The sequence below is a fragment of the Helicobacter pullorum NCTC 12824 genome (genome assembly GCF_017979475.1).
Classification (GTDB): domain Bacteria; phylum Campylobacterota; class Campylobacteria; order Campylobacterales; family Helicobacteraceae; genus Helicobacter_D; species Helicobacter_D pullorum.
In genome coordinates this window covers 115,344-230,686 of sequence record NZ_JAERIT010000001.1, presented here as the reverse complement: position 1 = coordinate 230,686, position 115,343 = coordinate 115,344, and the positions used below count along the sequence as shown (strand labels likewise).

Sequence of the window (115,343 nt, the reverse complement as noted above, 5' to 3'; positions counted from 1 at the left end):
TTCTTTATTGTTCTTAATATCCCTAACAATCTGCTCTAATCTAGCCAAAACTTCTTTGCCATAATTTGCATTATAAAAGAAAATCTTACTCGCTCTTGCTTTATAAAATTCGCTACTAACAAGCTGGCACCCATAGCCATCCAAATCAATGTGTGAGAGATGATAAAGATTCATTTATTTCCTTAACCTAAATAGGGAATTCAATACTTCCCAAAATTTCAAACTTGCTTTGATAATCAATTTCAGCCGTGCTTAAAACCACTATATTGCGACCAAATCCGTATTGTTCCAAGAAAATTGCAAGCGGCTTTCTAAGCACCATAGGCACTCCACCAATAATTGTCGGCACCGCACCCATAGAGACTCCTTTTTGATAAGCAACATTAATCGCATCTAAGAGGCTTTGGGATTCTGTTGGGCTTAGACGCAATCTCTGCCCTATTTTTTGTTGGTCTGGAAGTTTCTCTAACAAAAACTGCTCCAAACTAGGCGAAAGCACAAAATATTTCAACACCCCATCATCACTTTGAAAATTATGTGTAATTAGTCGTTTCAAACATGCCCTTACATACTCGCTCAAAGTTGGTAAATCTGCCTTATAAGCAGGGTATCCATCAGCAATTGCTTCAGCAATACTCAACATGTCTTTAATCGGAATTTGCTCATGCAAAAGCTCTTTTAAAATATGCTGGATTGTTCCAATACCAACACCCTTTATCTCTTCGGCTAAAATCGGATAATCTTGTCCCAATTTTGCCACCAAATTTGCCACTTCTTGACGCGTCAATAATTCCTCTGCATATTGTTTGATAAGCTCTTGAATGTGAGTTGAAATAACAGTAGCCCCATCAATAATTGTATAACCCTCAATGATAGCATCTTCTTTTTTATCCTCATCAATCCAATACGCATCCAATCCAAAAACCGGCTCTTTTGTTGGAATCCCATCAGGCAACTCCCCTACAAAACCACTAGAAGCGATTGCCAAATATTTATCCACCATAATCTTGCCCTTGCCAATCTCAATTTCTTTTAGCAAAATTTGATATTCATCAGGAGCGAGATTCAAATCATCTCTTAAATGCACCATAGGCACCAAGATTCCATATTCTGTTGCCATTGTTTTACGAATCGCACGAATCTTATTCACAAGCTCTCCACCTTGTGCAGGATCTGCGAATTTGATGAGTTGATACCCAAGCCCCACCCGCAAAATCTTAACTTTAAGCGCCTTATCAATTTCGGCTTCCTCTCTTTTTCTACGCTCCTCTTCACTCTCTTGTGGTTGCGGTTTAGGTGCGGCTTGTTGTGCGTTTTGAGGAGTTTGTCCCCCACTTGCTCTTTGGGTTTGTCTTTGTGGCAATGGAGCTTGCCCCTCTTCTGCTTTGCCCTTACGCACTTTTTTAAACAAAGATTCTACATATTTCCACGCTTCCCCATCTTTTTGCTTATTTAACAGCAATGCTAAAGTCAAAAACAATAGCCCTACAAATCCCAAAGAAATAGTAGGAAGTCCGGGGACAAGTGCAAACAACAAAAGAATGCACCCTACAATCATCAAAGTTTTGGATTCATTAATTAATTGATCAACAATCCCAGAAGCGAAATTCTCTCCCTCTTTGCTAAAACGCGTAACAATAATACCCGTAGCAGTAGAAACAATTAAAGCAGGGAGTTGAGACACCAAACCATCGCCAATAGTAAGAATCGTAAAAGTAGAAGCCGCATCAGCAACACTCATATCCTTTTGGAATACCCCAATTAAAAATCCACCGATAATATTAATAAGCGTGATGATGATTCCTGCAATGGCATCACCTTTGACAAATTTATTAGCACCATCCATAGAACCATAAAAATCTGCCTCCGCAGCCAATTCATCTCTTCTTGCCTTTGCTTCCTCTTGCCCAATTAATCCGGTATTCAAATCCGCATCAATCGCCATTTGCTTACCCGGCATTGCATCAAGTGTGAATCTTGCTTTAACTTCAGAAACCCTAGTAGAACCATTTGTAACAACCATAAAATTAATAATTACCAAAATAATAAACAAAATGATTCCAATCACATAATTCCCACCAACTACAAACTGCCCAAAAGCAGTGATAATATCGCTTACAGCCTCTGGACCCAAATGTCCATTGCTTAGAATCATTCTTGTTGTAGCAATATTTAATGAAAGCCTAAAGAGAGTAACAATCAAAAGCAAAGTTGGAAAAGCCGAAAAATCCGTAGGTTTTTTCACATAAAGTGCAATCAAAATAATCAATGCAGACAATGCAATGGAAATTGCTAGAAAAAAATCCAACAATGCACTAGGAAGAGGGACAATGATAATAGCTAAAATCGCAATGATAAAAAAGACAACTGTTAAATCTTTAGAACCCGTCAATTGCGATAAAAAAGGTGAGATTCTACCCCAAAAAGAAGTCTTTTGCCCTGCTTTTGCCAAAAATGCTCCATTTCAAAAATTAAATAAAGTTTGTAATTTTAATCGTTTTTACCCTATAAAATCAAGAAATTTTAAAAAATTTACACTTTTTAAAATATTTTATGCTAGAATTGCACCTTTAAAAATTTTAAAATTACCAATCAGGAGGTCATTATGGCTCAAGATTCGGCGAAAAAAAGAGAAATTACTTCTGCTTTTGCTAGAAATCCAAAAGATACAGGCTCTGTTGAAGTGCAAGTGGCACTTTTGAGTGATAGAATCAAGACTTTAACAGAACATTTAAAAATCAACAAAAAAGACCATTCAAGTCGTTTAGGTTTGCGTAAAATCGTTTCTCATAGAAAAAGATTGTTAAGCTACCTAAAAAACAAAGATTTCAAACGCTATGCAGCTTTGATTGAAAAATTAGGACTAAAAGATAGAGGTTAATCTCCCAAAGGGGACAAACCTCCAAAATTCCAAATCTTCCAAACTTCACTTATCCACTTTCTAATTTCAGCTTATTTTTGATTCTTTAATGCTTCTTTAGCATTTGCAATAATCTTTTCATCTAAAGCCAAATTAATCCATTCAAACTGCTTTCCACTCTGTTGCTCTCCACTTAGCAAATCCCCGCTATTTCGATATTCTAAGTCTAGTTGTGCAATTTCAAAACCATTTTGTATTTGACAAAATCTCATTAAACGCTGACTTTTCTCTTGTTTGGAATACAAAAAACAATACCCCTTTAAACCATTTCTACTAACTCTTCCTCGCAATTGATGCAATGTTGCCAATCCCAACCTCTCTGCCCCAACAATCACAATAGTAGAAAGATTTGGCAATGAGATTCCAACCTCCACCACGGTTGTAGCTAGCAAAATATTGCCTTTGTCCCTAAATTCCTCCAAAACTTCCTCTTTGTATTTGTCCTTGCCATGCGTTACATAAATCCCCTCAAAATGCTTTCTCCAAAACTCCTCGCCCTTTTTTAGCGGTGTATAATCTGCACTTTTTCTTTCCTCAACCAAAGGATAAACAATTAACACTTGATGTTTTTTGGCTATCTCCCTTTGGATATGTGCCAAAAGCTCTCTAAAATCTTGCTTTGAAATTACCCAAGAGGTAATATCTTTGGGAAATGGCAAATCCCGAATAAAACTAAAATCCAAAAAATTAGATTCAATCATTGCCAAAGTTCTTGGAATCGGAGTTGCAGAAAATTGCAAAATATGTGGGCGTCTTTGCTCCAGCTCCATCATACGCTCTAATGTATTTCTTTGTGCTGTCCCAAATCGGTGTTGCTCATCAATCATCACCAAAGCAAAACCTTTCAATTCCCGATAAAGCAAAGCATGTGTCCCAATCACAAAATCACTGCTCTCCAAATCGCCTACTTTAGAACTTTGTGTCCATAAAGCCACACTAATATGCTTTGGTAAAAACTTCTGGCTTTCTTGATAAATCTGTTTTGCCAAAATTGAAGTAGGCACCATTAAAATGCTTTTTTTGGGGTATGCCATTAGCACACTTGCAAAAATTACCATTGTTTTACCACACCCCACATCACCCACAATTACGCGTCTTGCTGCCTTGTTAGAATCCAAGTCCTTTTGTATCTCTAAAATCGCCATTTGCTGACCCTTAGTGAGTGCAAAAGGGAGATTCCTCTGCCATTTCTTAAAATCTCCATTTAAAGGACAAATGCTCAAAAATTCTACCTTTTTAGCTTTTAATTTACGCATATATTCATAAATTTCTATAAATTTCAATGCCTCCAAACTTGCACCAAAAAATCCATGATTTTTTTTAAAATTTTCAAAAAAACTCGTATCAGGTTGATAAATCAATAATAAATATTTTAAAATTTCTTTGGGGACATACGGATGGGCTTGCATGATTTCCGACAATTTTAGACTTTTTACAAACTCTCTTAGAAGTGTGATTCTGCTCCCTTGTGCTTTAAAGATTGGTAAAATATCCCCAGTTTGCTTTAAAACTTTGGGTTGAATCAAGCTTACAAAACCATTTTGAATTTGCACTTTTCCACTCACCACGAGATTCTCTCCGATTTTAAAAATACTTTTGTGGTAAGGCTTGGCATTAAAAATGACTAATTCTATTTCCTTATCAAACAAGGGAGCATAACATAAAACTTTGGCTATTTTGAAGCTAGAATACCTCAAAACCTCCACTGCCAAAACCGCTTGAGTATTTGTTTTTAATTCACTAGAAAAAATCGTGTTTGTATAATCTTTTGGGATAAATTTCAAAAAAAATTCAAAAAGGGTTTTTACACCCAATTTTTGAATATTTATAGGGAGATTCAATCTGCACTTACCACACTAAAAGTTAGTTTGGTAATTTCCTTATGAGATTGAATATAATGATTGACTTGTTCTAAGGTAAGGTTTTGAATATCTTTCAAAATTTGAGCATTAAAATCCAAAGGAAGCCCTTTGTAATAATTACTAAAGGCATTTCCTAATCGTTGGGATAAGGTTTCATTGCGTAATGGCTCACTCCCCAACAAATATTGCTTTGCTTCTTGCAATTCTTGCTCTGTAATACCATTTTTGACAAACTCATCTACCACCTGCTGCACGAGTTTTTGGGCATCTTTCTCGTTTTTGAGGCTTGTTTGCAAATATCCCTTAGCATAAGAAAGGGTTTTTCCAGCCTCCAAACGCATTACTGCAGAATAAGCCAATCCACGCTTCACACGCACCTCTTCCATCATACGACTCCCAAATCCACTTCCACCAAGCACAAAAGAAGCAACCTTGATCATTGCACTTTCTTTTTGCAAATCCCTCACTTCAAGAGGCGCTCCAAAATAAATATATGCTTGTTTAGTTTCTTTGATTTGACGCTTTGTTTGTGGAATCTCATTTGCCTTGATTTCTTTAATATCCACCGCTTTACCCACAGGCAAAATTTCTAAAAGTTCGGCAAGCTCTTTAGTAATTTCTGCATATTCCACATCGCCACCTACAATCAAGATTGCAGATTCCAAATTAACATAACTTTGATAAAATTTTTGAATTTCCCCTAAAGACATTTTGGCAATAGAATCTTTTGTCCCGCTCAAAGGATACTCAAGAGGGCTCCCTTGAAACAACATCGCACTCAAAGCTCGATTTGCTTGATAGTCAAAATCATTTTCTTTCTCTAAAATTCCAATGAGTGAATTTTCTTTTACTTTTTCTAATGCCTTGTCTGTGAAATTTGGATTTTCTATTAATTCCTTAAGATATTTAAAACCAACCTTTTGTTCTTTGCTCATACCACTAAGAGTAAAGCTCATTGTCTCCAACCCACTGCCAACACTTAGATTCAAGGCTTTCTCTTCTAATTTTTGTGCAAATTTTATCGCTCCAAGCTTTTGCGTCCCTTCATTGAGAAGTGAGCTTGTAATATCCGATAATCCATAACTTTTTTGATTATTAATCCCACCAGCTCCCTTAAAAACAATTTGCACAAAAAACAAAGGAAGTTGTGAATTTTTCTCATACAAAATAGGTATCTCCACACCCTTAACTTGCAAACTCTTCAATTCCACTGCCATCAAAAATCCTTTTATCAAAAATAAGCTCAAAAAACACCACAATATTTTTTTCATCTAAAAAGTCTCCAAAATATCATAAGCCGTATTGCGTTTTGCTGGAATCTCATTTACATCTTTAATCAAAGAAATCATTTCTGCTTGATTCATAGAATTCCTAGCCCCTGCTGCTGCGACGACATTTTCCTCCATCATTGTGCTACCTAAATCATTAGCCCCAAAAAGCAAAGCCAATTGCCCAATATAAGAACCTTGCGTAACCCAGCTACTTTGGATATTTTGAAAATTATCTAAAAAGATTCGGCTACAAGCCAACAATCTCAAATAACGATTTGATGAAGCCTTATGAATCTCTGGAAATTCCTTTTGCAGTGGAGTAAAGGCTGGTTGAAAACTCCACAAAATAAACGCCCTAAAGCCATTTGTCTCATCTTGCAAATTGCGGATTCTCTCCCAATGCTCTATAATATCCAAATCACTCTCCACACTTCCAAACATCATTGTAGCAGTACTTCTCATACCGATTTTATGGGCTTGCCTATGGACTTCTATCCATTCATCAGAATCCAATTTTTTGGGCGCAATAATATCCCGCACTTTATCACTTAGTATCTCCGCTCCCGCTCCGGGAATTGAAGCAAGTCCGCATTTTTGCAATCTTTTTAAAACTTCACTAATAGAAATTTTAGAAATTTTAGCGATATAATTAATCTCAATAGCAGAAAATCCATGCACAGTAATTTGAGGATATTTTTGTGAAATATGAGAAACCAAATCCTCATACCATTCAATTTTCAAGCTTGGATGAACACCGCCTTGAAATAAAATCTGCGTCCCACCTATGCTAAGCAATTCTTCAATTTTTTGATCAATTTCATCAAAGCTCAAAATATAAGTTTCATTTTCGTGAATTTTTCGCTTAAAAGCACAAAATTTACAATCCACCCAGCAAATATTAGTATAATTAATATTTCTATCCACCACGAAAGTTGTGATATTATCAGGATGCAATTGCTTTTTGATATTAAACGCCATTTCCCCTAATTCTTTCAAAGAGGCATTTTGCATCAAATCAAGAATCTCATCTTTGCTCACTCGAGGTATTTTGACATTCACAATTGCTCTATCCATCTTTTCTTTTATTGTCATCTTAAAATCTCTGTCCCATTGTAAATTCAAAGGATGAAGTATCATCACCCCTTTTTGCATCTAATGCTTTAGGAATAATAAAAGTAATCGCACCTATGGGAGAAATCCATTCCAAAGCTACCCCCACAGAACTGCGTTGAATCTGTGTAATTTTATCTTCACCCAACATACCATAATCATAAAACGCACTTACCCTCATTTGCACCGTTTCAAACAATCCATAACTCAACTCAACTGAACCATACAAAGTCTGATTCCCACCAATCCTCACGCCATATCTATCGCGTGGAGTGACGGAATTACTTTGAAAACCTCTTAATGAATTTACACCCCCAAGATAAAATCTCTCATTAATCGGCACATACCCATTATCTTCGATATATCCAAGCTTAGAGCGGAATCTAAACACCAAATCCAAATCCGTCCATTCTTCTAAAGATTTGAAATAATATAATGTTCCAAAATATTTAAAGAAGTCTGCATCTCCACCAATCCCAGCATACTCCAATGAACCACTTAGTTTCCAACCATTTTTAGGGAAGAAATAAGAATCTGTATTATCAAAATACAATCCGGGAATCACAGAAGATTTAATGTATTCTCCCATATAATAACGCTGATAGTAAGGATTATCAAATTCGGATAATTTAGATTTTTGGTAAGTATAGCCCAAACTTGCCTCTAAAGTATCAGTGATTCTACGCCCACCAACAAGACTAAATCCTTGTGTAATCTCTCGGTAATCATAATCCACATAATCTGTTTGATAAATATCGGTTGATAGACTATAATTGCTATCCAAAACTGCTGGATTATAGAGATTCAAGCGATAAGAAGTTGAAACCTCACTTTTATCAAAATAAAGTCCAGCTGTTAATCCTGTCCCAAAAATATTTCTATCTTTAATGGATGCACTTCCCATAATCCCATCATAGCTTCCATAACCTACACCAAAAGTAAATTCCCCGGTTTTGCCCTCTTTAACATTGACCAGCAAATCTACATTTTCTTCATCTACACGCTTCTCTTCAATATCAACACTATCAAAACCGCCCGTTCGCATAATTGCATTCTTAGAGCGTTGAATCTTACTCATCTCGTATTGATCACCCGGCGCTAATAAAACATTTCTACGAATCACCCTATCCAGCGTTTTTGAATTTCCAGAAATCAAAACATCTCGCACCTTTACCTTGCTACCAGGCTGAATATAATAAATCACCCTTACTTCGCCATTTTCTTGATCTTTATCCAAATCTGGCGTTACACGCGTAAAGGCATAACCTAAATCCCCGATTTTATATTTCAACGCTTCTACATCTTTACGCATTGTGCTAATATTAAATTCTTTCCCCTCTTTTAAACGCACAATATCATAAAGTTCTTCTGTTGCAACCACATCTTCTTCTAAGACAATATCCACCCCAGAAACCTTATAAAGCTGCCCTTCTTTGATATAAAAATCCAATTCTGCATTATAAGTAGTAAAGTCCGTGCGCAAAAAAGGTGAGCTTACCTCGGCATCTAAAAAGCCCTTTTGCATATAAATATCTCGGATTCTAAGGGCATCATTTTCAATCTCATTAACCTGCAATTTACCGCTATTAAATCCCCACATCCAACCCAAAAAATCGCGTTCTTTATTTGCAGTAGAAGATTCGATTCGAGAGACTTTTAGCTCTTCCCTACCATAATAATTTGCCTTGCGGATAATAATCTCTTCACCCTTGTTTATTTCCAAAGTTACTTTGAGTGCATTTTGAGAAATTTCTTCTGTTTTTACTTCTACAACCGTATTATAAAATCCTTGCGATTCCAAAAGCGAAATAATTCTTTTGCGAGTGTTGGCGATTTTTATCTCATCATAAACATCGCCCTTTTTTAAGCCAATTTCCTGATCCAATACTGCTTGTTCTTTCCCTGCACCATATCCACTGACAACCAAACTTGCTATAACTGGCTTTTCTACAAAATGATAAGTTAAGATTCCATTTTCTTCTGTAATCCAAATATCTTTAAAATATCCCTGCTCATAAAAACGCAAAATACTCTTATCAATGCTATCTATATCCATCGCTTCATTGATTTTAATACCTGCAATTTCATTTGCTATTAATGGAGAAATATAATTTAACCCTTCATATCGAATCTCTTTGATTGTGGGCAATTCTGCCGCATTGAGATTCGATGACAAGGCAAAAGCAGCCACTACAAAAGATAATGTCTTTGAAAAAAATCTCATTATAATCTACACCTTAAAAACATAAAAAATTTTTGGGATTATATCCTTTTTGAGTTTAAAGCTAACAAAACCACAACAAATAATATATAATTTCATAAAAAAATTAATGGAAAAGATTATGCAAGCTGGAATTATAGGTTTAGGATTGATTGGTGGCTCTTTGGGATTAGCCCTCAAAGAAATCGGAATGTTTAAAAGAATCGTGGGATTAGATAGCAATGAAATCCATTTACAACAAGCACTTTCTTTGGGGCTTGTTGATGAAGGGGTTGATTTAGATGAAATTAAACTTTGTGATGTGATTTTTCTTGCAACGCCAGTGGAAGCGATTTTGGAGATTCTACCTCAATTAGTTGGAGTGGCACCGCACACGACTATAATCGACTTAGGTAGCACCAAGCACCTCATCTCCCAAAGCATTCCCAAAGAAATTCGCAAAAACTTCGTTTGTGCTCACCCAATGAGCGGAACAGAAAACTTTGGACCAAAGGCTGCCTTTAAAGAATTATTACCCCATCACATTATCGTCTTAACAGATTTAGAACAAAGCGGTGAATTTCAAGCAGCAATGGCAAAAGAAATTTTCATCGCTCTTAAAATGAACATCATCAAAATGGATTCCAAATCGCACGATAACCATGCTGCCTTTATTAGCCATTTACCCCATATCATTAGTTATGCACTTGCAAATACTGTGCTTTCTCAACAAAACCCAAAAGATATTCTTGCACTTGCAGGTGGAGGCTTTAAAAGTATGGTAAGAATCGCAAAAAGCTCCCCAAAAATGTGGAGTGATGTCTCCAAACAAAACAAACAAGAATTATTAAAATCCTTTGAAGCCTTTCAAAAAGAACTTGATTTTGCAATCAACCTTATACAAAATGACAAATGGAAAGAACTAGAAGAATGGATGGCAAAAGCAAATTCTCTTTATGCAATTTTCTAAGCTTATAATCTTGCACCTAAGAAGCAGGGGATTTCTTATTTGGAAGTTGATAGATTAGCTTGATACAAACCATAAACACAATCCCTTCCAAAAGTGCTGCAAGAATAAAAGCATAATATTCTTCGGTGCTAATAGCATTAAACTGCTTACCAAGTTGTGCGGTGGCTACCAAAAATGTCAAAGGCATTGAATGACTAAAGGCAAAAAGCAAGGTATTTTTCTTACTTTTAAAATATTTTCCATAAGCAATAAACGCCGCCAAAATACGCAAAAAGAGCATACAAACAACGATTAAAACTACTTTTTTTAGAATCTCAAGATCGCTCAAAATCAAAGAAATATCCAATGTGCTCCCAGTATAAACAAAAAAACAATGGGATAAAAAAGCCAAACCCAAAGTCATTTAGCTTATCTACCAAGCCTTTTTGGTAATGAAAATAAGTCGCCAAAATTGCTCCTGCCAAAAATGCCCCAAGCACAGCCTCTAGCTTCAAAAGGCTAACAATTCCAATCATAATCAACAATAACATAGCCGAAAAACGAATATCTTGATTTTTGGTAGAATCTTTTGGAATTGCTAAGAATTTTAATGTAGGAAACCACCAAAATATAATATTTGCGATTTTCAAGATTCCAACAATAGCCCCCAAAAACAACAATAAAGCCAACAAAGTCTCATATAGCTTAAAGGACAATCCATAAGAATACGCACCATTTAAAATAACCAAAACACCAATACTTACAAGCTCTCCCAAAATCCCGACACTCAAAGCAAGATTCAGCCAAATTTTGTCCTTGCCATAATCTCGTATCAAAGTCATAATCATACCCAAGCTCATCACAGGAAAAGCCGCCAAATAAATATAAGAAAGCTCAAAAATAAGCACAAAAACAAAAGTTATGCTATACAAAATCAAAAAATACAAGCCAACTTTTTTGAGAAAATCTTGACCCATTTTTGTAAAACTTTTGAGATTCACCTCCAAACCACACAAAAACATCAAAAACAAAAAACCAATATGGGCAATTAGCTTCAAAGATTCAGAATGTTCAAAAAAGCCAAAATAATAAGCCAATGCTCCAAGCAAAATCTCTACCACCACTAAGGGCAATCTCGTAAGTGTGCTAAAAAATGGAGCAATTACAATTAATAATGAAATAACTCCAAAGGCAATGATAGTTTCCATAACAACTACAAAATCTCCTAAAAATTTCAAAAGTATAACAAAAGCTTCTTGAATTTAAATAATCAATTACAAAACCAATTTCAATACGCCTTTATCGAATTTCTAAAAACGACAAAGACAAAAGTAAAAATATTCATAAATCATACTTTTTGAATCTTTGGCAAATCAACTTTCTATTTAAATCGCATAATTATATAAGATTAGCAAGAATCCAACTTCCACAATTTTCATAAATTAAACATTTACTAAATTTTACAAATCCTACAAAACCCAAAATCAAATAAATCTCATTACTTTCTTATTATTTAACAACACAACCTATTTCAAAAGGTTCTAATTTTCCAAAGATATTAGTATCCATCATTTAAAATTTATGATAATATAGCGTTATATTTAAGCCATACTTTTAAGGAATTCATTTGATAAAAGAACGCACTTTTGCCCCTTTATTGCCAGATTCATTTCAAATTCTAAGCCACAAAGAAAAAAAGGCTTTTTTAAAAAAAGAAACCATACTCAAGAAAAAAATCCACTATTTTGACTGGACAGCAAGCGGATTAGCCGCAAAATGCATTGAAAAACGAATAAGAAAAATACTACCATTCTACGCAAATCCACACTCAGAAAGTTCCTCACATTCCAAAATCATAGGGGAAATTTACGAAAATGCACGCAAGAATCTCAAAACATTCTTTGGGCTTGATTCTAGTTTTGCCCTTATTTCTTGTGGTTTTGGCTCAAGTGCAGCAATCAAAAAATTCCAAGAAATTATGGGAATCTACCTTCCACCCCAAACCAAAAGCAATCTCAACCTAGAAAATCTCGATAAATCTCTTTTGCCATTAGTCATTATCGGTCCTTATGAGCACCATAGCAATGAATTAAGCTTTAGGGAAGGATTATGTGAGGTAGTCCGAATCCCGCTTGATACTCAAGGTTTGATTGATTTAGAAATGCTCCAACACATTTTATCAAACAACACTCATCGCAAAATCATCGCTTCTTTTAGCCTTGCTTCCAATGTCAGTGGCATTATTGCCCCTTTTGCAGAAATTTCACATTTAGTCCGCAAGTATGGCGGGATTGTGTGCTTTGATATGGCAAGCTCTTCAGCATATTTTGATATTCCTTCACACTTCTATGATGTCGCCTTCCTCTCTCCACACAAGCTTCTAGGCGGAATTGCAAGCAGTGGAATCTTAATCATCAAACGCGCCTTAATCAACAAAACCCTACCCCCAACATTCTGCGGCGGTGGCGTAGTGGGCTATGTCTCCCGCACAAGCCAACTCTATTTTGCTAATGAAGAAATAAGAGAAGAAGCAGGCACACCCGGAATTTTAGAGTTTATAAGAGCTTCTTTAGCCTATCAATTACGCGAGGAAATTGGGCAAGAATGGATTGCAAACTCCAAAAAGGAACTAATAAAAATCTTAAAAGAGTTTTTAGAAAATGAATCCAAAATCACAATCTATGGAAACCCAAACTACAATTCAAATGGCACTTTTTCTTTCAATATCCAAAACAAATCCCCCTATGAAATTGCCAATAAACTCTCCAAAGATTTTGGAATCTTAGTGCGTGCTGGTTGCTCTTGTGCAGGACCTTATGGGCATGATTTGCTAGGATTAAAAGACAATACCATTTTTGAACAAAAACCCGGTTGGATTCGGGTGAGTTTGCACTATACACACCAAAAAAAAGAAATCCATTATCTTTGCAATTCTCTAAAAATATTATGCAAATAACCATTTCGTAAGCTTTGATGAAGTTTATTGTATTAAAATAAAATAAAAAATTAAAGTTAGGATTTTGTATGCAACTAAATGGTTCTGAAATGATTATCCACGCACTCAAAAACGAAGGCGTAAAAGTTGTTTTTGGTTATCCCGGCGGTGCTGCTTTGAATATTTATGATGAAATCTATAAGCAAAACTTTTTTGAACATATCCTAACCCGCCACGAACAAGCTGCAATCCACGCAGCAGATGGCTATGCAAGAGCAAGCGGAGAAGTGGGGGTAGCAATTGTTACAAGCGGACCGGGCTTCACAAATGCTGTTACTGGTATTGCCACTGCTTATATGGATTCTATTCCACTTGTAATTATTAGCGGGCAAGTCCCAACAACTCTTATTGGAACCGATGCTTTTCAAGAAATTGACGCAGTGGGTATTTCTCGTCCCTGTACCAAACATAACTTCCTTGTAAAAAGCATTGAAGAATTACCAAGAATCCTAAAAGAAGCCTTTTATATCGCTAGAAGTGGTCGCCCCGGTCCTGTGCATATTGATTTGCCCAAAGACATTAGTGCCACTATTGGCGAATTTAATTATCCAAATGAAATTAAACTACAAACCTATAAGCCAACTTACAAAGGCAACCCAAGACAAATCAAAAAAGTATCACAAGCCATTTTAGAATCCAAAAAGCCTCTTTTATACATTGGCGGAGGCTGTGTTGCTTCCAAAAGTTCAAATTTAATAAGGGAGTTTTGCGAAATTACCCATATTCCTGTTGTCGAAACGCTAATGGCAAGAGGGATTATGCCATATAATCACCCTGATTTACTTGGAATGGTTGGAATGCATGGAAGCTATGTTGCTAATATGGCAATGAGTGAGACAGACCTCATCATCGCACTTGGTGCAAGATTTGATGATAGAGTAACTGGCAAGCTAAGTGAATTTGCAAAATATGCACAAATTGTTCATATTGATATTGATCCTAGCAGCATTAGCAAGATTGTTGATGTTACCTATCCTATTGTGGGCGATGTAAGCAGTGTTTTAGAAGAGCTTTTGGGGCTTATCAAAAATGATTTTGAAGTCAAAAATATCTTGCCTTGGAGGGAAACATTAGGGCGTTACAACAAACTACACCCCTTGAGTTATGAAGATTCACAAGAGGTTTTAAAACCGCAATGGATTATAAAAAAAGTTGGTGAAATTTTGGGCAATGAAGCCCTTATCTCCACAGATGTAGGACAACACCAAATGTGGGCAGCACAATTTTACCCCTTCAACTTCCCGCGTCAATTCATCACAAGTGGCGGGCTAGGGACAATGGGCTTTGGGCTACCTGCTGCAATGGGGGCAAAAAAAGCTTTCCCTAAAAAAGTTTCTATCAATATCACAGGAGATGGTTCAATTTTGATGAATATTCAAGAATTAATGACTTGTAGCGTCTATAATATTCCTGTTATTAATATTATTTTAAACAACAATTACCTAGGAATGGTGCGTCAATGGCAAACATTCTTTTATGAAAATCGTTATTCCAACACTAATTTAGAGATTCAACCAGATTTTATCAAACTTGCTGAATCCTTTGGCGGCGTTGGCTTTGTGGTAAATACAAAAGACGAATTTGTAGAATCCCTCAATAAAGCCATCAATTCTAATAAATCTGCCTTGCTTGATGTGCGAATTGACCGCTATGAAAATGTATTGCCAATGGTGCCAACAGGCGGTGCATTGTTTAATATGATGCTAGAGTATAAGGAGTAAGCAATGGAGATTAAACGCATAATTACCGTAACAGTTTTAAACGAACATGGGGTTTTGTCTAGGATTAGTGGTCTATTTGCAGGACGCGGATACAATATCGAATCGCTGACCGTTGCACCCATTTTTGATACAAATCTTTCAAGAATCACAATTACCACACAAGGTGATAAAAAGGTTTTAGAACAGATTCTCAAACAACTCCACAAACTCATTCCTGTCCTAAAAGTCTTAGAAGATGAAAGAATTATCGAGCAAGAATCGGTGCTTGTAAAGTTTTCCAACAAAGAATCTTTAAGCGAACTAACCGCTATTTTTGCAAGCTATAATGGAAAAATGCTTGAAGTCAATGAAAAATTTGCGATTTTTATGGCTTGTGATTGCCATACGCGTATCAATGGATTACTTCAAGCAATCCAAACTTATAAACCAAAAGATATTACAAGAAGTGGAATTGCAGCGATTGAAGCAAATTAAGGAGAAAAAATGCTATTAGGAGAAATTGTCGCTTTTTTAAAAGAAAAAGAAGTATTAGAACAAGTCTTAGAATGGAGAGGAAGCTGGGAGAAACATTCTAATCTTTTTGATACTCAAGAGATTTTGCATATCAAGCCACCATTAGAAGCCGATGATTCTTGTATTACTTTCTTAGAAAAGGACAAATATCTATCTGAAATCACACAAAGTAAAGCCAAAATTATCCTCACACGCTCTGTTTATTTGCAGCATATTCCCAAAACTGCTCTTGCATTTATTTGCGAGAATCCCTATCTTGCAATGGCATACCTTACAAAATTTTTTGCAAAACCTCTTTTTAGCTCCAAAACACCTCCAAAAATCGCTACAAACGCCACTATCGCTACAAACGCCACTATCGGCAATGGAAGCGAGATTGAAGAAAATACCATCATTATGGCTGGGGTTGTGATTGGTGAAAATGTCAAAATTGGAAAAAATTGCATTCTTTACCCCAATGTATGTATTTATAATGATTGTGAGATTGGAGAAAATGTAATTATCCACGCAAATAGCGTTATTGGAAGTGATGGATTTGGCTATGCACACACCAAAAATGGGGAACATATCAAAATACACCACAATGGTAAAGTAGTGCTTGAAGATGAAGTAGAAATTGGTTCAAACACTTCCATAGATAGGGCGGTTTTTGGGGAAACAAGAATCAAAAAAGGCACCAAAATTGATAATCTTGTCCAAATTGGGCATAATTGTAACATCGGAGAATATAGCATTATAGTCTCTCAAGCTGGCATCTCTGGCTCTACCACAACAGGACGCAATGTTGTTTTAGGAGGGCAAAGCGGAAGTGCTGGGCATTTACACATTGGAGAATTTACACAAATTGGTGCAAGAGGGGCAATTGCAAAAAGCGTCCCAGCGTATGGAAAATTCTCCGGACATCCTTTATTGCCCATACAAGATTGGTTGAGATTGCAGGCTATTTTTAAGAAAATGCTCAAAAATAAGTAATTTCAGTTACATTTAAGTTCTACTTCAATATACTCCTTTAAGCAAGGCTAAAAACAGCAACCTTAAAAGGAGAAAGCAATGAAAGAGGAAAGAATCTTTAAAACTATCCCTCTAAATGACACAAAAAATGGAACCATTAGTTTTGCAATCATTAAAAATCCCTATGAGGAAGATGGCAATGTTGTTGTCAGTATCGGCATTATGATAGATGATACAAAACCAGAGTGGAAAGTCCATATACCCTTCTCCCAAATCAAAGAAGTAAGGAAGATTCTCAAAAAAGCTCACAAAAAATATAAACCAAGCAAAAAAGGCAAACAATGAAACAAAAAATCAAAAAATTAGCTTATACAATCCCTCTTGATAGTGACTATATCCACGATGCCAATATCGTCGTTGCCAAAATCAATATCCCAAGCAAAAAAGACAAAAAACAAACAGCAATTTCCATCTCACTCAATCTCAATGATGATACAAAAGATATTACTCACCCCGAATGGAAAGTCATCATTCCCAAACGAAAAGTCAAAGAATTGCGTAAAGCCCTAAAAAGAATCTGCAAAGATTGATTTTGCAGATATTAGCTCTTAAAGCTTTCTAGGGCATTTTGGATTCTCTTTATTATTTCCTCTTTCTCCAAGCTAGCAAGCAAAGGGGCGATTCCTACGCCGCCACTCTTTCCAAGCAAAACATAACGCAAAGGCATAAACAAAACCTTTGGTTTAACCCCATGAAAATCCGCAAAAGTTTCTATTTCGCTTTCTGCTTCTTGCGGATTATCTATGGGCTTTTTAAGCGATTGAATATAAATACTAAAATCTTTTAAGAGTTTTATATTTTCTTCACTTGCGACTTTTTGTTTCATCTTTTCATCAAAATTTTGTGGAGCCTCCAAGCACTCTTTTGTAATCATCACAAAATCCACCAAAGTTTTAGAACGTTCTTTGATTTCTGGATAGAGGATTCCTTGCACTCTCTCTTGTGGAATATTCAACCCAAAGTTTTTTTGCAACAAAGCATTTAACGATTCATTGTTCAATTCTTTGAGATAATGGCTATTAAGCCACAAAAGCTTTTCTTGATTGTATGCTGAGGGCGAAGAGTTTAAATTATTTGGATTAAAATACTCTAACATCTCTTGTTTGCTAAAAATCTCTTGATCACCATGACTCCAACCAAGCCTTACAAGGAAATTCAAAAGCGCTTCTGGCAAATAACCCATATCTTTATATTCCATCACACTCATTGCACCATCTCGCTTGCTAAGCTTATGCCCTTGTGGATTAAGAATCATCGGCACATGAAAAAACTTTGGCACTTTAAATCCCAAAGCCTCATAAATAATAATTTGCTTAGGCGTATTGCTCAAATGATCATCTCCCCTAATCACATTTGTAACCCCCATTAACGCATCATCAACCGCTACACAGAAATTGTAAGTTGGCGTTCCATCACTTCTAGCGATGATAAAATCATCAATTTCTTTTGCTGCGATTCTCATCTCGCCCTTAACCCCATCGCTAAAGCAAATCTCGCCACTCAAAGGGGCTTTGATTCGCACAACAGGCTTTACTCCATCAGGCGGCGTCCCCTTAAAGTCCCTATAACGATTATCATAACGCGGAGTTTCCCCTCTTTTGCGTTGTTCTTCACGCAAAGAATCCAACTCTTCTTTGCTCATATAACAATAATACGCCTTTCCCTCATCTAATAATTGCTGAATATATTGCGTATAAAGCGGGAATCTTTGGCTTTGATAAACCACTTCCCCATCATAATCCAAACCAACCCACTCAAAGGCTTGAATAATCGCCTCTTTGGCATCTGTAGAATTTCTTGCCAAATCTGTATCTTCAATCCTCAAAAGAAATTTTCCCCCATTAGCCCTTGCATAAAGATAGTTAAAAAGTGCTGTTCTAAGTCCTCCAATATGCAAATAACCAGTCGGAGAAGGTGCGAATCTCGTGATTATTTCTTCCATTATCCAAAATCTCCAAAACTCAAAAAATTTTGAAAATATTACCAAATTCTTACTTGTAAAATTTATAAGTTTTAAAAAAATCAAGATTCTTTGTTATTTTTGCGAGACTCTTGCATGATTTTTGCAAGACTTAGGGGCATTTTGGGGTTGCCAAATCAAGCCTCAAATCTTTAAATCAAGCTTAGAATCCACATTCAATCAACCCCTTAATCCACTTTGATTCTCTAGTTTTGCAGCTCTTGCCTATATTGCTCCACATCGATAGTTTTGATAACTTTTGCAGGATTTCCTCCCACAATGGTATTACTCGGCACATCTTTGGTAACCACAGCATTGGCCCCTATGATAGAATTTTCTCCTATCCTTACTCCGGGCAAAATAGTCGCTGCCACGCCTATCCACACGCGTTTTTCTATATGTATGGGCTTGCAAATAGTCGTATTGCGGTTAAAAGGATTGATATCGTGATTAATCGTAATGAGATTGACTTTAGGACCGATAAATACCTCATCATCGATATAGATTCCACCTCTATCCATAAAGGTGCAAGCAGAATTGACAAAGACATTTTTGCCAAAATGGATATTACGACCAAAATCCGCATAAAAAGGTGGTAAAAGCCACAAACTAGAATCCACCTCTCTTCCCATAATTTGACTTAAAATCTCACGCACTTGCTCCTCGCTTTTTTCTCCATTATTAAGCTTGGCGATGAGTTTTTGCGTGTGCTTAATCACTTCGATGATAGGTGCGACTTCAGGATCTCTAGAATCCAGTGGCACACCAGCCAAATCTTTCTCAAAAACATTCATAATCCTATCCTTGTTTTAACCAAACACTTTTTGCAAATGCGTTTTATACTCTTGTATGTATTGTTCTACTTGTGGGTTTTTGACCACATCATTGCAAATAAATGTCGGCAAAGCCTGCATACCCAAAAACTCGTGTGCCTTATGCAAATGCAAATACACGACATCTACACCCACACCACCAAAAAACTCATCTTTGTCTGTAAATGCCTCAATGGGTGCATTCCAAGTAAGACTAAACATATATTTCTTATCGTGCAATAAGCCACCTTTGCCATAATTTTTGCTTGGGTTATCGCGATGTCGCCCATCACCAGCACAAAATTTTCCAGCTCCTGCCATAAATACTTTATCTATATATTCTTTTACTATCCAAGGCTCACCCATCCACCAACCAGGCATTTGATAAATCCATACATCAGAATCTAATAACTTTTGCACTTCAGATTCTATATCATAGCCCTTATCTATATGTGTTTCTACGATATTGCACCCAAAAGATTGCAATGTTTCTTTAGCCACTTCTTGCAAAGTCGCAGAAAGCCTACCTCCACTGCTACCAAACTTTTTGCTTCCATTAATCAGCAATATATTTTTCATTTATTTTCCTTTTTATAATCTTTTTTACAACCTTTGTATTGTTTGCTTTGTGGATTAAATCCATCGATATTATTATGCAGCATTTCATCATAAACACCAAGCTTATAATCTAGCGTTTCAAGCACAGATTGTAGCTCCTCAATAGCATCTGTAACAATCTCTTTTTGCCTAGCAATCATTTCTCGTCGCTCTTTTGCTGTACAATCACCCTTGTTTGCAAGCTCTATGTAATATTTAATGGTTGGAATATCCATTTGGGCTTTACGAAACCAATTAATCCATCGCACCCACTCCACATCACGCTCACTAAAATACTTGACTTGATTGTCGTCCTTCTCCACAAATGGAAACAAACCCTTTTTTGCCCAAAATCTAAGTGTATGTGAGGATACACCCGTCTTTTTCTCTACTTCTATAATTGTATATGCCACAAATACCTCCTTATTATCTACTAAGAATCTAAAGCCATAAAGCATACGAAATTATAAAACATTAGAGTTACTCTAAGTCAAGGGTGTGTAAAGAATTAACCCCAAAGAAGCAGAGAATGCAATCTAGTTAGTTAATAATTTAGAAAATAGAAAAATAAAAAGCCCACAAAGTAATTTAAAGTTTTAAAGGTGAAAATAATGGACCACCTAACGCAAAGTCCGAAAGATAGTCAATCAATAAAGTCATTATTGTCAAATTTCTCTATATATTTTTTTGAGACATCTTCTAATTGTGGATTTCTATACCCATAAAAATCAATTTGGTTTAATCTAGCTGCTTCATAATCGTTAATACTATCGCCAATTAAAATGGTTTCACTATTTTTATAATTTTCTTTCAATAAAAGATTTTTTACTAGCTCTATCTTTGGGGTCGGAGAACCATTTACAGAATGAAAATATTGATTGATTTGAAGTTTTTGACACAAAAAATTTAATTCATTATGTTCGCTACCTGAAACAATATGAAAATTATATTTCCTGTAATTTTCTTTAATAAAATTTACACTATCTAAAATAAGATATTTGCTTTTTACAAGCTCTTCTCTCATAATCAGACTAAACTTATCAGCATAAATTTTGATTTCTTCATCACTAATTTCTTGCCCTAAAATTTCATTAAAAAAATAGCTTATCTTGTGAAATCTCGATAAACCACCATTGATAGAATGATATTCTATAAGCTTCTCAACCGCTGCTTTGTCAAAATCTTTAAAAATTTCTCTAAATCCATAATCTCGCACTGCTAGACTATCGAGTATAACACCATCAAAATCCCATAAAATATTTTTAATCATAAAACACCTTAAATATCATATTTACTTCTAGTAATGAATTTAATATTAGCAAATTGCCTAAGCTTCTTCAGGTTATTAGCTATAACACGATTCATATTTAACCTATCTGCAATATCTGTAATATGTTCAGATAAAGTATCAGCATAATTTACACTATTTATATCATACCCATCACATCCTGCTATGAATATATCCTTGCATTTTATATTAATTAATACATTAAGCAACACAACAAGGGTATTATCTCCACAATCATGCGAATCACCTAAATATTTATTATAGTCCAATACTAAATTTGTTATGTTATTAGCAATAATATTAGAGGTTATCATGATTTTTAAATTGGTTTTATCGAGGGTATTAAATCGTTTCTGATTATTAACAAATACAAGATCACTCTTGTAGTTATCTGTATGGAAATTCAACATAATGATAAATGGATTCTCTTCCTTTATGAAGGTTACAATATGCTCCTTATTTTTATCTATACTTACGCCAGGTCCAATAATCAAAACTCTTCTGTTCTGTATCAATGTCTGTAAATATTCAAGAGTATATGTATCATCAAAACTAATGTTTTGACTTGATAGATACAATTGCTGAATTAGTTTTTCATTGTAATTATTTTTTTGATTGTCTGGAATTTTCATTAATATATTATTGATCTGTTCAGCTGTTAATTTTTGTTTGTTTGATAAATATATAGCATAATTAGGATGACAATTGTGTATAGATGCTATATAATAAGGTAGTGTATAACCCCAATCATATATATGTGATAAAGGCTCTATATATTTATCTATGATTTGTAGAATAGGTATCAAATTATATGTTGCATGATAATTTGAATTCAAGTAAAAAAGTATTAATTCCGTACACAGATTGCCTGCTCCACGACCCATGCCCTTGCAAGATGAATCTACTATAATATTACGCTCCGTGCTATAATCAATCAACTCACAGGCATTTGAAAAGGAAAGCTGAAGATTATTATGAGAATGGAAACAAATCTTTATGTTGTTTTTTAATTTCTTGTTAAGTAGCTCAAAAATTTGAAGTAATTGCTTACTAGTCAAAACCCCTAAAGTATCAACAATTGCAAACATATCAAAATTGGTTTTGTTAATAAGATTAACTAACTCAAGCAACTCTTCATTGCTGTAATCATTAATCCCAGTTGGATTAGCAGATACCATATACCCCTTATCTTTAACAAGCTTAATGAATTGGATAGCTTGTGTAATCTCATTTTTTTTGAAAGTTACTCGAATACAATCAATAATCGTTTCTTCTTTTTTGGGTATCTTATCAACATCAAATTTGCCATAAACAATCATAGCAACATAATAGGAATGTTGCTTCTTGCATTGATGTAAAAAATTAAATTCGTCAAAGCAAGAAAAAATTGTTGTTTGATTGGCTTCTTTAGTATTTTTCAAAAAACCAATTTCTATAAATTCCACCTTACTTTGCTCAAGTAATGTGACAATGTCAGCGACACAGTCCTTTGAAAATGAAAAATTATTTACATATCCACCATCTCTCAAAGTACAATCAAGAACTTGAATAGGCATTTTAATATCCTTTATTTATTTTGATAAACAATTTGACTTGAAATAAATTGACCACAAATAATCATTCCTATACTCATAATATAATTTTAAACTCATCTAGTTCTCCTTTTTTAAATTTTTGCTTAATTCTAGTAATTATTGTTTCTAAATCTTTTGGGGTATCAACTGACAGAGAATCGCAAGGCGGTACTTCAATCGATTTAAATTGCTTTGCATAATCATTAAATCTAAGCGAATCTATACCCTCTATTTTTTCCGTTACACCAGGCTTAGTGTCATGATATAGTTTTAACATCTTTTTGTTATAACCTATTACGCCTATATGCTTGTAATAGTTGTATTCTAAACTTTTAAATGGATACGGTATGGGAGACCTTGACATGTATAATGTATTATAATTGTTATCAAACACAACCTTTATATTTGATGGGTCTATTACTTCTATGGGATTTGATATTTTAGTAACCAAACCTACACCAAATTCAATATCAGATGGGATATCTCTAAGTACAACAGCATCTATCCAATTTGGATCCATCAGTGGTTCATCACCATTAATTTGTATATAGTAGTCAAATTCTTGACTAGTACTTACCTCATAAAGTCTATTTGCTGCTGTTTGATGAGTAGTTTGTGTCATTATCCAAGGAATTTTGTATTGATCACAGACATCAGTAATTCTCTTATCATCTGTGGCTACAACAAGATCTGTGAGTTTTTTAGCCTTTTTAGCTTGTCGATATACCCACCATATCATGGGCTTACCTAAAATATCAGCCAAAGGCTTTCCTGGAAACCTTGTAGAACCATATCTAGCAGGAATTACACCCAAAATTTTCACGATGCAACCCCATAGTTTACATATCCTATGGAGTGGTGAGCTATATAGCGAGAGGCTAAACATCTATTTCGCCCCCCCCCCCCCATTCATAAGAATATCTTCATCTAGCCATGCCAAAGCAGCCAAATAGTCATATTTTGTATCTATATCTATGGAAGCTTTCTGATTTACTTCAAATCTATAAGCTTTTGGTCCATAATTATAATGCCATTTTTTAGCTAATTCTATTGGTGCAAACATAATTCCATTGGTAAAAAAATCTAAAGCTGGAAGATCTTGAGAGTTTTGATGCCCTAAACCTAATTTATAATTTATTGGACCATTTTCATCCAGCATATAGTGTTTAAATTTATAAATCGCAATTAAAGAATCATGTCCATTACCTAATGCTCTTAAATACTCTTGCTTTGCTTTTACCATCAAATATTCATCTAAAAAGGGCGAAGTTGCACAAGTCCAAATCAAATGCCCATCTGGAATCAATTTTGTAATATAATCCACAAAATCACTAAATGGTCGACTTTCATCCGCCAAATCTTTTGGTCTCAATATGGCTTCCACATCCATATTTCTAGCCATTTGCAACATTTCTTCACTATCAGAACTCACAATAATTCTGTCTGCTATTTTTGAAGTTTTAACTTGTCTGATTTTCCTTGTAAGCAGATTCTCATTACCAAAAGGCTTTATATTTTTTCCTGGGAGTCTTGAGCTACCAGCTTTCACTGGAATAACTGCTGTAAATTTCATATTTTATCCTTTCTTTAAATTTTTTTACTTGCCATTTAATTTATAAAAATGAAGCATCATTTTAACATAACTTACCTTAATAATATTATTTCATTATATCTCATCCTAAGAATATACAAAAAATATACAAATGAGATTTCTCTAAGCTTATATTATGATTAGACATATTATACTTACAAATTCAAAGCCTAGTTGTAGCTAGGACTTAATTTTAGGAGTAGATTATGAAAAATGTGATTGTGTTTGGCGCAGGAAGCACAGGAAGAACTCTAGTAGCCGAAATGGTTGTCGGGGGGGGGGGGGATATTAATATAGATTCTCTCTTTTTTGTGGATAATGATGAAAGAAAGTGGGGCAAGGATCTGCAAATCACGATCGGTAATGAAACTTTGCATTTTCCTATAAAATCACCAAAAGAAATTTTAAAAACAGAGTTTGATGAAATTATTCTAGCCACAATGGTCGGTTATGAGGATAATTTAAAACAACTCGAAGATTATAAGATTCCAAAGCACAAAATAGAACATATTCATCTTTGGAAGAAGCTGATTCCGCGTATTCAGTTTCTGGAAAGTTTTGCAAAAGAATGTAAGATAAAAAATCTAGATGGCAATGTTGCGGAACTCGGCGTTTTTCAAGGAGAATTTGCCAAAAAAATTAATGAGTTTTTTCCCAATAGAACTCTTTATTTATTTGATACTTTTGAAGGCTTTGATGAAAGAGATCTCAAGAGTGAAACAAATGATGTAAAAGAGAATGGCATTGGACATTTAAATGATACTTCAATAGAGATAGTTATGAATAAAATGCTTTATCCTAAAAATGTAGTCATTAAAAAGGGGTGGTTCCCAGAAAGTGCAGCGGGATTAGATAATGAAAAATTTTGTTTTGTAAATCTAGATCCAGATTTATATGAACCTATTCTAGCAGGTTTGCAGTTTTTTTATCCCAAGATGGTAAAAGGGGGAGTGATTTTGATTCACGACTATTTTAATAAGGGTTATCCTGGAGTTAGACAAGCAGTAAGCGAGTTTTGTGAGAAATATAATCTCAATTCTTTTCCTATTGGAGATGATATTAGTATAGCAATACAGAAAGCATAGAATAAACATTTAAAATCAAATGGCATTTATTAAACATGTTTTAAAAATACTAGAATACAATGAATGCACATTGAGAGTTTATTGGTGTTTAGTGGGGGGTCTGATTTTGAGCTTATGCCTTTCCTTGGAATCCAAATTGTCTCTGGTCAAAATTACGCTTTTATCTGTAGAAGAAAATCTGTCACTTTACACCCAATAAGCACTTATTCTCTTGTTATATGCTATAAAGACTTAGGGGGAAATTGTGAAATCACCAAAATTAAAGATGTTGTAAAAGATTCAAAATGTCCTCTTGGTGGCATCGTTTGCACAAAAGATTCTGAAGCTTTCATTACGCAATTAGACAGCATTGAAGCAAATCATATTTTACAAGCATTCAATAAAGCCCTTTGTAATGTTATAGGAGTAAAGTATAGCCCTATACTTTATATAGCTTACTCCATTTCTAGAGGAATAAACTATCACATTATAGCACGCTCAACCATAAGCGACAAAGATCAAACAATTGGCTGCAAGCATATTGTAATCAATTATTTCATGGAAACAGCTTCTATTGTTAGTATAGAGGAATTATAAAAGCCAAAATTCTAATTTAGATTCTAACTTAATTAAGATGGCGGGAATTACGATCTGCCACCTTAATTTTACACTAGCTGATTCTTAAAACCCCTCACTTCCTCTCCCCCTTCAACTTCCTAACTTCAAACCATAGTTTAACATATCCACCCTTATACCAAGTTTTATCAGCTTTTATAAAAGCTTCACCTAGTTTATAAGCAAGACATTCTTTTTCTTTTAAAGATTCTTTATAATCAGGATAAGATTCTAAATTAGGGAGTTTTAGATTAGGATTCTTTTTAATAGTTTCTTGGTATTGTTGTTGTTCTTGTTTGTGTTTATCTTTGATATAAGATAAAACATAAGGCATTCTAATATATCCTAGTAAAGATTTAGAATTCTCTATCATAGCTTGTCCTAGTTTATAGGAGAGATGATTGTGGATTCTATCTTTAGCAGTAGTAAGAGTATTAAGATAAGCAAGTTTTCCTTTAAAGTTAGAAGTATTTTGAATTAAATGAGAAGTATTTGGATTAGATTCTAGAATCTTATTTGCAGATTCTAATTGTTTTTTAGTAAAATCCAATTGATTCTTAGTTTGAATTAATTCTTGTTTCTTTATTTCTAATTCTTGTAAAACATTAGATTCGTATCCTAATTCTTTTTCAAGTTGTTTGGTGTGTAATTGTTTATTGATTAAATCTTGTTCTAGATTCTTTATCTCTAAAGTTTGTTTTTTAATGGGGAGAGAGGAGAGTTCTTTAACTTTAGAATCAAGTTGTTGTTTAGTGGAATCTAGTTGATTCTTAGTTTGGGTTAGCTCTTGATTCTTTGAAGCTAATTCTTGATTCTTAGTTTGGATGATTTGATCTTTTTGTTGGAGTTGGGTTGCTAGTTTATCGACAAATTCTACATTCTCCAAAGGTATTTTAACCTCAAATTGTTTTTCTAGCTCATATTGTTTAGCTATCAATTCTACAGGAGGAACTTCTAAACGATGCATTTTGAGATTTTTAACCTTAAGCTTATTATCTCTGCTAAGCTCTTCTAAAACTTCTGCGGCAAGATTGTAAATATGCTGATAGGGAATGTGATAGTCCCAAACAAGAAATGATTTTCTATTAGCCTGAACTACCAACTTTTCATCAACTGCTCTTTGATATGCATTGTTAGCAAGACTTTTAGAAAAATTAATATAAAAACTAGCCAATTCCCCATAAAAAACTACACCTGGCTTTTTATGAAACTGGAATGGCACAAGGGCAGTGGTTCCACTATCGCTAATAGCAATATCACAATCGTTGCAATAGCAAATTTTGGTTCTATAATCATATCCCGATAGAGATTTGAAAACTACAAATTTTTCTTCATTTGCGAGACTACTTGCTGAATCTTGTGAGTCTTCAAAGGCAAAAATTATATTTTTATCACATTCTTCTAAAAATAACTTTCTTGTAGCATCAACGACCTTATTAAAAAGAACCTTATTCTCTGGGAAGTCTTGTCTCTCTCCATCATAAGCTGTCATGCCATCTACATAAACTTTTATTTTTTTAAAATATTTATTAAAGTGCTTTAGCATATTTGCAGCTCCATCAATCTGTTCTAGCCAAGCCCTTCTCTCTCCTGGAAGCCCTAACCATATGGTTAAATCACAACCAGTACCAAAATTACACTCACAACTTTGCATTTCGATGGAATCTTTTGCCACAAATTCATTTAGCACAGCATCTCCCAATGATCCTGGCGCAATCGTTGGTTGGATATAAACTCTATTTTCATTTTTGGCGGTACAGCTTTGGCGCAAAAAGCTAGGAATAAAAAAACAAAATCTTTCTACCAAAATATGCTTGCCACAAAGCTCCATTCTAATTAGATGTTTTAGTAGCATGTAAAAAAAGTGCGCAGGCCTAGCATTTTGCAAACTAACTCCAAATTCCACATCTCTATAGCTTAAATGATTACATTCAATTTTAGAAAAATGCCTTGATGCTGTTCCCAATATAGAAAGGTTGTATCCTTCAACATCTTCAAAAACACAATATGCACCATTTTTGCAAATTAACAGATTTATACTCCTAAAACATTGAACAAATATCCAAGGATGTTTATTGTCTTCATCAATCATAAAAACGCAATTTACAACATTACCATCATAACAATTATATACAGCCTTCGTTATGATATCATTATAAAATGGATGCTTTAGCGCTAAACTGTAACTCTTAAATTTTTCATTCCAAAAATTTACTAACTCATTTATATTATTTTCCTTTTGCCACTTAGCTATATTAGCAACTTCACAATCATATTTTGTATAATCATACTCTTGCACAGGAAAATTATTTTTCCAATCTTTTAGCTTTTCTATAAATTCTTGAATTTCTTTGCTCATCTTCTTCCTTTCTCTCTCCTCCACTCTTTATAAATCTTATTCACTCTAAATACAAAAGTAAGCGGATGTTTTATAAGTAAATTACCCAATCTATAAGAAAGATAGTTTTTTATTTTTATAGCTTCACGATAATCGCTATAGCAAGATAAAGGTAAAGATTTTAAGGTTGGATTTGGATTTGAATCTAATATAAGCTGATATATCCAATTTGATATTTTATGCTTTATGGTAATAAATATCAAAGCAAAAGGCAATATTAATGCTTTAAGTTTATTTGCTTTTACGCTTAATATTTCTTGTCCTAGTTTAAAAGATAGGTGGGATTTTACTTTTTCTACTGCTCCTTGTGGAGTAAAGTTAATATGGTCTTGAATGGCATTTAAAGAGCCTTGAGTTGCATTTATAGCATTTTGTGCGATATTTAAAGTTCCTTGAAATGCATTTATGGTGCTTTGGGCTATGTTCTTAAATAGCATTTCTTCATAAAATGGGGTTTCCCTAGCATACTGCCACCAAAGGTGTGCTTTGGGTAAGTGAGGAGAATTCCAGGGTTTAAAGTAGTCATTATAATGGATAATATAAGGATCATTTATCATTTTTAAGATATCTTTTATAAACTCTTTTGGAGATAGATTTAAAAAATCAGGATATCTTATAGGTAGATTCCATGTAAAATTCCACCTAGAATCAAGAAAGCTTATGTCTCCCTCAAAAGCACTATTAATCACATCTTGATCAACAATAGGGGGATTTTCCAAGTATTTTAATGTATCTAAACATTTTTGTGTAAAATTATTTGTAAGACATTTTTTAATATTATAAATCAACACTCCAGATTGAATATAATTGCGAATATCTTTAAAAGGCTTTTTTGTATTAATAAAACTAATATAATATGGATCCATATTATTCAAAACAACTAAAATACCAACAAATTCTTTACAAGCTGCAATAGAGGCAGTAAAATCAAAGAAATACAAGTCTTTTAAATCTCTTAATACCAACATATCACAATCCAAGTAGATAATTTTTTCATACTTTTTAAAGATACCAGGAATAAAAAATCTATAATAATTAGATTCTTTAAAATGCGAAACGGTATGAAAATGAACTTGCTTTTTTGCTCGGTAAATATAGGGGCTGATATTAACAAATCTCACAGATATATTCACATCTTGAATAAATCTTTTTATCTTATCCATACTAGCTTGATTTAAAGAATCATACAATACGCAAATATCATAATTATAATCTTTGCTTGAATGTTTTTTAATAGAGTATAAAATCACTATAAGATAAGACAAATAATTATCATCACAAGAAAAAATAATGGGTATGTTATTTTCTGCAAAAGTGGGCATTATTTCCGGAAGCAACTCACAATTTTTTATATATATTACATCCAATTCTTTTAGCAAACATTTTTTGCTTTTAAGGTAAGTGAAAAATATACCACTCAGCCATTCCCCAAGATATCCAAACACCCTTTGTTCTATCGAATTATATTTGCTTATATCAATTAATTTTTGACTTTCAAAAAGAACGCCAAATACAAATGAGCAATATTCAAAAAAATCTTCCCTTGACATCACAAACATATTGCAAAAATATGACACTTTCCCATTATTATATTCCTTAGAGGCACCAGAATATTTATAAAATTTTTCATCAACTATTTTTAAGCAAGTATCATAATCCGCAATCTTTAAAAAATCTCCCACATGTTTATAGTGCAAATAAGGGTTTACATTTTGTGCTCTAAAAATCACTCCATCATATCTCAAAAGAATATTGATGATATTTGTATTATTTAAATACATATTCTTATCATGGTCATCAATATAGTTTAACTCTGGAATATTAAATTCTCTGCTTATTGGCAATTTTACCGAATCACCACAAAAATCAAAAATTCTCCTATAGTGCATAAAGCCTACATAGTCTGGATTTCCTAATTTATCGTAATTCTTCCAAGCCCAATATATTCCTGTCAATTCGCAAAAATATCTATTAAGATGAGAAATATTATCCCCTGTATCATCGCCTATCATATTTTCGCACATCCATTCAAAATCTTCTTTAGACATTTCTCCATCCTTAGAAGCCTCTGTGGCTAGAGCTCTTCCTAAATGAATGGGGGTTAAAATATCATCTTTTAGCAAGACTGCGGGCTTATGATACCCCACTAGAATTTTAATTTTTGGATTTTCTTCTTTTTTTATTTCTTTCATTTTCTCTCCTTCCATTCCCTATAAACTCTACTCACCCTAAATATAAAAGTAAGCGGATGTTTTATAAGTAAATTACCCAATCTATAAGAAAGATAGTTTTTTATTTTTATAGCTTCACGATAATCGCTATAGCAAGATAAAGGTAAAGATTTTAAGGTTGGATTTGGATTTGAATCTAATATAAGCTGATATATCCAATTTGATATTTTATGCTTTATGGTAATAAATATCAAAGCAAAAGGCAATATTAATGCTTTAAGTTTATTTGCTTTTACGCTTAATATTTCTTGTCCTAGTTTAAAAGATAGGTGGGATTTTACTTTTTCTACTGCTCCTTGTGGAGTAAAGTTAATATGGTCTTGAATGGCATTTAAAGAGCCTTGAGTTGCATTTATAGCATTTTGTGCGATATTTAAAGTTCCTTGAAATGCATTTATGGTGCTTTGGGCTATGTTCTTAAATAGCATTTCTTCATAAAATGGGGTTTCCCTAGCATACTGCCACCAAAGGTGGGCGTTATAGCTCAACAGATCCTGCCAGGGCTTGATAGAACCTGAGTAATGTAAAAATTTAGCATTATCCAAAGACTCTAAATATTGTTCTAAGATATCTTTGGGGAAATTATCTAGATTTGCCGTATTAAATACCATAATATGATTTTCAACATTCCAAGACAAATCAATATAACAAATCTTTTCTTCTACTACCTTATTTAAAATATCTTGATCTGGATATATTGGCGTTTTTATCTCTTCTAGTTTTGTTATACATTTTTCTAATAAATTAAATTCTGAACACTTTTGTATATTAAAAATAAGAAAGCCTGATTGAAAATATTTTTTCGTATCTTTAAGTTGCAAATCTTTTTTTAAATAATCAATAAACTTTTGAGACCATTCATCATTTTGCAAAAAATGTGTTCTTTGAATTTCTACATCCAAAACAGCACCTAGCAAATTGTCTCCCAAATCTATCTTATAACATACAGCTACATCTTCTAAAAAAATAGCATCGCAATCTGCATATATAACCCTGTCATATTGTTTAAATAAATGCTGAATAAAAAATCTATAATATGTAGCAACTGTAAAATGCTGCGTCACATAGAATAAAGAGCCATCCATTTGTTTCATAATATCAGAAACATCAACAAAGCGGACGCTAAAATTATTGTTGTTGGAATAATGCGAAATAATGGTATCTTTTTTATAATCTTCTAAATCGCTACAGAGTATCACTATATCATAATTATTTATTAAAGATGAATTTTTCTTTAATGATTCTAATGTCACACACAAATAGTTTATATAATTTTCATCTACACTAAAAACGACAGCAATTTTATCATCAAACAGCGGCTCTACACATTTACGATAACTATCTATTGTAATTTTATTATTCACTTCACACACCTCCTAATCCAAATTTCAAAGCCCTATCCACTGTCTTATCCATATCATAATATTTATAATCTCCCAATCTTCCTAGAAAATACACATTTTCTAGTTTGCTAGCTTCTTGCAGATACTTCTCATATAATTGCTGATTTTTATCATTGGGTATAGGATAGTATCTTTCATTTTTGCCTTCTTTAAAATCACAGGGATACTCATAAGATAGTATCGTTTTATCTGATTTTTCATCAAGATAGTATTTATACTCGACACTTCTTGTAAAATCAAAATTATTTGGATAGTTCATTTGTGCACAAGACTGCATATATTCTTTATCATAAGTTTCAAACACTATATCCAAGCTTCTATAAGGTAACTTGCCAAATTTATAGTCAAAAAACTCATCTATAGCACCTGTGTAAAAAAGCTTCTCATAAAAAATATTTTCTTTTATATCTTCAAAATCTGTTTTTAATCTTACCTCTATCAAAGGATGATCCAAAATACTTTCTATCATTTTTGTATAACCATCTCTTGGCAAAGCCTGATAAGCATCTTGAAAATACCTGTCATCCCTGCTTATATAGATAGGCACTCTAGCGCTAACGCTTACATCTATTTCTTCTGGTTTTACTCCCCATTGCTTGATTGTGTAACCCAAAAATACTTTCTTATATATATAATCAGCTAAAAATTGCAAATCTTTATCATTTGATTCTCTTAACTCCAAAATGGTAGTTTTAGTGTCAAATCCATACTTTTCTATAAGCTTCCTTTCTAAAGTTAGTGCCATTTCTTTTGAGAAAACCTTGTATAAGCTATCTAAATTAAAGGGTATATTAACTTCTTTCCCATCTATATAAGCTTTTACCTTATAAAAAAATATATGCCATTTAGTAAATCGACTTAAAAAATCCCATACTTCTTTTATGCTTGTGTGAAAAACATGGGGTCCATACTTATGGATGGTTATATTTGCCTCTTTATAATCATAAATATTCCCACCTATATGATCTCTTCTATCTACAATCAAGACTTTTTCATTTTTTTCTTCAGCTATTCGTCTAGCTAAGACTGCACCACTTAATCCGCATCCGACTATTAAACTCTGAATCTTGTCCATTAAAATTTCCTATTTATCTCCCATTCCCAAGCTGATTTTATAATATCTTTTGTATTTTTGTATTTGATCTCCCATCCTAAAACTTCTTTTGCTTTTTTGTTATCAGCAAATAGCTTTGCAGGATCGCCTTCTCTTCTAGATGTATATTCTATGGGGCATTTTTTACCACTTAGTTCTTCAGCTGCCTTGATAATCTCTTTTACACTAGTGCCCATACCTGTTCCTAGATTAATGCAACCGCTAAATTGATGTAGATTTTCTAAAGCCAAACGATGAGCACTTGCCAAATCTTCTACATGGATATAATCTCTGATGCAAGTTCCATCTTTAGTATCATAATCATCTCCAAAAACCTTTATAACAGGAATTTCCCCTCTTATAGCTTTTAAAACCAATGGTATCAAATGTGTTTCAGGATCATGACTCTCACCTATATCCTCCATCGCTCCAGCGGCATTAAAATATCTTAGGGATATATGCCTTAAGCCATAAGCAATTTCATAATCCTTAAAAATCTGCTCCACCATAAGCTTAGTTCTACCATAAGCATTGATAGGATTTTGGGGATGTTTTTCATCTATAGGTGTATATTGTGGCTCCCCATAAGTTGCGCAAGTGCTTGAAAAAACAATAGCTCTTACATCATATTCCAACATAGTATTGAGTAAATTTAAAGTTCCTATAACATTATTTTGATAATACTTTTGAGGTTTAATAACACTCTCACCCACATAAGCAAAAGCGGCAAAATGAATAACTGCGTCTATTTTTTCACTAGAAAACACTTCTTTTAATGAATACAAATCTAGTAAATCAGCATGTATAAATTTAGCTCTTTTGTCGATAGCTTCTTTATGTCCATAGATGAGATTATCCATAACCATACAATCATACCCATGATCCAAAAGATGCTTAGTTGCACAAGAACCTATATAACCAGCTCCACCAACTACCAAAATATTTTTCATCTTCCTATGCCTTCATATCTATAACCAAAACTTAAAACTTTTTGCTTGTCTAATAAATTTCTACAATCAAAAATTTTCTTCTCTTTCATAATAGCTGCTAATTTTTCTAGATCAATATCTTTGAATTCGCTCCATTCGGTTAATATCACAAGCAAATTTGCATCCCTACAAGCTTCATATATATTATGACAATATGTAATTTTATCTTGTAAAATACTTTTTGCAAGCTCCATAGCTTTAGGATCATAGGCTTGTATGCGAGTATGCTGTTCTAATAGCTTAAATATTATATCAATAGCAGGGGATTCTCTACAATCATCTGTGCCATCTTTAAAAGCTAAACCTAAAATCGCTATTTTAGAATTTTTTACATCTTCAATTAAATTTAGAATTCTATGAGCTATTTCTTCTTTTCTTTTTTCATTACCATGTATAGCCGCATTAATCAAACTTAAATCCACATCGTTTTGTTTTCCCATGAAAGCCATAGCCTGAGTATCTTTTGGGAAACATGATCCACCATAACCTGGTCCAGGATTCAAAAATCTGCTGCCTATTCTCTCATCAAATCCCATTCCTTTAGCTACTTCCAAAATATCTGCCCCAGCTTTTTCACAAAAATTTGCCATTTCATTAATATAGTGAATTTTAATAGCCAAAAAAGCATTAGAAGCGTATTTAATTATCTCTGAAGATCTTCTACTAACAAAAAGCAATTTGCTTTTGTGTTTAAAAGGCTCATAAAGTTTTTCAATAATCTCTCTTGCTTGCTCTGAATTTGTCCCCACCACAATACGATCAGGATTAAAAAAGTCATACACAGCAAAACCCTCTCTTAAAAACTCCGGCAAAGATACAACATCAAATTTTGCCTTAGGATTTTTTTTGCTAATTAAACTCTCTATATCATCTCCTGTGCCTACTGGAACAGTTGATTTAGTAGCCACTACTGTATAATCCTGTAAATAATCGGCTAATTCTGTTGCAGCCGCATGGATATATTTCATATCAGCTTCTTTTGTTACAGGATGAGGGGGAGTTCCAACAGCTATGATAACTATATCAGCACTTTCAATGCCTTCTTGCATAGAAGTGCTAAACCGCAAATTTCCATTCTTGGTATTTTTTAAAAATAATTCTTCTAAGCCATCTTCATATATAGTTAATTTGCCATTTTTCAATGCTTCTATTTTAGATGCTTCTCTATCAATGCAAATCACTTTATTTCCTAATTCTGCTAACCCAACCCCTGTTGGCAAACCTACATATCCAGTTCCTATAATAGCTATATTCATAACATACTATCCTTTAAATCGATCGATATTTTTTTTAAAATATTCTATAGTCTTATCTAAACCTTCATCTAAATTTATCTTTGGCTCCCAATTAAATTTGTCTTTTGCTAAAGTTATATCAGGACGCCTTTGAGTGGGATCATCTAATGGAAGATCTTTGTGAATGATTTTTGATTTAGAATTTGTTTTTTCTATAATTTTCTGCGCCAATTCTCTTATCGTAAATTCACCAGGATTCCCAGTATTTATTGGACCTTGAAAATCTCTTGAAGAATTCATGACCTTTATAATAATATCAATCAAATCATCCACATAGCAAAAAGATCTTGTCTGCGAGCCATCTCCATAGATAGTAATATCTTTTCCACTTAAGGCTTGGCATATAAAATTGCTCACAACCCTACCATCATTTGGATCCATATTAGGACCATAGGTATTAAAAATTCTTATCACTTTTATATCAACATTTTCATGCCTATGATAATCAAAAAATAGACTCTCAGCACATCTCTTACCCTCATCATAGCAAGCTCTAATGCCTATAGGATTAACATTACCTCTATAGTCTTCATTTTGTGGGTGAACAAGTGGATCTCCATAAATCTCAGAAGTGGAAGCTTGCAAAATAGTTGCTTTATGCTCTTTTGCAAGCTCGAGCATATTGATTGCACCATATACACTTGTTTTTGTTGTCTTTATGGCATGATTTCCTTGATATGCAGGAGGTGAAGCCGGGCAAGCAAGATTATATATTTGATCAAGTTTTTGTGTAAGCTTCAATGGCTCACAAATATCATGCTTTATAAAAGTAAAATTTGGATGGGATAATAAATGATTGATATTTTCCATTCTGCCTGTATAGTTATTATCTACGCAAATAATTTTGTTACCTTCATCGAGTAATCTTGCACATAAATTCGAACCTAAAAAACCACTTCCACCGGTAATTAATATTGTTTTCATTAAAACCTCTAAAATAAAAAAGATGGTTTGACATTATCGCGTTATTTTGCTTTACAAACAATAAAATCTATAAAGGACTATTTTATACTGGCAATTTAAACCTTACAATTATCCTTTAAAACTATATTTTTTACTTGAAGTCTCACATATACCAATAAATTTCCTTCTCCATCTTGCAAAATTTTTCTCAATCTTCCACAAAACAGATTTTTGTCTTTTTAAAAAACTTTTAGGATTATTGATGATTTCTTCTATTTCTTTTAATTCATTTTTATTAAAAATATTGCTATCTAATTTTTTATTTTTAAATTCTTTTCCAAAATGTTCCAAAAACTCTAATTTAAATTTTTTATCAATTCTTTTTAGATTCCACAAATATAATTTAAATTTTCTATACAAAAATATTTGTTCCATGTCATCTTTTTGATTAATTTTTATATAATTTTCTACAAATTTACTCTCATCACATACACAATAAACTTTATTTTTATTATTAACAGAAGAATTTTGATTATCTTGCCTATAAAAATATAAAGCCTCCTTATGAAAATACACACTATTTGCATTAGCCATCATCAAAAACCACAAACCAAAATCCTGATAAGAAGCCCCATCTGTTTCATTTGCATAAATACTAAATTTACGCACAAAATCCAACTTATAAATCCCACTTTGATTCATAGTCCAGGTGTATTTAATAATCTCTTTTTCCTCTTTTGGTATACTCACTTTACCATACACTTTAGAGCCAAAACCCACTCTTGCCATAGACAAATATTTAAAATTCCTGCCAAAAATTCCTTTTTCAAACCCAAAAATATCCGCTTTAATCATATCGCAATCACAAATTTCTGCCAATCTCCATAGCTTCTCACACATTGTTAAATCCACATAATCATCGCTTTCAACTATGGTAAAATATTTCCCTTTAGCATTTTGTATCCCTAAATTTAACTGATACCCAAAGCTTTTTCTATCTGATAAAATAATTTGTATTCGCTTATCTTTTAAGGCATACTCTTGCAAAATTTTTAAAGTTCCATCATTAGAATTCGCATCAATGCACAATATTTCTATATTTTCTAGACTTTGATTAACTACACTCTTAATACACTCTTCTATGAAATCTGCAGAATTATAGCTAGGAATTAGAACTGAAATTTTAGGCACTTTCTACCTTATACTTGAATTTTATATATCTAGTCCTACTAATTTTACCCAACTTTCAATATGTTTTAGATAAAATCAGCTAGTTTTTAGCTATTTTTGTAAGGCTCATCTTGATTACATTTATCACACCCATTTTTTATAAAAACAAACATTCTTATATCTACAAGCGTTCAAAATCACTTATAGAGAGTTTTGCAGATTATAAAGATATAGAACTAATTATCGCCGATTCTAGTAAAAAACCTATTTTAAACGGATCCTTTAAAAATATTAAAATTATTCATTCTTTCTGTAATGACAAACTTTTCTCACCTGCTAAAGCTAGAAATCAAGCAGTTTTAAAAGCAACTTATGAGCTTATATTTTTTTATGATGTGGATTTATTTTTTGATCCACGCCTTATCAAGCAGCTTCTAAACTTAGCTCAAAAACTTACCCAAAATAAAAAAGATTTCATCGCACTCCCTTTCTTATATCTCACAAAAAAGGGATCAACATTTCTCACTGCAAAAAAAGATATTCAAGCAATAAAATCAAGCTTTCTCAAAGGTGAAAATCATCTCGTAGAGAGCTTTGCTGCAAATGGAACAACCATACTTCTAAAAAAAAGCGATTTTTTAAAACTTGGTGGCTTCAGAGAGGATTTTTTAGGACACGGAGGGGAAGATTTTGACTTTTTACATCGTCTATTCTCCCTTTATCCCAATTCTACAAAACATAACGACTATTATGTAAATCAAACCTCACAATTTGTAGCAAATCTAAAAGGTTTTAGAAAATATATGGCTTATTATTCTCTTCCTAACTTTTTTGATGATCTTTTTTTATTGCATTTATGGCACCCACGCCCCTTTGGCAACCCTTTTTATTTCCGCAAAGAAATTAACAAGACTCTTCTTCTAGATTCCATGCAAAATTTTGATAAAGTCAACAAAAGCACTTATATCTCCACAAAACAACTTCCAGATCTAGAAAATTTTATCCTAGATTTAGCTCATAAACATGGACTTTCCAAAGATCAATGCATAGGGTTCTTTTCTTATGGCAAAGGTATTAGATCTCCAAAAAAACCCTTAAGTAGTAAATTAAGAAAACTCCTGCTTAATCCAAAATCTTTTTTACAAGATAGCAAAATCCTTAAATCCTTAACAAAGATGAAAAACCCATGAAACCAAACTACTACCTCTACAATTTAAGGCAAATCTTCACCCACAAACAATTCAAAGGCTGGGGGCGTAAAAAAACGGGTAAATTTGCAAGATTTCTTGCAAAAATTTTCAAAAAAGATTTTCTCTTGCTTGAAGATGGATTTATCCGCTCCTTTGGCTTAGGGTGCGAGGGCTCTCCTAGCTTCTCACTTGTGCAAGATAGAATCGGCATTTATTATGATTCCACCACTCCAAGCGAATTAGAAAATCTCCTCAATACCTACAATTTTCACGCTAACCCTGCCCTGTTAGAAACCGCCAAAGAAGCAATCAATCTCATTACCACACACCATATCTCCAAATACAACCACGCTCCTGAAGTCCCACTAGATTACTTTACTGCCACAGATTCCGCAAAATCTAGAGATTTTATAGATTCCTCAAAAAATTCTGCAACCTTATCTGATTTGACAAATTCACCTTATTTTGAAATTTCTCCTAATTCTACTGCCAAAAAACTGCCAAAAAACTGCCAAAAAATCGCTCCCCACTTACAAAAATCATCCCCTTTGATTGATTCCATAGTCCAAAGCCCAACCAACCAAAATTCCATAAACAACCCCTCCCCTAGTAATTCCACACCCCAAAAAGCCACCCAACAAAATCCCAAAAGAATCCTCATCATCTCCCAAACCAAAGGCGATTGTAGCCTTACTTATGGTTCTACTGGCAAATTTACTACAACCCAAATTATCCAAGATGCCCTAGCAGAAAATCCAGATTCTGAAATCTATCTCAAAATCCACCCTGATGTGCTAAGTGGTCGCAAAAAATCCGACTTCAATCCAAGCGAGCTTCCCCCACAAATCAAGCTTATTACCGAAGATTTCAATCCCATTTCTTTGCTCAAGCACTTCCACAAAGTCTATACCAAAACCTCCCAAATGGGCTTTGAAGCTCTGCTTGTAGGCTGTGAATGCGTATGCTATGGAATTCCCTTTTATGCTGGTTGGGGGCTCACAATAGATAAGCAAACTTGCCCTAGACGCACAAGAAAGCTAAGCCTAATAGAAGTCTTTGCTGCAAGCTACATTCTCTACTCTTGCTACTACAATCCCATTTATGACAGAAAAAGCGATATTTTAGATACACTAAAAACCATTATCCGCTACAAACATTTCTACACAAAAACACAAAAAAAAGCCTTTATGTTTGGGTTTTCTTTATGGAAGCACTCCTTTATCTCACCCTTTATGCCAAACTTCAAGCCACAAAACATTATTTTTATCAATCCTTTTTTTACTTCCCATTTCAAATCCGCACTCAAAAAAGGCTTACTCCAAGAAGCCCTTAAACAAAACTGCGAAATTTTCATTTGGGGGCGTAAAAACTTTGGCAGAATCGAATCCTTTGCCAAAGAAAACGCAATCCCCATTACACGCGTAGAAGATGGCTTTATCCGCTCTATCTCTCTTGGCTCTGACCTCACGCGACCCTTTTCACAAGTTTTTGATTCAAGCGGAATCTACTTTGATGCCACCACCCCAAGTGAGCTAGAAGAGATTTTAAATCACACTGATTTTAGCCCAGCACTACTTAATGAAGCTAAAATCCTAAAAGATAAAATCCTTGCAAACAAAATCTCAAAATACAATACCAACCCTCACAAATCCCTAAATCTCCCACAAGACAAGCTAAAAATCCTCATCCCCGGACAAGTCCAAGATGACGCCTCTATCCTCTATGGGGCAAATGGACGCACAAATCTCTCTTTACTTCAACAAGTGCGAGAAGAAAACCCAAATGCCTATATCCTCTACAAGCCCCACCCTGATGTGCTAAGTGGCAATCGAATCGGACATATCCCTGATTCTACCGCCCTGCAATACTGCGATGAGATTCTCACTGGCGTTAGCCTCTCATCTTGCCTAGAAGCTGTTAATGAAGTGCATACTCTAACTTCTCTAAGCGGTTTTGAAGCCTTGCTTTATGGCAAAAAAGTCGTAACTTATGGAATGCCCTTTTATGCTGGTTGGGGACTCACAATAGATAAACAAACTTGCCCTAGACGCACAAGAAAGCTAACCTTAGAACAACTCATCGCTGGAGCATATATCCTCTATCCCCGCTATATCCATCCCAAAACACTTTCTCTCTGCCACCCAAATGTCCTTATTGATGCCCTAGAATCCGAAAGACAAAAACTCCAAAACAACAAATTCTACGCTTTTAAAAAACATCTTTATGCCAACCTCTCCCGCAAAACCCAAAAGATTCTAAGAATTTTAGCGATTAAATAAAATCCCCATTCCTATGCGATTGATGGAATTATTATAATCCCCCAAACTCTCGCCATAACCATTAAAAAACTGCAAATAAAAATACAGATTCTTATAAATCGGGTAAGAATAATCTAGCAAAATCGAACCTCGGTTATCACTCCTAAGATTATTTCTCCAAGTTGCTGTTATTAGGTGTTTTCTCCACAAATACCCCACACTAAGCTCCCCATATCCCAAATAAGAGGCAATATCGGGATTATCATCTTTATTTGGATCTTCTGGGATTCTATACCACGCCTTAAGCGACATTGCAAAGTTTTTATACCCATAAATTCCCTCTACAAAGATTCTATCCCAACTCCTTGAACTTCCCAAATCTCCACCATTGCTTTGATGCAAATACCCAAAATTCACTCTATCAAAAAACACATCATATTTTTCAAGTGGGTAGCTTAGATACAGACTTGGAGCATAATTGCTTTCCCTAAAGGGCTTGGAATTTTCTGAATCATAAAGCTGCCAAAAACTCTGCTGCGTATAAGCAAAATACAAATCCAAGTCCTTCAAAAACAAATCATCAAAAAGCCGCTTTTTAATGCTAATTTGAAATTTCACTTCAGTTTGTTTTCTCTGATTTGGCTCTTTTGAAGAACTAATATTAAGAGGCAAAATATAATTAAACTTATCGGGTTCAAAGCCCAACAACCCGCCCATAAATCGATTGCGTTCAAACCTTCCCTCATAGAGGCTTTTCTCTTCAAATTCTGGTGTGGATTCTGCTGAAGATTCTGTCAATATAGGCTTTTTGGTTGTTTTGAGAGATTGTGCAAGCTTTTCACTCTTTGTTTCTGTATTTTGCGTTTTTGGAATATCAGAATCTTTTTGGATAATTGTGATATAAAACTTCTCATTTTTATCTAATTTTAATGTAATATTATCTGTCGCTTTGCTATCAATATCGACTACTTCCCTAATCTGCATATCCTCATCTAAGATAAGAATCTTGAGATTCTTCTTTGGTGCAAACTCCAAATCCTTAATATCCTCAAAACTCTCCGCAAAAGCAAAAAGCCCCAAAAAACACACAAACAAAATTTTTCTTAACAAATCCAAACCTCTAATCACATAATTTTATGGATTTATTATTATACAAGCAAATAAAAGATAAAATACTTAATTTTAGACTTAAAAAGTTTTGAGAGTATAAGCAGTATTATGAGATATGTTGTTGAAGCATTATTCTTGCGAGAATTAAAGACGCGTTTTGGTAAGAATCGGAGATTAGGATATTTTTGGGTTGTTGGTGAGCCAATGACTCATATTCTCTTTTTTTTGGTGATTTTTACCCTTATTCGTGCAAGGACAATTCCACAAGTCCCGATAGAAATGTTTTTGGTGACAGGATTTGTGCCATTTTTTATGTTTAGAAATATCGTAACACAAATTATGGCGGGCGTCCAAGCTAATAGAGCATTAATTGCCTATAAACCTGTCAAACCTATTCATATTTTTATTGCAAGAACTCTCCTAGAAATGTGTATTTATTTTGCTGTTTTTGTGCTTTTTATGGCAGGTTTTGGCTGGTTTTTGGATTTGCCTATTTTGCCAGTGCATTTTTTGGAAGTCTTTATTGCATTTTTGGGTTTAGCATTTTTGGGATTTGCCTTAGGGGTTTGCTTGGCATTTTTAAATAGCGAAGTAGAATATGCACAGATTTTTATCAACTATGGCATCAATATTTTATACTTTGGTTCAGCAGTTTTGTATCCTTTGTGGATTATGCCTGATTATATTATTGAAATCTTGCTTTACAATCCTGTTTTGCAATTTCTTGAAATTTTAAGAGAGAATTATTTTGATGGTTATCCTCAAATTGATGGAATTAGCTTCACCTATCCACTCTCTTTTGGTGTTATTTTGCTTTTTATAGGGCTTTGGTATTATTATTTCCGCTATAAATATTTAGGACAAATCCGATGATACAACTCAAAAATATTACCAAATCATACCCCCTAAGCAATGGGCAAAGGCATTATGTTTTTAAAGATTTGAACTTTACCTTTCCTGATGAGTGCAGCATTGGTTTAATGGGTAGAAATGGTGCAGGCAAATCAACTTTAATGCGAATCTTAGGCGGAATGGATATGCCTGATAAAGGCAAAGTTATCACAGACAAAAAGATTTCTTTCCCTATTGGACTTGGTGCATTTTTTCAAGGCACACTCACAGCAAGAGACAATATCAAATTCCTTACAAGAGTTTATGGTTACAGAGGTGAGAAGCTAAAAGAAAAAATCGCCTTTGTAGAGGAATTTGCTGAAATTGGAAAATTTTTTGATGAACCTATCAATGTGCTTTCCTCGGGAATGAGAGCAAGGGTTTCTTTTGGTATGAGTATGGCATTTGACTTTGATTATTATCTAATTGATGAGGCAGGTGCTGTTGGCGATCCTGCTTTTAAGCAAAAAAGTGCTAAAATTTATCAAGAAAAACTTAGCAAATCCAAAGTCATTCTTGTCTCCCATAGTGTCGCAGAAATACGCAAATGGTGTGACAAAATTATCCATCTTGAAAATGGGATTGTGAAGGTATATGATGATGTGGAAGAAGGCATTAGAGCCTATCAAGGAAAATAAATGGAGAAATTAAGACTTTTATTTCAAAAGCAAAAAGCAAAAAAAATATCTACAATTTTAATGAGCTTTAATATTGTATATATTCTAATGATTCCGGTAATTTTATATTATCTATTTATTGCAGCCGATCGGTATGTGAGCTCCATTACATTGAGTGTTCGTTCTATGAATAGCGATATTGCACCTGTAAGCGGATTAGCGTCATTAGTTGGAATCAATACAGGTGCTAGGGAAGATGTTTTGTTTTTACAAGAATACATTCATTCACTTGATATGCTAAAGATTCTTGACAAAGATATTCACCTAAAACTTCTCTATCAAGCCCAGCAAAAAGATCCTTTCTTCGCCCTATCAGAAGAATCTGACCAAGAAAGATTCCTCAAATTCTACCAAGATCGAGTTAAGGTTATTTTTGATGATACTTCAGGATTGCTAAAAGTCGATGTAGAGGGCTTCACTCCTCAAGATGCACAGATTATTGCCAATGCTATTTTAAAAGAATCCGAAAAATTTGTTAATGAAGTTTCACATAAAGCTGCAAGGGAGCAAATGGCATTTGCAGAAAAGGAATTACTAAAAGCCAAAGAAAGATTGCAAAATGCAAAAAACAATCTTTTAGCCTTTCAAGCTCGGTATGGAGTTTTTGACCCACTCAAGCAAGCTGAAGCCAAAGCAAGTCTCACTAATACCATCGAAAGTCAAATTGCCACCAAAGAAACTGAACTTGCAACAATGCAGAGTTATCTTAATGAAAATGCACCACAAATTATTATGCTAAAAGCAGAAATTGAAGCACTCAAAGAACAGCTAAACAAAGAAACTTCCAAAATCGTCTCATCAAAAAACACAAAAAGACTCAATGATTTAGCTGCTAAATTTCAAGATTTGACGATTGAGGCACAATTTGCACAAGATGCCTACACTGTTGCTTTAACCTCCATTGAAACAACACGCATCGAATCTAGTCGCAAGATTAAGCAACTAGTCGTGATTCAAGGTGCCAATGAACCACAATCACCCACCTATCCAAGAAAATTATATAATATTATTACTATTTTTGTGATTCTTTCTGTTTTATACGGAATCATAAAACTTATCACAATGATTATAGAGGAGCATAGATACTAATGAAAAAGCTATTACAATTCTTATTTACCTTTACATTTTTATCCCATTTTGTTTATGGAGTTGATGTCTCTTCTATTACGAGCATTCCTAGCTCTTCTGCTGCACAAAATATCCCAGCAGATTTACAAACCACAACACCAAGTGCAACCAACACACTCACAAATGCCCCACAAACACAACCAATGCAAAATCCACAACCTCTCCTGCCACCCGTCTTTGGTGCTCATTTATTTAGCGGAAATTTCACACAAGCTTCCCAATCTCTTTACAACCCTGATTACAAAATCGCAGTGGGAGATAAAATTAACTTTAGAATGTGGGGAGCTGTTGAATTTCAACAAGAACTAATGGTTGATTCTCAAGGCAATGTATTTATCCCCAATGTAGGCGCTATTAATTTATTAGGAGTGCGTAATGGGGATTTGGTAAAAGTCCTCAAAAAAGGCATTTCAAGAATCTACAAACAAAATGTTTTTGTTTATGCAGATATGAATGTTTATCAAAATGTTTCTGTTTTTGTGACAGGAAATGTCAATAAACCCGGTCTTTATCAAGGATTAAGCTCTGATTCTATTGTGCAGTATTTAGACAAAGCTTCAGGGATTAATTTGGATTATGGAAGCTTTAGAAATATTGAAGTTTTAAGGGATAATAAAGTCGTTTTAGAAGTGGATTTGTATGACTTTCTCTTTAGCGGCAAAATACAGCTTTTCCCCTTTAGAACCGGAGATGTTATTTTGGTCAAAAACCTTGAAAACTATGCTTTTGCAGAAGGCGATGTTCAAAAACCTTTTAGATTTGAATTAAAAGAAGACATTAAAACCCTCTCTGATTTAGCAAGAGTTTCTGGAGCCAAACCTATCGTAACAAACGCAATTGTCCGCTCTTATCTTTCAAATAATAAAATAGATATCAATTCCTATAAACAAAAAGAATTCTCTGAAGTCGCATTAAAAGTAGGCGATGAAGTGGAATTTCGCCCCGATTATAGTGCTGAAAATATTACAATCAAGATTGAAGGGGAACACAATGGAATGCACTCTATGGTCGTCAAAAAAGGCACAACTTTAGCCGAAGTTGTCCTTCGCGTGAAACCCAATCCACAATCCAATATGGACGCTATCCAAGTTTTCCGCCAAAGTGTCGCACAAACCCAAAAAAGACTCATTGATGCACAACTCAAAGAGCTAGAAACCCTAGCCCTTACCTCATCTTCTGTAACAGCTCAAGAAGCCTCTATGAGAGCTAGCCATTCCAAAATGGTGCTAGAGTTTATCGAAAGAGCCAAGAATCTTACCCCCAAAGGACAGATTGTTCTTGAAAATAAATCCGCTTATGCGACAACCATACTTGAAGAAGGCGATATTATCAATATTCCAACAGCCAACAACCTTGTTTTAGTCCAAGGGGAAGTGGCATTACCCGGCGCTTTCATCTATGAAGAAGACAAGAATCTTGATTATTACATTAAATTAGCTGGTGATTTTACCGAAAGAGCCAATAAAAAACGCATTCTTGTTATCCGTGCAAATGGCAAGGCAGAAAGATACGATGCAAGTTGGTATGCCTTTGCTAGCGCTCCTAGCTTAAAGCCCGGAGATTCTCTACTTGTATTGCCTGCTATTGAAACAGGAAGAGGATTACAAATTACAAGCGTGTTAGCCCAAATTCTTTATCAAATTGCAATTGCTACAAGCGTAGTGTTAGATATTAACAACAACTAATCAATGCAGCTAAAAAAGGTAATCCAACAATTCAAAAACCGCAAGGTCTTGCTCCTGCAAGGACCTGTTGGACCCTTTTTTTATCATTTTGCAAAGAGCTTAAAAAACAATCAAGCGCAAGTTTATAAAATCAACTTCAATGGAGGGGATTTTATTTTCTACCCCTTTGGTGCAAAATCTTATAGAGGTTCTTTGCAAAATTTCGAATCTTTTTTGCAAGATTTTTGCAAAATCCACAATATTGATTGTATTATTATGTTCAATGATTGCCGCCCTATCCACAAAATAGCCATACAAGTAGCGGATTGTTTGGGGCTTCAAACTTACATTTTTGAAGAAGGCTATATCCGCCCAAACTTCATTACTTTTGAAAATAAAGGCGTCAATGCAAATTCTACCCTCCCAAAAGATCCTAATTTTTATTTAACCTACAAAGAAAAATCAACCTATGAAGAAAAAAATGTCAAGCACAGCTTTCGAAATATGGCTTGGTTTGCATTTTTGTATTGGTTTAACTCATTTTTATTTGCTTGGTATTTTAACAACAAACTTCACCACAGAAGTTTGAGCTTTACAGAAATGTTTCCTTGGTTTTTATCTTTTCTTAGGAAGCAGTGGTATAAAATTAGCGAAAAAGAAGATAGAGAATTCATTTTGGATTCTAAGGAAAACTATTTTGTGCTTATTTTGCAAGTTTATAATGATACACAAATCAAAAATCACTTTGAAGGCAGAAGGATTGAAAATTTCATCAAAAACTCTATCCGCTCTTTTGCCAAATATTCCAAAAAACAACATTTTTTAGTTATCAAACACCACCCAATGGATAGAGGATACAAAAACTACAAGAAATTTATCAAGCGTCAAACCCGCAAATACAATGTTACTCAAAGAGTTATTTATATCCACGAAATCCATCTACCAACACTTCTTAAAAATGCCCTTGGTTGCGTAGTTATCAATAGCACTACCGGGCTTTCTAGCCTTTTGCATAAATGCCCAACAAAAGTATGCGGAAATGCTTTTTACAATATTTGTGGTTTGACCTATCAAGAATCTCTCAATAAATTTTGGAAAGCCGCTAAAAAATTCAAAATCAACCAAAATCTTTTTGAACGCTTTAGAAGCTATCTGATTGATAATGTGCAGATTAATGGGAGTTTTTATGGGAAATTAGCAGCTAAATGCCCACCTACTCACAAAATCTCAAGCCAAACTTTAGCAAAAACGAAAAAAGATTTTAGCCCAAAACCCTAAGCCAAGCTCCCTATTCATACTTTTCTCTCCCACTCATAGGCACTTTTACAAATCAACTCCAAATCATTATATTTTGGCTTCCAATTAGTGTATGTTAAAATTTTATGATTATTGCTTACAAGCATAGCAGGATCTCCCGCCCTTCTAGGCTGAATCTCAACCTTAAAATCCACTCCGCTCACTTTTTTGACACATTCAATCACTTCTTTAACGCTAAATCCAACTCCATAGCCAACATTATAAATTTGCGAATGCTCTTCTTTCTCTAATGTTTTAAGCGTTTCAAAATGTGCATTTGCCAAATCATCGATATGGATATAATCCCTAATGCAAGTCCCATCCCTTGTAGGATAATCTTCTCCAAAGATTCCCATTTTCTCACGCTTTCTGCAAGCACATTCACACGCTACTTTGATTAAATGAGTGGCGTTTTTACTTCTCTGTCCAAGCCCACCTTCACTCAAAGCGCCAGCAACATTAAAATACCGCAAAATTACACTTCTAAAATTTGGATTTGCCACTTCAAAATCCCGCAAAATCTTCTCTACCATTAGTTTAGATTCCCCATAAGGATTAATGGGCAAAGTTTGAGATTCTTCAGAGATTGGCTCACTAAAATTAGGCTGCCCATAAACTGCAGCAGTAGAGCTAAACAAAAGCCGATTCACTCCATATTTAGCCACTACTTCTAAAAGCCTCAAAGTATTAGCAACATTATTATTATAATACAACAAAGGATTGACAACAGATTCTGAAACAACCAAACTTCCCGCAAAATGCACAATCCCATCAATCTTATGCTTCAAAAAAATTGTCTCCAAACAACTGCTATCCCCAAAATTACCTTGAACAAATTCTATTCTATTTGGAAACTTTTTTTGCAAAAATTGTATATTTTCCAAAAAACCCGTGCATAGATTATCCAAAACAATGATTTTGCAATCACTATTTTTCAAAAAACAATACGCCGTGTGCGACCCGATAAATCCTGCTGCTCCAGTAAAAAAATAAGTTTGCATCAAAAACCCTTTTTATAATTGCTTGCCTATTGTTTGTTCATTCAAACGCTTTCTCAACATCAAATCGATGATAGGTTGCTCTCTTGAATTTGCCCTTTTGCAATGATCTTTTTGGAAAAAATCTGTAATCTTTATCACAACTTTAGCCCATTTTTTATCCCGCTCTCTCCAAGCATGCGATGAAACCGATTCCCAAGCATAACCATTAAAAAGCGTAGCATTCACAAAATGGTCCAAAGCTCTAACCCCTTGACGCACGCGACTAACCTTGCCAAAAGTCCCCACAAAAACAATTAACAAATAGCCAATGATCATCAAAGGCACCAAAGCACACAATAGCAATGTCCCAGCCAACTTCTCTTTCATAAAGTTCAATTTTCTCTTTTAGTAAATTTAATATTCATACCATTTGCAGAGCGAATCGTCAGCCGACCCACAATATCTGGCACGAAATTTTCTTGTAATTCTAGCTTATACTCCCTTAAAATACTTGCTAAAATCAGAATGGATTCTTGCATAGCAAACCCTTGCCCTATACAAATCCTCTCACCCATTCCAAATGGCAAATAAGTATCTTTAACAATCTCTTTATCAAAGCGTGTTGGATCAAATTCGTGAGGATTCTCCCAATAATCACTATGCCTTTGAATAAGCCATGGTGCCACCACTACACCAGAACCACTTTTAATCAGTTTGTTACGCATTTTTGTATCTTTTTTAGCCGTCCTTGCAAAAAACCCAACAGGTGGATAAAGCCTAAGAGATTCTTTAAAAACATTTGTCAAATACTTCATTTTTCTTAGATGCTGGATACTAAAAGATTCTTTGCCTGCCACCTCCATAATCTCTTGATAGGCAAGTTCCTGCTCTTTTGGGGAGATACTCAAAATATAAAGCGTCCAAGTCAATGAACTAGCTGTTGTTTCATGCCCTGCTAGAAACAACATTGCCACTTGATCCAAAATCTCTTCAAAACTAAATGGTTTTCCACTCTCCACCTCAACCACTGCTAGCAATGAAGATAAAATATCCTGATATTCTCCACCCCCGCCTTGATGAAACAAATCATAACGCGGCTTAATAATATTGCTCAAAACTTCCCTAATGCTCTCTCCAGCTTTTATTCTCTTTCTTTCTCCCATTAGATTTGTAATCCATTGTGGAATCTTAAACATCTTCTTAATAGCCGTATGCACCGTTTCTTCTTGAAAAATCACAAAAGATTCTAGAATTTCCTTCCCTTTTATTTCATCAAGCTTTTGAGACATAATTGTGCGAAAAATCACATCAGCCGTCACAAAAGTCATCAATTCATCAACCTCAATGATAGCATTATTAGGATATGCTCTAAACTTTATCATCAAATCCTCTACTGCCTCATTCATCAATCCAAAAACCTTTGTGATTCTAGCCTGTTCAAAAGAAGGACGCAAAAGCTCTCTTTGTTTTTTCCACACTTCGCCATTGGTGGTAAAAATGCTCTCCCCAAGCAAGGGGCTTAACAAAAAATGCAATAAATCACTTTTTGGAAATTCCCTCACCTCATCAACCATAACGCGTCTTACATCTTTTGGATTATTTGCAATATACAAATCAAAACCCGGCATTTTTACCCTGCCTGATTTCATCTTGTAGCTTTTTTCATACAAACCATCTAGCCAAGAACGCCTTTTTAAGAAAAAAGTTGTCCATAAAGTCGCTTTTGTTTTATGCGGTTTTGGAAAAAACGGACATTGCCCCATTACCTGCCTCCTTTTATTTTTTGTTCCAAAATTTTTGGACCACCAACAAAATTGAAATAGTCATATTCTCCGCTAATTTCTGTGGCACACAAATAAAGAAAATGTGCCAAATACCAATTATACCGAATCTTCGCATAAGTCTTAGGCAAAAAGAGTTTATGGAATCTTGGCGATAAATAGCAAGGCGGATTCTTACAAGCAACGCCAGAATCTCTAAAAAAATCCAATAATGGGAAGCAAGCACCATCAATTTTGGAAGTATAATCAAACCACACTACTTTAGAATCTCCAAGTATCGCTAATTCTTCTTTGAATTTTTTACACTGCTTTTGAAAGCTTACAAGCGGGATACATTGCCCAAGAGTAAGAATCTTTAGTTTCTCCCAACTTAAACGCTCCTTTTTGCACTGCTCAATAACCCTTGCTGCGACACTCACTGCAAAAATTGTTCCAACGCTATGAGCACAAAGAATTACCTCCTCTTTATTTGATTTAAGAGACTGCATAATCTGCCCCAAAAATCCCTCCAAAAGCCTCTCCACACCTTCAACTTCACCAAGTGCATACTTCGCACAAAAAACATAAATATTAGATAGCCAAAATACCGCTAACCTCTTACCGCCCCACAAAATCACTCTAGTAGCAACCCACAAATAAAACAATACCACCAAAGTAGCCAAATATACATTCCATTTTTCTAAAAAATCCCAAAGTATATACGCACTAAAAAATACCATCGCATAACTGCTTATAAAATACACAATAGGGTATAATCCAGCAAGAAGTTGCGTTTTGGATTTTTGAATAAATACCTTAACAATCCCAGAAAAAATATAAGCTCTCAAAAAATAAATAAAATCGCAAATGAAATCCCACAAACTCTTAGACCAGCACTTCTGCACCAAATCACTCCAATCCAAAAAGTAATAATTACTCACAGAATGCTTAGAAACAATCTTGCAAAAAGCATTTTTTTTTCCTTGCAAAGTTTCTTCAAAACACAAAGCAGAAAGCTTTAAATCCAAATGATTAATTTTATTTTGTTGATTGAGATTTTTTTTTAATAGTTTATAATAATAGCGACAACTACGAGGATCATACCCTGCGATATAAAACACATCTCTTTGTAACATAGCATTCTTTTGGTTAGTGAATTAAAATTTTATTATAAAGCAGAATATTTTAAAAAGAGTTAATTTAGATAGGCTAGTTAAGCGTTTTTAGAGAAAATTAAAGTGGGGTGGGCGATGGGAATCGAACCCACGACCCTCAGGACCACAATCTGATGCTCTAACCGACTGAGCTACGCCCACCACAAATATAAAAATGGTCGGGGCGAAAGGATTCGAACCTTCGACCCCTTGGTCCCAAACCAAGTGCGCTAACCAGACTGCGCTACGCCCCGACAAAATAAAAAAATGGAGTAGAATTATAATCTTAAAAGTATAAAAAGTCAAGAAAACATCAAAGATTCCCCAAAGGAATCTTTAAAAACTAAAGTGTTTTTTCCAAAAGTGTATTTAATCTTTTTACAAAACTATTCACATCTTTAAGCTTTCCGCCTTCTAGCAGTTTTGCTTCCTCTAAAAGCAAATGTGCAATTTCAGCTGTCTTTGCCTCATCATTGCTAAGTAGCAATTTTGTTAAAATTGTATGGTTAGGGTTAAGTTCTAAAATCGGCTTAGGCTCTGGAATATCTCCTCCCATGCCCATAGCTCCCATTTGCTTCATCATTTTCATCATTGCTGCATTTGGATCTTCAGGATCTGCAACCACACAAGCAGGGGCATCTACAAGCCTATTGCTCAAACGCACTTCTTTGATTTCATCTCCTAATGCCTTTTTAAAGCCCTCTAAAATCGCTTTATACTTTTGTTGTGTTTCTTCGCTAATGGTTTCTCCACCCAAATCCTCTAGCGCTTCTTTGGAAGTGATAGAACGCAATGGGGTTTTATCAAATTCATTAACCATTGGCATTACAAAGCCATCAATTTCATCGCCAAAGAATAGCACTTCTATCTCTTGTTTTTGGTAGCTTTCCAAAAGTGGAGAGTTTTTAAGCAATTCTAAATCCTCGCCTTGCAAATAATAAATCGCTTTTTGACCTTCTTTCATACGCTCTTTATAAGTTTTGAATGAAATTTCTTTGCCCTCACTTTTGCTAGATTGGAATCTCAAAAGCTCTAGCAATTTTTCTTTGTTTTCAAAATCACTATAAACACCTTCTTTGATACATCTACCAAATTCTTTGTAGAATTTTGCATATTTTTCTTCATCTTTTTGCAATGCTTCAATTTCGCTAATAATTTTCTTTGTAGAAGCGGATTTGATTGTCGCTAAGATTCTATTTTGCTGCAAAATCTCACGGCTAACATTAAGTGGCAAATCCTCACTATCAATAATCCCTCGCACAAAACGCAAATAAGAAGGCAAGAGTTCTTTGTCATCATCAGTAATAAATACGCGCTTGACATAAAGCTTCACGCCACTTTTATAATCTACGCGATAAAGGTCAAAAGGTGCGGTTTGTGGGATATAAAAAAGCGTTGTGTATTCCAAACTTCCCTCAACTTTAGTATGAATCCACGCCAAAGGATCATTAGAATCATAACTTAGATTCTTGTAAAACTCTTTGTATTCCTCATCTTTTAAATCTTTTTTTGCCACTCTCCAAAGTGCGGAAGCCTTGTTGATTTGCTCACATTTCTCTTCTTTGATTTCTTTTTTAGAATCCCCTTCACCCTCACTTTTTGTCTCTGTATAATGCAAGAAAATCGGGAAAGGAATGTGGTCAGAGTATTTTTTGATAATTTCCTCAATTCTCCAGCGGCTTGTAAATTCTTTTTCGTCATCTTTCAAATATAGCTTAATTTCGCTTCCCTGCCCCTCTTTTTCACATTTTTCAATCTCAAATTCTCCACTCCCATCACTAATCCACGCATAGCCTTGTGCTTCTCCTGCTTTTTTGGTAGTTACAATGATTTTACTTGCCACCATAAAAGCAGAATAAAACCCTACCCCAAATTGCCCAATTAGTGCAGAATCTTTTTTCTTATCGCCACTAAGCTTAGAGAGGAAATTTTTCGTCCCACTCTTTGCAATAGTTCCTAGATTCTCAATCAAATCTTGTTCGTTCATACCAATCCCATTATCACTAATTGTAAGGGTATTTTTTTCAGAATCAAAACTAATTTCAATTTTAGGCTCAAAGCTTAGAGATTTAAGATTCTCATCAGTCAAAGTCAAATATTGCAGCTTGTCTAGTGCATCAGAAGCATTGCTCACAAGCTCACGCAAAAAGATTTCTTTATTAGAATAAAGCGAATGAATCATCAAATCCAATAATTGATTCACTTCAGTTTGGAAAGTATGTTTTGCCATTTTCAATCCTTTTAATAATAAAAATTTTGCACAATTATAACAAAGAGTTTGAAAAAAATCAATAAACTTTATAACAATACGCTAAACTTTATTGATATTAATAAAATAAAATATCAAGAGCTTAAAAGCATTAACCTAAACCAACCAAACCTAACCCAACCCCCTAAAAATCCTATGCTTTTATTTTGCCAATTCACACAAATTATATATTGCAAAATCACATAAAAGGCTCCAAAAAGGACACTTCAAACAAAATATTTTAAATAGTTACCCCAAAAAAAGGCAAAATCGTTTTATGAGATTTTTGCTATAATTACAGGTTATTTTATCTTTGTTAAGGAAAACCTTTGAATCAAAAAATATCCCCTTTAGACCATATTATTATTACCAACGCAAAAGAAAACAATCTAAAAAACATTCATCTAAATATTCCAAAAAATAAACTTGTAATTCTAACTGGGCTTAGCGGAAGTGGCAAAAGCACGCTCGCTTTTGATACACTTTATGCAGAAGGGCAAAGGCGATATATCGAATCACTCTCAAGCTATGCTAGGCAGTTTTTAGACAAAATCGGCAAACCCGATGTCGATAAAATCGAAGGGCTAACCCCCGCCATTGCCATTGACCAAAAAACCACAAGCAAAAACCCTCGCTCCACGGTTGGAACCATTACAGAAATCTATGATTATTTGCGCCTGCTCTATGCTAGAGTTGGGATTCAACACTGCCATTTGTGTGGCAAGCCAATTTCGCAAATGAGTGCAAGCGATATCATTGCTCAAGCCCTAAAAATCCCAGAAGAATCCAAAGTGCTAATTCTAGCCCCCCTAATCCGCGAAAAAAAGGGCACCTTTAGTGACAAACTAGAATCTCTCCGCCAAAAAGGCTATGTAAGAGTGCAAATTGATGGAGTTTTAGCAAGACTTGATGAAAATATCGAGCTCTCCAAAACCAAAAAACACACCATAAAAGTTGTAATAGATAGAGTGGTTATCAAACCAGAAAACAAAGATAGAATCGCACAAAGCATAGAAAAAGCCCTCAAAGAATCTTATGGCGAAGTAGAAATTGAAATTTTAGGCGAGGGCAAAAGCGAGTTAATCCACTTTAGCGAACATCTTGCTTGTTTTGATTGCAAGGTTTCTTTCACACCCCTAGAGCCACTTAGCTTTTCTTTCAACTCCCCCAAAGGTGCTTGTGTGAAATGCGATGGATTAGGTATCAGATATAGCATTGACACCAAAAAAATTATCGACAAAAGTTTGCCTCTAGAATCTGGTGGAATAAAAATCATTTATGGCTTTAACAAAAGTTATTATAATGAGCTTTTTAAAGCAATGTGCAAAGCCAATCAAATTGATTCTAAAAAAACTTTTGAAGAATTAGCAGAACACCAAAAGAAACTTATCTTGTATGGAAATAATCAAGAAATACAATTCACATGGAAAAGCACCAAACTTAAACGCCCTTGGAGCGGGATTATTGCCATTGCCTATGATATGTTTAAGGACAACAAAGACTTAAATGACTATATGAGCGAGAAAGTTTGCGAGGATTGCAAAGGGCATAGACTACTTCCACAAAGCCTAGCTGTTAAAGTCGCCAACAAAACTATCGGGGATATTTTGGATATGCCAATTCAAGAGTGCTATGGATTTTTTGCTAATGAGCAGAATTTTGCATATTTTGATAGCCAACAAGCAATGATTGCCGCACCGATTCTAAAAGAAATTTGCGAAAGACTTTATTTCCTTTATGATGTGGGATTAGGCTATCTTAGCTTAGGACGCGATGCGCGCAGTATCAGCGGGGGCGAATCACAGAGAATCAGAATTGCAAGTCAAATTGGAAGCGGATTAACGGGGGTAATGTATGTGCTTGATGAACCAAGCATCGGACTACATGAGAGAGATACCCTAAAACTCATTAAAACCTTGCGAAGTTTGCAACAAAAAGGAAATTCAGTTATCGTCGTAGAACACGACAAAGAAACGATAGAACATGCCGATTTCATCGTAGATATAGGTCCGGGGGCTGGGAAGTATGGCGGGGAAGTCGTCTTTAGTGGGAATCTCACGCAACTTCTCTCAAGCAACACTCAAACTGCACAATATCTAAATGGCACAAAGAAAATTGAATACTTTATCCGCCGCAACCAAGAGGATTGGCTAGAAATTAAAAATGTCAATATCAACAACATTCACAATCTAAATGTTAAGATTCCGCTTAAGAATTTTGTTTGCATTACCGGAGTTAGTGGAAGTGGCAAAAGCTCCCTAATCCTCCAAACTCTACTGCCTGTCGCACAAGAATTGCTCAACAATAGCAAAAAAGTCAAAAAAGTTGATGGCGTAGAAATTGTAGGCTTAGAAAAGCTTGATAAAGTTATCTATCTTGACCAAAGCCCAATAGGGCGAACTCCTCGTTCTAATCCTGTAACCTACACTGGTGCGATGGATGAGATAAGACAGATTTTTGCCCAAACCAAAGAAGCACAAATCCGCAATTACAACATTAGTCGCTTTAGTTTTAATGTCAAGGGAGGAAGATGTGAAAAATGTCAAGGGGAAGGGGAAATCAAAATTGAAATGCACTTCTTGCCCGATATTTTAGTCAAGTGTGATTCTTGCCAAGGAACTCGCTATAATGCCCAAACTTTAGAAGTTGAATACAGAGGCAAAAATATCGCTCAAGTATTAGAAATGAGCGTCGATGAAGCTTGTGAATTTTTTGCTAAGATTCCAAAAATCTATCAAAAACTAAAAACACTTAAGGATGTAGGGCTAGGTTACATTACTCTAGGGCAAAATGCCACAACACTAAGTGGCGGTGAAGCCCAAAGAATCAAGCTTGCTAAAGAACTAAGCCGCAAAGATACCGGCAAAACACTTTATGTGCTTGATGAGCCTACTACGGGGTTGCATTTTGCCGATGTAGATAGGCTTGTGAAAGTTTTGCATCACCTCACAGATTTGGGCAATAGCGTGATTGTCATTGAACACAATTTAGATATGATTAAAAATGCAGATTTCATCATCGATGTAGGACCTGAAGGGGGAAGTGGGGGAGGAAATATCGTAGATAGCGGAACACCTGAGAGAATTGCTAAAAGATACAAAAAAACCGGTAGCCATACGGGAAAATTCCTCGCCAAAGAGCTAGGAGTCTAAACTTTGGATTTAATTAAATCTTAGAATCTAAGCTGCGATATTCATTTAAAAATTTAAATTGATTTTATTAATGTAAAGATTCTAATTTTCTTTTAGCCCCTATGAGAATCTCTCTCCTATTAAATCATTTTAAAATTGCAAGGATTTAAGAAGTAGAGATTCTAGCCTTTTATTTCACAAACTTATTCTTTTATGCCCTTATTTCCTCTAAAATTTCAAACAAAATATCCTTTGCTTTTTCTTTTTGGGCTTGGTAAATATGGTTTGGAATCATACCGCTATTTGGCATATTATTATCCAAAGCTGAAATATCTTTTTTAATTTCAGTGGTAATTTCACTTATAGAATCAGCCTTTAGCCTCTCTTGGTGAATCCCTTTCATTTTGCCAAACAAATTTACACCATTATCCATTCCGGTGTGAGTGAGTGCTTCGCACACATGCTATTACCATGCGTAGTGCATGGTGATTGTTTGTATAGCTTTAGGGGCGGGAGTTACCCAAACCAATGACTGCTTCCAAAAATCTGCAAATCACTCGCTAGGCATCTTAAATACGAATTTCAAATTACTTCCCGCTACTTCTGTGTGAAGGGTGTTGATAATCTGCTTTTTCGCAGCCACTTGCCACAAAAGCCACAAAAATAATCCCCACCAAAAGCAAAACCTTTTTCATTTTAACTCCTTAATTTCACAACTTATAATCTCACGATTTTCGCACCAAAACCACCAGACTTTGGCGGTGCGTCCATAAACTCCACCACTTTTGGGTGCTTTTCTAAAAATTCCCTAACCACGCTTGAAAGCCTACCTGTGCCGATTCCATGATAGATTAAAACCTCATCAAATCCGGCAATTAAACTATTTGAGATAAACTCATCAAGCTTCTCTAATGCTTCCTCAGCACGCATTCCGTGTAAATCCAAAACCACATTAGCATTTTTTGGCGATTGCACCTTAAAATCCGCCTGCGGAATCTTTGGTGCATTTCCACTTAAACTTAGCTCGCCCAAAGGCACTCTTAGCTTCATTCCATCATCAAGCAACACCATTGCCTTATCCTTTTGAATACTTGCAATAATGCCTCTTGATTGACGATATTTTACCCTATTTCCCACCTCAAAGTTTTGAATCTTAGAAACTTTTTCTTGATTTTCTTGCAATTTAGCAACTTTTAAAATCTTGTTTGCCTCATTCATTTGACGATGAATCTCGGCTTGATTTTGCATTTTGATTACTTTTTTAGCCTCATTAATCGCCCTTTGGTAGAGAGATTCTAGCTCATTAGTTTTTGTTTTATAGGATTGTTGCAAAGATTCCTCTAGCTCTTTAAGGTGATTGATTTTTTGCTCTAATTCTGCATTTTTGACTTCTGCTTGCTTGATTTGCATTTGAAGTTTCATCTCCAAACGCGAAGAGTTTTCAATTAGCTCATTTAATTTTTCTTTATCCTCCCCATAAAGAATCTTTGCTTCATTGACAAGTGTTTTTGGGATTCCATAACGCACCGCTGTTTCAAAGGCATAGCTTTTGCCAATCGTGCCATCAAGAAAACTAAAAGTGGGTATTTGATTTTTCTCATCAAATAAAGCAGCCAATAACTGCACTTTGGAATTCCCAGCCATTAGTGCAGCAAGGCGTTTGTGATGAGTGGTGATGATGATTTTATTGTTTTTTGCTATGAGATTCTCCAACAAAACCTTAAACAAACTAGCAGCCTCATCACTATCTGTGCCAAGCTCAATTTCATCAACGCCGATAATCCCCTCTCTTTGACTTAGAATTTGCGAGAATTGCAACATTCTACCCCCAAAGGTTGAAATATCATTTTTGCTATTTTGCGGGTCCTCTAAAATTAAATGGATAAATTTAAAACTTGCAATGCTAGATTTAGAAGCATTAATGGGAAGCGGGATTAAATATTTAGCAAGAAAAACAGCGCTAATAATGGACTTTAACAGCATAGTTTTTCCACCAGCATTAACACCAGTTATCATCAAAACTTGCCCATTAAAATCCAAACTAATGGATTTTGGATTCTTTAATGCAGGGTGTTTAAATTCATTCAAAACAATCTTTTTGTCATCAGATTTAGATGCCAAAAACTCCAAATTTTTGGATTTTGCAAACATCAGGCGCGCTTGATAAGAATCAAAACGATCAAACTCCCTATTAATAAATTTCAAAAACAATAAATGCTTTGTAAAAAGTGCAGAAATCTCTCTACAAATGTGAAAAATCTGCTCTTCTTTTTTGTTGTTTAAGGCGTTGCTTTTGTCTTTTAGGTTTGCAATACTTTGAGGAAGGACATAAAAAAATCCCGCACTAGAGCGATTAAGAATCTGCCCTTTTAGTACATGATGAAACCCTGCTTTGAGCAACAAACATTCCTCATCATTAATGAGATGAATTTGTCTATCCACAAGATAAGAGGTTAGTTTATTTTGATTTAAAATATAATTTAATTGCTGTGAAATCTCTCTTTTTACGCCCTCCAAACTCTCTGTAATAGAATCTAGCTCCAAATAGATTCCTTTTTTGATTTCTCCATTTTCCCCAAAAGATTTTGCCACCTCCAAAATCGCTTCAGGAATCCTAATCCCATCTATCCAATCCCACAAAATCCCTTCAATTTTGAGCGTTTTTAAGTAATTAAAATAACGAATGATTTTAACAAATTCAAAAATTTCATCTAATTTTAAATATCCAAATTTTTTCAATAATGCTAGGGCAGAATCTAGATTTTTCACTTCTTTTGGCGGAGTGAAAATAATCTTTTCTAATTCGCTAATAAATTTTAAATGCGTTTTGCTATCGCCCTCCAAAAATAATTCTTTTGGGCGTGCCAAAAACCCCTCATAGCTTTTTAGAAATTCCTCTAAATCTAATTTTCTAATTAATTCTTTCATTCTTTAATATCGCATGCCTTTAGAGGGATTGTCTTCCTAAAATAAGGACTATCTTCTCTACCAACCAAAGTTAAAGTGCCGCTAATAAAATTAAAAGTTTCTTTGCTAACTTCTAATTTTTCTATTCCCACAATGCAAATTAGCTCTTTACCTTGCAAAAAAAGCTGTGCAAGATTAGTCATTTTGACATCTTGTTTGTCCTGCATAGCAGTAAAAATCCCAATTCCAACAGCAATCAAAAGCAAAACAATTCCCAAAAATATTTTGCTTTTTTTATGAATAATTTGATATTGCGCTAAGAGTTGCACCACAAAAAATAACACCAAAACAGCCGCAATAATAATCAACCAATATTGCACCATTAAATTTCACCTCTTAATTGATAAGTCAGATTCCCAGCATTAAAGCCCACTATAATCCCATCTTTGATTTTAGCAATTCTTTGAGTGCCTTGATAAATGCCTAAAGAATCTTTTTCTCTCTTAACAAAATCCGCAAAAATGGGATTATATTTTGCAAAAAGATTCCTAAAATCAATCTCCACCTTTGCTTCTCCAGCAGCATAAACAGGCAATATCACAAGCCTATCAACGCCTTCAAAACACTCGACAAACTCTTTTAAATTATCACGCACTCTTGAATATTTATGAGGCTGCCAAATTACGCACAGGCTACTTTTCCCGATTAATTCTTGATATTTCCTAAGTGATTTCAAAGTCGCTGCAATCTCTGTGGGATGATGTGCATAATCATCAATAATCACACATTCATCATCACTCAAAATATCAAAACGCTTTTTAATGCCACAAAATTTTTGGATATTTTGCCTAATTTCCTCTAGCTCCATACACTCTAATGCTGCCAAAATCGCCAGTGAGGCATCAAGAGCGATATGCTCCCCAAGCCCATAAACCTCAAAAACCCCCAAATCTCTATGATTGTTTTTCAGCCTAAATCGCGTCTTTGGATTGTTGTTATCCAAAAAATACTCAATCTCACTAATATCTTTTGAAGGATAGAGTCTCACGCACTCCAAATCAACTTTTGCCAAAAAAGCGTCTTCTGCATTGATGATTCGATATTGCGCCAAAGCCAAAAAATCCTTATAAGCTTGATAAAATTTATCCAAATTATGCCCATAAGTCTCCATATGTTCTGGCTCTGCATTTGTCACAATCGCACAATAAGGATTACATTCCAAAAAGCTCTTATCTGATTCATCTGCCTCAAAAACTATTTTTTCTGACTTTAATGCACGAGTGTTAGAACCAAATTCTTTGCTCTCTGCCCCAATTAAGGCACTGCAATCCTGCAAAATTGCACTCAAAATTGCAGTCGTTGTGCTTTTGCCATGAGCGCCTGCAACCGCATAAACTTGTTTGTTTGCCAAAATCAAAGGCAAAGCCTCTTTGCGAGAAAGCACAGGTATTCCCTTCTTTTTGGCTTCTTGCACCTCTATATTTGAATCCTTAATAATTGCAGAATGGATTACCAAATCTGGATTTTTGATTGCCTCTTTACAATGAGGAATATGAATTAAAATCCCCATACTTTGCAATTCTTTAGTAATGCACCCTTCAGCCATATCTGAACCACTTATCTTGATGCCTTGTGCAAACAAAAATTTAGCAAGAGCAGAAATTCCAATCCCGCCAATCCCTATAAAATGAACAGAGCCAAAGGATTTTAAAACCACTTTTTAATCCTCAAAAGAGCGTCTTTTATCACTTCTTTTTCATACACTAATGCCAATCTCACATAACCACTTCCGGGATTTATGCCATTATTGCGAGAGAGAAAACTACCGGGTAACACCAAAATATTTTCTTCTTTTAAAAGTTTTTTTGTAAATTCTAAATCATCTCCCACAAAAAGCCACACATAAAAAGTCTCTTTGGGCACTTCTATACCCAAAATTTCTTGTGCTAAATGCAGATTCTCTGCATATTGAGCCCTTGAATATTCTGTGTGTGAATCATCACTCCACGCTTCTATGGCAGCTTTTTGCAAAGGAAGTGGCGAAGCACAACCTACATAAGTGCGATATTTTGCATACCCCTTTAAAATCTCTTTATCTCCCGCTATAAATCCACTTCTAAGCCCGGGGGCACTAGAGCGTTTGGAGATGGAATTGAGTGCTAAAATATTTTTGAAATCCTTATTTCCTGCTTCTATACTAGCTTGCAAAATAGAAAAAGGCTTATTTTGCGTATAAATCTCGCTATAACATTCATCATTTAAAAGAACAAAATTATATTCCAAAGCCCATTTTACCCATTGTTTTAGCTCTTCTAAATCCAAAGTGCTGCCAGTTGGATTATTAGGGGAATTTAAAATCACCAAATCGCATTCTTGCATTTCTTTAACACCCAAGCTTGGCTTAAAGTTGTTTTCTTTGGTTAGATTCATATGGATAACTCGCGCCCTTGATGCAATCGCCGCCCCTTCATAGATTTGATAAAAAGGATTTGGATAGCTCATAGTTGGGGATTCTTTGTCAAAAAGATAAAATTGTGGAAAATTAAACAGCACTTCTCTTGTCCCAAAAGTAGAAACCATTTCATCTTCTCTTAAACTCACCCCAAACCTTCTTTGGACAAATCCACGCAATGCCTCTCCAAGCTCTACCTCGCCTGCTGTTTTGGGGTATTTATTGAGCAATGATACATTTTGACAAAGTGCTTTGGAAATAAAATCTGGCGTTTGGAATTGTGGCTCACCGATTGTCAGTGAGATTCTGCCCTCTTTTGTGGGAATATCTTTAATAAGCACATTGAGTTTTTCAAAAGGATAAGGTTGAAATTCCATTTTATCTCCTCTTAGAATTTTTTGCTCTAGAATCTCGTTTGTTTTTAGAATCTTTATTGTTTCTATGCCCATTGCTTCGCTTTTTTGGAGAAGCATTGTTGGTTTTACTGGATATTTTCTTAGTTTCTTTTGTTCTTCTTTTATCATTTTCTTGTAATTGCTTTTTGAAATGATACAAATCCTCTTTATCTAAACCAATTTTATTAGGTCCTAATACTTTATTATCTTGCAAAACCATAGAAAGCAATTTACAAACTAATTGAGTAATATCGATATTCGCGCGTATTTGCTCATAAACTCGCAATGCCTCATCTGTAATTTCGTATTTCACAATTTTTTCTAATAGATTCCCATCTTTTTTATCTAATGTATCTTGCAAATTAGGAATCTCATAAAGCTCGATTTTTGCCTTAGTGTTTTCTTTGATTCTTCGCAATTCTTTAAACTCCAAAGGTGTTGCTAATGTGATAGCCACCCCTTTTTTGCCTGCTCTGCCCGTCCTGCCTATACGATGCACATACGATTCGGGATTTAAAGGGATATGAAAATTAAAAACATGGCTCACTCCGCTAATATCTAATCCGCGTGCTGCAATATCTGTTGCTACCAAAATATTAACACTTGAATCCTTAAAAGCCTTGATGGATTTTTGACGCTCTCTTTGCTCCATATCCCCATGCAAAGCCCCAGCTTTATAGCCCCTATCTACAAGCCTCTCGCACAATAAATCCGCTTCCTTCTTCATACGCGTAAAAATAATGGCTTTGGTAGGCATTTCACTATCAATTAAACGCACAATCGCATCTTCACGCTCTTGTTCATTGATAATATAATAACGCTGAGAAATATCTTGATTGGTTGTATCACTAGGGGTAATTTTGACTAATTTTGGATTGTGCAATATTTTTTGCGCTAAATGTTTAATGGGCGTTGGCATTGTTGCAGAAAAAAGCAAAGTTTGACGCTCACTTGGCAAATAGCTAAAAATCTCTTCAATATCGTCTAAAAATCCCATATCAAGCATTTCATCTGATTCATCTAAAACCACTATTTGAGGGGCAAATTTCTTTAAACGCCCATTTCTTAGATGATCTAATAATCTACCCGGAGTAGCAATAATAATTTGTGGTTTTTTAGCCAAAAGCTCAACTTGACGCTGAATAGGTTGTCCGCCAAAAAGCGAAACTGTCCGCACTTTGTTATATTTCCCAAGCTTAAAAATCTCATCTCCAATTTGCATCACAAGCTCTCTTGTTGGCGCAATCACTAATGCTTCAATACTTCCATTGTGTTTTAATCCATTTACAAGAGGCAACGCAAATGCTGCTGTCTTGCCTGTCCCTGTCTGTGCTTGAGCGATAACATCAAGTCCATCCAAAATTATTGGAATCACTTCTTTTTGAATCGGACTTGGCTCTCTAAATCCCACTTCCCTAATCCCATCTAATACTTTCTTTTTGAATCCAAAAATCCCAAACCCACTATTTACCATTTGTTTTTTTGTTGCTTTTTCCATTGTCAATCAATCACTTATTAAAATAAACTTGAGATTATAGCATAAACCCTCTATGCCTATTCAAAAAAACCAAAACGATTTTCCTTATCTTTAGGGGAAATCAAAACAAGTGGTGTTTTGGCATTATTTTTGAGAGATTTTACATCTTCGATGATGCCCTTGATATCTTTCCACAAATTTTGCCCATCAATATAAATCTTTTCAAATTGATACTCTCTAAGCAAGTGAAAATACACTATTTGCTTATACGCAACTTTTACCGAATAAAACTTGCTTTGCAAAAGTAGCTTAAGCTTCAGCCACAAAACCTCTTTTTCATCGGAAGTAACAATCAAAAAATATTTGCAATGCTCTTTTTTGATTTTTTCTACATGGCAATAAAGCAATGAATCTGCCTCGTTTAATCTTTCTTTGTTCAAATGCTCTAAATACTGCTCCATATAATACAAAATAGTAGGCGCTCTATCATTTTGCAAAGATTTAAAATAATTTTTTTGGTATGCCAAAGAATGTAGAGATTTTAAAAAAATCTTATCATCTAAATGTGTAATGCAAACATCTAAGCCTTCTTTGACTCTTTTGCAGATTCTTTGGTAAAACTGCCAAAATAAAACCTCAAAGATTTTATAATATTTCTCTTCAAAATCTCGCCTTAGAATCTCCAATTTTGAATATCTTGTTACAGCTTTTGTGCTATCTTGCAAAAGACTTTTTAACTCTTCTTGGAATCTTTCTTTTTTGGCTAGGCTTTTTTCTACTTCATTTTTATTTTGGATTCTTTTATCCAGCAACAAAATCTGTCCTCTTAGAAATTCAATTCGCCTAAGATAATAATTTTGGCTATTTTTTGCTTTGTCAATCGCTATAAGCAATGCTTGAAAATGGCATTGTTGTGCCAAAAAATGTTTCTCAAAAATATTCTTGATATTTAAATGGCTATAATGCTCAAAATCATTATAAGCAGATTCTAAACGCGCAATCACATTTAATTCATCAATAAATTCATCTTTAGAAATTGTTTTATCATTATAAAGCAAGCTATCTAATGCCTTCTGCCCAAAACGCTTAAAATGCACATAATCATACAAAACCGGCTCTTTAGGCAAAGAGAGATTATTCAAAAAAGTAATAGCCAAAATCTCTTGATAAAAATACCTTTCAATGATTTGGACAACTTCTAAAGTCAATGGGATATTTTGGAGATTATCATATTGTGTAGTTTTATAAATATTTTGCACAATATAATCCCTTTTATTGCTTTGCAGTGCTTCTAATTTCTCATCACTTTCATTTTTCCAAAAATCCATTTCAGTAACAAGATACTCTTTTTTGAAATCTTGAAATTTTGAAGCCTTACAACTTGTGATTTTTTGGTATTCATCGCAACGAAACTCTACATACATTCCCACCATAGGGATTACCTTTTTATCATGCCAAGTTTCTTTGGTAAATTCAAAAAGCATTTTAGAGGAATTAATCACAACCCCTTTGCCATTGTTACTCAAATATCTAACAATCTTTCCATGCATAATTGTGCATACTTCCCCTATTCATTGTTTTTATACAATTCTATGTATTCCTTTTGCATCATTTCTTTTAGTTCTTCAAACCAATTTTCACCTTGCGGGATAAATGAAGGAAGATACTTTATGATAAAAGGCGTGTTATTAAAACTCATCGCACCAATATCCAAACACTTTCTTGTGCCACAAAACACTATAGGCTGCACTTTCAAGCCAAAATGCTCTACCAACACTTTTGCACCACTTTTAAAGGGCAGGAATTTCTCTTCCCCTCTAGAGCGAGTCCCTTCTGGAAAAATACACAAAGTCCGACCATCTTTTAATCTATCTTGAGCTTCCCTCAACAAATGCACCAATTCTTTTTTGCTCTCACGATTGATTAAAATCATCTTTGGAGCTTTAAGTGCATGCCCATACAAAAATGGCTTTCCAAGTTCCTTTTTTGCAATCCAACACAAGTCATTTGAATGTATTGCCTCCAAATAAATTACATCCATAAAACTTTGATGATTCATTACCAAAACTCTTGCTTCACAATCCATTTTGCCTATGATTTTTACCTTTACATTAAAAAGCTTTACAAAAAACAGGGCAGTGATTTTGCGAATCTTTCTATGAGATTTTTGAAAAATATACATAAAACCAATACAAAATGGAATGATAAGAGCAATGTAAATCATTGCACTTAATGCTCTAATTTTGGATATCATCTTCTTTTACCCACCCAATTCGTTCATCTTCTAATAATACTTTATAATACCCATGCCTATCTGCTAGGATTTTTACTTCTATAACATCTTTTGTTTTTAAAATAATTGTGGAATTAAAAGTGGGTTGAATCCGTATTTCAGCATTTGGCTTTAGGGATACTGCAGTTTTGATAGAAAGCAAATAAAACAAAACCGCCAAAACACAGATTCCAAGTATTAAGAAAATTATTTTTCTCTTATAAAAATATAGCCCAAAGAAAACAATAGCCAAGAAGATTGCGGCTAATATCTTATAAATCTGCAAAGTGTTTTTGGGCTTAATATCACTTTGGGTGCTAATGCGATCATCTTGAGAAAGATTCTCGACTTGCAATTCTACATATTTCTTGCTTTGAATATTAAAATAATCAAATGAAAGAACTTCTAAGCTTTTTGGCACAATCACATAATAAAAAATCACAGATTCTTTGTAATCTCCGCTTTTGCTTTCTATGCCTTGTTGGGAATATGCTGCCAAATGAAAATCAAACAAATTTGCCATATTTCCTTGAATCTGCAACACCACAAGATTATTTTGTGAATCATAGCTCGTAATTTTTGTATCCAAAATTTGCAAATCTTGTGCGACAACTTGCGAATAAACCCCTTTCCTCTCTAGCACAATAGCCTTGCCCTCAATAGCTTGTGTAGACTCTTTTGCTTCTCCCTCATTGGTTTTAACAACCACTTCAATTTTTGGAATTGTATAGCTAGGCTGTTTAATTTTAAAATAAAAAGTATTCTTAAGGCTAGAATCTTGATTTAAAATCCATTTTTCATTAGGATTTAACACTTCGATGCTCTCATTTTCCAAAATAAAATTTGTTGTGATATTAGAATAATCACTAAAAATCAATAATTTCATTTCTATGGGAATAATTTGATTGACATATAAAATATCTTGGGGCGGATTAAGCAAGTTAAGATAGACATTTTTAGCCACCAAAGAAGGGTATTCTTCTGCATAATTTGAATTTGTTTTATTTTCCCTTGTAGTTTTTGTTTCTTTTGATTCCAAAGCAGCACTATCCACAATAGAGCGATTCTTGGCTTTTATCTCCTCATCAATAAAAAGAGGATTAGAAGATTGATTGGGAATTTGCACTTTTTGTGCTGGAGAAAACTCTAATTTTTCTTGTGTAAGATTTTGAGGTGAAGAATCTTGTGAATCCGCTCCTTGTGGAAACATCGAAGTTTCTTGTGCAAAAAGCCCAACAACGCAAAACAAATAAAATAAAAACTTCATAGAATCTTCAAAAACCCTTGTAGCATTTTTAGCCCCTCATCACTGCCCAAAATCTTTTCTACATACCTCTCTGGATGTGGCATAAGACCAAAAACTTTTTTTTCTTTATTGCAGATTCCTGCGATGTTTTTTATAGAACCATTTTGATAATCCACATATTCTAATAATATTTGCCCATTTTTTTCTAGCTCTTTTAAACCCTCATTATCTATATAATAATTCCCATCGGCATTGGCAATAGGTATCCTAACTTCATCGCCTTTGTGAAAATTCTGCAAAAATACATTGTCATTATTTACAACTCTTAAAAGCACATTTTTAGATGAAAAATGCAAATTTTCATTACGCTTCATTGCTCCGGGCAATAATCCACTCTCCAAAAGTATCTGGAATCCATTGCAAATTCCAAGCACATAACCACCATTATTTGCAAAAGTAATCACATCTTGCATAATGGGCGAAAACCTAGCAATTGCCCCACTTCTCAAATAATCCCCATAGCTAAATCCGCCCGGAATCACAACAAGTTTCGTATCCTTTGGCAATTCCTTTTCTTGATGCCAAACAATCTTTGTAGGGACATCTAACAAAGAAAAGGCATGCTCCATATCATATTCACAATTAGTTCCCAAAAACTGCAATATTGCAACACTCATCTTTACATCTTTATAGTATAATTTTCAATTACAGTATTTGCAAGCAGAGATTCACACATTACTTCTACTTCCTTTTGGATAGCCGCTCTATCTTCTCCTGCAATTTCTAGAGTAATCACCTTACCCACTTTAACCTCTTTAATATCCTTATGCCCTAAAGATTCAAGTGCATGTCCAATTGCTTTCCCTTGTGGATCAAGAACTCCGTCTTTTAATGAAACTATTACTTCTACTTTCATTTTAAAACCTTAAGATAATATTCTTTTTAAAACTTCTTCATAAGCCATTTTTACATTGCCCAAATCTTGTCTAAATCTATCTTTATCAAGCTTTTCTTTTGTATCTTTATCCCAAAAACGACAAGAATCTGGAGTAATTTCATCTGCTAATAAAATATTTCCTTCTTTATCCACGCCAAATTCTAGTTTAAAATCTACTAGCAATAAATTTTTAGAATCAAAAAATTGACGCAATACTTCATTAACCTCTCGCCCAATTTTACGCAAAATATCCAAAGATTCTACACTTTTGACACATTTTAAAATCAACGCATGTTCATCATTAATCAATGGATCCCCAAGTGCATCATCTTTATAATAAAATTCCACAAGCACAAAAGGCAATTTCTCCCCATCTTTGATACCAAGTCTTTTACTTAAAGAACCTGTTGCGATATTTCTTACCACAACTTCAATAGGAATAATCTGCACCCTTTTACACAGCATTAGATTCTCGCCCAAAGTATCCACATAATGCGTCTGAATGCCATTTTTCCCCAAAAGCTTAAAAATCTCTGTTGATATTTTACAATTCAAAGCCCCCTTGCCCGCTTCTGTTCCTCTTTTTTCTGCATTAAAAGCAGTTAAATCATCTTTAAATTCTGCAATTACGAGATTTTCATCACTTGTATTAAAAAGCTTTTTGCCTTTACCCTCATACATCATTTCTTTTTGTTCAACTTGCATTTCTCCTCCTTTAATCAATTACTTTAAATACCTTTAAAGTATCAATTGCACTTTTTAATTGAATATCTGAAAGTATTTTTTCTTTGGTGATGATATTTTTATCATTTTTATCTGCTTTTTTGGTGGTTTTTCCATCAACTTTTTGCAATTCACCCTCTAAATGCTTTTGTAAATCCGCTTCTTTGATGCTAAATTTATCATCATCTGTTGGAACTGCTCCTGGTGCTACCTCAACATCTGGAGTTACCCCTACAGCCTGAATCGTCCTTCCACTAGGTAGATAATATCTTGCAATTGTAAGTCGCAAAGCTTCTTTTTCTTCTGTTGGCAAAATCACCTGCACACTTCCTTTGCCAAATGTTGTTTCGCCCACAAGCACGCCTCGCTTATTATCTTGAATCGCTCCTGCTACAATCTCACTTGCACTTGCACTTCCATTATTTACAAGCACCACCAAAGGCACTTTTGGATAAGGCGTATTTTTGCTTGCTCTATACACAATATCTTCATCTTTCACACGCCCTTTTTGAGAAACAATAATGCCATCTTGGATAAACAAATCACTTAATTCAACCGCTTGATTCAAAAGTCCGCCCGGATTATTTCGCAAATCTAGCACGATTCCATCAATTTGCTTAAACTTCTTTAATTCCTCTTCCACTCTTTGGCTTACTTTTTTGTCAAATGAAGTTACACGCACATAAACATAATTTGTATCTTCAATACCTCTAACATAAACACTTTCTACTTTAATATTATCCCTTGTAATGTCAAACACCATTGGTTTTTGCACATTTTTTCTTACAATGGTTAATTGCACTTTGGTATTGGGCTTTCCCCTCATTCGATTAACTGCTTCATCAATCCCCATATTCAAAGTGCTTTCATCATTGATTTTTAAGATAATATCGCCACTTTTTAATCCTACCTTATCTCCGGGTGTCCCCTCAATAGGAGCGATGATTGTCAATGCACCTTCTTTTAAGCCTATTGTGATTCCAATACCTCCAAACTCGCCATTAGTTTGGATTTTTAACTCTTCAAATTTCTTTTCATCCAAATAAGCTGAATGTGCATCAAGATTAGACAATAGCCCATCAATAGCTTTATCTACAATCTCATTGAGCGTTAATTCATCAACATAATATTTTTCAACAGTCCCTATAACCTTACGCAATTTATTATAAGCTTCAAGCCTAGATTCTTCTTTGACTTCTTCTTTAGCAAATGCTACTGAATGCACCAAAAAAGAAATCGCTAAAACCGCTAATAAAGGGCGAAAAAACTTTTTTATATCTACTTTCATCATACTGCACCTAAGTTAAATTTAATTGCTGTGATTGTAACTCAATATCTCTAAAATAAAAATTAGTTTCTAATCCTTTTGTGAGAGTTTATTTTGCTTTTGATGATAAAGATGAATATAAAGCTGCAAAACCTCCAAACTAGCTGGGGTAACACCGCTTATTTCACTCGCTTCAAATAAACTTTTAGGGGTAAATTTTTTGAGCTTTTCTATCACTTCCAAACTCAACCCCGGAATCCCATCAAAACTAAAATCTTGTGGAATTTTGATACTTAGCATTTTATCCATATTATCAATTAAATTTTGTTGCTTTTCTATATAATTTGCATATTTTGCTTCTATTAATATCTCTTCTAATGCGCGCTCTGAAAGCCCGACAAAAGGTGTTGGAATAATCTCACAAATCTTCAAAAGTTTGTGTATATCAAAACTTCTACGACTAGCAATAGTTCTCCAAGTTGTTTTATCGCTAATTTTTTCTTCACCAATCAAATCCAAAAATGCCAATATCTCATTTGTTGGGGTAATAGTTGTAGAATTTAACCATTCTATCCCCTCCATAATTGCCTTTTTATCTCTTAATAATTCTTGATATTCATCTTCTTGCATTAAACCCAAATTGTAAGCCAATTCTCCAAGCCTAAAAATTGCATTGCCCTCACGCAAAAGCAAGCGATATTCTGCCCTTGAGCTAAACATTCTATAAGGCTCTTTGGTGCCTTTTGTCACCAAATCATCAATCATCACGCCAATATAAGCCTCATTTCGCTTAAGTATAATTTCCTCTCTTCCTTGCACGCTAAGACTTGCATTAATCCCAGCAAAAATCCCTTGTGCAGCAGCTTCCTCATAACCAGTTGTTCCATTAATCTGTCCTGCACAATAAAGATTTTTGTATTTTTTAGTTTCTAAAGTGTGTTTTAGCTCTGTTGGATTCACATAATCATACTCAATGGCATAACCATAACGCACAATCTCTGCATTTTCTAATCCCTCTATGCTATGTATCATTTCTTCTTGTATGTCAAAGGGCAAGGAAGTTGTTAAGCCATTGATATAATATTCATTAGCCTCTAGTGTTTGTGGCTCTAAAAACAATTGATGCCTTTCTTTATCGCTAAAACGATTTACCTTATCTTCGATACTAGGACAATAACGCGGTCCAATCCCTTCAATTTGCCCTATAAACATAGGTGCTCTATGAAAATTATTCCTAATAATTTCATGGGTTTTGGCATTAGTATAAGTTACATAGCAAGGAAGTTGAGTGGGAGAAAATTCTTGATTGCCTAATTCTTTTTGGGTTTGCTTGCTAAAATAAGGAGTGGGTATGTCTCCATAATGTTTTTCTAATATTGCAAAATTAATACTACTTGCCTTAATCCTCGCACAAGTACCAGTTTTTAATCTCCCCACTTCAAGCCCCATTTCACGCAAACAATCTCCAAGTTCCATAGCAGGTGGCTCTCCAGCTCTACCATTATTAGAAATATTCTCTCCAATATGAATCTTTCCACGCAAAAAAGTTCCAGTCGTTAAAATAACTTTTTTAGCACGATATTCCTTGCCAATGCTTGTTTTCACTCCCACTACACTTTGATTTTCCACAATAAGCGATTCTACAATTTGTTGAGAAATTTCAAGATTTTGGGTTTGGTAGCAAATCTCCCTTGCAATAATTTTGTATCTATCCATATCAATTTGCGCTCTCGTCCCTCGCACAGCAGGACCTTTTGAGGCATTTAGGGTGCGAAATTGAATCCCACACTTATCTGTGATATAGCCCATCACTCCACCCAAAGCATCAACCTCTTTTACCAAATGCCCTTTCCCCAAACCACCTACTGCAGGATTACAGCTTGCTGCCCCAATTTGCTCCACTAATATAGTTAAAAGTAGCGTTTTGCAACCCATTTTTGCAGAGACAATAGAAGCTTCAATTCCAGCATGACCTCCGCCAATTACTATTACATCATAAATCATTTTATGCCTTAGAAAATTTTGTGCAAATTATAGCTAAAGCATTTTTTTAGAAAAATAAAATCAAAAATTATCCATTTTACTCTTGACTTAGACTAACTCTCATTCTTTATAATTCCGCCTTTAAAATTCTAAACCCCACAAAATAAGGTTTATCAATGATTTCAAAATTTTTTATTAATCGCCCTGCATTTTCTGCAGTGATTTCTATTATAATTGTGATTGCAGGATTTTTGTGTATGTTTGCACTCCCCATAGAGCAATATCCCAAAGTAACTCCCACACAAGTTATTGTAAGCGGAAGTTATCCCGGAGCAACTGCACAAACCGTCTCTACAAGCGTTGTTAGCGTCCTAGAAAATAGCATTAATGGGGTAGAGGATATGATTTATATACAATCCTCATCTCCTTCAAGTGGAGCAAATTTCACTATTAATGTCTTTTTTAGCAATGAAGCTAATCCTGATATGGCTGTCGTCAATGTCAATAACCGCGTCCAATCTGTGCTTAGCCAACTCCCAAGCGAAGTCCAAAGACTAGGAATCACAGTCCAAAAAGGCTCAACAGCAGCTGTAGGACTCTATCATATTTACTCCAATAACCCAAACCACGATAAAATCTATATTGAAAACTATGCTCTTTTAAATATTGTCGATGAACTCAAAAGAATCTCTGGAATCAATGTAGAATTATGGAGTTTGCAAACCTATGCTATGCGTATTTGGCTTGACCCAAACAAACTTCTTACCTACAATCTCACACCCCTAGAAGTAATTAGCAAAATCGAAGAGCAAAACTCACAATTTGCACCCGGAAAATTTGGGGCAGAGCCTATTGCACAAAGCGAATTTACTTACAATATCACCACCAAAGGTTTATTTACTAGCAAAGAAGAGTTTGAAAATATCCTTATCCGCTCCAACCCCGATGGTTCTAGCCTTAGACTAAAAGATCTTGCAAGGATAGAATTAGGTGCGCAAGATTATTTGCAAAGCAATTTTTATAATGATATTCCCTCTGTGCCTATCCGAGTTACCTTGCAACCAGGAGCTAATATGCTAGAAGTCTCTAATGCTGTCAATGAGCAAATGGAGAGGCTTTCACAAAAATTCCCCGAGGGTATGCAATACTCAAACCCCTTTCGCCCCACAGAATTTATTACTGCTTCTATGGAAGAAGTGGTCAAAACATTTTTTGAAGCTATCATTTTAGTAGTGCTAGTAATTTATCTTTTTTTACAGAATCTAAGAGCTACAATTATCCCAGTTATTGCGATTCCTGTATCTATAATAGGGACATTTGCAGGACTTTATGCTTTTGGATTTTCTATCAATCTTCTTACCCTCTTTGGGCTGATTTTGGCAATTGGAATTGTTGTTGATGATGCAATTATTGTCATTGAAAATGTCGAACGAATCATGCACACAGAACACCTCAATGTCAAAGAAGCCACAATCAAATCAATGAAAGAAATTACAGGACCTGTAATAGCTATTGTTTTGGTATTAAGTGCGGTATTTATTCCTGTGGCATTTATGGGAGGCTTTAGTGGAGAGATTTACAAGCAATTTGCAATTACTATTGTAATTTCCGTTGTAATTTCTGGCTGTGTGGCACTTTCTCTCACACCTGCTTTATGTGCGGTATTTTTAAAGCCCACGCACAAACCCGCCATTTATCCAGTGCGAAAATTCAACGAGCTTTTTGACAAACTTACCCTAAAATTTTCACTACAAGTTGGAAAGATTCTAAAAAGAGGATTGTTGTTTGTTTTGCTTTTTGGCGGAATCTTGTTTGCCACTTATGATTTATTCAAAAGAATCCCAACAAGCCTCTTCCCAGCAGAAGATATGGGCAATATTATAATCCATACAATTTTGCCAGAAGCCTCTTCACTCTCACGCACTACAGAAGCACAGAAGTTTTTAATCCAACAAGGGCTAGAACACCCCCTCATCACAGAAATGACCACAATTGCAGGATACAGCTTCTTAGCTGGCAATTTCAAGACAAGTGGAGGGGTAGCTTTTTATCGCCTTATTGATTGGAATGAACGAAAAGGCAAAGGACAAAGTGATAGAGAAATCATAGAATCTTTTGGCAATCATCTCAAATCCTACCCAAATGCAAACTTTCTACTAATGCAAGCCCCCACAATTATCGGTTTTGATTCAAGCGGCATTAATGTCTATGTGCAAAGCAAAGAGGGTGGCAGTATGGAAGATTTAGAAAAATACACTCGTTTATTGATTGAAAAATCCCTACAAAGACCTGAAATTGGCAATATATTTACCTCTCTTGCTGTCAATACTCCACAATATGAAGTGACATTAGATAGAGAAAAAGCCAGTGCTTTAAATGTAAATATCAATGATGTGTTCCGCACAATGCAAGTTACTTTTGGAAGTTATTATGTCAATAATTTTGAACTCTATAATCGCACTTTTAGAGTGATTACTCAAGCTGAACAAAGCTTTAGACAATCCCCACAAGACTTGCAAGATATTTTTGTCCGCTCTAGAGACAATCATTTAGTCCCTTTAAGCTCGCTACTTTCTTTTAAACGCACAATAGGTGCGGATATTGTCAATCGCTTCAATCTCTTTCTGCTGCACAAGTAATAGGATTCCCCGCATTTGGATATTCTAGCGGGGATGCAATTAAAGCTTTAGAAGAAGTAGCCAAAGAGATTCTTCCTCAAGGTTATGAAATTGCCTATTCTGGTGCAACCTATCAAGAAAAAGTCAATGCCTCAAGTGGTAGCATAGCTTTTATTTTTGGACTTATTTTTGTTTTTTTGATTCTTGTTGCACAATATGAAAGATGGCTTATGCCACTAGCGGTGTTATCAGCTGTGCTATTTGGAGTATTTGGAGCGGCTTTGGCAACTTGGATTAGAGGATTGGACAATGATATTTTCTTCCAGGTTGGCTTGCTTGTTTTAATTGCACTAGCAGCAAAAAATGCAATTTTAATCATTGAATTTGCAATGCACCTAAGAGAAAAAGAGGGCTTAAGCATCATAGAATCCGCCATTGGTGCAGCCAAACTCAGATTCCGCCCTATTGTAATGACTTCTTTGGCTTTTACTTTGGGTGTATTACCCCTTGCTTTAAGCAGTGGTGCTGGGGCATTGAGCAGGCATTCTATTTCTACGGGTGTAATTGGCGGAATGCTTGCAGCAACCTTTTTGGCAGTCTTTTTTATCCCGCTTTTTTATATGTATCTAGCAAGATTTAGCGAATGGATAAAAAACAAACGAAAGGCATTAGGAATCTAAAATCCAAAATATTTTTAGATATAATTTTGCAACCACAAACAAGGATAAAAAAATGCTAGAATTTGACATTCTAACCTTGGCTTTGCTTTTTGGGGCAGCGTTTTTGGGAGGATTTATTGATTCTATTGCTGGGGGTGGAGGCTCAATTACTCTACCGGCTCTTTTGTTATCGGGAATCTCCCCACTAGAAGCACTTGCTACCAACAAACTTCAAGGAGCTTTTGGGAGTTTTTCTGCCACGAGGCTTTTTTACAAAAAAGGCTACATCAATCTCAAAAAATGCTTGCCTTTTGCTATTTTAGCATTTGCTTTTTCCGCTCTAGGCACAATTAGTGTGCAGTTTATCAATTCTGATTTTCTCTCAAAATTTCTACCCTTTTTTATTATTCTTTTTGGCTTTTATTTTCTCTTTTCTCCCAAAATCAAAGAAGAACAAAGAGCCACAAGATTCCATAAGGCTTATTTTCTCTTTGCTTTAGCTGGAATTGGTTTTTATGATGGTTTTTTGGGTCCGGGAACCGGCTCATTTTTGCTATTAGCCCTCATTGTTTTGGCAGGATATGGACTTACAAATGCTCTTGGGGAAGCTAAACTCTATAATTTTGCTACTAATCTTGCCTCGGTTATCTTTTTTGCCATTGGGGGCAATATGCTTTTTGGAGTTGGGCTAATGATGGCTTTGGGGCAGTTTATCGGAGCAAATCTTGGCTCTAGGGCAGCCATTAGATATGGCATTAAAATCATCAAGCCTCTAATTGTGATTGTTTCTTTTGCTATGGCAGCAAAACTTCTTTATGAACAATTCTAAGCCCCAAAAATCCCATTCTAAACGCTCTTTGCAAATTCCACCACAAGCCATTTCAAAAGCACCACCATACTCATCAGAACCTTTGATAAAATACCCAGAAAATTCTCAAAAATCCCCTTTGTGCCATCCTTTTGAACCCATTATCTTTAGCGATTCCAAAATCTTGATTCTAGGTTCTTTTCCCTCTGTGGCTTCAAGGCAAGAATCCTTCTACTACGCTCACAAACAAAATCGCTTTTGGAAAATCTTAGAGGGCTTGTTTGATTCTCCACTTTACAATCAACCCAAAGAATGCAAAATCGCCTTTCTAAAATCCCACCATATCGCACTCTTTGATATCACGCAAGAATGCTATATCCAAAACTCCAGTGATAGCACCCTAAAAATCCTCAAACCAAACCCCATTCACTCACTTATCCAAAACACGCAAATTCAGGCTATTTTTACCAACGGACAAAAAGCCTCTAAGCTCTACTGCCAATTTTTCTATCATCAAGATTCTCCGCATTTTATCCCACTTCCACACATTCCCCTACCCTCAAGTAGCCCTGCAAATGCCAAATGCACTCTGCCTTTATTGCTTAGAGAATGGAGCAAGATTCTCCCTTATCTTACGACTTAAGTCCATAAATTAGCCTTATAAGCTAATTTTGCCCACCAACCCAAAATCACTATTTCTTGCAAACCAAATCCCACCTCCAAATTTTTACACCCTCGCTTATAAGCAAATTTCACAAGCCATTCACAAACCAAATCCCCCCAACCCCAAATCTTCCAATCAAGCCAATTCTTAGCCACAAGTCCAAAAAGTCTTTACAAGCCCCATTTTTATTGCTACAATTCCCCAAAATTTACAAAAAGGCTATCTTTGGAATCTATCATCATCGAGCTTCTCGCCTACCATTTGTGGCTTTGTATGCCACTCTTTTTGTTCCCGCTTGCCAATCTTTACGCACTGTTTTTCTTCCCCTCACACACCAAAAAGCTAAAGATTCTAGCCCTAGTCGCTCCTGCATATTATCTTTTTTTAAGTGCAAGCGTTTTTAGTGGTTTGGTTATTTGGGCAATGCTTGGTTTTGTTTTTAATTACAAGATTCTAGCTATGCTTATTATTTGGCTAATTGTTTTTATCTTTGAAATCAAACGCCACAAAAAACAAAAACTCATTAGAGTGGAGGCAGATTTCAGCATTAGAGAGGCTTTCTTTAAATGGGCTAAAACAAAATATCTTTTTGATTTTTGTGCGTTTGGATTAATCTTTATTTTATGGAGTTAAAATGCAATTCATCATTCACAAAAACGCGGGTGAGGCGACACTCAAACTAGAGGGCGAGACCTACCACCACATTTTCCAATCAAGACGCACCAAAAAATCTGAATCACTCCATTTAAGAAATCTAAAAGATTCTAACCTTTATACCTATAATATTACAAATCTCTCCAAAAAAGACGCTACTTTAACCCTGCAATCATCACAAAACACGCCGCTTAAAAATCCACCCAAAGTACACTTAATATGGGCAATGATAGACCCAAAAAATATTGAAAAAACGCTCCCTTTTTTAAACGAACTCAATCTCCAAAAAATTACCTTTTTTTATGCAGAATATTCACAAAAAAACTTCAAACTTAACTTAGAGCGTATCCAAAGAATCTTGGAAAATTCCTGCGAACAATGCGGACGAATCACGCTTTTAGAAATTGAAGTTTTGGAAAATCTGCAAGAGGTTTTGGAGAAATACCCAAATGCCGGAGTTTTGGACTTTGGGGGAGAGGAACTAAAATGTAGCCTAGAGATTCCTATTTTGGTTGGCACAGAGGGAGGATTCAGCAAAAAAGAAAGGGAGGCACTAAAAAACAATCCCAAATACACCGCCACTTCCTGCAATATCTTGCGTAGCGAAACTGCCGCAATTTATGCAATAGCGAGAATTTTATAATTCTAGCTCAATGCAAATATATTTGATTTATCCCTTACCTTTTTCCCAAAATACAATCAACAAAACTTAAATTTACAGCATTTATTTTAAACAATCCTTTACATAAAAATCAAAAAATGGTATATTTATATTTAACCAAAATTAAATTTTCAAAAAGAGATAGAATGCAATCCACAACCCAAACAACAAAAACCAAAAAAGCTTTTACAATGCTAGAATTAGTATTTATCTTAGTCATTTTAGGCATTTTAGCCGCTGTGGCAATCCCAAAAATTTCTGCAAGTAGAGACGATGCAAAACTTGTGGCTCTAAAAAGCGATATTAACACCCTAAAAAGCTCATTCCCAGCTTACTTTCTCTCGCAAGGGCAAGGCACTTTTAATAGCGCCATTAGCCTTAGTGCTTCAAACTGGAATCTAGGGGATTTTGCCATTTCCACCACCCTAGAATCTAGCAATGGGAGTGCGTGTGTGAGTGCAAAACTGCTAAATTCTTCCAATGGACCTCAAGCCACAAATCCAAATCAAGCCCGCTTTTTAGAAATTAGCACCACCACCACACCCAATTCCAATGGGGACACTTGTGAAAAACTCATCTACCAGCTTGACTTAAACCCCTCTACGCCACTAATTATTCCTCTTTTGAGCAACTCTATTGTATTTTAAACGCAGTGCCTTTAGTCTTTTGGAGATTATTTTGGCACTTATTTTGCTTGGCATTCTACTTAGCTTTGCTCTTCCAAAAGTTTTCAATTACCAACAAAGTGCGTGCGACAAAAAACTGCAACTCCAAGTTTTTAATTTTAAAACCGCTTTGAGAACTCAAATAAAAACACAAAATACGCAAAACCCCTCTATTGACCTACAAAAACTCTATGATACCCTTGATATGCACCCTAGCACCTGTTATTTTGAAACACAAAAAAATGGCTTTATAGGTATTAATCAAGATAAAAAAGTCTATTTTATAATAAAAAATGGGATTTTAGAATGTGAGCATACAAAAAGCGCCACTTTGCACAATGGAGAATCCTACTGCGATATTTTCTAAAGCTTTCTAATCACCATTAAAAGTAAGAATAGCAGAACCCCAAGTCAAACCCCCACCAAAGGCATCAAGCAATAATTTAGAACCATTTTTGATTCTTCCTTCTTGATAATAATCGTTAATTGCCATAGGTATGGAAGCAGCGGATGTATTGCCATATTTATGCACTGTTTTTACCACTTTATCACTTGGAAATTCCAAAGCCTCTCCCACAGCAGAGATAATGCGAGAATTTGCTTGGTGTGGGATAAAAAAATCAATATCATCTTTGGTAAGATTATTAGCCTTCATAATCTCTATAACATCATTAGTTAATGTTTTCACGGCAATCTTAAATGTCTCATTGCCTTTCATTTTGATAAATTGCAGTCTTTCCTCCAACATTCTTGCATTAGCTGGATTTCTACTCCCACAGCCCGGTGTCATCAAGAAATCTTTGTATGCTCCATTAGAAGCAACCCTAACATCCAAAATTGCAGCCTCTTTATCCTCTGTGGCACTAATTATAGCAGCTCCAGCACCATCACCAAACAACACACAAGTGCTTCTATCTTGCATATCTATTATGCTTGAGAGTTTTTCAGCACCAACAATTAAAATATTTTTATAAGCTTTGGATTCTATCAATGATTTTGCTAAAGCAAGCAAATAGATAAACCCACTACAAGCCGCAGAAATATCAAAAGCCGGTTTATTGATGATACCAAGATTATTTGCCACCACACAGGCAGTTGATGGCATACAAAAAAAATCGGGAGAAATGGTTGCTAAAATCACCATATCAATTTGCTCTGGATTGAGTTTGGCTCTTTGAAGTGCGATTCTAGCTGCCTTTGTAGCCAAATCACTCGTGGCTTCAGCAGCCTCTGCGAATCTCCGCTCTTTGATTCCTGTTCTTTTTTGTATCCACTCATCGCTTGTATCTACAATTTTTGACAAATCATCATTAGTGATAATTTTGCTTGGAACATAAGCACCAATGGAGTTTAAAGCTGCATAGATTTTTTTCTCCATTGTTCCTCCGCTTTTTAATCTTTGTATTTTTCTAAAGATTCTAAAATCTTATCATTGATGCCATTTTCAATCGTAGCAATAGCCTGAAAAATCGCATTTTTCATAGCTTTGGCATTACTCTTACCATGGCAAATAATAACATTCCCATCAATTCCAAGAAGTGGTGCTCCACCATACTCTGCATAGTCGATTTGTTTTTTTAATTTCTTAAAAACACCCTTCAAAAATAAAGCACCAAATAAGCTAATAGGCGAAGCCTTAATGTATTTTTTCAAAAGATAAACAATAGAATCTGCCACACCTTCACTTGTCTTTAAAACTACATTGCCCACAAAACCATCACAAACAACCACTTCAACAGAAGAATCAAAAATATTATTTCCCTCGATATTACCAAGAAAATTAGGATGTGTTTTGAGGAGCTCAAAGGCAGCCTTGCTCGTCTCATTTCCCTTGCACTCTTCCTCTCCATTAGTGAGAAGTCCGATTCTTGCGTTAGGGTATTTTAAAATCCATTTTGCATATTCATACCCCATCACGCCAAATTCAAAAAGATTCTCAGGCTTACAATCCACATTTGCACCTGCATCAATAACCAAACTTTTATTGCCATCTATACGCGGCATTAAAGTGCAAATTGCAGGTCTACTGATGCCTTTTAGACGCCCAATCTTCAAAGTTGCCAAACTCATTGTAGCACCACTATGCCCAGCAGATACTACCGCATCAACTTGCTTACTTTTTAACATTTCCATAGCAACATAAATGGAACTTTCTTTTCGCTTCAAAGCAGCAGTCGCACTATCATCCATCGCAATGAAATCATCACAATGAACAATCTTAACTTCTTTGCTTACTTGTGCAGGTATCAAAGGTGCAAGAATCTTCTCATCACCAATCAAAACCAAAGAAAAATCTTTCTCCTTCAATGCCCACAAGGCACCTTCTACAAGAGGCGAAGCACCGAAGTCTCCACCCATTGCATCTACAGCAATTCTCACTCTTATAGCCTATAATTATTGATTTTTATAATTTCCAGTAAATTTATTTACCCTATGTGGCATTTTCCATGTGCCATCTTTATCTTTTACCGGCATTGCCAAGGTAATTTTATAGTGTGTTCTTCTCTTTGCTGCTCTTGTTTTACTTACGCGTCTCTTTGGTACTGCCATTTTATTCTCCTTATTCTTTGATATGATAATCACAGCGAATCATTTCTAATTCGCTTCTTAAAATTTCTTCCAAATCAATTTGTCCATTCTCACATTCGACAATATCTTCAAAATGCTCGCTGTCCAAATCAATCTGCCCATTACTTAGATAAAATTCTAAATCCTCATTAAGCCCCTCATTGTATGATTCTCCACTCAAATCACAGATAAGCTCAATTGTTCCTCTTATTGTTCCACAAAGTTTGATGAATTCTCTATGACTGCTATCATAAGCCAAAATCCCTTCAAACTTTATTGCATCTTTTTCTATAAAAAATGGAATTTTCTCTCCATTTTTACAGCTCTGAAATGCCCTATTAAAAGGAATCTTATTCAATTAGCAAATTTCTCTTTCTGCAAAGAAGAATCGAATCTCTTTTTCTGCATTTTCCAAGCTATCGCTTCCATGGACTGCATTAGCATCAATACTTTCAGCAAAATCTGCTCGGATTGTCCCTGCTGCTGCTTCTTTAGGATTAGTAGCACCCATTAACTCACGATTCTTAGCAACCGCATTGAGCCCTTCTAAAACCATTACAACCACAGGACCGCTTACCATAAATGCTACCAAATCATTAAAAAATGGTCTGCTTTTGTGGATAGCATAAAACTCTTGTGCATCGCATTCGCTTAACTGCACTTTCTTCATTGCCGCGATTCTTAAGCCATTGCTTTCAAATCTATCAACAATTTTGCCAATTACATTCTTTTTGACAGCATCAGGCTTGATAATGGATAATGTCTGCTCCATTTTTGCTCCTAGTTTAACCCAAATTTTTGGATTTTTATAAAATTAAGCGTGTTATTATACAAAAAAAACCTGCATTTAAAATTAAATCTTTTAGATTTTAGAATCTTTTTGGTGCTTTAATCCCCAATATCCTTAATTCCCTATAAAATCTTTCCACACCAAAATTTGCCTTTTTGTCAATTTTATAAGAAAGTACTTTTAAGTATTCTATAATGTCCTTTTTGGCTATTTTGGTATTTTTGGAAGCCTCATTTAAAAGATAGTAAGGAATCTTAATATGACTTTTACTAAAAGCTTGAATAATCTTCTCACAAGATTTAAAATCCTTTCTCACACAAAGTCTTCCAAAAACAAAAGGCAATCCCCCCTTTTGATACCAATATTCCCCCATATCAATGTAGTTTTTTTCTCCTCGTGCTTTTTGTCTAAGCACCTCAAAAAGCGCCCTATCACCGATTAACACCCTACCCTTTAATCCCAAAACTTTTAAAAGTGCATTAGAAGTTGCAGATTGATAGTCACTCCCCTCTTTGCCTTGAATGCAAATCACACTCAAAACTTCTCGCTTAGCTACAATCCCAACTTGTGAGGCAAAGAATCTCTCGCTCTTAGCTCTCAATGCAGTAATAGATGAGACAAATCCAGCGTCAATACGTCCAAATAAAAATTCTTTATTTAATTTTGCTGGATAAGATTTATTTTTCCTATAAAATAGCATAAATTGCGAGGTTGTCGGATAAGAACGAATAAAAACCTCAAAAGGAAGAAGATTTAAATAATCAATTTTTCCAAAACGCATAATTTTCCTTAAAACACTAAACTTTTTGTGGATATTTTACACCAAAGTTTGTTAATTTTTTTGTTGTTTCTACTAAAACTTCAAATAAAGTAAGCTTTCAAAAAAATTTCTATAAAATAGCATAAAAAATTGGAGGAAATTATGAATCCCTTATTATTAGAAACCATCAAAAATCTTCCACCACTTCCTAGCACCGTAGAAGAATTACGCAATTACATTGATTCTAATGGAGCAAATTTGGAAATCAATAAAATTGCCACTATTATCTCCAAAGATCCTTTGTTGGTTGCAGAATTATTACGCCTTGCAAATTCCCCATTTTTTGGATTCTCAAGACAAGTTTCCACAATCCAACAAGTCATCTCTCTACTTGGAATCAATAATATCAAAAACATTGTATTAGCAAATTCTCTCAAATCCACTTTTCATATCGATGTTTCTCCCTATGGATTAAATACGGCAGATTTTCTCAATAATTGTTCCAAAGAAGTAGATTTCATTTCAAATTGGCTAAAAGAAGAAGATAAAGCTTTGGCAAACACTCTTGTGCCGTGTGCTATGCTTTTGCGTCTAGGAATGATACTGCTTTCTGATATGCTTATTAAGTCCAACAAAAGCGAACAATTTCTACAAGAAAACAAAGCGCATAACTTTCAAGATATCCACGAAATAGAAAATCACTATTGTGGCATTGATAGCATTTCATTTTTAGGATTCTTGTTTGATTATTGGAAATTTGATGAAATTCTCATTCAAAGTATCGCCCATATTGACAATCCTCATGCCGCTTCTAACGAAATCAAAAAAAATGCCTATGCTCTAGCAATTACCAACTGCCTATTTGAACCTTATGCACCTTTTAGTCTCTTTAACTCAAAAAAAGCTATTGCACTTTTAAACGAAGCAAAAAATCAAGAAATTAATTTTGACATGAGCAATTTCCTTGCTAATCTACCGCAAGAAGCCAAAAACAACTTAGCAAAAGAGATTGAAGATTAAACCCACCTTTAAAAGGTGGGAAGATAGAAGAATGCGATTAAAGCTTATCTGCATTTTGTGAAAGATATTCTGCAACACCTTTTGCATCAGCTTTCATACCTTTATCACCTTTATTCCAACCAGCAGGGCAAACTTCACCATGCTCTTCAAAGAATGTCAAAGCATCGCACATTCTTAACATCTCATCCATATTTCTACCAAGTGGAAGGTCATTGATTACCGCATGGCGAACAACTTGATTTTTATCAATTAGGAAAGAACCTCTAAGTGCAACTGCTTCATCGATTAATACTTCATAATCTCTTGAAATTTGTTTTGTAATATCAGAAACCATAGGGAATTGAACATTACCAATACCACCTTGATTTACCGGAGTGTTTTTCCAAGCAAAATGCACAACATCAGAATCGATTGAAACACCAATTACATTGAAACCTTTTTCTGCAAATGCTTTTACTCTGTGATCCATTGCAATGATTTCTGAAGGGCAAACAAATGTAAAATCTTTTGGCCAAAAGAATACAACTGCACCATTTCTACCAAGATTTCTTGCAAGTTCGAAATCTTCTACAATTTGATTATCTGCTAAAACTGCAGGTGCTTTGAAATTTGGAGCTTTTTTTGTAACTAACATTTTAAATCCTTTATAAAAATAATTTGTTGATAAAAAATATCAATTAGAATAGTATCCAAAAAAATATAAAGCCAAAATTAAAGCTAAAATTTCACAACTAATTTTGTGATGATTTTAAGTTTTCTAATGTTACAATTTCAAAAAATTAAAAATACAAGGTGAATTTATGAAAAAAGAATTTCTTTTTACTTCTGAATCGGTTACTGAAGGACACCCAGATAAAATGGCAGACCAAATTAGCGATGCGATTTTGGACTATATTATAGAGCGAGACCCAAAAGCAAGAGTTGCCTGCGAAACATTGCTTTCTAATGGTTATTGCGTGATTGCAGGGGAGCTAAAAACACACACTTATGCACCTATGCAAGACATTGCTAGACGCGTTATTAGAGAGATTGGCTACATTGATGCAAAATATGGTTTTGACTACCGCAGTGCGGGTGTATTAAATGGCATTGGAGAACAAAGCCCCGATATTAACCAAGGTGTTGATAGAGAAGATGGGGAAATCGGTGCTGGGGATCAAGGTTTGATGTTTGGCTATGCTTGCAGAGAAACCGATGTTTTAATGCCACTTCCTATTTATCTTTCTCACCGAATCACAGAAAGACTAGCAGCTCTTAGAAAAGATGGTACATTGCCCTTTTTGCGTCCTGATGGAAAATCACAAGTTACTATCAAATATTCCAATGGAATCCCAACAGAAATTGATACGATTGTAGTTTCTACCCAACACAGCCCAGAAACCTCTCAAGAAATGCTTAGAAGTGCAGTGATTGAAGAAGTTGTCAAAAAGGCTTTGCCACAAGAGTTTGCTTCAAACAATATTCGCTATTTTGTTAATCCAACCGGTAAATTTGTCATCGGTGGTCCTCAAGGTGATGCGGGATTGACAGGGAGAAAAATCATCGTAGATACTTATGGTGGAAGTTGCCCTCATGGCGGTGGAGCTTTTAGTGGAAAAGATCCAAGCAAAGTGGATAGAAGTGGGGCTTATGCAATGCGTTATGTAGCAAAGAATCTCGTTGCAAGTGGCATTTGCGATAAAGCTACCGTGCAAATTGCTTATGCCATCGGCGTTGTAGAGCCTGTTTCAATTCTAGTTAATACGCATGGAACAGGCAAAGTAGAGGATTCCAAAATTGAAGAATGCGTAAAAAAACTCTTCCGCCTAACTCCTAAAGGCATTATTGAATCGCTAGATTTACTTCGCCCAATTTATCAAAAAACAGCAAGTTATGGGCATTTTGGTAGAGAATTACCAGAATTTACTTGGGAAAAAACCGACAAAGTAGAAGCTATCAAGGACTACTTCAGTCTTAAATAAGGGCTTTAGGGGGATTACAATCTCCTCTTTATCCCCAAAAGCATTGCTAATTATCTCTCAAGTTTTTTAAATTTTAAAATCAAGCCTCCATTTCACACCAAGACAGGCTTTGCTATTACCCACTTTCAAACAATCACCAAAGATATTTTTATCACTCCACCAAAACTTATCCAACCAAAATCTACAAAGTTTTAAGAATCGTTTTTGAAAATTTTTGCTTGATTTTTTTTAAAGTTTTTAATAGTATGCAATATTCTAAAAGGCAGGGAAATCAGCTTCCCCCTTCTACGCTTACCATATGCACCAAATGCGATTCTACCTATCTCACGAGAAAGATTATAATCTTGCAATGGAATCTCCTCTATCTTCATTGAATCTTTTTGGGCAATTAGAAAATAGGTGTAAAATGGAATAGTTAAAAATAGTCCCTTTTGGTAAAGCCTTAAAAGTTTATATCCCAAATAACATTGAAAAGATAGGGTGTTATCAGCTTGCGGTTTTTTCTCTAGCAATTCCTCTTTAAAAATCGGTGTTTGCTCCACCATATCCCACCAATATTGCCCTAGAAATTTATTGTGGTAATCCAAATAAATTTTGCCATCTTCCCATGGCTTGCTATATGCAAAGTAATGCATAATCTTTATATTTTTCAAGGAATAATTAAACTCTTGTCGTCTATAAGGCAGTTTTCTCCTCCCTCTTTCATCAGCACAAATTGCCCGATAATAAACATAAACCATAAAATTCCATTCCATTCCAATTTTATAGGTTTTCTCATACAAAGCAAGATTCAAAAGATCTTGGTCATGAAGAAAATAATAATAACTCTTAGAAAATCCAAAAGCCTTATCCTCTATCCCCTCTTTCCTCCATAAATACAAATCTACAAGTAACATTCCAGAGTTAAAATAACTTCCTGTAATATCGAGGGTTTTATAAGTTTTATCTTTTGGTTTAAAAATTTTTTGGGAATTATATTCCATCACCACCCCACAAATTTTACCCTTTAAATCTATGGCAAATAATTCCCTCAAATCTCCCAAAACAAGCATATCTACATCCAAATAAACACATTTTGTTATAGATTGTGGCAAAATACTACCGATTTTCAAGCGATAATAAGCTAAATATTTTCCCTTGTGTTTTTTTAAAGAATATGCAACAAAGTAATCATCCTCTAAAATATGAATATTAAGTGTGCAGGGGTAAATTTTGGAAAGTTCTAAAATGAGGTTTTGAAGTTTTTCTTTTGTTTCTTGACTGACAAAATCCATTAAGAGATGAAAATTATACGCCCCCCCCCCCCGCTAACATTAGAATCTTTATTTGTATTTTGTATAATCGAAGTCATCAATACAGAAGCATAAGGCACATAACTTTCATTTAAATTAAAAACAATAGGATACATAAATCTCCTTCTAAAAGTTTTATGAAATTCTAACATAAATTAAAATTTTCACTCCAACCAAATAACAATCTCAATTAAGTTTCTAGGTAAATTAATAGCAAAAATTACAACCCAAATTCATTCTCAAATTAAAAAAACAAATCAAGTAAAGGAAGTTTAATTAGAAGTATGGTGCGCTGGGCGAGACTTGAACTCGCACGGGTCGCCCCGCCACCCCCTCAAGATGGTGTGTCTACCATTCCACCACCAGCGCATAAATTTCGAAGAAATTCCGAGATTCTTGAAGAATCTCGAAAAGATATTATAAACCTAGCATTCCTGTGAATGGATTTGCATAAAGCAAAATCAAAGCCACAACAAGCGTATAAATAACTTGTGCTTCAATCATCGCTAATGCAATAAACATTGTTGTCATCAATTTACCGCCAACTCCCGGATTTCTAGCCATACCAGAAATTGTTGCAGCAGCAGTGCTTCCCATACCGATAGCACCACCAAGTGCAGCAATACCTAGTCCAATACCAGCAGCAATAGCAGAATAAGACAACAACATCTCTCCAGCACCTTCAGCAGCAAATGCTACGCTAGCTAATGCAAAAAAAGCCAAAAGAATTTTTTTCATTTTATCTCCTTAATGAATTTTCAAAGTCTGTTCGGATCTGTCCCCTACTTATCACTTTGTGAGGTTGAATTATTATCACTTTTTGCTAAATTTTCAATAAAACTATGTTAATTTTTTTAATTTACAATAAAATCTTTCAAAATTTTCTTAATACAAAATACCTCTTAACCTTGATTTTTGCATGCTTTAAGTGCTGAAAGTTTTATACCACCCAATTGATTAGCACCGCTTAACTTAAACTAAAAACTTATAATTTCACAATAATAGGATTCCACGCTTTGGAGCTTACAAGCACCAAATCACCGACTTTCAAATTCTCCCCTTCACTTTTAGAAACCACGACTTCTATGCTCCAATTCCCCACCAAAACACGCACAATAGCCACCAAACCATTCATAGAGATTTCCACTATTGTCCCACTTTGACGAAATTTGCCACTAGGCAAATCTTTCAAAAAAACTTCACTAGGCGTTCCTTGTTTATCTACCACCCCATTATTCAAATGCAAAACATATTGCGAAAGATAAAATACATCGGCTAAATTGTGACTTACAAAAAAAGTTGTTAATTCAAACTTTTGATGAATCTTCAAAAGCTCTTCTTGCAATCTTTGGGACATAGAAGCATCCAACGCAGAAAAAGGCTCATCTAAAAGCAAAATCTTAGGATTCCGCACCAACGCCCTTATCAAAGCCACTCTTTGTTGTTGCCCACCACTCAACATACTTGGCTTAACTTTCCTAAAGTTTTGCAATTCTACAATCTCAAGCAATTCCTCTATATGCTTCTTATCCCCTCTTTTTGGCAAAGCACAGAGAAGATTCTCTTCAATGCTCATATTAGGAAAAAGTGCATAATCTTGAAATACAAAACCAATCTCCCTTTTTTGAGGGGGGATATTAATTTTATCTTTGGAGCTAAACCAAATAGAATCTTGCACTTTGATAATTCCAAAATCAGGCGTAGTAAGCCCAGCTAAAATCCTAAGAATTGTTGTTTTGCCTGCACCACTTTTGCCAAAAAGCGTAATTAGCTCACGCATTTTTAAACTACATTGCACTTTTAACAACACTTCACCTTGAGTGCTATAAAGCTTTTTTTGAAAATCCAGATAAATCATTTAAGCAGACTTTTTGTTAAGATAAAAAGTTAAAAGCAAAATACAAAAAGTAATGATAAAAAGGATTAAGGCGTATTGATGCGCTAATGCGTAATTCAAAGATTCTACCTCATCATAAATCGCAATACTTGCCACCCTTGTTTCTCCTGCGATATTTCCGCCAATCATCATCACTACTCCAAACTCACCAATAGTATGTGCAAAAGCCATAATAATTCCTATTAAAACAGAATGTTTGATATTTGGCAGCAAAATACGCCATAAAATCTCCAAAGGACCTTTGCCCAAAGTTAAAGCCGCTTCAAAAATAGATTTTGGAATGCTCCTAAAACCAGCTTGAATCGGATTTACCATAAATGGCAAACTAAAAATTACTGAAGCAACAATCAACCCCTCAAAACTAAAAACAAGTTTAAGTCCAAAAGTCTCTAGCAAAAACTTGCCAAATATATTTTGTGGGCTAAAAGCAATCAACAAATAAAATCCCAAAACACTCGGTGGCAACACCAAAGGCATAGAAACAATTGTCTCCAAAAACGGTACAATTTTGCTTTTACTAAACGCCAAAAAATAACCCAAGGGTATGGCAATTAATAAAAGCAAAAAAGTAGTCAAAATAGAAACTTTGAAAGTTAGAAGCATTGTCTGAACAAAATCCATCAACCCACTCCTAGCAACATAATTTCATTTTCTGAAATATGCCAAAACACTTCACTGCCAACTTTTAAAGCGTTTTGATTAATAAAATCCAAACTTACAAGTGCACTGATATTTCCATTTTTTGCCAAATGAGATTCTAAGATGATGCGCGCAAAAAGCTCATCTTCTTGTATTTCTACAATCTTAGAACAAAAGGAATTTCCCACCCCTTCTATCCTAAGTGCAACCAATACATTTGTCTCTTTGAAGCACAATTCTAGATTCTGCCCTATAAACTCCAAACTCAACTCTTCTACCAGCAAAACCGAAATAGTCTCATCTCCTATTTCTATGGTTAATCGAGAAATTCCATTATAGGATTGAATTTGCTTCAAGATTCCTACAAAATTATTCAACACTATAACCAAATTGAATAAATTTTTCTTTGCCTTTTTGACCCAAAATATAGTCTTTAAACTCTTGAGCAAGTTTAGAATCTTTGCCATAGTTTGTGATAATAAGAGCTTGTTCAATAGGCTTATAAAGCTTCTCATCAATTGCAACAAAACTCATTGTTGGCGTATCAATACCATTTTTACCCAACATTGATAAAGCAGTAAAACCAACTTCAGCATTTTTGGATTCTACATAGGTAGTTGCCCCTCCAATGCTTTCACCTATTACAAATTTCTCTTGAACTTTTTCTAACATCTTTGTAGCTTCCAAAGCTTCAATACTTGCACGACCATAAGGGGCGACTTTTGGATTTGGGATTGAAATATGTTGAATCTTTGGATTTAAAATATCTTTAAAATCTGTAACTTTAAAATCCGCATTATTACTCCACAATACAAGTTTGCCTTTTGCATAAATCTCTTCTTTTTGTGGTGCAAGTTTATCTGCATAAAGCTTTGCAGGATAGCTTACATCAGCAGCGACAAATAAATGCACTGGTGCGCCATTTTTGATTTGCGCATAAGCTTTGCCACTAGAAATATATGAAATTTCAATCTCATCATTTTTGCGATCTTTTAAAAAATCATTTTTAATTTCCTCTAAAACATATTTTAAAGACGCCGCCCCTAAAACACGAATTTGTTCTGCATAAACACTTGAAGTAAATCCAACAAGGCAAAAAACCAAAAAAATAACTTTATGTAACATTTTATTCTTCTTTTATATTCCCAAAATTACATCATTTGCTTTAAAACCAAACCACACTTTCTGCCCAACTTCCAAAGCAAGATTGTTTTTAGAATCTTCTGTAATCACTGCCCCAAATTCAATCTCGCCACTTTGGATAGTAATCCCGCAATTTACTGCACCATCAGAAATCGCCCTGATTTCTCCACACATACAATTTTGCAGAGAATTCTCAGAAGGTTTTTGCGTAAAAATAACAATCCAACTTGCTTTTACCAAAGCATAAACCTGCATCCCCAATGCTAAACCCATTTCTTTTAGGGATTGCAAAGTAATAATGCTAACAATTTGCAAATCTTGACTTATCTGCAAAGTTACCTCTGCATTAACCTTCCCTTCTTTAATAGCAACTATCTCACCTAATAACTGATTTCTAGCACTTGTCTTTAGTATAAATTGCCTCCCAAAAATTGTATTTTTTGTTACATTATCCCATTCTTTTAAATCCACTTCAAAAAGTTTGAGAAGCCTTTCTTGTATTTCTTCCATTTCTCGAAAAATTTTAATAGCTTCCCTGCCTTTTTCTGTGATTTGAGTGCCTCCCCCTCCTTTCCCTCCTGTCGCCCTAAGCACCAAAGGTTGTTGAGATATTTTATTCATCATATCAATGCTATCCCATGCTGCTTTATAGCTCATTTTCATCTCTCTTGCAGCTTTAGCAATAGAGCCACTCTCTGCGATTCTCTCCAAAAGCTCTACTTTTCCATGCCCTAAGAAATTTTTATTATTTTCCTTAATCCAAATACGACCTTGCACTTCCATCAATCAAGCATCCTACAATCATTAAATTTCTACTAAAAGCAATCTTTTGTCTCGTATTATATTTTAATATATTACGATTGTCAATAATAGAAATATTTTCAAGTTTTAAGCTAGCTTTGTTATAATTTTTATAACATTTTTAAAATCTTAAAATTTAAGGAATTCCAAAAATGACTATCATTAATCAAGAAAATGGGGAGATTCTTGTGCAAAATGTCAAAGTTTCTTCGCTAGAAACACTTTTTTTGAGTATTGAACACGCTCTTAAAACCAATGAGATTGAGCCACAAAGAATCTTTTTTAAAAACATTCCACAAGAAGCCAAAAAGAAACTCTTATCAAAAGATTGGTATTGGAATGGCTCAAAACTAGAAATTTATCAAGATTAAGGAGCAAAAATGCAAGGAAAAGCTTGGAAATTTGGAGATAATATTGATACAGATTTGATTATTGCTGCGCGTTATTTAAACACTAGTGATGAAAAATTTCTCGCCTCACATTTAATGGAAGATGCAAGGGCAAACTTCACACAAGAAATCTCCAAAGGAGATATTATTGTAGCTGGAGAAAATTTTGGTTGTGGTTCAAGTAGGGAACATGCACCAGTTGCCATAAAAGCAGCTGGAATTGCAGCGGTAATTGCAAAAAGCTATGCTAGAATCTTTTATCGCAATGCTTTTAACACGGGATTACCGATTTTAGAAATCAAAGAAACCGATTTAATTAACGAAGGTGATGTTTTAGAAATTGATTTAAAAGCCGGAATCATTCACAACCAAACACAAAAAACACAATATCACTTCACGCCTATCCCGCCTTTTATGCTTGAACTTCTTGAATGCGGGGGATTAATCCCTTATGCAAAAACCCAAAAAGGAAACCAAAATGAAAAATTATAAAATTGCCGTTATCAAAGGCGATGGAATCGGTCCTGAAATCATCAATGAAGCCGTCAAGGTTTTAAAAGTAGTTGGAGAAAAATTTAGTTTTAGACTAGATTTTGAGGATTACTTAATGGGCGGAATCGCTTATGATCTAACCGGCAATCCTTTACCCAACGAAACAATTGAAGGCTGCCTAAAGGCAGATGCGACACTCTTTGGTGCTATTGGGGGAGAAAAATGGGACAATCTCCCTAGGGATTTGCGTCCAGAAAGTGGATTATTGCGTCTTAGAAAATCTTTGGAGGTTTTTGCAAATCTCCGCCCTGCAAAAGTTTATGATGAACTCATTGAAGCAAGCACATTAAAGCCCGAAATTGTAAGCGGAGTGGATATTTTAGTCGTGCGTGAATTAATCGGCGGAATCTATTTTGGCACACCCAAAGGACGCGACAAAGAACGCGGTTTTAATACTATGGTTTATAGCGTCAGCGAAGTAGAGAGAATCGCACATACTGCATTCAAAGCTGCTCAAAAACGCAATAAAAAAGTTTGTTCGGTGGATAAGGCAAATGTGCTTGATGTTAGTCAATTATGGCGTGAAGTGGTAAGTGAAGTGGCAAAAGAATATCCCGATGTGGAACTAAGCCATATGTATGTAGATAATGCTGCTATGCAACTTATTCGCTACCCCAAACAATTTGATGTAATTTTAACGGGGAATCTTTTTGGGGATATTTTGAGCGATGAGGCAAGTATGCTTAGTGGCTCTATTGGTTTATTGCCATCAGCTTCTATTGGTGGCAAAGCAGCAGTATATGAACCAATCCATGGAAGTGCTCCAGATATTGCGGGAATGGGAATTGCAAACCCTATTGCAACCATTGCAAGTGCTAGTATGCTTTTGCGTTACTCACTAGGGGAAATTGACGCTGCAAACGCCATTGATAATGCCATAGAAACCACACTCAAAAAGGGCTATCGCACAAAAGATATTGCAAACTTTGGAGCAAAAGAAATTTGCTCCACAGAACAAATGGGAAGTATTATTGCTCAAAACATCTAAATCTTAAGAAAGAAAATAACGAATTGAGGCAAAATTTTTGATAGAAGTTTTAGAAATTGCCTCAACTTCTTTTGCCCCAATGATCCCTCCAAGTGCAAAAATTTCTGCTTGATAATTTTTTGGATTCAACTTCTCCAAAAAATCAATTCCCAAAGGCTGTCCTTTATTTCGTGTTTTAAAAATCGGACTAATAGTTATGCCATTTGCACCCTCTAAATCAGCTTGCAAAATTTCCTCAGAACTATGCGCACTATAAAACACCAAAGGAATCTTTTTCTTTGCTTCTGCAATTTGTTGCATTTGCATACCATTGCAATGCAAACCATCAAAACCAAATTTCAATGCGATTGCCAAATTAGAATTCACCAAACTTGGAATCTTGCAGTATTGATTAAGCTTCAAAAAAACTTCAAGTAGGCTTGGATTAAAAACATTCTGTTTATCACGATAGCAGGCAAAATCAATTTGATGAGAATCCAAAATCCTTTGATAAAAATTCTGAAATTCTCTAGGAGAGGTTGGATAAAGTTTTGAATCGGTAATGAGGTAAGCTTTAATGTGCTTCCTCACTAGCCAAAACTGCACCCGCTAAAAAAACATAAGTCAAAATCATAAAAATAAAAGCTTGTAAAAATGCCATAAAAGTCAAGATTAAAAATGCAGGAAGAGGAGCAACCCAAGGAGCAAGCATAAGCATAACAAGCAAAAACATATCATCACCCTTAATATTTCCAAAAAGACGGAAAGAGAGTGAAACTACACGCGAACAATGAGAAATAATTTCGATAGGGAACATCAAAGGCGCCAAAGCCTTAACCGGTCCTGCAAAATGTGCAAAATATTTGACAACACCAAAGGTGCGGATTCCTTCAAAATTATAATATACAAATACTACCAATGCCAAAGTAAGAGTGAAACTAAGACTTGAAGAAGGCGCTTCAAAGCCCGGAATAATACCAATTGCATTTGCCAAAAAAACAAAAAAAGCAAGTGTTGCGGTAAGTGGCAAGTATTGACGTGCTTTTTCTTCTCCAATTACATCTTTTGCCATAAAAATAACCCCACCCAAAAATGCTTCAAAAACATTTTGCACTGCACCTGGCACAACTTGCATTTTTGAAGTGGCAAGTTTGGCTAAAATAACTGCAATAATAGCCACCAAAATAACATGAAATGCGATAATAAAATCATGGTCATGGCTAATTAACCCTGCAAATGTAAAAATAGAATTCATAAACTAACTCCCCATATTTTTATAAAGTCTATAATTATGCCAAAACTAATTTTAATAAAAAATTAACCTTTTTTATAAACTGAAGTTTTAAGAATTAAATCATGCAATGCTTTTTTATCTTTTCTCCACAAAGGCATTAAAAGTCCCACGAGAGTAAAACCTGAAAACAAAAATAGAAAAAACCGCAGCAAAGAAAAGAAAAATCCAATGGGCTGATTCTCATTACGCCTAACCCACAAATCATAAGCTTTCTTGCCCGGAGTCTGCCCTTTTGTCGCCATCAATAAAGCAACAATAACTCCATAAATCAAAACAGCAATCAAAGGTCCCCATTGAGATTCCCTAAAACCTTGAGCACTACCAATAACAACATAAGTAAGAAAATACAAAAGTGGCAAATAAATCATAAAAGTATCAATCACTTGTGCTTTGCCTCTTTCCCAAAAAGTAGCAAGAATCTCGGTTTTATTTGTGAGATTAGATTCTATGGAAGTTTTGGAGAAACCCTGCTTTTTTAACTTTCTCCATTGTTTTGACATTAAAAACTCTAATTACCGCGACTTCCGGGCTTAATGGCAACACTGCCTTGTTTGCATAATGGACAATTTTCTGGCGTATAAGTCTCAAATACAAAATCCTCTAAGGCAAAAAGTGGAAGATTGCAATCCAACTTGCATTCTGTTGCATCAAAAGAATTTGGGCTTTTATAGCGATTGCAGATTCCACGATTTGCAAGGGCTGCATAAGCTACGACTTTTGCACCAAGCTTTTGGACTTCTTTAGCTGCTTCCATTGCAGAACCGCCTGTGGTGATAATATCTTCACAAACAAGTATTTTTTCACCCTCACTTACCTCAAATCCTCTACGCAAAGTCATTGCGCCATTGACGCGTTCAGTAAAGATAAATCTCACTCCAAGTGCCCTTGCAAGCTCATATCCAGCCAATATTCCACCAAGTGCTGGAGAACAAACACAATCAATTTGCACTCCACAATCACGAATAATCTCTGCTAATGCCCTTGCCAATTCTTCTGCTATTTTTGGATTTTCAAGAACTTTTGCAGATTGCAAATAAAAGGGCGAATGCTTTCCACTACTAAGCAAAAAATGCCCTTCTAAAAGAGCGTTTGCATTTTTATAAATTTGCATAATATCCATGATGATTCCTTTTAGATTTTAAGCAATTCCTCTTCTTTGTGCTTTACAAGCTCATCAATCTTTTTCACCGCATTATCAGTAAATTTCTGAATCTCATCTTGTGCTTTTTTGGATTCATCTTCGCTAATAGTTTTATCTTTTTCAAGTTTTTTAACTTTATCATTTGAATCTTTGCGAATATTTCTAATAGCGATTTTTGCCTTTTCTCCAATATTTTTTGCCTCTTTGGCAATTTCTTTGCGTTGCTCACTTGTCATAGGTGGGAAAAAAAGCTTGATAGCCTCACCATCATTATTAGGATTCACACCAATATTAGCTTCTTGTATAGCCCTTTCAATCTCTTTTAAAAGATTCTTTTCCCAAGGAGTAATCACAATCGTGCTTGCATCTTGCGCAATCACAGAACCTACTTGATTAAGAGGTGTTGGGGTATCATAATAATCGATACGAATATGGTCCAAAATAGCCACAGAAACCTTACCGCTTCTTAATGTCCCAAACTCTTTTTTCATTGCCTCAATGCTCTTATTCATTGTCTCTTGTGTGTGATTATAAATTTCTTGCAAACTCATCATTTTCCTTCTATTTGGTTTGTGCTGGAGCAGCTGGAGCTATAGGTGCAGCAGGGGTAGTAGGAACTACTGGGGCAGGATTTGTCTGTGTGGCTGGTATCTCTACATTATCCACGATAGATTTCTGAGAATCTTTTGTATAAAAATAACCAAGTGCAATAGTATTTACCACAAACAAAAATCCAAGCACAAAAGTCGTTTTTGCCAAAAATCCTGCGGGTCCTTTTGCACCAAAGAGACTTTCATTGCTTCCACTATATGCCCCAAGCCCGATGCTTGAACTTTTTTGTAATAACACCACAATAGTAATGATAATTGCCAAAACAAATTGCACGACTAATAAAATCCCACTCATACTTCTACCTCGCTTAAAAATTCTGAAATTCTAACAAAATCTAACTAATACAATGCTAAAAGCATTATTAAAAACATTTTTTTGTGGCTATTAGCTCTTTCATTGATAAATAGCTATTCAAAGCCCCAAGATACGCCATTGCTGTTGCTTGCATAGTATCAAGATGCAATCCATGCCCAATGACTGCTGACTTACCTGATTCAAACTCCACTTTTACCACCACTTTTGCCAACGCATCTTTCCCTTCGCTCACCGCTTCTACTTTATAATCTTTTAAAATCCCCTGATAGCCACTAATCCTATCAATGGTTTTCAAAATTGCATCCACACTTCCATTACCAATTGCCGCATCAACTCTTTCTAAGCCATCTTTTTGAATACAAATAGCAGCGTGTGGCACCCCACTAGAACAATCACTAATCTGCATTCTTACAAGCTCAAAAATTTGCGGAATCTTCGTGGATTGTTCTGTCAAAATTGAACGAATATCCTCATCATAAACTTCTTTTTTCTTATCGCAAAGAATCTTAAATTTCTCAAACGCACTATCTAGCTCATCTTGTGAAATTTCACCAAATCCTAAGCTTGATAATTTATCCCTAAAGGCTGCCCTACCACTATGCTTGCCAAGCACCAAACCATTATCTTGTGGGATGCCAATATCACTAGCCTTCATAATCTCATAAGTTTCAGGGTGCTTTAATACCCCATCTTGATGGATTCCACTCTCATGAGCAAAAGCATTTTTGCCCACAATAGCTTTGTTTGGTTGAGGGCGAATACCGGTAATATCTGCGACTAACTTGCTTGCAGCATAAATTTCTTGCGTTTTGATTCTTGTATCCAAATCCTTAAAAATATCTTTACGCGTTTTTAATATCATTACCACTTCTTCTAAAGCTGTATTTCCAGCACGCTCTCCAAGCCCATTGATGGTGCATTCAAGCTGTCTTGCACCATTTTGTATTCCCGCAATGGAATTTGCCACTGCCAATCCCAAATCATTATGACAATGCACCGACAAAATAGCTCTATTCCCCACGCATTCTTTCATTTCTCTAATAATATCCCCAATCTCACTTGGCAAGCGATAGCCAACAGTGTCTGGGAGATTCAATGTCTGTGCCCCTGCTTCAATAACTGCCAAAGCGATTTCTTTTAAAAAACCAATATCGCTCCTACAAGCATCTTCACAGCTAAATTCTACATCCTCACATAAACTTTTTGCAAGTTGCACAGATTCAACAGCTCGTTTGATTACTTCGCTAGGTTGCATTTTGAGCTTATATTCCATATGAATAGGACTTGTTGCAATAAAAGTGTGGATTCGTTTTAATTTTGCTTTTTCTAATGCCTTTGCAGCAGCCTCAATGTCCTTTGGCACAGCCCTCGCAAGAGAACAAATAGTGCTATCTTTGACTGCTTCAGCAATTCTTGAAATTGCTTCAAAATCTCCCGGGCTTGCCGCTGCAAAACCCGCTTCAATAATATCTACTCCCAATCTTTCTAACTGCAAAGCAAGCTTGATTTTTTCCTCTGTATTCATTGAGGCACCGGGACTTTGCTCACCATCTCTTAAAGTTGTATCAAAAATTTTTATCATTTCCATTGTTTTTATCCTTATTAAAATATTCTAATTTACAATCATTTTACAAAGAAAAAAGACTCAGAGGCAAAAATATGGAAAAAGTGAATCGGATATAAAAATAGATGCCATAATATCCCTTATGGTGCATTCTCATTTTTTCTTCTCCACTATCTTTTTCTTCAATAAATAATACAATGCTCTAATAGGACCAAATAACACATAACAAGTAATCAAAGTAACAATACTAAGAACCGGATAAGCAAAAAGAATCGCCAAAATAATCATTAGCAAAACAATTGCTCTTACAAAACTAATCTTTTCAAAATTTAATTTTTTGAAACTAGGATAGCGAATATTGCTAACCATAAGCAATGCTACAATCAAACTTCCAATCAATAAAAATTGTGAGATGGCTTTGGAATTTTCCAAATAATTTTGCAAAAATCCCATTTCAAGCAATAACCAGCTCACGACAAAAACTGCAGCAGCAGGAATGGGCAACCCTATAAATACATTAGGCTCATTTTGTGTTGTTGTAACATTAAACCTCGCAAGTCTAATTGCACCAAATACGACATAAAGCCCAGATACAATAATCCCTAGTTTCCCATACATATACCCAACATAACAAAACAAGATCATTGCAGGTGCCACACCAAAAGCTACTACATCTGCCAACGAGTCAAATTCTACTCCAAATTTGCTAGTTGTCCCTGTCAATCTTGCTACACGACCATCTAAACCATCAAAAATCAAACTCAATAGCACAAGCCAACAAGCCAAGTGGAACTTTCCCATTGTTGCATAAGAAACACTCAAGATTCCAAGATAAATACTCGCACCAGTGAAAAGATTTGGCAAAATATACAAAGGATCAATTTTCATCAACGAACATACCCAATCACGCTAGAACCCGCATAGATTCTATCATCTATTGACACTTTAATTTCTACATTAGCTGGGAGTTTAAACTTTGCCCTGCCATTTAAAAAGAATCCTATTCTTTGCCCCATTCTAAACTTTGAATCAAAAAAATACAAATAAACATTACGCAAACAAACTTTAGGATATAGCACAAGAGAGCTATCCCCACAAACACCCTTAAAATCTAAAATAATTTTTTCTCCAGTAGCTTCCTTTCCATTGTATAAACCTTGTATCCTAAGCTTCTCTTTTGCCTCCCCCTCAAAAGGCATTCTTATCATTCCACAAAAACAAATGGGCTTTTTGATTTCCAAATAAATCCCATCATGTTGATTTTCAATATTAACTATTTTGCCATCAATGGGAGCCAAAATGCTGTTTTCTGATAAATCTTGCGGGATTCTCTCTGGATTATAATAAAAATAAACAAAACAAATTAAAACCAAAAAGGCAAGAAATCCAATAAATTTCCAACCAACCAACCAACAAAAAAATAATATCACCAAAGTAATAATTATCGGCTTCCAACCTTCTTTAGCGATAATTTGTGTTGTAGTTCCCAAATTCTCTCCTTTAAGCTTCTTCTTTCTCTTCTTGAACTATCCTGCTTTCTAAATTATGCGCTTTCTCATATTCTGAGATAATTTCACGCACTTTTTCTCCATCAATATTTTCTTTCTCAAAAAGCTCTTTTACGATATTTTCAATAGCTTCTCTGTAAGTTTCTAACGATTCTTTAACCGCCTCAAAACGCTCATTGAGAATCTTTTTGATATATTCATCCATTTTTTGTGCCATTTCTTCACTATACTCTCTAGTGCTTCCAAGCCCACCATTTAAGAATACATTGCGTTGTTTTTCAAGCACCATAAGCCCTGCAACATCTGTCATTCCATAATAGCTTACCATAGCCTTAATAATATCTGTTGCTCTTTCTAAATCATTGCTAGCACCTGTCGAAATTTCTCCCAAAAATACCGCTTCAGCAGCCCTTCCACCAAGCAAAACATCTACTTCAGCCAACAATTCATGCTTTTGCATTAAATATTTGTTTTCTTCTGGTGTATTAAGCGTATAGCCAAGTGCCGCCAAACCGCGAGGGATAATAGAAACTTTGGTAACTTTTTTTGCCCCTTTTGTAATTTCTGCGATAAGTGCGTGCCCACTTTCATGATAAGCAACGATTTTTTTCTCTTTGGGCGAGATTCTGCGTGATTTCTTTTCTAATCCCGCAATCCCTCTCTCTACTGCCTCCAAAAAGTCACTTTGCTCTACTTCTTTTTTATTGTTTCTTCCTGCCAACAAAGCCGCTTCATTGACAATATTTGCCAAATCTGCACCCGCTAAACCAGCTGTTAGCTTTGCCACTTCAAACAAATCAACATTTTTTGAAAGCTTGATATTTTTAATATGCACCTTTAAAATTTCCACTCTACCTTCAAAATCCGGCTTATCCACCAAAACTTGTCTATCAAATCTACCCGGACGCAATAATGCTGGGTCCAAAACCTCTGGGCGGTTGGTTGCAGCAAGCACAATAACAGGTGATGAATCCGAACTAAATCCATCCATTTCTGCCAAAAGCTGGTTGAGCGTTTGCTCTCTCTCATCATTTCCACTTATCATTCCACCTGCTGCACGACTTTTCCCAATAGCATCAATTTCATCAATAAAAATAATACTAGGGGCATTTTTTTTGGCATTTTCAAACAAATCTCTAACGCGACTCGCACCTACACCTACAAACATTTCAATAAAACTACTTCCACTTACAGAAAAGAAAGGCACATTTGCCTCTCCAGCAACCGCCTTTGCAAGCAATGTCTTACCCGTCCCCGGAGGTCCTACTAAAAGCACCCCTTTGGGAATCTTCGCACCCAAAGCCGCGTATCTTTCTGGATTTTTTAAGAAATCCACAATTTCTACTACCTCATCTTTAGCTTCTACATTTCCAGCCATATCATCAAATTTTACATTTGGCTTTTCGGCATTCACAAGCCTTTTAGAGCTTCCAATTCCCAATATTCCATTACCCATATTTTTTTGCATACGATTTGCCAAAAACATCCAAATAGCAAAGAAAATAAAAATCGGCAACACCCAACCAAAAAGCATATCACTAAGCCAATTACTTTCACTATAACCTGTATATTCTACGCCCTTTTCATCAAGCAAAGGAATGAGAGTATTATCAGGGCTTACTCTTTGAGCATTATATACGATTTTTCCGCCCGCATTATTCGCTGTCGCTTTAATATTAGTTTGTCCGATGGCAACAAAATCAACCTCTTTATTTTCAATCAATTTTTTCATTTCATAATAATTAATTGTTTTTGTTGTGCTAGCACCACTTAACTTGCTTACTTCACCACTTGGAGACATAAAGCGAAAGATTACAATAGCGATGATAGCAAAGATTACAAACATCAACAAAGGGTTTTGATTAAAAATATTATTTGGTTTTTTATCTTGTGGATTTTGATTATTATTTTGTTTTTGCATTTTTATCCTTATATTTTTTTAAAAGTCAAAGTTACCCATTCTTCATAATTATTTTGAGTAAGTAATTCTAAGTTTTTAAACTTATCAAGAACTTTATTTGTATATTTCTCCAAAATCCCTGATAAAATTAATCTTCCCTCTTTCTTAAGATAAGAATCCAAAGGCAATGCCACGATAATATCAGCTAAAATATTTGCCACAACCACATCAAAGCTTCCTTTTTCGCTTGTAATTTTATCAATTGTGCCCAAAAATACTTTATCTAATACCACGCCATTTTTTTGCATATTGTCTTTTGTTGCGATAATAGCTACTTCATCTGTATCACAGCACCAAACATTAGCCCCACTTTTCTTAGCAGCAAGCGAGAGAATCCCACTCCCACAGCCAACATCTAGCAATCTTTTTCCCTCTAAATCTATCTTACTTAAAGCCTCTAAGCAGCCAAAAGTGCTCCCATGATGCCCACTCCCAAAAGCAAGTGCAGGATCAACAATGAGATTGATTTTATCTTTTTTGGCTTCAAACCAAGAAGGGTGTATGTAGTATTTACCGCATTCAATAGGCTGAATAGAATCTCTGTATTTGGCAATCCAATCTTGATTTTGCAAAACTTGCTTTTCAAATTCAAGGTGGATTTTCTCTCCCATAATATTTTCTAAATTGTTAGCATACTCTTGTAATTGCTCTTGAATTGCATTAATATCTTGGTAAGTGCGTATAATAAAGCTATTATCACTTTCTTCGATAGCTTCATTAGTAATTTCTAATGCTTTATTTTGCAAAAGCCATAAAAACTTATCTGCTTTAATGCTAAGGCAATTATAATATTCCATCACTAATCATTTACGCCTAATACAACTTCTAACTTTTCTTTTAAGACTTGTGGTGTAAATGGTTTTACAATATAGTTATTTACCCCTGCTTTCAATGCAGTAATAACTTCTGCTTTTCCTCCCTCTGTGGTAACCATAATAATCGGAATATCCTTAAATCTATCATCAGCACGAACTTTTTTCACCAAATCTAACCCATTCATTTCAGGCATATTCCAATCTGTAATGAGGACTTTTACATCAGGATTTGCATTCATTCTTTCCCAGCCTTCAATCCCATTTTCACCCTCTAAAATATCATTATATCCTAATCTTGCAAGAGTATTTTTTATAATCCTTCTCATAGTTGAACTATCATCAACAACGACCATCTTCAAAGCGGACTCCTTTAAATTATTAAAAATAAAAATTAAAAAAGAATTGTTACATAATAGCAAAATTTAACATAAGCTACAATAAATTTTATAGTTTTGTTGGTGCTTTTCTATCCAAAAATCCTAAAAGCCTCTTTCAAATTAATTTTATCTTCATAAAAAGCTTTACCCACAATTACACCCTCAATGTCAGAATCTTTTAATTTCTCCAAATCTTCCATGCACGATAATCCACCACTTGCAATAGTAAATTTACCACTACTTTGTGCAATTTCTTTGGTAAAATCTATATTAATCCCTCCAAGCATTCCATCATTGCTAATATCTGTGCATACGATAGCTTCTATTTTGCTATTTACAAACTCTTTTGCAAATTCTTTAGCCAAGATTCCATCTACCTTATCCCAACCTTCTGTTGCTACCCTACCTTCTTTGGCATCAATGCCTATAACAATAGGGTATTTTTGTGCCATTTCTTTTGCAAAATCTGGATTTTTCAGTGCAATAGAACCCAAAATCACACGATTTACTCCAATTTCTAAATACTCTTGTATTGTCTTTTCATCTCTAATTCCACCCCCAACTTCAATTTTAAGCTTAGAGTGCTTAGCAATCTTCTCAATTACCTCTCTATTTTTTGGCTCTCCCCTAAAAGCCCCATCTAAATCCACAATATGCAAATATTCTGCACCCATAGACCAAAAAAGCTTTGCAACCTCTAGGGGATTCTTATAATAAACTTTTGCACTCTCCATTTTGCCTTGCGTTAAACGCACAGCACAGCCACCCTTTAAATCAATTGCTGGAATAATTTGCATTTTTTACCCTTAATTAGACATTGCACCAAAAGCAATTCCAAATGAATCTACAATAAATTAATTTTTAGATTTTAGTATATACTTTTATTATTTTTTTGTCAATTTATCGATAAATAAACTCATTATTAATTTGTTTGTAAAACTTGTGTTAGTATTCATTGAATTTAAAATCACAAATTTATAAGGAATACAATTATGAATACTTCAAACATTATCATTTTAACCCTTGGTTTAACTAGCTATGTTTTTGGATATGATACAATTATCATCAATCACAACAATAAACCCATTTTCACATTAGATTTTTACACACAAGGCGAAAGTTCATCTTTTGGCGGAGAATCCCAAACTTCTTCTCACAATCTCACGCAAGCACAAAGGGCAGAAGTTTTAAGAGCAGCACAATTTTGGGCAGATATTTTAGGAGCAAACGCGACTAATTTTAATCCCATTCCTTTAAGCGTTGGCACTATTAAAGAAAAAAATGCTTCTGCCATTTCTTATGATATTTTGCATGCAAACAATTCTTCTTTATTTGCTGATATGCTTTATCATAATTTAACTTTAGAAAATGCAAAAGAAAATCTTAGCCAAATTCCCATGGACAAAGATTCACAAGGAAATCCCATTTTTCTTTCCGACCACGATTTAAAATATTTGGGACACATTAATATGGGAACACTCAATTGGTATATTGCTCCACACCCAAGCACATTGCCAACTAATGCCAACCAATACGATACCTTTAGCACCTTTACTCACGAATTATTCCATGCTTTAGGGCTTGCCTCCACCACCACAAGAGAACCTAATGATGCTTTTGCAACTTCACTCAATGCCTATACACAAAATCTAGTTGATTCAAGGGGTGTTAATGCACAAAAAGAAATGTTAATTTTAGATGACAATGCCTATCAATCTAATAAAAACATTTTTCTAGTAGATTCTGAAGTGAATATGTGGGAAGGAAATATGGGGGGTAGTTTGAGCAATGCCACAGGACATGCTTATTTTGTAGGAAACCATGTCAATGAAGTTATCCAAAATGCAGAACTTGGCTTTGATGCCTTTAATGGACTGCCTATTAGTGGTTGGGAAAATGGGGATGCGGATTTATCTCACATCGAGCTTGATAACTCTCTTATGAGCCACCAAACTTGGATTAATTACCTTTTCTTTATGGAGGCAGAACTTGCTTTGCTTCAAGACTTGGGATATGTTTTTGATAGAAAACTCTTTTATGGGGATTCTATTTATGAAAATGGAATTACTTGGGAAAGCCGTAATGGCTTTTATGATAGAGAAAACAACGCTTGGGTTGAAGGGAGTTACAACCTTTCAACTTATGGAGTGGGCTTACATATCTATGGCAGAGAAAACACCGCCACACAAAACCACAATATCCTATCTCAAGGCATTGCAGCAAGTGGTATCCGCATAGATGGGAGCAACAACACTCTAAACATTCATTCCAAAATACACGCTCTAGGGGATTATTCTAATGGAGTGCTTGTGTCTTATGGAAAAAATCACACTATTAACCACAAAGGCGAAATCAAAGCCACTGGAAAAGAAGGGATTGGAATCCATTTAAATTTTGGAGATAATGAAGCTGGGAATAGCTCTGAATATAGAGGCTCATATATGTTTGCAAATCCTAATTATGATTTGAGTGAATGGCAAGATTTTTTAGAAGCTTATCGCCTTGATGGTGCTTTGGTTAGCAATCTTAATTTGCAAAATGGTAGCTACACTGAAGGCTCTCTTGCGTCCATTTTTATTGCTAATAATGCTTTTGTGGAAAATATCAATATCCAAAATGGTGCCACAATCAAAGGCGATATTATTTCCCTTTGGAATCCAAACAACCCCCATTTGCTTGAAAATTACCAAAATCAATACTACACCACATTAAATTTTGGCAATCAATCCTTATTAACTCTTAATGACCCTATTTCTTTTGATGGAGGGATTTATGGCTATGAAAGTATCAAGCTCAATAATTATTCCACTCTAGCCCTTAGTGACAATATTCTAGTCTATGATTTATACAACAATGCCTCTTTAACCCTAAAAAATCCAAATGCACTTATAGGCATTAAAAATCATTTTGAAAACTCCACTAATGCCACTTTATATGCACCCATCAATGCACAAGGCAAACTTAACCTCCAAATAGGCAATTCTGCCTCATTAGCAGGAAATTTAAATTTCTATATGGCAAAAGATTTTTACAAAGACAAACTTACGCTCAATCCCCACGATTTATTAAGCAATGAAAATCCTATAAATATTACAGGTGATTTTGCAAATATCAACTATGATTCTAGCCTTAATGCTTCTCATACTTTAAATTTCAAATTTGACAACGCCACAAACACCCTAACCATTACTAGAAACTATGAAAAATTTGCAAAAAATGACGATTCTCGCTCCCTAGCCCTAGCATTAAAATCGCTAGCTTTAAACTCTAGTGAATCTTCTTATGTGCCTCAATTATTCCAAGAATTAGATTTCACCCAAGATACAAACCTTATTGCAAACAGCCTTGATAATCTAAATGCCAAAACCTATTTAGATTCTGCAAAAATCTCTCTTGACTTCCAAAAAAGCTTAAATGAGGATTTTATCAATGATTTTAATCACTCTTCCAATCACGAATGGATTGTGCAGGTTTCTACTTTTGGTGCCTATCAAAATACAAAAGAAAATGGAGATTTCAACGCATATAAAGGTTACAATGGAGGAATCCATACCAAACTTTCCAAAAATTTCAATGATTCATGGGATCTAGCATTCCATTTTATTTTTAACTCCAATAATTTTGATTTTGAAAACAACAGCAATTCTAAAAGCAAGGGAGGGTATTTTGGAATTACCTCCAAATATGACTTTGATTCTGTTTATCTTTTGGGTTCATTGCGTCTTGGCTATGAATACACAAATTTAGAACGCGCTTTAAACATAGGGGCATATTCCCAAAATTTTTCTTCTAGCTTCCATTCTCTCACCACTAGTGCATTAGCTGGATTAGGCAAGGACTTCACACTCACTCCCAAACTTTCTATCTCACCTTTAGTTTATGGGGAGATAAACTCTCTCCATATGCCTGATATTACAGAATCTAACGAAGGTGCAGCCTTAGAAATCAAAAGCGACAATCACTATTTCCTAGGCTCATTTGCAGGTTTAAAACTCGCTTACAACAATGATATTACAAGCCTTTATGGGCTAAAATTAACTTTACTTGGCGGCTATTATCACTTATTTACAGACAACCTCAAAATCAATGCCAAATTCAAAAACGATTCCAACCATACGCCCTTTTATGCACAAAATACACTCGACAAAAAAGATTCTTTGCAGCTAAGAGGCGATATTGGGCTTTTTTACAAAAATGGATTTTTTACAAATTTAGCCCTCCAAAGCAATACCCAAAAACACCATACAGACTTTTTTACCTCTTTAGAAGCGGGAATACGCTTCTAAAAGCCCTCATTTTATAATTTCACAAAATTTTTTAGTATTTTTAAACCCACATTGTGAGATTTTTCAGGGTGAGGCTGAATCCCAAAGATATTTTCCTTTTGCACAATGCTTACAAAATCTATGCCATAATGACTCATTCCTAGGGCATTTTTAGATTCCCCCAAATAATAACTATGCACAAAATAAAGATAAAAACTATCCTCTAACCCCTCCAACAAGGCACTATTTTTGACTTTTTTAACGAGATTCCAGCCCATATGTGGAATCTTCTCTCCCTTTTTCAAGGCTGCCTTCTCAAAATGAATAATTTCTCCCTCCAAAAGTCCAAGCCCAGAATGTTCGCCAAATTCGTAACTTTTTTGAAACAAAAGTTGCATACCAAGACAAATTCCAAGCAAAAACTTTCCACTTTTGATGAATTCCAAAATCGCTTCTTGCATTCCACTTTTTTGCAAATGCTCCATTGCATCGCCAAAAGCCCCCACTCCGGGCAATATTATTTTGTCATAATCCTTTAGTTTTGAAGGATCGCTTTCAATCTTTGCACTCTCACCCACTTTCAAAATAGCATTTTGCACGCTTGCTAAATTACCAATATTATAATCCACAATCCCAAGCATATTACTAATCTCTTTTAATTCCTATGGTAAATTTCACATACAGCGAAAGCCCCACAAGCAACAAGGTTACACCGCCTATCAAATACACCGCATAGATTAGTTTTTCAGGCTCAATAATAGTAAATTTAAACACCAACATCAAAGCTTCAATCGCTAATGCAATGACAATAGAACCCAAAAAACGTATCATTGTTTTATGCACCATTTTTGAATCTTGAGACTTTTGCCTACCCAACACCTCTTCTTCAAAAATTGCCCTTACTAAATCAAAAATTGCCAATGAGAGCGTAATAAGAATTGTCGCTTCAAAAATATCTTTAATATCCAAACTATTAAATCTTTCTAATGCCTCCCACATGCTAATTCCGCCCTTTACAAGCAGCAATCCACAAACCAAAAATAAAGCCAAAGAAATTACAAAATAAATCGCTTTTTTAAAGTTTGAAAAAAATCCAAATAATGGCATAGGACGCACCAACAAAGAAGTCTTATCCAATGGAACATCCATACACACCACATACATCAATTTACCCTTATCATTATAAAGAGGATAAGAAACCGTTACTACAAGATTCCCACTTGCCAAAGAAGGGTAAGGATCTGTTAAAATACACTTTTTTTCTTTAACAGCCCGATAAAAATACGCTCTATCGTTGTGATTTTCCCCTTTTTTGCATTCAATAGAACTATCATTACTAATCCCATCAATTGCTAAATTTCCACTAGAATCAAGCACATACAAAAGCTCAAAAATTCTTACCTCACTGCCAATTTTATGCAAACCATCAATAATTTTATTTAACTCAATATGGGGCAAATAATTTTTGATATTGCGTTGCAACAAAAAACACAAATATGCTCGTATTTCATAACGCATTTCTGCAAATTGTAAAATTTCTTTTGAAAGCATTAATTTCCTTAAAAAATATCTTTAAGATTCAATCTGTTTTGTGATTGTATCAAAAAAGATTCTATGATAAGCTTTATCTTTGGGGAGATTTTCTCTCCAAATTTCTAAGATTCCCTTATATTCTGCGACACTCAAATTCCCCTTTAAAAGCTCATAATGCAAATACACTCCATAGGTATTTAACACATCGCTTTGACAATATTCATCAATCACCTCATACTTTCCTTGATAATACAACTCCAAAACCATATCTCCATGCACATCATATTTTCCGGGCATTCCCACAAGATTTGCCACCACATCTAATTTCAATCCACGCACACTACCAAAATTACCAAGCACATCTAATAAATCTGTATGAAATCTCTCACTATATCTTTGGCGATAATTCTCCCATTTATTCTTGTTATATTGAAGATTATCCACTTCAAAATAAGCATTAGCTTGAAGCTTATACTTCATCGCCCTAAGCAAAAGCATCGGCAAATCAAATCCTCTACCATTAAAACTCACAAGCTTTGGTTGATGTTTATTAAGATAATCCAAAAAGGCTTTGATGAGGGATTCCTCTCTTTGCTCTTTGGTTTCGCCAATGGCTTTGAAATTTCCCACTTTTTTAAAATTCCCAAATTCATCACAAAACACCGCCGCAATAGACACGACTTGATGATAACAAATAGGCAAAAATTCACTTCCACTATTTTCTTTTTGAATCTCCATTGCCTTTTTGCTAATCTCCAAATCATCGCTAGAAACAAAATCACATTTTTCAAATTCCGCCCTAAAGCCCTGTTTAATAAGCTCTACATCAGGAATTGTTTCACAATCAAACACCATTACCATTTTTGCTCCACAAATATTTTTTAAAGTAATTTTAGTTAAAATCCTATCAATTTGTTATAAAAAGGGATAAAAATGTTACTTGGAGTAAATATTGACCATATCGCAACTTTAAGAGAAGCTAGAAAAATCAATGACCCAGACCCACTAGAAGCCATTTTTATTGCCAAAAGAGCCGGGGCAGACCAAATCACTCTACACCTAAGAGAAGATAGACGCCATATGAATGATGATGATATTTCTCGCATTGTAGAATCTTCATTTTTGCCCATCAATATCGAATCTTCTATCAATTCCCAAATCATTGATTTTTTACTAAAAATAGCTCCACACAGAATCACTCTTGTCCCAGAAAATCGTCAAGAAGTCACAACTGAAGGCGGATTAAATGTAGAAAAAAACCTCAAAATAATCCAAGAAATTACAAAAAAATTCCAAGACAATGGCACAGAAGTTTCGCTTTTTATTGACACAGATATTTGCCAAATCTGTGCTGCAAAAGAAACAGGTGCAAATATGATAGAACTTCACACAGGAGCTTATGCAAACCTGCATTTAATGTTATTTACAAATCTCCCAAAAATGCACAATAGCATCAAAACTTTAGAACAATCCAAAAGCCACCTAAGAGAAGCTTATGAAAATTCCTTAATAGAGCTAAAAAATGCAGCAAAAGAAGCAAAATGGCTTGGGCTAGAAGTTGCAGCAGGACATGGACTAAATTATGCCAATTTAAAGCCGATTTTAGAAATTCCAGAAATCATAGAGTTAAATATCGGACAAAGCATTGTTGCAAGAGCAATTTTCACAGGATTAGAACAAGCCATAAAGGATATGGTAGCACTTCTTAAATAACTCCTCATCTCACTCTGCCTACTCATTGCCCACACATCTATTTATCTACATCTATAATTAACATCTACTTATTGACCTATTTACTTATATTTATTGAAGATTTTATCAATAATCACAATACTTTTACTTTACCAAATGACGATGAGATGTGCAACAAACTAAAAACTTTATGGGATAATGGTGATAACAAAAGAGCGAATCTAATTTTATTTTGGATAGAGTTATTTAGGCGTTCAAAAGAACAAAATACAAGGGACATTGTGGAATTAGCAGATGTTTATAGCTTGGAGCATTTAATGCCTCAATCTTGGGAGGAAAATTGGCATCAATATGCAAATAATGACGATGAGGCAAGGAAACTCATTTATCAAATAGGCAATATGACAATTTTAAAAGGCTCATTAAACTCATCGCTCAAAAATAAGGATTGGGAAACAAAGCTAAATGGTGATGGAAAGCTAAAAAACCACATTAAGAAAAGTGCTGATTTAATTGTCAATAGGGAATTATTGGACAAGAAAGCTTGGAATAAAGATGAAATTGAAAAACGCACAAAGATTCTAAGTGATAATTTTTTGGAAATTTGGAGCATTAAATAATAATTCCAAACATTGATCTCAAGAAAAATTTTACAATTTAACAATAAAAATATATTCATAAGGATAATTTTAGCAAAGCTTTATCACAAAACAAGCAAAACTTGTTTTGTGGAAGGGAAATTATTTGTTTATAATCCCATGTTTTAAGAATATTTCTTGAGCTTTATTGCTTTTTAAAAATTGTATAAAATCTTCTAATTCTCTAGAATCATTGATTTTAGCAATAAAAAGCTTTTGGGGCTTGTAGAAACTTGTTGGGATTTCTAAGAAATCTCCTAGTTTTTGTTTGTTTTCATAATAATGTCTTGTGTTTAAAAAAGCCGCATCTATTTTGCCTTCTATTAACATATCAATACCTAAATGCGAATCTTGCGTGAGAAGAATCTTAGATTGGATATTAGGATAAAATTCTAAACTTTCTAAAAAATTTTGACTATTTTCTCCAAAAGCTCCTTTTTTAGAATCTAAAACTATGATACTATTTACTTTTTGTAAATCTTTAAAATCTTTTAAAGCAATACCCTTTCTAGAGACTAGCACAAGCCCATTTAATCCAATCATTTCTTTGTTGGTGCTAATTTCTAGTCTTTGTAGCATTTGCTCTAGTCCTATTAGCCCATCTAGCTCTTTTTTGCTTACCTGTTCTTTTAGAAATTTCATATTTCCATAGCGTCGTATTACTTTGTTTTTGTGGCTTTTATGAAATTCTGTAATAATTTCTTCAAGAGGTTTTTTATAGCCCCCACCTACGCCTATTACAATATCAGCTAATGCTAAATTGATTCCAAAAATCGCTAAGATTAATATTATTTTTTTCATTTTTGTCCTTGTTGTTAAAATTTATTAAAAATCATATTTGTAGTTAATCCAAAGATTCCTCCTTTCATTGAAAGTTTGGTATTCGTTAGTGTAGTTGATTCTACTTCCTTGTCTATATGCAAAAGGTTGAAAATAGTTTTGATCCAAAAGATTGTTGATTGTGGCACTAAGGGTGATGTTCTTACTAATCTTATAACTTGCACCGAGATTCAAAGTATAGTAGTCTTTGTATTTAATAACTGTAGAGCCATCAAGTTTTTGATATTGTGAGCTTCTTAAAATGTCAAATCTACCATTAGCACTTAAAAAAGAGCTAAATTTTCCATTTTTGTAGTTTAGCTTTACCATACCTATATGTCTTGGAAGTCCTTCTACTCTCTCACCTCCAAAGGGATTCTTTTGCAAGCCTTCACTATCAGAACCTTTATAGAATTGTTCCAAATAAGTATAGGTGGCTTCTAGGCTAAATCCATAAAAGTTAGCAGTGTTTAATCCGACTTCTACACCTCTTGATTGGTTTTTTCCTCTATTTGTTTGGATATAGCAAGTATCAGATTGACAAATTTGCCCATTAGGTAAAGATTCTCCTATAAAAAACTCATCTCCAAAAAGTTCATTTTTAAAATCAACAATAAAGCCTGTTAGACTAAGATTTGCATAATGGTTTAAATTAAAATTTACTCCAAATTCATAGTTTGTGCTTTCTTCGGGTTTTATATTTGGATTTCCATAGTAGTCATAAGTTTCTCCTCGGTAATTTTCTCCACTATCATAAATGCCGTTTGTGAGATATTGGGCTCTTGGGGCACTATATCCTTTAGAAATTCCCCCTTTAAAAGTGAGCCACTCTAAAGGTTGGTAGGTGAAAAAAGCTCTTGGTATTAAAGCGCCATCAAATAAATCACTATAAGCATATCTTGCGCCCACACCAAGACTTAAATTATCCTGAATAAAATATTCAAAATTTATATAGGGCGCAAAAGTGTTTTGTCTATAAATTTCATTGCCACCAAGATAATCATCGTATTGATAATTTAATCCGCCAAGAAGGGATAAATCTCCAAATTTACCGAAAGAAACAGGAATATTTGCATTGCTTTCTGCAATATAAAGGTTAGATTTTGCTAGATTACTGCCTTTTTTATGCCTTGAATTTTGTATTTGAAAATAGGTATTTGTGTTTAGTTTTGTATAGTTTCCATCATGGTTTAATACAATTTTATTTCTATGCACTTTTCTATTAGCCATTGGGCTGTTTGGATTATTTTCTTCGGCGCGTTTCATATTTGTATTTTGCGAAAAATGTTCTCCATCTAAGTAAAAAATATTTTGCGAGTCAAATTTATAAGTGGCTCTTGCTCCGATATTTCCTAAAGAATAATTTCCACTAGCACCTGGAGCGGAAATATCGCTATTTGGGTATTTTAGATTCATAGGATCTTTTTTAGAAATCTTACCTCTTAAGGATAAAGAGAGCTTGTCTTTGGTTAATGGAAATGCTAAAACAGCACTTGCTGCTCTTTGGTTGCCATATTCATTTGGGTGTTGTTGGAATTTTGTTTCCAAAGAAATAGATCCGCTAAAATTATCAGCTAATTTTTTTGTGATGATATTAATCACTCCCCCTATCGCATCACTTCCATAAAGTGTGCTAGCTCCCCCTCTAATCACTTCAATTCTTTCTATCATAGAAATGGGTGGAATATATCCATTATCTTCTCCTGTGGCATACATATTGCCATTAAAGTTTTCTCTAAATCCATTTACCTCATTAATGCGTTTGCCATCTACTAATACTAAAGTTCTTCCCTCGCCAAACCCTCTAATACTAAAAGAATAAGTTCCCACCCCGCTTGGTGTTACATCTACCCCAGGAATCCCCATAAGAGCTTCCCCTAGATCATGGATTTGTCTAGTTTGCAACTCTTCTTTAGTGATGACAGAAACACTGCCAGGGGCAAAAAGCAAATCTTGCTCAAGACCTTTTTGACTTACAATAGATTTTTCTAAAAAATATATCTGAGTTGCTAAGATATTTTGTGCTGTAAATAATAGAGCTAAACCCATAACTTTAAGCTTCATTAATCTTCCTTTTTTAATTATTTAAAAATGATAACGAATCTTACTATTATTTTATTAATTTTTTATGTGACAAAATCACATAAAATAAAAACTGGCGAATTTAATGTTGCAAAATTTAGTGAAGATTTTGATAAGTTTTTGCCAAAATTGATAACAATCTCAAGCTTATTACTTTTGAATAATAATGCCACCATTAATACCACTAAAGAAATAGTTTTTAAAATGAATGCAGCCCTAAAAACTAATAATTGGAGCAATATTCAAATCAAGCAACAAATGCCAAATTTTGAAACCTTTTTGCAAAACCTAGAAAATATGGATATGCGAATATTTACGCTGATTTTACTGAAAATGTCAATACAGCTAAGCTTCAAATAGAACATATTTTGCCAAAACAATGGCAAAATGCAAATTTCAATGGCATAAGCACCCTCCATTTACAAAAAAATAATTTTATTGAAATCAAGATAGGTTGCCTCTAGCGGTATAACTTAACTTGTTTTGAAAAGAAAAAGAATCAAAAATATTTTAATGCCATAGTAGCAATTTAGTTTTGA

General features: G+C 34.7%; 111 protein-coding genes, 3 tRNA genes and 1 pseudogene (1 of these 115 only partly in view). 34 read left to right on the top strand and 81 right to left on the bottom strand.

Going from position 1 to position 115,343, the window contains the following annotated elements:
- Both JJQ98_RS01175 and flhA read right to left on the bottom strand, forming a co-directional pair.
- Positions 1 to 174, bottom strand: partial view of a DHH family phosphoesterase gene (locus JJQ98_RS01175; RefSeq protein WP_060662813.1) — the 5' end (the start) only. The gene continues 885 nt to the left of window position 1, outside the view; the window shows 174 of its 1,059 coding nt (coding positions 1-174); the start codon lies at positions 172 to 174; the stop codon falls past the left edge of the window.
- A gap of 13 nt (positions 175 to 187) precedes the next feature.
- A complete protein-coding gene (gene flhA, locus JJQ98_RS01170; RefSeq protein WP_005021401.1) occupies positions 188 to 2,452 on the bottom strand; it encodes a flagellar biosynthesis protein FlhA in 2,265 nt (754 codons plus the stop codon).
- Positions 2,453 to 2,605: 153 nt separating this feature from the next.
- Between flhA and rpsO the strand changes: the two genes are divergently transcribed.
- Positions 2,606 to 2,881, top strand: coding sequence for a 30S ribosomal protein S15 (rpsO, locus tag JJQ98_RS01165; RefSeq protein ID WP_005021403.1), 276 nt, complete (start codon positions 2,606 to 2,608; stop codon positions 2,879 to 2,881).
- A 71-nt stretch (positions 2,882 to 2,952) separates the two neighbouring features.
- Here rpsO and recG read toward each other — a convergent pair whose 3' ends face one another.
- Genes recG through bamA form a run of 4 tightly spaced genes read right to left on the bottom strand, consistent with a single transcriptional unit; the run spans position 2,953 to position 9,387 of the window.
- A complete protein-coding gene (recG, locus tag JJQ98_RS01160; protein WP_151105242.1) occupies positions 2,953 to 4,761 on the bottom strand; it encodes an ATP-dependent DNA helicase RecG in 1,809 nt (602 codons plus the stop codon).
- Complete coding sequence (locus JJQ98_RS01155) at positions 4,758 to 5,999, bottom strand: M16 family metallopeptidase (protein WP_170252235.1); 1,242 nt, start codon at positions 5,997 to 5,999, stop codon at positions 4,758 to 4,760. Before JJQ98_RS01155 ends, recG begins: the two co-directional genes overlap by 4 nt.
- Positions 6,000 to 6,053: 54 nt before the next feature.
- The gene (locus JJQ98_RS01150; protein ID WP_371258538.1) at positions 6,054 to 7,175 is read right to left on the bottom strand and encodes a dehypoxanthine futalosine cyclase; all 1,122 of its coding nucleotides are present in this window, start codon (positions 7,173 to 7,175) and stop codon (positions 6,054 to 6,056) included.
- Complete coding sequence (gene bamA, locus JJQ98_RS01145; RefSeq protein ID WP_065828335.1) at positions 7,147 to 9,387, bottom strand: outer membrane protein assembly factor BamA; 2,241 nt, start codon at positions 9,385 to 9,387, stop codon at positions 7,147 to 7,149. The genes JJQ98_RS01150 and bamA overlap by 29 nt, the downstream gene beginning before the upstream one ends.
- 118 nt (positions 9,388 to 9,505) lie before the next feature.
- Here bamA and JJQ98_RS01140 point away from each other — a divergent pair, with 118 nt between their 5' ends.
- The gene (locus JJQ98_RS01140; RefSeq protein WP_054195118.1) at positions 9,506 to 10,333 is read left to right on the top strand and encodes a prephenate dehydrogenase; all 828 of its coding nucleotides are present in this window, start codon (positions 9,506 to 9,508) and stop codon (positions 10,331 to 10,333) included.
- 16 nt (positions 10,334 to 10,349) lie between these two features.
- Here JJQ98_RS01140 and JJQ98_RS08925 read toward each other — a convergent pair whose 3' ends face one another.
- Both JJQ98_RS08925 and JJQ98_RS01135 read right to left on the bottom strand, forming a co-directional pair.
- Positions 10,350 to 10,679: a cation:proton antiporter domain-containing protein gene (locus JJQ98_RS08925; RefSeq protein ID WP_345719219.1), complete on the bottom strand. Its 330-nt coding sequence runs from the start codon at positions 10,677 to 10,679 to the stop codon at positions 10,350 to 10,352.
- Positions 10,648 to 11,520, bottom strand: coding sequence for a cation:proton antiporter (locus JJQ98_RS01135; RefSeq protein ID WP_345719218.1), 873 nt, complete (start codon positions 11,518 to 11,520; stop codon positions 10,648 to 10,650). Before JJQ98_RS01135 ends, JJQ98_RS08925 begins: the two co-directional genes overlap by 32 nt.
- 449 nt (positions 11,521 to 11,969) lie before the next feature.
- Here JJQ98_RS01135 and JJQ98_RS01130 point away from each other — a divergent pair, with 449 nt between their 5' ends.
- The 6 genes from JJQ98_RS01130 (at position 11,970) to JJQ98_RS01105 (ending at position 17,082) form a co-directional block, all read left to right on the top strand.
- A complete protein-coding gene (locus tag JJQ98_RS01130; RefSeq protein ID WP_081302475.1) occupies positions 11,970 to 13,268 on the top strand; it encodes an aminotransferase class V-fold PLP-dependent enzyme in 1,299 nt (432 codons plus the stop codon).
- 68 nt (positions 13,269 to 13,336) lie between these two features.
- Positions 13,337 to 15,028 (top strand): acetolactate synthase large subunit, encoded by a 1,692-nt coding sequence (locus JJQ98_RS01125; RefSeq protein ID WP_151105240.1) that lies wholly within the window; start codon positions 13,337 to 13,339, stop codon positions 15,026 to 15,028.
- Between the two features lie 3 nt (positions 15,029 to 15,031).
- A complete protein-coding gene (ilvN, locus tag JJQ98_RS01120; RefSeq protein ID WP_005021430.1) occupies positions 15,032 to 15,502 on the top strand; it encodes an acetolactate synthase small subunit in 471 nt (156 codons plus the stop codon).
- A gap of 9 nt (positions 15,503 to 15,511) precedes the next feature.
- Complete coding sequence (gene lpxD, locus JJQ98_RS01115; RefSeq protein ID WP_065831192.1) at positions 15,512 to 16,513, top strand: UDP-3-O-(3-hydroxymyristoyl)glucosamine N-acyltransferase; 1,002 nt, start codon at positions 15,512 to 15,514, stop codon at positions 16,511 to 16,513.
- A 78-nt stretch (positions 16,514 to 16,591) separates the two neighbouring features.
- A complete protein-coding gene (locus tag JJQ98_RS01110; RefSeq protein ID WP_054195130.1) occupies positions 16,592 to 16,837 on the top strand; it encodes a hypothetical protein in 246 nt (81 codons plus the stop codon).
- Positions 16,834 to 17,082 (top strand): hypothetical protein, encoded by a 249-nt coding sequence (locus JJQ98_RS01105; protein WP_151105239.1) that lies wholly within the window; start codon positions 16,834 to 16,836, stop codon positions 17,080 to 17,082. Before JJQ98_RS01110 ends, JJQ98_RS01105 begins: the two co-directional genes overlap by 4 nt.
- Positions 17,083 to 17,093: 11 nt before the next feature.
- On the opposite strand, the gene gltX is transcribed toward JJQ98_RS01105, so the two are convergent.
- The 8 genes from gltX to JJQ98_RS01065 form a co-directional block, all read right to left on the bottom strand.
- Positions 17,094 to 18,494: a glutamate--tRNA ligase gene (gltX, locus tag JJQ98_RS01100; protein WP_151105238.1), complete on the bottom strand. Its 1,401-nt coding sequence runs from the start codon at positions 18,492 to 18,494 to the stop codon at positions 17,094 to 17,096.
- A gap of 224 nt (positions 18,495 to 18,718) precedes the next feature.
- Positions 18,719 to 19,306, bottom strand: coding sequence for a sugar O-acetyltransferase (locus JJQ98_RS01095; protein ID WP_151105237.1), 588 nt, complete (start codon positions 19,304 to 19,306; stop codon positions 18,719 to 18,721).
- A 15-nt stretch (positions 19,307 to 19,321) separates the two neighbouring features.
- A complete protein-coding gene (locus JJQ98_RS01090) occupies positions 19,322 to 19,903 on the bottom strand; it encodes an NAD(P)H-dependent oxidoreductase (protein WP_151105236.1) in 582 nt (193 codons plus the stop codon).
- Positions 19,900 to 20,334 carry a MerR family transcriptional regulator gene (locus JJQ98_RS01085; RefSeq protein WP_065828173.1) on the bottom strand — a complete coding sequence of 145 codons (435 nt, stop codon included), beginning with the start codon at positions 20,332 to 20,334 and terminating at the stop codon, positions 19,900 to 19,902. The genes JJQ98_RS01090 and JJQ98_RS01085 overlap by 4 nt, the downstream gene beginning before the upstream one ends.
- A gap of 230 nt (positions 20,335 to 20,564) precedes the next feature.
- Positions 20,565 to 21,191: an HAD family hydrolase gene (locus JJQ98_RS01080; protein WP_151105235.1), complete on the bottom strand. Its 627-nt coding sequence runs from the start codon at positions 21,189 to 21,191 to the stop codon at positions 20,565 to 20,567.
- Between the two features lie 8 nt (positions 21,192 to 21,199).
- Positions 21,200 to 22,765 carry an aldolase catalytic domain-containing protein gene (locus tag JJQ98_RS01075; RefSeq protein WP_151105234.1) on the bottom strand — a complete coding sequence of 522 codons (1,566 nt, stop codon included), beginning with the start codon at positions 22,763 to 22,765 and terminating at the stop codon, positions 21,200 to 21,202.
- Between the two features lie 73 nt (positions 22,766 to 22,838).
- Positions 22,839 to 23,606: a 3-deoxy-manno-octulosonate cytidylyltransferase gene (locus tag JJQ98_RS01070; RefSeq protein WP_151105261.1), complete on the bottom strand. Its 768-nt coding sequence runs from the start codon at positions 23,604 to 23,606 to the stop codon at positions 22,839 to 22,841.
- A gap of 63 nt (positions 23,607 to 23,669) precedes the next feature.
- Positions 23,670 to 24,356 carry an acylneuraminate cytidylyltransferase family protein gene (locus tag JJQ98_RS01065; protein ID WP_151105336.1) on the bottom strand — a complete coding sequence of 229 codons (687 nt, stop codon included), beginning with the start codon at positions 24,354 to 24,356 and terminating at the stop codon, positions 23,670 to 23,672.
- 224 nt (positions 24,357 to 24,580) lie between these two features.
- Here JJQ98_RS01065 and JJQ98_RS01060 point away from each other — a divergent pair, with 224 nt between their 5' ends.
- Together JJQ98_RS01060 and JJQ98_RS01055 are read left to right on the top strand one after the other, a co-directional pair.
- Positions 24,581 to 25,459: a TylF/MycF/NovP-related O-methyltransferase gene (locus JJQ98_RS01060; protein ID WP_210670764.1), complete on the top strand. Its 879-nt coding sequence runs from the start codon at positions 24,581 to 24,583 to the stop codon at positions 25,457 to 25,459.
- 63 nt (positions 25,460 to 25,522) lie between these two features.
- Positions 25,523 to 26,035 (top strand): hypothetical protein, encoded by a 513-nt coding sequence (locus JJQ98_RS01055; RefSeq protein WP_151105334.1) that lies wholly within the window; start codon positions 25,523 to 25,525, stop codon positions 26,033 to 26,035.
- 94 nt (positions 26,036 to 26,129) lie between these two features.
- Here JJQ98_RS01055 and JJQ98_RS08785 read toward each other — a convergent pair whose 3' ends face one another.
- The 8 genes from JJQ98_RS08785 to JJQ98_RS01015 all read right to left on the bottom strand — a co-directional run bounded on the left by JJQ98_RS08785 (position 26,130) and on the right by JJQ98_RS01015 (position 37,556).
- Positions 26,130 to 28,412 carry a hypothetical protein gene (locus JJQ98_RS08785; protein WP_247596639.1) on the bottom strand — a complete coding sequence of 761 codons (2,283 nt, stop codon included), beginning with the start codon at positions 28,410 to 28,412 and terminating at the stop codon, positions 26,130 to 26,132.
- Positions 28,409 to 30,643 (bottom strand): DUF4422 domain-containing protein, encoded by a 2,235-nt coding sequence (locus JJQ98_RS01045; RefSeq protein ID WP_210670763.1) that lies wholly within the window; start codon positions 30,641 to 30,643, stop codon positions 28,409 to 28,411. The genes JJQ98_RS08785 and JJQ98_RS01045 overlap by 4 nt, the downstream gene beginning before the upstream one ends.
- Positions 30,640 to 32,046 carry a glycosyltransferase gene (locus JJQ98_RS01040; protein WP_170252214.1) on the bottom strand — a complete coding sequence of 469 codons (1,407 nt, stop codon included), beginning with the start codon at positions 32,044 to 32,046 and terminating at the stop codon, positions 30,640 to 30,642. The genes JJQ98_RS01045 and JJQ98_RS01040 overlap by 4 nt, the downstream gene beginning before the upstream one ends.
- 1 nt (position 32,047) lies before the next feature.
- Positions 32,048 to 33,160 carry a UDP-galactopyranose mutase gene (gene glf / locus JJQ98_RS01035; protein ID WP_151105014.1) on the bottom strand — a complete coding sequence of 371 codons (1,113 nt, stop codon included), beginning with the start codon at positions 33,158 to 33,160 and terminating at the stop codon, positions 32,048 to 32,050.
- Positions 33,160 to 34,128, bottom strand: a complete 969-nt coding sequence (gene galE, locus JJQ98_RS01030) for a UDP-glucose 4-epimerase GalE (protein WP_065828039.1) — start codon at positions 34,126 to 34,128, stop codon at positions 33,160 to 33,162. Before galE (JJQ98_RS01030) ends, glf begins: the two co-directional genes overlap by 1 nt.
- Complete coding sequence (locus tag JJQ98_RS01025; RefSeq protein ID WP_151105013.1) at positions 34,125 to 35,423, bottom strand: UDP-glucose dehydrogenase family protein; 1,299 nt, start codon at positions 35,421 to 35,423, stop codon at positions 34,125 to 34,127. Before JJQ98_RS01025 ends, galE (JJQ98_RS01030) begins: the two co-directional genes overlap by 4 nt.
- A 6-nt stretch (positions 35,424 to 35,429) precedes the next feature.
- Positions 35,430 to 36,386, bottom strand: a complete 957-nt coding sequence (locus JJQ98_RS01020) for a UDP-glucuronic acid decarboxylase family protein (protein ID WP_151105012.1) — start codon at positions 36,384 to 36,386, stop codon at positions 35,430 to 35,432.
- A gap of 108 nt (positions 36,387 to 36,494) precedes the next feature.
- Positions 36,495 to 37,556: a glycosyltransferase family 2 protein gene (locus JJQ98_RS01015; protein WP_065828042.1), complete on the bottom strand. Its 1,062-nt coding sequence runs from the start codon at positions 37,554 to 37,556 to the stop codon at positions 36,495 to 36,497.
- A gap of 110 nt (positions 37,557 to 37,666) precedes the next feature.
- On the opposite strand from JJQ98_RS01015, the gene JJQ98_RS01010 reads away from it, so the two are divergent.
- Complete coding sequence (locus tag JJQ98_RS01010; RefSeq protein WP_170252213.1) at positions 37,667 to 38,725, top strand: glycosyltransferase; 1,059 nt, start codon at positions 37,667 to 37,669, stop codon at positions 38,723 to 38,725.
- Positions 38,722 to 41,004: a capsular polysaccharide biosynthesis protein gene (locus JJQ98_RS01000; RefSeq protein ID WP_247596638.1), complete on the top strand. Its 2,283-nt coding sequence runs from the start codon at positions 38,722 to 38,724 to the stop codon at positions 41,002 to 41,004. Before JJQ98_RS01010 ends, JJQ98_RS01000 begins: the two co-directional genes overlap by 4 nt.
- On the opposite strand, the gene JJQ98_RS00995 is transcribed toward JJQ98_RS01000, so the two are convergent.
- Entirely contained in the window at positions 40,990 to 42,093 is a 1,104-nt protein-coding gene (locus JJQ98_RS00995; RefSeq protein WP_151105010.1) for a phospholipase A, read from the bottom strand. The genes JJQ98_RS01000 and JJQ98_RS00995 overlap by 15 nt on opposite strands.
- A 108-nt stretch (positions 42,094 to 42,201) precedes the next feature.
- Between JJQ98_RS00995 and kpsM the strand changes: the two genes are divergently transcribed.
- From kpsM to kpsS, 5 genes are read left to right on the top strand one after another with little or no spacing between them, the layout of a single operon-like run.
- The gene (kpsM, locus tag JJQ98_RS00990; RefSeq protein WP_065827766.1) at positions 42,202 to 42,966 is read left to right on the top strand and encodes a capsule polysaccharide transporter KpsM; all 765 of its coding nucleotides are present in this window, start codon (positions 42,202 to 42,204) and stop codon (positions 42,964 to 42,966) included.
- Positions 42,963 to 43,622, top strand: a complete 660-nt coding sequence (locus JJQ98_RS00985) for an ABC transporter ATP-binding protein (protein WP_005021470.1) — start codon at positions 42,963 to 42,965, stop codon at positions 43,620 to 43,622. Before kpsM ends, JJQ98_RS00985 begins: the two co-directional genes overlap by 4 nt.
- A complete protein-coding gene (locus JJQ98_RS00980) occupies positions 43,623 to 44,750 on the top strand; it encodes a KpsE/RkpR family capsule polysaccharide export protein (RefSeq protein WP_005021472.1) in 1,128 nt (375 codons plus the stop codon).
- Positions 44,750 to 46,474 carry a polysaccharide biosynthesis/export family protein gene (locus JJQ98_RS00975; RefSeq protein WP_151105009.1) on the top strand — a complete coding sequence of 575 codons (1,725 nt, stop codon included), beginning with the start codon at positions 44,750 to 44,752 and terminating at the stop codon, positions 46,472 to 46,474. Before JJQ98_RS00980 ends, JJQ98_RS00975 begins: the two co-directional genes overlap by 1 nt.
- Positions 46,475 to 46,477: 3 nt before the next feature.
- Positions 46,478 to 47,731 (top strand): capsule polysaccharide modification protein KpsS, encoded by a 1,254-nt coding sequence (gene kpsS / locus JJQ98_RS00970; protein WP_151105008.1) that lies wholly within the window; start codon positions 46,478 to 46,480, stop codon positions 47,729 to 47,731.
- 14 nt (positions 47,732 to 47,745) lie between these two features.
- On the opposite strand, the gene galE (JJQ98_RS00965) is transcribed toward kpsS, so the two are convergent.
- The 7 genes from galE (JJQ98_RS00965) to htpG form a co-directional block, all read right to left on the bottom strand.
- Complete coding sequence (gene galE / locus JJQ98_RS00965; RefSeq protein ID WP_151105007.1) at positions 47,746 to 48,750, bottom strand: UDP-glucose 4-epimerase GalE; 1,005 nt, start codon at positions 48,748 to 48,750, stop codon at positions 47,746 to 47,748.
- Positions 48,751 to 48,762: 12 nt separating this feature from the next.
- A complete protein-coding gene (locus JJQ98_RS00960) occupies positions 48,763 to 49,116 on the bottom strand; it encodes a hypothetical protein (RefSeq protein ID WP_040499816.1) in 354 nt (117 codons plus the stop codon).
- Positions 49,117 to 49,121: 5 nt separating this feature from the next.
- Positions 49,122 to 50,492, bottom strand: coding sequence for a cytochrome P450 (locus tag JJQ98_RS00955; RefSeq protein ID WP_005021479.1), 1,371 nt, complete (start codon positions 50,490 to 50,492; stop codon positions 49,122 to 49,124).
- A complete protein-coding gene (locus JJQ98_RS00950) occupies positions 50,492 to 51,625 on the bottom strand; it encodes a hypothetical protein (RefSeq protein WP_151105006.1) in 1,134 nt (377 codons plus the stop codon). The genes JJQ98_RS00955 and JJQ98_RS00950 overlap by 1 nt, the downstream gene beginning before the upstream one ends.
- A gap of 103 nt (positions 51,626 to 51,728) precedes the next feature.
- Positions 51,729 to 51,805: transfer RNA gene (locus JJQ98_RS00945), tRNA-His, on the bottom strand.
- Positions 51,806 to 51,819: 14 nt separating this feature from the next.
- Positions 51,820 to 51,897 (bottom strand) — tRNA-Pro (locus tag JJQ98_RS00940).
- Positions 51,898 to 51,986: 89 nt separating this feature from the next.
- Entirely contained in the window at positions 51,987 to 53,879 is a 1,893-nt protein-coding gene (gene htpG, locus JJQ98_RS00935) for a molecular chaperone HtpG (RefSeq protein WP_179854305.1), read from the bottom strand.
- A 341-nt stretch (positions 53,880 to 54,220) separates the two neighbouring features.
- On the opposite strand from htpG, the gene uvrA reads away from it, so the two are divergent.
- Positions 54,221 to 57,043 carry an excinuclease ABC subunit UvrA gene (gene uvrA, locus JJQ98_RS00930; RefSeq protein ID WP_151105005.1) on the top strand — a complete coding sequence of 941 codons (2,823 nt, stop codon included), beginning with the start codon at positions 54,221 to 54,223 and terminating at the stop codon, positions 57,041 to 57,043.
- 190 nt (positions 57,044 to 57,233) lie between these two features.
- Here the strand turns inward: uvrA and JJQ98_RS00925 are convergent, their stop codons facing one another.
- The 14 genes from JJQ98_RS00925 to mnmG form a co-directional block, all read right to left on the bottom strand.
- Entirely contained in the window at positions 57,234 to 57,482 is a 249-nt protein-coding gene (locus JJQ98_RS00925) for a hypothetical protein (RefSeq protein WP_151105004.1), read from the bottom strand.
- A gap of 257 nt (positions 57,483 to 57,739) precedes the next feature.
- Positions 57,740 to 59,950 carry an endonuclease MutS2 gene (locus JJQ98_RS00920; RefSeq protein ID WP_151105003.1) on the bottom strand — a complete coding sequence of 737 codons (2,211 nt, stop codon included), beginning with the start codon at positions 59,948 to 59,950 and terminating at the stop codon, positions 57,740 to 57,742.
- Positions 59,947 to 60,312 carry a hypothetical protein gene (locus JJQ98_RS00915; RefSeq protein WP_005021490.1) on the bottom strand — a complete coding sequence of 122 codons (366 nt, stop codon included), beginning with the start codon at positions 60,310 to 60,312 and terminating at the stop codon, positions 59,947 to 59,949. Before JJQ98_RS00915 ends, JJQ98_RS00920 begins: the two co-directional genes overlap by 4 nt.
- Complete coding sequence (gene murC, locus JJQ98_RS00910; RefSeq protein ID WP_151105002.1) at positions 60,312 to 61,646, bottom strand: UDP-N-acetylmuramate--L-alanine ligase; 1,335 nt, start codon at positions 61,644 to 61,646, stop codon at positions 60,312 to 60,314. The genes JJQ98_RS00915 and murC overlap by 1 nt, the downstream gene beginning before the upstream one ends.
- On the bottom strand, positions 61,637 to 62,758 hold the full coding sequence (locus JJQ98_RS00905; RefSeq protein WP_104745791.1) for a succinyldiaminopimelate transaminase: 1,122 nt from the start codon (positions 62,756 to 62,758) through the stop codon (positions 61,637 to 61,639). Before JJQ98_RS00905 ends, murC begins: the two co-directional genes overlap by 10 nt.
- A gap of 1 nt (position 62,759) precedes the next feature.
- Positions 62,760 to 64,274, bottom strand: a complete 1,515-nt coding sequence (locus tag JJQ98_RS00900; protein WP_151105001.1) for a DEAD/DEAH box helicase — start codon at positions 64,272 to 64,274, stop codon at positions 62,760 to 62,762.
- 56 nt (positions 64,275 to 64,330) lie between these two features.
- Positions 64,331 to 65,803 carry a hypothetical protein gene (locus tag JJQ98_RS00895; protein WP_104745726.1) on the bottom strand — a complete coding sequence of 491 codons (1,473 nt, stop codon included), beginning with the start codon at positions 65,801 to 65,803 and terminating at the stop codon, positions 64,331 to 64,333.
- 17 nt (positions 65,804 to 65,820) lie between these two features.
- A complete protein-coding gene (locus tag JJQ98_RS00890; RefSeq protein ID WP_151105000.1) occupies positions 65,821 to 66,507 on the bottom strand; it encodes a lysophospholipid acyltransferase family protein in 687 nt (228 codons plus the stop codon).
- On the bottom strand, positions 66,491 to 67,792 hold the full coding sequence (locus tag JJQ98_RS00885; RefSeq protein ID WP_247596637.1) for an SH3 domain-containing protein: 1,302 nt from the start codon (positions 67,790 to 67,792) through the stop codon (positions 66,491 to 66,493). Before JJQ98_RS00885 ends, JJQ98_RS00890 begins: the two co-directional genes overlap by 17 nt.
- Entirely contained in the window at positions 67,789 to 68,448 is a 660-nt protein-coding gene (purQ, locus tag JJQ98_RS00880) for a phosphoribosylformylglycinamidine synthase subunit PurQ (RefSeq protein ID WP_151104999.1), read from the bottom strand. The genes JJQ98_RS00885 and purQ overlap by 4 nt, the downstream gene beginning before the upstream one ends.
- 2 nt (positions 68,449 to 68,450) lie before the next feature.
- Positions 68,451 to 68,687 (bottom strand): phosphoribosylformylglycinamidine synthase subunit PurS, encoded by a 237-nt coding sequence (purS, locus tag JJQ98_RS00875; protein WP_054195168.1) that lies wholly within the window; start codon positions 68,685 to 68,687, stop codon positions 68,451 to 68,453.
- Between the two features lie 9 nt (positions 68,688 to 68,696).
- Positions 68,697 to 69,413, bottom strand: coding sequence for a phosphoribosylaminoimidazolesuccinocarboxamide synthase (gene purC / locus JJQ98_RS00870; protein WP_054195247.1), 717 nt, complete (start codon positions 69,411 to 69,413; stop codon positions 68,697 to 68,699).
- A 10-nt stretch (positions 69,414 to 69,423) separates the two neighbouring features.
- Complete coding sequence (locus JJQ98_RS00865) at positions 69,424 to 70,722, bottom strand: S41 family peptidase (RefSeq protein ID WP_425323537.1); 1,299 nt, start codon at positions 70,720 to 70,722, stop codon at positions 69,424 to 69,426.
- Between the two features lie 66 nt (positions 70,723 to 70,788).
- Positions 70,789 to 72,702: a tRNA uridine-5-carboxymethylaminomethyl(34) synthesis enzyme MnmG gene (gene mnmG / locus JJQ98_RS00860; protein WP_005021502.1), complete on the bottom strand. Its 1,914-nt coding sequence runs from the start codon at positions 72,700 to 72,702 to the stop codon at positions 70,789 to 70,791.
- Between the two features lie 155 nt (positions 72,703 to 72,857).
- On the opposite strand from mnmG, the pseudogene JJQ98_RS00855 reads away from it, so the two are divergent.
- From JJQ98_RS00855 to JJQ98_RS00845, 3 genes and pseudogenes are all read left to right on the top strand, one after another.
- Positions 72,858 to 75,979: pseudogene (locus JJQ98_RS00855) on the top strand (efflux RND transporter permease subunit).
- Between the two features lie 52 nt (positions 75,980 to 76,031).
- Complete coding sequence (locus tag JJQ98_RS00850) at positions 76,032 to 76,787, top strand: TSUP family transporter (protein ID WP_134044288.1); 756 nt, start codon at positions 76,032 to 76,034, stop codon at positions 76,785 to 76,787.
- A complete protein-coding gene (locus JJQ98_RS00845) occupies positions 76,774 to 77,409 on the top strand; it encodes a DNA-deoxyinosine glycosylase (RefSeq protein ID WP_247596636.1) in 636 nt (211 codons plus the stop codon). The genes JJQ98_RS00850 and JJQ98_RS00845 overlap by 14 nt, the downstream gene beginning before the upstream one ends.
- On the opposite strand, the gene JJQ98_RS00840 is transcribed toward JJQ98_RS00845, so the two are convergent.
- A complete protein-coding gene (locus JJQ98_RS00840; RefSeq protein ID WP_151104998.1) occupies positions 77,406 to 77,585 on the bottom strand; it encodes a hypothetical protein in 180 nt (59 codons plus the stop codon). The two genes, JJQ98_RS00845 and JJQ98_RS00840, sit on opposite strands and share 4 nt — an antisense overlap.
- A 70-nt stretch (positions 77,586 to 77,655) precedes the next feature.
- On the opposite strand from JJQ98_RS00840, the gene JJQ98_RS00835 reads away from it, so the two are divergent.
- The 4 genes from JJQ98_RS00835 (at position 77,656) to JJQ98_RS00820 (ending at position 79,777) form a co-directional block, all read left to right on the top strand.
- Entirely contained in the window at positions 77,656 to 78,063 is a 408-nt protein-coding gene (locus tag JJQ98_RS00835; RefSeq protein WP_151104997.1) for a hypothetical protein, read from the top strand.
- Position 78,064: 1 nt separating this feature from the next.
- Positions 78,065 to 78,727, top strand: a complete 663-nt coding sequence (locus tag JJQ98_RS00830; RefSeq protein WP_151104996.1) for a 16S rRNA (uracil(1498)-N(3))-methyltransferase — start codon at positions 78,065 to 78,067, stop codon at positions 78,725 to 78,727.
- A 164-nt stretch (positions 78,728 to 78,891) separates the two neighbouring features.
- Complete coding sequence (locus JJQ98_RS00825) at positions 78,892 to 79,392, top strand: type II secretion system protein (RefSeq protein ID WP_005021519.1); 501 nt, start codon at positions 78,892 to 78,894, stop codon at positions 79,390 to 79,392.
- Positions 79,382 to 79,777 (top strand): prepilin-type N-terminal cleavage/methylation domain-containing protein, encoded by a 396-nt coding sequence (locus JJQ98_RS00820; RefSeq protein ID WP_054195175.1) that lies wholly within the window; start codon positions 79,382 to 79,384, stop codon positions 79,775 to 79,777. Before JJQ98_RS00825 ends, JJQ98_RS00820 begins: the two co-directional genes overlap by 11 nt.
- 6 nt (positions 79,778 to 79,783) lie before the next feature.
- Here the strand turns inward: JJQ98_RS00820 and JJQ98_RS00815 are convergent, their stop codons facing one another.
- The 6 genes from JJQ98_RS00815 to JJQ98_RS00790 all read right to left on the bottom strand — a co-directional run bounded on the left by JJQ98_RS00815 (position 79,784) and on the right by JJQ98_RS00790 (position 83,549).
- Positions 79,784 to 80,788, bottom strand: a complete 1,005-nt coding sequence (locus JJQ98_RS00815; RefSeq protein ID WP_151104995.1) for a beta-ketoacyl-ACP synthase III — start codon at positions 80,786 to 80,788, stop codon at positions 79,784 to 79,786.
- Between the two features lie 14 nt (positions 80,789 to 80,802).
- Positions 80,803 to 81,789, bottom strand: a complete 987-nt coding sequence (plsX, locus tag JJQ98_RS00810; protein ID WP_077247083.1) for a phosphate acyltransferase PlsX — start codon at positions 81,787 to 81,789, stop codon at positions 80,803 to 80,805.
- A gap of 15 nt (positions 81,790 to 81,804) precedes the next feature.
- On the bottom strand, positions 81,805 to 81,960 hold the full coding sequence (rpmF, locus tag JJQ98_RS00805) for a 50S ribosomal protein L32 (RefSeq protein ID WP_005021523.1): 156 nt from the start codon (positions 81,958 to 81,960) through the stop codon (positions 81,805 to 81,807).
- 10 nt (positions 81,961 to 81,970) lie between these two features.
- Positions 81,971 to 82,336 carry a DUF177 domain-containing protein gene (locus tag JJQ98_RS00800; RefSeq protein WP_151104994.1) on the bottom strand — a complete coding sequence of 122 codons (366 nt, stop codon included), beginning with the start codon at positions 82,334 to 82,336 and terminating at the stop codon, positions 81,971 to 81,973.
- Positions 82,337 to 82,750 (bottom strand): nucleoside-diphosphate kinase, encoded by a 414-nt coding sequence (gene ndk, locus JJQ98_RS00795; RefSeq protein WP_005021525.1) that lies wholly within the window; start codon positions 82,748 to 82,750, stop codon positions 82,337 to 82,339.
- Between the two features lie 97 nt (positions 82,751 to 82,847).
- Positions 82,848 to 83,549, bottom strand: a complete 702-nt coding sequence (locus JJQ98_RS00790) for an MqnA/MqnD/SBP family protein (RefSeq protein ID WP_054197930.1) — start codon at positions 83,547 to 83,549, stop codon at positions 82,848 to 82,850.
- A gap of 141 nt (positions 83,550 to 83,690) precedes the next feature.
- Here JJQ98_RS00790 and cheP point away from each other — a divergent pair, with 141 nt between their 5' ends.
- Positions 83,691 to 84,548, top strand: a complete 858-nt coding sequence (cheP, locus tag JJQ98_RS00785) for a cheVAW transcriptional regulator CheP (RefSeq protein ID WP_060661329.1) — start codon at positions 83,691 to 83,693, stop codon at positions 84,546 to 84,548.
- Positions 84,549 to 84,585: 37 nt separating this feature from the next.
- Here cheP and JJQ98_RS00780 read toward each other — a convergent pair whose 3' ends face one another.
- Positions 84,586 to 85,182 carry a peroxiredoxin gene (locus tag JJQ98_RS00780; RefSeq protein WP_005021528.1) on the bottom strand — a complete coding sequence of 199 codons (597 nt, stop codon included), beginning with the start codon at positions 85,180 to 85,182 and terminating at the stop codon, positions 84,586 to 84,588.
- Positions 85,183 to 85,348: 166 nt separating this feature from the next.
- On the opposite strand from JJQ98_RS00780, the gene metK reads away from it, so the two are divergent.
- Entirely contained in the window at positions 85,349 to 86,509 is a 1,161-nt protein-coding gene (gene metK / locus JJQ98_RS00775) for a methionine adenosyltransferase (RefSeq protein WP_151104993.1), read from the top strand.
- A gap of 191 nt (positions 86,510 to 86,700) precedes the next feature.
- On the opposite strand, the gene JJQ98_RS00770 is transcribed toward metK, so the two are convergent.
- From JJQ98_RS00770 to JJQ98_RS00735, 9 genes are all read right to left on the bottom strand, one after another.
- Complete coding sequence (locus tag JJQ98_RS00770; RefSeq protein WP_210670762.1) at positions 86,701 to 87,783, bottom strand: glycosyltransferase family 8 protein; 1,083 nt, start codon at positions 87,781 to 87,783, stop codon at positions 86,701 to 86,703.
- Complete coding sequence (locus JJQ98_RS08875) at positions 87,783 to 87,917, bottom strand: hypothetical protein (RefSeq protein WP_279144083.1); 135 nt, start codon at positions 87,915 to 87,917, stop codon at positions 87,783 to 87,785. Before JJQ98_RS08875 ends, JJQ98_RS00770 begins: the two co-directional genes overlap by 1 nt.
- A 169-nt stretch (positions 87,918 to 88,086) precedes the next feature.
- Positions 88,087 to 88,170: transfer RNA gene (locus JJQ98_RS00765), tRNA-Leu, on the bottom strand.
- A 48-nt stretch (positions 88,171 to 88,218) separates the two neighbouring features.
- Positions 88,219 to 88,539 (bottom strand): F0F1 ATP synthase subunit C, encoded by a 321-nt coding sequence (locus tag JJQ98_RS00760; RefSeq protein WP_054195180.1) that lies wholly within the window; start codon positions 88,537 to 88,539, stop codon positions 88,219 to 88,221.
- Positions 88,540 to 88,786: 247 nt separating this feature from the next.
- Positions 88,787 to 89,659, bottom strand: a complete 873-nt coding sequence (locus JJQ98_RS00755; RefSeq protein ID WP_151104991.1) for a sulfate/molybdate ABC transporter ATP-binding protein — start codon at positions 89,657 to 89,659, stop codon at positions 88,787 to 88,789.
- Positions 89,660 to 90,319, bottom strand: coding sequence for a molybdate ABC transporter permease subunit (modB, locus tag JJQ98_RS00750; RefSeq protein ID WP_005021533.1), 660 nt, complete (start codon positions 90,317 to 90,319; stop codon positions 89,660 to 89,662). It lies immediately after the preceding gene.
- Positions 90,319 to 90,714, bottom strand: coding sequence for a molybdate ABC transporter (locus JJQ98_RS00745; protein WP_247596635.1), 396 nt, complete (start codon positions 90,712 to 90,714; stop codon positions 90,319 to 90,321). The genes modB and JJQ98_RS00745 overlap by 1 nt, the downstream gene beginning before the upstream one ends.
- A complete protein-coding gene (gene modA / locus JJQ98_RS00740; RefSeq protein WP_151104990.1) occupies positions 90,707 to 91,462 on the bottom strand; it encodes a molybdate ABC transporter substrate-binding protein in 756 nt (251 codons plus the stop codon). Before modA ends, JJQ98_RS00745 begins: the two co-directional genes overlap by 8 nt.
- A gap of 12 nt (positions 91,463 to 91,474) precedes the next feature.
- Positions 91,475 to 92,263, bottom strand: coding sequence for a TOBE domain-containing protein (locus JJQ98_RS00735; RefSeq protein WP_151104989.1), 789 nt, complete (start codon positions 92,261 to 92,263; stop codon positions 91,475 to 91,477).
- A 170-nt stretch (positions 92,264 to 92,433) separates the two neighbouring features.
- On the opposite strand from JJQ98_RS00735, the gene JJQ98_RS00730 reads away from it, so the two are divergent.
- Genes JJQ98_RS00730 through leuB form a run of 3 tightly spaced genes read left to right on the top strand, consistent with a single transcriptional unit; the run spans position 92,434 to position 94,210 of the window.
- The gene (locus JJQ98_RS00730; protein WP_005021538.1) at positions 92,434 to 92,652 is read left to right on the top strand and encodes a hypothetical protein; all 219 of its coding nucleotides are present in this window, start codon (positions 92,434 to 92,436) and stop codon (positions 92,650 to 92,652) included.
- Between the two features lie 9 nt (positions 92,653 to 92,661).
- Entirely contained in the window at positions 92,662 to 93,162 is a 501-nt protein-coding gene (locus tag JJQ98_RS00725) for a 3-isopropylmalate dehydratase small subunit (RefSeq protein WP_005021539.1), read from the top strand.
- Positions 93,149 to 94,210, top strand: coding sequence for a 3-isopropylmalate dehydrogenase (gene leuB, locus JJQ98_RS00720; RefSeq protein ID WP_179853526.1), 1,062 nt, complete (start codon positions 93,149 to 93,151; stop codon positions 94,208 to 94,210). Before JJQ98_RS00725 ends, leuB begins: the two co-directional genes overlap by 14 nt.
- Positions 94,211 to 94,213: 3 nt before the next feature.
- On the opposite strand, the gene JJQ98_RS00715 is transcribed toward leuB, so the two are convergent.
- The 13 genes from JJQ98_RS00715 to hisA form a co-directional block, all read right to left on the bottom strand.
- Complete coding sequence (locus tag JJQ98_RS00715; protein WP_151104988.1) at positions 94,214 to 94,780, bottom strand: thiamine phosphate synthase; 567 nt, start codon at positions 94,778 to 94,780, stop codon at positions 94,214 to 94,216.
- Entirely contained in the window at positions 94,764 to 95,444 is a 681-nt protein-coding gene (locus JJQ98_RS00710) for a F0F1 ATP synthase subunit A (RefSeq protein WP_005021543.1), read from the bottom strand. The genes JJQ98_RS00715 and JJQ98_RS00710 overlap by 17 nt, the downstream gene beginning before the upstream one ends.
- A 62-nt stretch (positions 95,445 to 95,506) precedes the next feature.
- On the bottom strand, positions 95,507 to 95,983 hold the full coding sequence (locus tag JJQ98_RS00705; RefSeq protein ID WP_005021544.1) for an RDD family protein: 477 nt from the start codon (positions 95,981 to 95,983) through the stop codon (positions 95,507 to 95,509).
- 8 nt (positions 95,984 to 95,991) lie between these two features.
- Positions 95,992 to 96,603: an orotate phosphoribosyltransferase gene (gene pyrE / locus JJQ98_RS00700; protein ID WP_104745735.1), complete on the bottom strand. Its 612-nt coding sequence runs from the start codon at positions 96,601 to 96,603 to the stop codon at positions 95,992 to 95,994.
- An 11-nt stretch (positions 96,604 to 96,614) separates the two neighbouring features.
- Positions 96,615 to 97,175, bottom strand: a complete 561-nt coding sequence (frr, locus tag JJQ98_RS00695) for a ribosome recycling factor (RefSeq protein WP_054195186.1) — start codon at positions 97,173 to 97,175, stop codon at positions 96,615 to 96,617.
- A 10-nt stretch (positions 97,176 to 97,185) separates the two neighbouring features.
- The gene (secG, locus tag JJQ98_RS00690) at positions 97,186 to 97,530 is read right to left on the bottom strand and encodes a preprotein translocase subunit SecG (RefSeq protein ID WP_151104987.1); all 345 of its coding nucleotides are present in this window, start codon (positions 97,528 to 97,530) and stop codon (positions 97,186 to 97,188) included.
- Positions 97,531 to 97,597: 67 nt separating this feature from the next.
- Positions 97,598 to 99,139 carry a 2-isopropylmalate synthase gene (locus JJQ98_RS00685; RefSeq protein ID WP_005021548.1) on the bottom strand — a complete coding sequence of 514 codons (1,542 nt, stop codon included), beginning with the start codon at positions 99,137 to 99,139 and terminating at the stop codon, positions 97,598 to 97,600.
- 129 nt (positions 99,140 to 99,268) lie between these two features.
- A complete protein-coding gene (pssA, locus tag JJQ98_RS00680) occupies positions 99,269 to 100,003 on the bottom strand; it encodes a CDP-diacylglycerol--serine O-phosphatidyltransferase (protein ID WP_005021549.1) in 735 nt (244 codons plus the stop codon).
- On the bottom strand, positions 100,003 to 100,605 hold the full coding sequence (locus JJQ98_RS00675) for a phosphatidylserine decarboxylase (RefSeq protein ID WP_151104986.1): 603 nt from the start codon (positions 100,603 to 100,605) through the stop codon (positions 100,003 to 100,005). Before JJQ98_RS00675 ends, pssA begins: the two co-directional genes overlap by 1 nt.
- Positions 100,606 to 100,615: 10 nt before the next feature.
- A complete protein-coding gene (gene ftsH / locus JJQ98_RS00670; protein WP_005021552.1) occupies positions 100,616 to 102,544 on the bottom strand; it encodes an ATP-dependent zinc metalloprotease FtsH in 1,929 nt (642 codons plus the stop codon).
- An 8-nt stretch (positions 102,545 to 102,552) separates the two neighbouring features.
- Positions 102,553 to 103,380, bottom strand: a complete 828-nt coding sequence (locus JJQ98_RS00665; protein WP_151104985.1) for a 50S ribosomal protein L11 methyltransferase — start codon at positions 103,378 to 103,380, stop codon at positions 102,553 to 102,555.
- 2 nt (positions 103,381 to 103,382) lie between these two features.
- Positions 103,383 to 103,757 carry a chemotaxis response regulator CheY gene (locus JJQ98_RS00660; protein ID WP_005021554.1) on the bottom strand — a complete coding sequence of 125 codons (375 nt, stop codon included), beginning with the start codon at positions 103,755 to 103,757 and terminating at the stop codon, positions 103,383 to 103,385.
- Positions 103,758 to 103,864: 107 nt separating this feature from the next.
- Positions 103,865 to 104,572: a 1-(5-phosphoribosyl)-5-[(5-phosphoribosylamino)methylideneamino]imidazole-4-carboxamide isomerase gene (gene hisA / locus JJQ98_RS00655; protein ID WP_151104984.1), complete on the bottom strand. Its 708-nt coding sequence runs from the start codon at positions 104,570 to 104,572 to the stop codon at positions 103,865 to 103,867.
- Between the two features lie 195 nt (positions 104,573 to 104,767).
- Between hisA and JJQ98_RS00650 the strand changes: the two genes are divergently transcribed.
- Positions 104,768 to 108,061, top strand: coding sequence for an autotransporter family protein (locus JJQ98_RS00650; RefSeq protein WP_247596634.1), 3,294 nt, complete (start codon positions 104,768 to 104,770; stop codon positions 108,059 to 108,061).
- Positions 108,062 to 108,072: 11 nt separating this feature from the next.
- On the opposite strand, the gene hisH is transcribed toward JJQ98_RS00650, so the two are convergent.
- The 3 genes from hisH to JJQ98_RS00635 are packed head-to-tail and all read right to left on the bottom strand — an operon-like array spanning position 108,073 to position 110,434.
- Entirely contained in the window at positions 108,073 to 108,681 is a 609-nt protein-coding gene (gene hisH, locus JJQ98_RS00645; protein ID WP_060662880.1) for an imidazole glycerol phosphate synthase subunit HisH, read from the bottom strand.
- Positions 108,682 to 108,685: 4 nt separating this feature from the next.
- Positions 108,686 to 109,591: a PDC sensor domain-containing protein gene (locus JJQ98_RS00640; RefSeq protein WP_005021565.1), complete on the bottom strand. Its 906-nt coding sequence runs from the start codon at positions 109,589 to 109,591 to the stop codon at positions 108,686 to 108,688.
- A gap of 21 nt (positions 109,592 to 109,612) precedes the next feature.
- Positions 109,613 to 110,434, bottom strand: coding sequence for a 3'-5' exonuclease (locus JJQ98_RS00635; protein ID WP_005021569.1), 822 nt, complete (start codon positions 110,432 to 110,434; stop codon positions 109,613 to 109,615).
- Positions 110,435 to 110,506: 72 nt separating this feature from the next.
- Between JJQ98_RS00635 and JJQ98_RS00630 the strand changes: the two genes are divergently transcribed.
- Together JJQ98_RS00630 and JJQ98_RS00625 are read left to right on the top strand one after the other, a co-directional pair.
- Entirely contained in the window at positions 110,507 to 111,286 is a 780-nt protein-coding gene (locus JJQ98_RS00630) for a pyridoxine 5'-phosphate synthase (protein ID WP_151104983.1), read from the top strand.
- A 146-nt stretch (positions 111,287 to 111,432) separates the two neighbouring features.
- Complete coding sequence (locus JJQ98_RS00625; RefSeq protein ID WP_054197945.1) at positions 111,433 to 111,885, top strand: HNH endonuclease family protein; 453 nt, start codon at positions 111,433 to 111,435, stop codon at positions 111,883 to 111,885.
- A 120-nt stretch (positions 111,886 to 112,005) separates the two neighbouring features.
- Here JJQ98_RS00625 and JJQ98_RS00620 read toward each other — a convergent pair whose 3' ends face one another.
- Together JJQ98_RS00620 and JJQ98_RS00615 are read right to left on the bottom strand one after the other, a co-directional pair.
- Entirely contained in the window at positions 112,006 to 112,704 is a 699-nt protein-coding gene (locus JJQ98_RS00620; protein WP_054197946.1) for a molybdate ABC transporter substrate-binding protein, read from the bottom strand.
- Positions 112,705 to 112,728: 24 nt separating this feature from the next.
- Positions 112,729 to 114,786 carry a TonB-dependent receptor domain-containing protein gene (locus tag JJQ98_RS00615; RefSeq protein WP_151104982.1) on the bottom strand — a complete coding sequence of 686 codons (2,058 nt, stop codon included), beginning with the start codon at positions 114,784 to 114,786 and terminating at the stop codon, positions 112,729 to 112,731.
- A 174-nt stretch (positions 114,787 to 114,960) separates the two neighbouring features.
- Between JJQ98_RS00615 and JJQ98_RS00610 the strand changes: the two genes are divergently transcribed.
- Positions 114,961 to 115,164, top strand: coding sequence for a hypothetical protein (locus tag JJQ98_RS00610; RefSeq protein WP_151104981.1), 204 nt, complete (start codon positions 114,961 to 114,963; stop codon positions 115,162 to 115,164).
- The last annotated feature ends 179 nt before the right edge of the window (positions 115,165 to 115,343 follow it).

Coding starts and splice junctions, on each gene's coding strand:
- rpsO (WP_005021403.1), top strand. CDS start 2,606: ATGGCTCAAGATTCGGCGAAAAAAAGAGAAATTACTTCTGCTTTTGCT.
- JJQ98_RS01155 (WP_170252235.1), bottom strand. CDS start 5,999: ATGGCAGTGGAATTGAAGAGTTTGCAAGTTAAGGGTGTGGAGATACCT.
- bamA (WP_065828335.1), bottom strand. CDS start 9,387: ATGAGATTTTTTTCAAAGACATTATCTTTTGTAGTGGCTGCTTTTGCC.
- JJQ98_RS01140 (WP_054195118.1), top strand. CDS start 9,506: ATGCAAGCTGGAATTATAGGTTTAGGATTGATTGGTGGCTCTTTGGGA.
- JJQ98_RS01135 (WP_345719218.1), bottom strand. CDS start 11,520: ATGGAAACTATCATTGCCTTTGGAGTTATTTCATTATTAATTGTAATT.
- JJQ98_RS01125 (WP_151105240.1), top strand. CDS start 13,337: ATGCAACTAAATGGTTCTGAAATGATTATCCACGCACTCAAAAACGAA.
- ilvN (WP_005021430.1), top strand. CDS start 15,032: ATGGAGATTAAACGCATAATTACCGTAACAGTTTTAAACGAACATGGG.
- lpxD (WP_065831192.1), top strand. CDS start 15,512: ATGCTATTAGGAGAAATTGTCGCTTTTTTAAAAGAAAAAGAAGTATTA.
- JJQ98_RS01110 (WP_054195130.1), top strand. CDS start 16,592: ATGAAAGAGGAAAGAATCTTTAAAACTATCCCTCTAAATGACACAAAA.
- JJQ98_RS01105 (WP_151105239.1), top strand. CDS start 16,834: ATGAAACAAAAAATCAAAAAATTAGCTTATACAATCCCTCTTGATAGT.
- gltX (WP_151105238.1), bottom strand. CDS start 18,494: ATGGAAGAAATAATCACGAGATTCGCACCTTCTCCGACTGGTTATTTG.
- JJQ98_RS01095 (WP_151105237.1), bottom strand. CDS start 19,306: ATGAATGTTTTTGAGAAAGATTTGGCTGGTGTGCCACTGGATTCTAGA.
- JJQ98_RS01090 (WP_151105236.1), bottom strand. CDS start 19,903: ATGAAAAATATATTGCTGATTAATGGAAGCAAAAAGTTTGGTAGCAGT.
- JJQ98_RS01080 (WP_151105235.1), bottom strand. CDS start 21,191: ATGATTAAAAATATTTTATGGGATTTTGATGGTGTTATACTCGATAGT.
- JJQ98_RS01075 (WP_151105234.1), bottom strand. CDS start 22,765: ATGCCTATTCAAGTTCTTGATTGTACTTTGAGAGATGGTGGATATGTA.
- JJQ98_RS01065 (WP_151105336.1), bottom strand. CDS start 24,356: ATGAAATTTACAGCAGTTATTCCAGTGAAAGCTGGTAGCTCAAGACTC.
- JJQ98_RS01060 (WP_210670764.1), top strand. CDS start 24,581: ATGAAAAATGTGATTGTGTTTGGCGCAGGAAGCACAGGAAGAACTCTA.
- JJQ98_RS01055 (WP_151105334.1), top strand. CDS start 25,523: ATGCACATTGAGAGTTTATTGGTGTTTAGTGGGGGGTCTGATTTTGAG.
- JJQ98_RS08785 (WP_247596639.1), bottom strand. CDS start 28,412: ATGAGCAAAGAAATTCAAGAATTTATAGAAAAGCTAAAAGATTGGAAA.
- JJQ98_RS01045 (WP_210670763.1), bottom strand. CDS start 30,643: ATGAAAGAAATAAAAAAAGAAGAAAATCCAAAAATTAAAATTCTAGTG.
- glf (WP_151105014.1), bottom strand. CDS start 33,160: ATGGACAAGATTCAGAGTTTAATAGTCGGATGCGGATTAAGTGGTGCA.
- galE (WP_065828039.1), bottom strand. CDS start 34,128: ATGAAAAATATTTTGGTAGTTGGTGGAGCTGGTTATATAGGTTCTTGT.
- JJQ98_RS01025 (WP_151105013.1), bottom strand. CDS start 35,423: ATGAATATAGCTATTATAGGAACTGGATATGTAGGTTTGCCAACAGGG.
- JJQ98_RS01020 (WP_151105012.1), bottom strand. CDS start 36,386: ATGAAAACAATATTAATTACCGGTGGAAGTGGTTTTTTAGGTTCGAAT.
- JJQ98_RS01000 (WP_247596638.1), top strand. CDS start 38,722: ATGAAACCAAACTACTACCTCTACAATTTAAGGCAAATCTTCACCCAC.
- kpsM (WP_065827766.1), top strand. CDS start 42,202: ATGAGATATGTTGTTGAAGCATTATTCTTGCGAGAATTAAAGACGCGT.
- JJQ98_RS00985 (WP_005021470.1), top strand. CDS start 42,963: ATGATACAACTCAAAAATATTACCAAATCATACCCCCTAAGCAATGGG.
- JJQ98_RS00980 (WP_005021472.1), top strand. CDS start 43,623: ATGGAGAAATTAAGACTTTTATTTCAAAAGCAAAAAGCAAAAAAAATA.
- JJQ98_RS00975 (WP_151105009.1), top strand. CDS start 44,750: ATGAAAAAGCTATTACAATTCTTATTTACCTTTACATTTTTATCCCAT.
- kpsS (WP_151105008.1), top strand. CDS start 46,478: ATGCAGCTAAAAAAGGTAATCCAACAATTCAAAAACCGCAAGGTCTTG.
- galE (WP_151105007.1), bottom strand. CDS start 48,750: ATGCAAACTTATTTTTTTACTGGAGCAGCAGGATTTATCGGGTCGCAC.
- JJQ98_RS00960 (WP_040499816.1), bottom strand. CDS start 49,116: ATGAAAGAGAAGTTGGCTGGGACATTGCTATTGTGTGCTTTGGTGCCT.
- JJQ98_RS00955 (WP_005021479.1), bottom strand. CDS start 50,492: ATGGGGCAATGTCCGTTTTTTCCAAAACCGCATAAAACAAAAGCGACT.
- JJQ98_RS00950 (WP_151105006.1), bottom strand. CDS start 51,625: ATGTTACAAAGAGATGTGTTTTATATCGCAGGGTATGATCCTCGTAGT.
- JJQ98_RS00920 (WP_151105003.1), bottom strand. CDS start 59,950: ATGAAAGAATTAATTAGAAAATTAGATTTAGAGGAATTTCTAAAAAGC.
- JJQ98_RS00915 (WP_005021490.1), bottom strand. CDS start 60,312: ATGGTGCAATATTGGTTGATTATTATTGCGGCTGTTTTGGTGTTATTT.
- JJQ98_RS00905 (WP_104745791.1), bottom strand. CDS start 62,758: ATGGAATTTCAACCTTATCCTTTTGAAAAACTCAATGTGCTTATTAAA.
- JJQ98_RS00900 (WP_151105001.1), bottom strand. CDS start 64,274: ATGGAAAAAGCAACAAAAAAACAAATGGTAAATAGTGGGTTTGGGATT.
- JJQ98_RS00895 (WP_104745726.1), bottom strand. CDS start 65,803: ATGCATGGAAAGATTGTTAGATATTTGAGTAACAATGGCAAAGGGGTT.
- JJQ98_RS00890 (WP_151105000.1), bottom strand. CDS start 66,507: ATGATATCCAAAATTAGAGCATTAAGTGCAATGATTTACATTGCTCTT.
- JJQ98_RS00885 (WP_247596637.1), bottom strand. CDS start 67,792: ATGAAGTTTTTATTTTATTTGTTTTGCGTTGTTGGGCTTTTTGCACAA.
- purQ (WP_151104999.1), bottom strand. CDS start 68,448: ATGAGTGTTGCAATATTGCAGTTTTTGGGAACTAATTGTGAATATGAT.
- purS (WP_054195168.1), bottom strand. CDS start 68,687: ATGAAAGTAGAAGTAATAGTTTCATTAAAAGACGGAGTTCTTGATCCA.
- purC (WP_054195247.1), bottom strand. CDS start 69,413: ATGCAAGTTGAACAAAAAGAAATGATGTATGAGGGTAAAGGCAAAAAG.
- JJQ98_RS00865 (WP_425323537.1), bottom strand. CDS start 70,722: ATGATGAAAGTAGATATAAAAAAGTTTTTTCGCCCTTTATTAGCGGTT.
- mnmG (WP_005021502.1), bottom strand. CDS start 72,702: ATGATTTATGATGTAATAGTAATTGGCGGAGGTCATGCTGGAATTGAA.
- JJQ98_RS00850 (WP_134044288.1), top strand. CDS start 76,032: ATGCTAGAATTTGACATTCTAACCTTGGCTTTGCTTTTTGGGGCAGCG.
- JJQ98_RS00845 (WP_247596636.1), top strand. CDS start 76,774: ATGAACAATTCTAAGCCCCAAAAATCCCATTCTAAACGCTCTTTGCAA.
- JJQ98_RS00830 (WP_151104996.1), top strand. CDS start 78,065: ATGCAATTCATCATTCACAAAAACGCGGGTGAGGCGACACTCAAACTA.
- JJQ98_RS00825 (WP_005021519.1), top strand. CDS start 78,892: ATGCAATCCACAACCCAAACAACAAAAACCAAAAAAGCTTTTACAATG.
- JJQ98_RS00815 (WP_151104995.1), bottom strand. CDS start 80,788: ATGGAGAAAAAAATCTATGCAGCTTTAAACTCCATTGGTGCTTATGTT.
- rpmF (WP_005021523.1), bottom strand. CDS start 81,960: ATGGCAGTACCAAAGAGACGCGTAAGTAAAACAAGAGCAGCAAAGAGA.
- ndk (WP_005021525.1), bottom strand. CDS start 82,750: ATGGAGCAGACATTATCCATTATCAAGCCTGATGCTGTCAAAAAGAAT.
- JJQ98_RS00790 (WP_054197930.1), bottom strand. CDS start 83,549: ATGCGTTTTGGAAAAATTGATTATTTAAATCTTCTTCCTTTTGAGGTT.
- cheP (WP_060661329.1), top strand. CDS start 83,691: ATGAATCCCTTATTATTAGAAACCATCAAAAATCTTCCACCACTTCCT.
- JJQ98_RS00780 (WP_005021528.1), bottom strand. CDS start 85,182: ATGTTAGTTACAAAAAAAGCTCCAAATTTCAAAGCACCTGCAGTTTTA.
- metK (WP_151104993.1), top strand. CDS start 85,349: ATGAAAAAAGAATTTCTTTTTACTTCTGAATCGGTTACTGAAGGACAC.
- JJQ98_RS00770 (WP_210670762.1), bottom strand. CDS start 87,783: ATGGATTTTGTCAGTCAAGAAACAAAAGAAAAACTTCAAAACCTCATT.
- JJQ98_RS08875 (WP_279144083.1), bottom strand. CDS start 87,917: ATGTATCCTATTGTTTTTAATTTAAATGAAAGTTATGTGCCTTATGCT.
- JJQ98_RS00760 (WP_054195180.1), bottom strand. CDS start 88,539: ATGAAAAAAATTCTTTTGGCTTTTTTTGCATTAGCTAGCGTAGCATTT.
- JJQ98_RS00755 (WP_151104991.1), bottom strand. CDS start 89,659: ATGATTTATCTGGATTTTCAAAAAAAGCTTTATAGCACTCAAGGTGAA.
- modB (WP_005021533.1), bottom strand. CDS start 90,319: ATGGATTTTGTTCAGACAATGCTTCTAACTTTCAAAGTTTCTATTTTG.
- modA (WP_151104990.1), bottom strand. CDS start 91,462: ATGTTACATAAAGTTATTTTTTTGGTTTTTTGCCTTGTTGGATTTACT.
- JJQ98_RS00735 (WP_151104989.1), bottom strand. CDS start 92,263: ATGGAAGTGCAAGGTCGTATTTGGATTAAGGAAAATAATAAAAATTTC.
- JJQ98_RS00730 (WP_005021538.1), top strand. CDS start 92,434: ATGACTATCATTAATCAAGAAAATGGGGAGATTCTTGTGCAAAATGTC.
- JJQ98_RS00725 (WP_005021539.1), top strand. CDS start 92,662: ATGCAAGGAAAAGCTTGGAAATTTGGAGATAATATTGATACAGATTTG.
- leuB (WP_179853526.1), top strand. CDS start 93,149: ATGAAAAATTATAAAATTGCCGTTATCAAAGGCGATGGAATCGGTCCT.
- JJQ98_RS00710 (WP_005021543.1), bottom strand. CDS start 95,444: ATGAATTCTATTTTTACATTTGCAGGGTTAATTAGCCATGACCATGAT.
- JJQ98_RS00705 (WP_005021544.1), bottom strand. CDS start 95,983: ATGTCAAAACAATGGAGAAAGTTAAAAAAGCAGGGTTTCTCCAAAACT.
- pyrE (WP_104745735.1), bottom strand. CDS start 96,603: ATGGATATTATGCAAATTTATAAAAATGCAAACGCTCTTTTAGAAGGG.
- frr (WP_054195186.1), bottom strand. CDS start 97,175: ATGAGTTTGCAAGAAATTTATAATCACACACAAGAGACAATGAATAAG.
- secG (WP_151104987.1), bottom strand. CDS start 97,530: ATGAGTGGGATTTTATTAGTCGTGCAATTTGTTTTGGCAATTATCATT.
- JJQ98_RS00685 (WP_005021548.1), bottom strand. CDS start 99,139: ATGGAAATGATAAAAATTTTTGATACAACTTTAAGAGATGGTGAGCAA.
- pssA (WP_005021549.1), bottom strand. CDS start 100,003: ATGAAAATTGATCCTTTGTATATTTTGCCAAATCTTTTCACTGGTGCG.
- ftsH (WP_005021552.1), bottom strand. CDS start 102,544: ATGCAAAAACAAAATAATAATCAAAATCCACAAGATAAAAAACCAAAT.
- JJQ98_RS00665 (WP_151104985.1), bottom strand. CDS start 103,380: ATGGAATATTATAATTGCCTTAGCATTAAAGCAGATAAGTTTTTATGG.
- hisA (WP_151104984.1), bottom strand. CDS start 104,572: ATGCAAATTATTCCAGCAATTGATTTAAAGGGTGGCTGTGCTGTGCGT.
- JJQ98_RS00650 (WP_247596634.1), top strand. CDS start 104,768: ATGAATACTTCAAACATTATCATTTTAACCCTTGGTTTAACTAGCTAT.
- hisH (WP_060662880.1), bottom strand. CDS start 108,681: ATGCTTGGGATTGTGGATTATAATATTGGTAATTTAGCAAGCGTGCAA.
- JJQ98_RS00640 (WP_005021565.1), bottom strand. CDS start 109,591: ATGCTTTCAAAAGAAATTTTACAATTTGCAGAAATGCGTTATGAAATA.
- JJQ98_RS00635 (WP_005021569.1), bottom strand. CDS start 110,434: ATGGTAATGGTGTTTGATTGTGAAACAATTCCTGATGTAGAGCTTATT.
- JJQ98_RS00630 (WP_151104983.1), top strand. CDS start 110,507: ATGTTACTTGGAGTAAATATTGACCATATCGCAACTTTAAGAGAAGCT.
- JJQ98_RS00625 (WP_054197945.1), top strand. CDS start 111,433: ATGTGCAACAAACTAAAAACTTTATGGGATAATGGTGATAACAAAAGA.
- JJQ98_RS00620 (WP_054197946.1), bottom strand. CDS start 112,704: ATGAAAAAAATAATATTAATCTTAGCGATTTTTGGAATCAATTTAGCA.
- JJQ98_RS00615 (WP_151104982.1), bottom strand. CDS start 114,786: ATGAAGCTTAAAGTTATGGGTTTAGCTCTATTATTTACAGCACAAAAT.